Genomic DNA, 115,343 nt, shown 5'->3' with positions numbered 1-115,343 from the left:
GTACCATGAGTATTATTCCAATTCCCGGAACCATGGATTTTTTGGCAACCCAGAAATTTTACCCAGGGTTTAAGGCCAAAGATTGTCAGGTTGTTTATGCAAGTTTTCAAGGAGATCATTGGGACATTTGTAACGCATTTGATTTTCCGTATTTACATCGCTTTGATCTCATTAAAGGTAAAGAAAATCAACTTTACTTTATAGGTTGTACAATTGCTAACAGTAAAGCCTACACTGAGGATTGGAGTGATAAAGGCCGAATTTTTGTTGCTCGTTTTAATACTCAAAACCATACATTGGAAGGATTGCAACAATTGCCTCAAACTTTATTAAAAAATCATGGATACTATGCCATTCAGGATGAAGGATATTCATTGATTACTTCAGTAGAAGGGGTACTCAAACTCACTTATCCAGAATTTTCTACTACAGGCGACTGGCAATTAGAACGGCTTTTCGATGAGGAGACAAGCGATGTGGTGAAAGTGGATATTAATCAGGATGGTAAGGATGAGTATGTGATCATCCAAGGTTTTCATGGAGATCGTTTACGTATCTTCACTGAAGATTTCGGTCGAGAATTATTCCATTATCCTGAAAAAACCCCATTTGGTCACGCTATTTGGAGTGGTCGTTTACTTAATCAGACTTGTTTCGTATTCGGGTGGCGATCAGAAAAAGCAGAATTAAGGCTTTTTCACTTTGTAGATGGGCACTTGGTTTCAGAATTAGTAGATGCAAAAGCAGCTTCTAGTAATGTCTTAGCTTTTGAAAAAGATGGAAAAGCTTATCTTTTCTCAGCCAATAACGGACGTGGCGAAGTTGCTCTTTATCAATTAGTAAAATAAATTTAAGAAGGAGACAATATGGACAAGAAAAAAATCTTAGTAACGGGTATTGTGCCTAAAGAAGGTCTAAGAAAGCTTATGGACCGATTTGATGTTACTTATTCAGAAGATCGCCCATTTTCACGTGACTATGTGTTAGAGCATTTATCTGAATATGACGGATGGTTACTCATGGGACAAAAAGGTGATAAAGAGATGATTGATGCAGGTGAAAACTTACAAATTATTTCTTTAAATGCGGTTGGTTTTGATCATGTAGATACTGCGTATGCTAAAGAAAAAGGAATTGTAGTCTCTAATTCCCCTCAAGCAGTACGAGTTCCGACAGCGGAAATGACTTTTGCTTTAATTTTAGCTGCCAGTAAGCGCCTTGCATTTTATGATAGTATTGTAAGAAGTGGAGAGTGGATTGATCCGAGCGAACAACGTTATCAAGGTTTGACTTTGCAAGGTTCAACATTAGGTATTTACGGAATGGGACGCATCGGTTTGACAGTCGCAAATTTTGCTAAAGCATTTGGGATGACTGTTGTTTACAATGATGTTTATCGACTTCCTGAAGATAAGGAAAAAGAGCTTGGTGTAACCTATCTCGAATTTGATCAGCTTATTGAAACAGCTGATGTCATAACCATCCACGCCCCAGCATTACCATCAACAATCCACAAATTCAATAAAGATGTTTTTGCTAAGATGAAAAATCGAAGCTACTTAATCAACGCTGCTAGAGGCCCAATCGTTTCTGAAGAAGCACTTATTGAAGCTCTGAAAGAAGGTGAAATCGCGGGTGCGGGATTAGATGTTTTTGAGAATGAACCACAGGTATCTGAAGGCTTGAGAAGTCTTGATAATGTTATCATGAGTCCACATGCTGGGACAGGTACTATTGAGGGACGTAGAACTTTGGCTGAAGAAGCAGCTGACAACATCATTGCCTTCTTTGATGGCAAGCCACAAAATATTGTCAATAAGTAATTGGCTAGTGAGTGCAGAGCCATCTTTTGAAAAAATGGGACCTCCCATTTTTTTACGGGTAAATGTAAGCGCTTAATAATTTAATAAAGGTGAACTTATGCTAGAAGCTTTACATAAATTCTTTGAAGTTTTTGGTGCAGCAACTGTTGTACCCGCTATGATTTTTATTGTCAGCCTTTTTCTAAAGGTCAATCCAAGGCGAGCTTTCTTTAGCGCCTTACGAGCTGGTGTTGGACTCACTGGCTTTGGTTGGATTATATCAGCTTTTGCTCCTATGGTGACTAAGTATATCCAGCAGATGGTTAAAACTACTGGTCTCCATTTACCAATTGTAGATATTGGTTGGCAGGCTGGTTCTCTCACCGCCTTTTCTTCTGAGATTGGCCTCTCTTTCTTTGTTTTTGGCTTGCTAATTGAATTGGGGCTTTTCTTGCTTGGGATTACCCGAGTATTTGTCCCATCTAATCTTTGGAATAACTTTGGCTATATGATTTGGGGTACAATGGCCTATGCAGCAACAGGTAATTTTATATTGTCTTTCGCATTTATGGTTTTTGTCTTACTCTATTCATTAGTGATGTCAGAAGTATTGGCAGATCGATGGTCGGAGTATTACGGTGTTAAAAATGCAACGATCAACTCGATTCATAATATTGAAACCCTTATTCCAGCTCTTATTCTTGATCCTCTTTGGAACCTACTTGGTGTCAATAAGGTAAAGTTGAATCCAGAATCATTAAAGACTAAGTTAGGGATATTTGGTGAGCCAATGACACTTGGTTTTATACTTGGTGTGATTATTGGTGTATTAGGTAGTTTACGTAACCTTGCAAGTATTGATACTTGGGGAGGTATACTTGGTTTTGCAGTTTCTCTTGCAGCGGTTATGACTATTTTTCCTTTGATTACGGGGGTATTTGCTAGTGCTTTTGCTCCTCTTGCTGAAGCAGTTGAACGCAATAAGAAAAAAGAAAGTCAAGCTGAGCAAGGAGCACTGGATAAAAAACGTTGGTTTATTGCAGTAGATGACGGTGTTGGTTTTGGAGAACCAGCAACTATTATCGCAGGTCTCATTTTAGTACCAATAATGGTTGTTATTTCCTTGATTTTACCTGGAAATGAAGCTTTACCAGTCGTTGACCTTATTGCTATTCCTTTTATGATTGAAGCTATGATAGCTGTGTCAAAAGGAAATATCCTTAAAGCTATTTTGAATGGAATCATATGGTTTTCACTAGGTCTTTATGCTGCTAGTGCCCTAGGTCCAATCTACACAGAAGCTGTTAAGCATTTTGGAACTGCTTTACCAGCAGGGGTAACTTTGATTATGAGCTTTAATCTCCTAGCTCATCCTTTGACAGCTCTAGTCTTCTTTGCTTGGATATCTGGGAATCCACTCTATATTGGTGTGACAGTTATTATCTATCTTGCTTTCTTGTTCTTGCTTCGTACTCGTCGTGAATCTATTTACGCATACCTTAAAACTATGGCTGATAAGAATAGCGGATATGAAGGTAGTTGTGAAAAAATCTTTATTGCTGAAGATTAAAAATCTGTTGGAGGAATACTCATGAAAAAAATTGATGGACATGCTCATATTGTTGATACAATTGCAGGATTTAATGGTAAAGGGCGTCTTAATGCCCTTGGAAACGGTTATGCTATTTGGGATGATGGTGATTTAATTAAGCTCATCCCAGACGAATACGGTGACAAAGCATTTACAGCTGAATCTTTTTTGAAGTATATGGATGCTAATGGTGTAGATAAAGCAGTCATTTTGCAAGGTCATCTTAATGGTTATCAAAATTATTATACGCATTTAGCTATTAAACGTTATCCAGAACGTTTTACAGGCGCATTCTCTGTTGATCCATTTGCAGATAATGCAATGCAAATTGTAAAACGTCATGTTGAAGTCCTTGGTTTTCGAGCTATTAAATTTGAAATTAGTCAAGGAGGGGGTATCCATGGATACCGTGGACAAAAAACGCCTTTCCGTCTTGATACAGACCCACATGTGAGTCGTATTTTGACTTATCTGTTAGACTATCCAGGATTTGTAGTTACAGTTGATTATGGCAATTGGGATCAAATTAGTCACCAACCTGATGCTATTGCTAATTTAGCTCGCCTTTATACGAGTCTCGATTTTGTTGTTTGTCACCTCTCTTTTCCACATGTTGAGCATTCAAATCGATTGCGTGCTGAACTTAATATGTGGAAAAACTTCAACAATATCTATACTGATATTTCAGCTATTCAAGATATTGATGCCCCAGATAGTTTTCCTTTTCCAAAATCAGAACAAAATGTACGTATTGCTAAAGAAGTTCTTGGGGCTAAGCGTATCATTTGGGGAACTGATTCTCCATGGTCAGCGACCTTCAATACTTACGAAGAATTAGCTACTTGGCTAGAGAATGTTGATATTTTCAGTCAAGAGGAACTAGAAGATGTTATGTACAATAATGCTGAGCGTGTTTACTTTAAAGAAGAACATGTAAAGGCTAACAGAGCAGGTATAGATGATACAACCAAAGAGCTCAATCTTTATTAGAAGAGTTTTCAAGGTACAAGAGTTTCTTGTACCTCCTTTTTAAATCAACAATGAGGAGACAAATTATGACTTACTACCTTAGCATTGACTACGGCGGTACAAATACCAAGGCGCTTATTTTTGACAAATTAGGACACCAAATCGCTGTTTCGAGTTTTGAAACTTTAAAAAATGAGGCTCAATCTGGTCATCGTCAAGTAAACCTTGTTAAAACGTGGAATGCTATAACTTCTGCTATTAGAGAGGTTATTCAAATCTCAAAACTCAGCCCTGAGCAGATTAGTGCAGTAGCATGTATTGGACATGGGAAAGGTCTTTATCTGCTAGATAATAAGTTGGAGCCACTTGAACAAGGAATTTTGTCTACAGATAATCGTGCCAAAGATTTGGCGCAATATTTCGAATCTAAACTTGATAATATTTGGGAGTTGACTCGGCAACATATTTTCCCTTCACAAAGTCCAGTTATTTTACGTTGGCTTAAAGATTATCAGCCTGAAACCTATAAATCAATAGGGGCGGTCCTTTCTGCAAAGGACTTTATTCGGTATAAGCTTACAGGAAAAGTACAGCAAGAATATGGTGACGCTTCAGGTAATCATTGGATAAATTTTCAAACAGGAACTTATGATCCAGCTATTTTAGATTTTTTTGGCATTAGAGAGATAGAAAACTCACTTCCTGAACTTATAGATAGTGCAGATTTAGTTCCTGGGGGAATTAGTTCTCAAGCAGCAAAAGAGACTGGTCTTGTAGAAGGAACCCCCGTTGTTGGAGGGCTCTTTGACATCGATGCTTGTGCTCTTGGATCAGGTGTTTTAGAGTCAGATACTTTTAGTGTTATTTCGGGAACTTGGAATATTAATACTTATCCAAGTTTAAAACCAGCAAAGCAAGATAGTGGTCTTATGACTTCCTATTTTCCAGATCGTCGTTATCTCTTAGAGGCAAGTAGCCCTACTTCTGCAGGGAATCTTGATTTTATGTTAAAAATGCTCATGCATCAAGAAATTGATAACGCTAAATCTAGTGGAGGTTCTATCTATGATAATTTAGAAGAATTTCTCACTCATACTGATGCCACACATCATGGACTTATTTTCTTTCCGTTTCTTTACGGTAGTAACACATCACAAGATGCTAGCGCTTGCTTTTTTGGGCTAACAACTAAATCGACGAAATCTCAGATGATACGTGCGGTATATGAAGGTATTGCGTTTGCACATAAGCAGCATATCACTGATTTAATAAAAAGTAGGGGCGGTGTGCCAAAAATAATTCGTTTCTCTGGCGGAGCTACCAACTCACCAGCATGGATGCAAATGTTTTCTGATATCTTAAACCTTCCTATTGAAACAGTAGAAGGCACAGAATTAGGAGGATTAGGAGGAGCTATTTTAGCACGTCATGCTTTAGATAAGATTTCGTTAAAGGAAGCAGTCCAAGATATGGTTCGTGTAAAAGCTATTTATAAACCTCAATTATCCGAAGTAAAGGGGTACGAAAAAAAATATCACGCCTACCAAAAATTATTGGAAACACTGGATCCTATTTGGTCGGAACTCGGTCATCTGAATAAGTAGGGATATCAAAGGAGTTGTTATGAAACAAGAAGATATTATTATCAATAGTATTGTATTCAAAAAACAGTTAGACAAAGGTTTTACACAAGTTCAGCTCATTAAGTTAGTAAAGGATTTAGGATTTTCACGATTTGAGATACGTCAAGAATTGCTTCAAGATCCAGATAGAGAGCTACCCGCTTTAAAAGCAGAGGCTGACTTTTATGATATCAATCTTTACTATAGTGCTAATGAAGACCTTATCAAAGGAGGGAAAGTTAATCCTTATCTTAATAAAGGCCTTAAAGAAGCATCACAGTTAGGAGCTCCTTTCATTAAGCTAAATGTTGGACAAACCAGAAACTTAAGTAAAGAAGAGTTAGAACCTCTTAAAGAGATATTGAAAAGCCAAACTATTGGTATAAAGGTGGAAAATAATCAAGACCCTAAAGCAGCTACAGTGGAGAATTGCCAATATTTTATGACTCTAGTGAAAGAATTACAAATACCAATAAGTTTTGTTTTTGATACTGCTAATTGGGCCTTTATCAACCAAGACCTATACCAAGCGGTAAATAACTTAGCTTGTGATACCACCTACCTTCACTGTAAAAATTTTATACAGGTAGCTGGAAAGCCCCACCTCTCGAAGAGCCTCTTCGAAGGAGAGATTAATCTGACTGATTTGTTAAAGAGTTTCTCTAATTGTGAGTATCTAGCTCTAGAATACCCCACAGAGTTGGAGATATTAAAAAGGGATGTTCAACGTTTAATCTCTATCAGTAATAGTCAAAACTTTTAATGAAAAGGCTTTAAAAAGATGTTATAATAAGTCTGTATGAATTCGAGTAGAAAAGAGGTATATTCTTGATTATTCTCGATAAAAAAAGTTATGACCTCCTCTTTTACCTATTGAAATTAGAGGAACCTGAAACAGTTATGGCAATTGCCAACGCACTTAATCAGTCTAGACGTAAAGTGTATTATCACTTAGAGAAGATAAACGATGCACTGCCTAGCGATGTGCCTCAGATTGTTAGTTATCCACGTGTAGGAATCTTGCTAACAGAAAAACAAAAAGCAGCCTGTCGTCTTTTATTAGATGAAGTGACTGATTATAGTTACGTCATGAAAAGTAGTGAGAGGTTGCAGCTGTCTTTAGTATCTATCGTAGTAGCTAAGGACCGCATAACGATTGATAGGTTGATGCAACTAAACGATGTTTCTCGAAATACTATCTTAAACGATTTAAACGAATTAAGAAGTGAGTTAGCAGAGAAAGAATATAATTTACAGTTACAATCAACAAAATGTCGTGGTTATTTTTTAGATGGTCATCCATTGTCCATTATCCAGTACTTATATAAGCTCTTAGATGATATCTACCATAATGGAAGTAGTAGTTTTATAGACCTTTTTAATCATAAACTGTCTCAAGCTTTTGGTGCCAGCACTTATTTTTCTAAAGAGGTTCTTGATTATTTTCATCATTATCTCTTCATTTCTCAACGAAGTCTAGGTAAGAAAATCAACAGTCAAGATGGTCAGTTTATGATTCAGATTTTGCCTTTTATACTAATGGCTTATCGTAAGATGCGATTAAGTCCTGAAGTACAGACCTCTCTTAATAGTGATTTTAGCTTGGTTTGGCAACGTAAGGAATATGAGATTGCTAAAGAGTTGGCTGATGAGCTGGAAGAAAATTTTCAGTTATCACTGGATGAGATTGAAGTGGGACTAGTAGCCATGCTTATGCTTAGTTTCCGCAAGGACCGTGACAATCATTTAGAGAGCCAGGATTATGATGATATGCGAGCTACTCTAACCAGTTTTTTGAAAGAATTGGAAGAACGATATCACCTTCACTTTGTTCATAAAAAGGACTTACTAAGACAACTTCTTACTCACTGCAAGGCACTCTTATATCGTAAACGTTATGGTATTTTTTCTGTTAATCCTTTAACAGAGCATATTAAAGACAAATATGAAGAACTTTTTGCCATAACCTCGTCTTCTGTAAAGCTTTTAGAGAAAGCTTGGCAAATCAAATTGACCGATGATGATGTAGCATATCTAACGATTCATTTAGGAGGGGAACTTCGTAATAGTCAACAATCTCCTAATAAACTTAAGTTAGTTATTGTATCTGATGAAGGAATAGCGATTCAGAAACTTCTTTTAAAGCAATGTCAACGCTACTTAACAAATAGTGATATAGAAGCTGTTTTTACAACCGAACAGTATCAAAGTGTGAGTGATCTTATGCATGTAGATATGGTTGTCTCTACTAGTGACGCTTTAGAATCTCGTTTTCCGATGTTAGTAGTTCACCCTGTTTTGACAGATGATGATATTATTCGCTTGATTCGCTTTTCTAAAAAAGGTAACTGTGCAAATAGTAATCAATTTACCAATGAACTTGAAAAAACAATTGCTCAATATGTCAAGGAAGATAGTGAACGCTACGTGCTGAAATCTAAGATTGAGAAACTTATTCATCAAGAATTGCTCCAAGACGTCCTTCCCCTTCAAAGTACAGTTTGTTAAAATATAATTTTATGGTAGCCTCTCAGCTTTTCTGAAGACAGAAAAAGAAGCTGGGGCTTTTTTGGTGCTTTTAAACAATGTGCTAGATATTTAATCGCAATGAGTTCCTCTATGACATGATAATTAAAGTTGAGAAAGCTAGTACTTTTAATGGGAGTACTTTTTATTTGTGCTTATTTTAATTAAAATTATGAGTCTAATTTGGAACAGACAGCCCAGTTTTGAACACATAAATGTGTGACACTTGGTCTTTTTTTCAAAAGTATTTGAACTTATACTAGTAGATGTAAGAAACAATTAATCAGGAGGAAATAAAATGCCTAACGTTAAAGATATTACTAGAGAATCATGGATTTTATCAACATTCCCAGAATGGGGTACATGGCTAAACGAAGAAATTGAAGAAGAAGTTGTTGCTGAGGGCAACTTTGCAATGTGGTGGTTAGGAAACTGTGGTGTTTGGATTAAAACACCAGGTGGTGCTAATGTTGTTATGGACCTATGGTCAAACCGCGGTAAATCAACAAAAAAAGTAAAAGATATGGTTCGTGGACACCAAATGGCTAATATGGCAGGTGTTCGTAAACTCCAACCAAACTTACGCGCACAACCAATGGTTATTGATCCATTTGCTATTAATGAATTGGATTACTATCTTGTTTCACATTTCCACAGTGACCACATTGATATCAACACTGCGGCAGCCATTATTAATAATCCTAACTTAGACCATGTTAAATTTGTTGGGCCATATGAATGTGGTGAAATTTGGAAAAAATGGGGAGTTCCAGAAGAACGAATCATCGTGATTAAACCAGGTGAATCATTTGAGTTTAAAGATATCAAAGTTACTGCTGTTGAATCATTTGACCGTACTTGCTTGGTGACACTTCCAGTAGATGGTGCAGAAGAACATGATGGAGAACTTGCTGGTTTAGCCGTGACTGATGAAGAAATGGCTCGTAAAGCAGTTAACTATATTTTTGAAACACCAGGTGGAACAATCTATCATGGAGCTGACTCACATTTTTCAAATTATTTTGCTAAACATGGTAAAGACTACAAGATTGACGTAGCTATTAACAACTATGGTGATAACCCAGTTGGTATTCAGGATAAAATGACTTCAATCGATCTTCTTCGTATGGCAGAAAATCTCCGTGCCAAAGTCATTATTCCTGTACACTACGATATCTGGTCTAACTTCATGGCTTCTACAGACGAAATCTTACAATTGTGGAAAATGCGTAAAGAACGCCTTCAATATGACTTCCATCCATTTATTTGGGAAGTTGGAGGTAAATACACTTATCCACAAGATAAAGATAGAATTGAATACCATCACCCACGTGGTTTTGATGATTGCTTCGAACAAGAATCAAATATTCAATTTAAAGCACTTCTATAATGGCTAATGAGAGACTGTATGTCGCATGATATGCAGTTTTTCAATTTTAAAATATGTTACTAAAATCACAATTAAGATTAGGAGAAATAATGTCAGAATTTGATACAAAATCATATTTAGAAAAACTTGATGCATGGTGGAGAGCAGCTAATTATATTTCTGCAGCACAAATGTATCTAAAGGATAACCCTCTCTTGAGACGAGAGCTGGTTGAAAACGACTTAAAGGTTCATCCAATTGGTCACTGGGGCACTGTACCTGGACAAAATTTTATCTATGCTCACTTAAATCGCGCTATTAATAAATACGATTTAGACATGTTCTATATTGAAGGTCCAGGTCATGGTGGTCAAGTTATGGTATCTAATTCATATTTAGATGGTTCATATACTGAATTAAACCCAAATATTGAGCAAACAGAGGATGGCTTTAAGCAGTTATGTAAAATCTTCTCTTTCCCAGGTGGAATTGCATCCCATGCTGCACCAGAAACACCAGGGTCAATTCATGAAGGCGGTGAACTTGGTTACGCACTTTCTCATGCGACAGGTGCCATCCTAGACAATCCAGATGTTATTGCTGCGACTGTTATTGGTGATGGTGAAGGTGAAACAGGACCACTTATGGCTGGTTGGCTATCTAATACCTTTATCAATCCAGTAAATGATGGTGCTGTTCTACCAATCTTCTATTTAAATGGTGGTAAAATCCATAACCCAACTATCTTTGAACGTAAGACAGATGAAGAATTATCTCAGTTTTTTGAAGGATTAGGTTGGAAACCTATTTTTGCAGATGTTGTTGAACTCTCTGAGGATCATGCGGCTGCTCATGCTTTGTTTGCAGAAAAATTAGATCAAGCTATTCAAGAGATTAAAACCATTCAATCAGAAGCACGACAAAAACCAGCAGAAGAAGCTATCCAAGCAAAATTCCCTGTCTTAGTTGCACGTATTCCTAAGGGTTGGACTGGTCCAAAAGCTTGGGAAGGAACACCAATTGAAGGTGGCTTCCGCGCTCACCAAGTACCAATTCCAGTAGATGCCCACCATATGGAACATGTTGATTCTCTTTTGTCATGGCTTCAATCATACCGTCCAGAAGAATTATTTGATGAAAATGGTAAAATCGTTGATGAGATTGCTGCTATTTCACCAAAAGGTGATCGTCGCATGTCCATGAATCCAATAACCAATGCTGGTATTGTTAAAGCAATGGATACAGCAGATTGGAAGAAATTTGCTCTTGATATTAATGTTCCAGGTCAAATTATGGCACAAGATATGATTGAATTTGGAAAATATGCAGCAGATTTGGTAGATGCTAATCCAGATAATTTCCGTATTTTTGGTCCAGATGAAACGAAATCAAATCGTCTTCAAGAAGTGTTTACACGTACTAGCCGTCAATGGCTTGGTCGTCGTAAACCAGATTATGACGAAGCTTTAAGTCCAGCTGGACGTGTTATTGATTCCCAATTGTCTGAACACCAAGCAGAAGGTTTCTTAGAAGGTTATGTTTTAACTGGTCGTCACGGCTTCTTTGCTTCATACGAATCATTCCTTCGCGTTGTAGATTCAATGGTAACACAACATTTCAAATGGTTACGTAAATCAAAAACACACACAACATGGCGTAAAAATTATCCAGCGCTTAACCTAATTGCAGCTTCAACTGTTTTCCAACAAGATCATAATGGTTATACTCACCAAGATCCAGGTATTTTAACTCATTTAGCTGAAAAAACACCTGAATACATTCGTGAATATTTACCAGCAGATACTAACTCACTTCTAGCTGTTATGGATAAAGCGTTTAAAGCTGAAGATAAAATTAATTTAATTGTGACATCTAAGCACCCTCGTCCACAATTTTACTCTATTGCTGAAGCAGAAGAGTTAGTGGCAGAAGGATATAAGGTGATTGACTGGGCTTCAAATGTGTCGCTTAATCAAGAGCCAGATGTTGTCTTTGCTGCGGCGGGAACAGAACCTAACTTAGAAGCTTTGGCAGCTATTAGCATTCTTCATAAGGCTTTCCCAGAACTTAAGATTAGATTTGTTAATGTATTAGACATCCTAAAACTTCGTCATCCTTCACAAGATGCTCGCGGTTTATCAGATGAAGAGTTTAACAAAGTCTTTACCACAGATAAACCTGTTATTTTTGCTTTCCATGGTTATGAAGATATGATTCGAGATATTTTCTTTAGTCGTCACAATCATAATTTGCATACGCATGGTTACCGTGAAAATGGTGACATCACAACACCATTTGATATGCGCGTGATGTCAGAATTGGACCGATTCCATCTGGCACAGGATGCAGCTCTTGCTTCTTTAGGAAATAAAGCACAAGCCTTCAGTGATGAAATGAATCAAATGGTTGCTTATCACAAAGACTATATTCGTGAACACGGAGACGATATTCCAGAAGTACAAAATTGGAAATGGGAAAATATCAAGTAGTCACTTTTTTCAGGCCTATACTTACAAACAAAAACACTTTTAGATTTTTTCTAAGGGTGTTTTGTTATTTTATAGAAGAATGACCGCTTTTTCAAAAGTATTAAGTGGTCACTTTTAAAGTTGTAATATTAATACTAATAAGTCTTTAAATAATTCAATAATGCCATAACAATAATGGTGTGGGCTAATTAAAATATCTCTAAGCAAAGGTGTTGACATAAAGAGACCATACATGATATTATAGTTATGTTCTGTTTCGGCAGTTTATTTTTTTGAGTAAAAAAGTGACTACCCTTTTACGATAACTTAACGTCACTTTATAGATAAGACACATAACCTTAAAAATAAGATACGAAATTTTTAGTAGGAGATAAGAATGACAAATATTTTAGAAGTGAAGAATTTAACCAAAATTTTTGGGAAAAAGCAAAAAGCTGCTCTTGAAATGGTTAAGCAAGGAAAAAGTAAGACAGAAATTCTTGAAAAAACAGGAGCGACTGTAGGTGTCTATGATGCGAGTTTTGAAATAAAAGAAGGCGAAATTTTCGTTATCATGGGACTTTCTGGTTCAGGAAAATCAACTTTAGTTCGGATGTTAAACCGTTTGATTGACCCATCATCAGGAAATATCTATTTAGATGGTAAAGATATTGCAAAGATGAATGTAGAAGATTTACGTAACATTCGTCGTCATGATATCAACATGGTTTTCCAAAATTTTGGTCTTTTCCCACATCGTACAATTTTAGAAAATACAGAGTTTGGGTTAGAGATGCGTGGTGTTTCTAAGGAAGAACGTACAACGTTAGCTGAAAAAGCTTTGGACAATGCAGGTCTATTACCGTTTAAAGATCAGTACCCCAGTCAATTATCAGGAGGAATGCAACAGCGTGTTGGTTTAGCACGTGCCCTTGCTAACAGCCCTAAAATCCTTCTGATGGATGAGGCCTTCTCAGCTTTAGACCCATTAATTCGTCGTGAAATGCAAGATGAGCTTCTTGATCTTCAAGACACGAATAAACAAACTATTATTTTTATCAGCCATGATTTGAATGAAGCGTTACGTATTGGTGATCGTATTGCTCTGATGAAAGATGGAGAAATCATGCAGATTGGTACAGGAGAAGAGATTTTGACTAATCCGGCTAATGATTTTGTTCGTGAGTTTGTTGAAGACGTTGATCGCTCAAAAGTGTTAACTGCTCAAAATATTATGATAAAACCTTTAACAACTGTTTTAGAAATTGATGGCCCACAAGTTGCTTTAACAAGAATGCATCGTGAGGAAGTCTCAATGTTAATGGCAACGAATCGTCGTCGCCAACTTCTGGGATCCCTAACTGCAGATGCTGCAATTGAAGCTCGTAAGAAAGGTTTGCCGCTTTCTGAAGTGATTGATAAAGATGTTGTAACGGTCTCAAAAGATACAGTTATTACAGATATCATGCCTTTAATTTATGATTCATCTGCTCCGATAGCCGTTACTGATGATAATGATAGACTCCTAGGGGTTATCATTAGAGGACGTGTGATCGAAGCACTTGCTAACGTTCAAGATGAAACAGTAGTAGAATCGCCAAAAGAAACGGTAGAAGCTTAATAGAGAGGACAATTCATTTTGGAAAATTTATTACAACATAAGTTACCGGTCGCACCATTTGTAGAGTCAACGACCAATTGGATTACGAAAACTTTTTCTGGTTTATTTGACTTTATCCAGACAATCGGTAATGCATTGATGGATTGGATGACAAAAACATTACTATTCATTAATCCTTTACTTTTTATTGTACTAATTACAATTGCTGTATTTTTCTTAGCTAAGAAAAAATGGCAATTACCGACATTTACTTTCATTGGTTTGCTATTTATCTATAACCAAGGGCTGTGGGAACAGTTGATTAATACTTTTAACTTGGTTTTAGTAGCAAGTTTAATTTCTATTATTATTGGTGTACCACTAGGTATTTGGATGGCAAAAAGTGATAAAGTTAAACAAGTTGTTAATCCAATTCTTGACTTTATGCAAACTATGCCGGCATTCGTTTACCTTATTCCTGCAGTAGCCTTCTTTGGTATCGGTATGGTACCAGGTGTTTTTGCCTCTGTTGTATTTGCTCTGCCTCCAACAGTGCGCTTTACTAACTTGGCTATTCGTGAAATCCCACTTGAATTAATAGAAGCATCTGATTCATTTGGTTCAACAGCTAAGCAAAAATTATTCAAAGTTGAACTACCACTTGCTAAGAACACTATTATGGCAGGAATCAATCAAACTATGATGTTGGCTCTTTCTATGGTGGTTACAGGATCTATGATCGGTGCACCTGGACTTGGTCGTGAGGTGTTATCGGCGCTTCAACATGCTGATATTGGTACAGGATTTGTTAGTGGTCTATCGCTAGTTATTTTAGCAATCGTGTTAGACCGTGTTAGTCAATTCTTTAATTCCAAACCGGGTGAGAAGCAAGCTAAAACATCAAAAGTTAAAAAATGGGTAGGTTTAGGGGCCCTGGCTCTCTTCATTCTAGCAGCTCTTGGTCGCATTGTTGTCAATATGACTTCAGGAAATGAAGCCAAAGGTCAAAAAGTGAAGATAGCTTATGTCCAATGGGATTCAGAAGTTGCTTCAACCAACGTTATTGCTGAAGTTTTAAAATCTAAAGGATATGATGTTGAATTGACACCACTTGACAATGCGGTCATGTGGCAAACAGTCGCCAATGGGAATGCTGATTTTACAACAAGTGCTTGGTTACCAAAGACCCACGGGCAATATTTTAATAAATACAAAAATAGTTTAGATGACTTAGGTCCTCACGTTGAGAACGTCAAAATAGGTTTAGTTGTTCCTAAATACATGAACGTAAATAGTATTGAAGAATTATCAAATCAAGCAGATAAACAAATTACAGGTATCGAACCAGGTGCAGGTATTATGAAGTCTGCTAAACAATCCCTTAAAGATTATCCAAACCTTTCAAGTTGGAAGTTGTTATCAGCATCAACAGGAGCTATGACAACAACCTTAGGGAAGGCTATCAAAAACAAAGATCAAGTAGTCATTACAGGTTGGTCACCTCACTGGATGTTTGCTAAGTATGATTTAAAATACCTTAAAGATCCTAAGAAATCATTTGGTGGTGAAGAACATATCAATACAATAGCACGCAAGAATTTGAAAAAAGATATGCCAAAAGTATATAAAATTATCGATAAGTTCAAGTGGACTAAAGAAGATATGGAATCTATCATGTTAGATATGGATAAAGGTATGGAGCCTGCTAAAGCAGCTCAAAAATGGATTAAAAACCACAAAAAAGAAGTTTCAGAGTGGACTAAATAGTATAGAAAAAAACACGTCTCTCTTAGAGCGTGTTTTTTAATGTGACTTAAGTCGTTTTAGCTATTTAATATAAGTTTTATATTATTTTAATACATCAAAAGTGAGAGAATGAAAGAAATGGCAGGTTATAAAGTATTACTAAGCTAAATTCTCAAAGTAAGTTCCACCTCTAGTAGAAATGGAATTTAGTCTGATAAAAACCAATAAAAACCAACGAAAATCCGTCTCAGACTAAGTTCCGCTATGGTTGAAGTTAGTGTGAGACGTTTAGGTTGTATCAGTTAGTTGATTAGGTTAGATTTTGTCTTTTAATAGTTTGGGAGATTGGCAGACGTCTTCCGCAGTAATTTCCTCAATACCGAGTATACTTGCGATGTCTTTTCCGTAAGTAAAAGAGAATAGCTCATAAGCCGTTTTACCATTTAGAGCCTGTCTCTTAACGCTGTTGATATGAGATAGTGCCAGATTAATGTCCTCTTGAGTCAAGTTGTCGAAGGAAGTCCCCTTAGGCAGTATGTCTCTCACGAGGGTATGATTCTTCTCGATTCTTGCTTTCTGGTCAGACCGATTAGGGTCACAAAAGAAGAGTTGAGACTGTCCACAAACATCTATCTCAATATCATCCACTCTAGCGAATTCCCCACCATTATCCGTTAGGATAACAGGAAAGAGTTCGAAGAAGTCTCTCTTGTTATCATAGAGTGTCCTCTTAATGACCTGTATGTGTTTAGCAGTTTCGATAGCTGTCTTAGAATCCATCAGTTTGGCAAAGATGAAGTTACAGAAGGCGACATTGAAGGTGAGAAGGACCTTTCCACCAATCCGTCCAATAACCGTGTCCATTTCAAGCCAGGAGTTCAGCTCTGATTGGTTCATGTGTTCTATAAAATCCTCGTACCGTCGCCCTTCTTTAATCGCTTTTGGAATAGGAGGGAGTGTGCTCTTTCGCCTTTTTTTGAACTTCACAGCTCTGGGTAGGTCGATTGGTGTGATGGATAGGTAGCCTTTCTTGATGTGTCGATAAACGGTTGAAGAACTCACTTCTAGATCGTTGGTTTTGAGGATATGATAGATACGTTGGCCCTTCTTGACCCCATTAGAAAGCACTCTATCTATTTTCCAGAAGGTCTCTTTGTTCAAAGGGATTCCTTCTCTAGATTCAACTAAAAGTTTTTCATAGTTTCTTTGAGCTTGCTTAGCAAGATAGAAGGTCTTCTTGTAACCACAGTTGATCCTCCTCTTTGGACACCCATTACAAACATAGGGAGCTTTTCTTAGTAGCGGACAGTCTAGGCAGTCTTTGGTTGATTCTCTTAGTTGCTTATTTCGTTTGACTTCTTTTGCGATAGTAGTAGGGTGTTTCAGTAGATTAAGCCCGATGGCTTTAAAGGTTTCTCCTCTATCCAAACCAGATTGGATGTCATTACGGTCTGAGAGAGTTAGGTGTTTGTGTTTTGTCATGATGGATAAACTCATTTCTAACCCAAACGTCTCAGACTTAATTCCACCATAAAAATCCTTTTCACACTAACTTCCGGTTTTGGAGGGCAGACGGAACTTACTTTGAGAAATTACTAAAGTATTACTAAGTAAAATTTTCTTTAATTCAAGGTTGTTTTTTTTATTATAAAATTTTACAATGGAAGTTATGAGTATATTTAGAAACAATTCCATATTATCCAGGAGGATTGTATGAAAAAAGAAAGTATATCTATTAAAGATATCTTGTGGTTTATTATTCCGTCGTTATTTGGAGTATTATTATTAATGACTCCATTTAAATATAATGGTATGACAACAGTAGCTGTCTCTGTAATCTCTAAGACAATTAATCAATGGATTAACGCTGTTTTTCCTATACATTATATTATTTTACTAATCATTTTTATTTCATGTGTGTTAGCACTTTGTTATCGTCTGTTTAGACCTAGCTTTATTGAAAAAAATGACTTGCTAAAAGAAATTTCTGACATTACCATTTTCTGGCTGATTATTCGTTTGATCGGTTTGGCACTTGGTCTGATGACGGTTTTACATATTGGTCCTGAAATGGTATGTGGGAAAGAGACAGGCGGCCTTATCCTTTTTGATTTGATTGGTGGTTTGTTTACCATTTTCCTTGCTGCGGGTTTTATTCTTCCATTTTTGACAGAATTTGGTCTACTGGAGTTTGTTGGTGTCTTCCTAACTCCCATTATGCGTCCATTCTTTCAGCTACCTGGTCGGTCAGCAGTTAATTGTGTAGCCTCATTTGTAGGTGATGGTACTATTGGAATTGCTTTGACCGATAAGCAGTATGTTGAGGGTTATTATACCAGTAGAGAAGCTGCAACGATTTCCACTACTTTTTCAGCAGTATCAATCACTTTTTGTCTTGTTGTTTTGCAGAATGTTGGCTTAACTGATTATTTTGGCCATTTTTATCTAACAGTCATCATTAGCAGTGTTGTCTGTGCATTCATTATCCCTTATATCCCTCCCTTATCTCGTCAATCAAATAGTTATTACACTAAACCAAAGAAAGAAACATCTGAGGTAATTCCGGATGGTTATAACAAGATAGAGTGGGGACTTAAGCTTGCCATCGATAAATCAAAAGCAAATGGAAACATGAAGACTTTTGTCAATAATGCCTCTAAGACAGTACTTAGTTTATGGTTTGGCGTTATGCCAACAATTATGACTGTCGGAACAATAGCTTTGATTATTTCAGTATCAACACCTATTTTTAAAATTTTAGGTACACCATTCCTTCCGTTCCTTGAACTTTTAGGGATTCCAGAAGCAGATATTGCGAGTCAAACCATGATTGTTGGTTTTTCAGATATGGTTGTTCCTTCGATAATGGCGGCTGAAATTCACAGTGAGATGACAAGGTTTATTGTCGCAACAGTTTCTATTGTGCAATTAATTTATATGTCTGAGACTGGTGCGGTGATATTAGGTTCCAAGATCCCTATCAACATTCTAGAATTATTTATCATTTTTATAGAGAGAACAATTATTTCATTACCTATTATTGTTTTGATGGCACATCTTTTCTTTTAGTTGGAGAAAATAGAGAAGCATTTCTTGCTAACAAATAGAACTATTTACTGAAAAAAGACAAATGAACTTGAAAGTATTTCTTGACAAGAGGCCTAAAATTGTTATAAAATAGTATGGTATGTTTAGTAACTGATCAAAATAGCCGGCTAAACGAATACGAAAATCTATCAGGAGGTATTCAACGTGAAACGTACTTATCAACCAAGTAAAATCCGTCGCCAACGTAAACACGGATTCCGTCACCGTATGTCAACTAAAAACGGACGTCGCGTGCTTGCTAGCCGCCGTCGTAAAGGACGTAAAGTGTTATCAGCTTAATATAGATAGCAAAATAATATCAAGCCAACAGGTACTCGAGTCTGGTGGCTTTTTTGGTACCTTCATAACGATAAAGGTTTTTGTGAGAGTAGTTTGAGTATATTATAGATAAAGTTAATGAAAAGTGAGTTTATAATGCGGAAATTCGTAGACAAATAGCCCCTATTTTTGTTAGAATATGAGGAGATTTCTTATTGAGAAATATCTTTATAGCGAGTGATATTTTATTTTTTAGACGCTTGTATTATTGAAGTAGTTTAGTGACTTAGGAAATACTTTTATTAATATCGTTTTTTCAAGGTTATTTCAATTTTGCTAGTTTATACTATAATATATAAGGTAAGGTGACTAGAAAATGAGACTTCTTGTAGTTGAGGATGAAAAAAGTATAGCAGAGGCTATTCAGGCTTTATTGGCAGATAAAGGTTATTCTGTTGATTTAGCATTTGATGGAGATGATGGGTTAGAATACATTTTGACAGGTCTCTATGATTTAGTCCTGTTGGATATTATGTTACCCAAACGCTCAGGATTATCTGTTTTAAAAAGAGTGAGGGAAGCTGGTTTAGAAACCCCAATAATCTTTTTAACTGCAAAATCACAGACTTATGATAAAGTTAATGGTTTAGATTTAGGGGCAGATGATTATATCACAAAACCCTTTGAAGCAGATGAATTGCTAGCTAGAATTAGGCTGAGAACCAGACAATCTTCTCTAATCAGAGCAAATCAATTGCGGCTTGGAAATATAAGGCTTAACACAGATTCACATGAGCTAGAATCTAAAGAAAGTAGTGTAAAATTATCCAATAAAGAATTTCTCTTGATGGAAGTTTTTATGCGAAATGCAAAGCAGATTATTCCTAAAAATCAGTTGATTTCTAAGGTTTGGGGACCTTCAGACAATTCAGAATATAACCAGTTAGAAGTATTTATTTCTTTTTTGCGAAAAAAATTGCGCTTTTTAAAAGCAGACATTGAAATAATAACCACTAAGGGCTTTGGATATTCCTTGGAGGAGAGGACATAATGTTTAGTGATTTACGCAAAAAATTTGTCTTTTTGACCATGTCAATCCTTATTGTCGTTGTTCTCTTTCTATTTGCAGTTAGTAATCGCTACAATCAATATTGGGATGAATATGATGCATATAGGATTGTTAAATTAGTTGCCAAAAATGATTATTTAGGAATACCAGGCGATGAACCGATTGCTTTGGTGACTATAGATAACCAAAAGATGGTTAAGATTCAAAGCAATAATACTGATTTGACAAATGATGTTATCGAAAAATCTAGTTTGAAGCTCCTTGAGCAAGGAAAGAAGTCACGAAAATGGAAGTCTTTTATATATTCCATAAAAGAATATAAAGATAAAACCTACACCATAGCTATTATGGATTTGGCTAGTTATGAAGTCCCTTATGCAAGGCGTTTTCTAATTCTTGTTTTTACTATTTTTGGATTTTGTTTATTAGCAGCTGTAAGTCTTTATCTTTCTCGATTTATTGTAGGACCTGTAGAGACAGAAATGACTCGCGAAAAACAGTTCGTTTCAGATGCGAGTCATGAGCTGAAGACCCCTATTGCAGCTATACGAGCCAACGTTCAGGTTCTGGAACAGCAAATTCCAGGGAATCGTTATCTGGATCATGTTGTTTCGGAGACTAAGCGAATGGAGTTTTTAATTGAAGATTTGCTTAATTTGTCTAGACTTGATGAAAAACGCTCCAAGGTAAATTTCAAAAAGTTAAACTTATCTGTCTTATGTCAAGAAGTACTTCTAACATATGAAAGTTTGGCATATGAAGAAGAAAAGTGTTTAAATGATACGATTGAAGATGATGTCTGGATTGTTGGAGAAGAGAGTCAGATTAAGCAAATTTTAATAATTCTTTTGGATAATGCTATTAGGCATTCTTTGTCAAAATCAGCAATCCAGTTTAGTCTTAAACAAGCTCGAAGAAAAGCTATTCTGACAATATCAAATCCAAGTGCTATCTATTCCAAAGAGGTTATGGATAATCTCTTTGAGCGTTTTTATCAAGCTAAAGATGATCATGCAGATTCTCTCAGTTTTGGTCTAGGCTTATCTATTGCTAAAGCAATCGTGGAACGCCATAAGGGGAGAATTAGAGCATATCAAGAAAAAGACCAATTACGTCTTGAAGTCCAGTTACCAATTGATGGATTTTGGACCAATACCATGATTAATTAAAGGAAGAATGATGAAACCATATTTATCTTTTATTGGTAGAACGTTATTATACTTCGGTATTTTATTGTTACTAATTTACTTTTTTGCATACCTTGGTCGCGGACAAGGCAGTTTTATTTATAATGAATTCTAGGAGATGGTACAAATGATACATGATATGATTAAAACAATTGAGCATTTTGCTGAGACACAAGCTGATTTTCCAGTGTATGATATTTTAGGGGAAGTCCATACTTATGGACAACTTAAAGTAGACTCTGACTCTCTAGCTGCTCATATTGATAGCCTAGGCCTTGTTGAAAAATCACCTGTCTTAGTATTCGGTGGTCAAGAATATGAAATGTTGGCGACATTTGTTGCTTTAACAAAGTCAGGGCATGCTTATATACCGGTTGACCAACACTCTGCTTTGGATAGAATACAGGCTATTATGACAGTTGCTCAACCAAGCCTTATCATTTCAATTGGTGAATTTCCTCTTGAAGTTGATAATGTCCCAATCCTAGACGTTTCTCAAGTTTCAGCTATTTTTGAAGAAAAGACTCCTTATGAGGTAACACATTCTGTTAAAGGTGATGATAATTACTATATTATTTTCACTTCAGGGACTACTGGTTTACCAAAAGGTGTGCAAATTTCACATGACAATTTATTGAGCTTTACAAATTGGATGATTTCTGATGATGAGTTTTCAGTTCCTGAAAGACCGCAAATGTTGGCTCAACCGCCATATTCATTTGACTTATCAGTTATGTATTGGGCACCAACACTAGCTATGGGAGGCACCCTGTTTGCCCTACCAAAAACAGTAGTTAATGATTTCAAAAAACTATTCGCTACCATTAATGAATTGCCAATACAGGTTTGGACTTCGACACCATCATTTGCTGATATGGCGCTACTATCTAACGATTTCAATTCAGAGACCTTGCCACAGTTAACACATTTTTATTTTGATGGGGAAGAGTTAACTGTCAAGACTGCACAAAAACTTCGTCAACGTTTTCCAAAAGCTCGTATCGTTAATGCATATGGGCCAACAGAAGCAACAGTTGCTCTATCCGCAGTAGCAATTACTGATGAAATGTTAGAAACATGCAAACGCCTTCCAATTGGTTACACTAAAGATGACTCACCAACGTATGTGATTGATGAAGAAGGTCATAAATTACCAAACGGAGAGCAAGGTGAAATCATTATTGCTGGACCAGCAGTATCAAAAGGCTATCTTAACAATCCAGAAAAGACAGCTGAGGCATTTTTCCAATTCGAAGGTCTACCTGCTTACCATACCGGTGACTTAGGAAGTATGACCGATGAAGGTCTTCTGCTTTACGGTGGGCGTATGGATTTCCAAATTAAATTTAACGGCTATCGTATTGAATTAGAAGATGTTTCTCAAAACTTAAACAAATCGCAGTATGTAAAATCAGCAGTAGCAGTGCCACGTTATAACAAGGATCATAAAGTTCAAAACTTATTAGCCTATATTGTCTTAAAAGAAGGTGTAAGAGATGATTTTGAACGTGATTTGGATTTGACAAAAGCAATTAAGGAAGACTTAAAGGACATTATGATGGATTACATGATGCCATCTAAATTTATCTATCGAGAGGATTTACCTTTGACACCAAATGGGAAAATTGATATCAAAGGTCTTATGAGCGAGGTAAACAAGTGATACAGGCATTTTTAGAAAAACTTCCTCACTTGGATGTTTATGGGAATCCACAATATTTCTTCTACCTTATCTTAGCTGTCCTACCAATTTACATCGGCTTATTCTTTAAGAAGCGTTTTGCCTTATATGAGATTATTTTTAGTCTAAGTTTTATTGTAATGATGTTGACTGGTAGTACTTTTAATCAATTGAAGTCACTATTGGCATACGTTGTCGGACAGTCTCTGCTAGTTTTTATCTATAAAGCTTACCGGAAACGATTTAATCATACTTTGGTCTTTTATGTAACGGTTTGTTTATCTATTTTTCCGCTATTTTTGGTAAAATTAATTCCAGCTATATCTGAGGATGGGCATCAGTCACTTTTTGGGTTTCTAGGAATTTCTTACCTTACTTTTAGAGCTGTTGCTATGATTATTGAAATGAGAGACGGTGTCTTGAAAGAATTTACTTTATGGGAATTCTTAAGATTTTTACTCTTCTTTCCAACTTTCTCAAGTGGACCAATTGATCGTTTTAAACGATTCAATGAGGATTACATTAATATCCCAGATCGAAACGAACTCCTAGATATGTTAGGTCAAGCGATTCATTATTTGATGTTAGGTTTTCTCTATAAGTTTATTTTAGCCTATATTTTTGGAAGTCTGATTATGCCTCCTCTAAAAGAATTAGCGCTAGAACAGGGTGGTGTGTTTAATTGGCCAACACTTGGGGTTATGTATGCCTTTGGTTTTGATTTGTTCTTTGATTTTGCAGGTTACACAATGTTTGCGTTGGCTATTTCTAACCTAATGGGGATTAAGTCTCCGATTAACTTTGACAAACCTTTCAAATCACGCGACCTAAAAGAATTTTGGAATAGATGGCATATGAGCCTTTCTTTCTGGTTTAGAGACTTTGTTTTCATGAGGCTTGTTAAGCTTTTAGTTAAAAATAAAGTTTTTAAAAACCGTAATGTTACTTCAAGTGTAGCTTATATTATCAATATGCTTCTTATGGGATTCTGGCATGGGTTAACTTGGTACTATATAGCCTATGGTCTCTTTCATGGGATTGGCCTAGTTATTAATGACGCTTGGGTACGTAAGAAGAAAAATATTAATAAAGAAAGAAGATTGGCTAAAAAACCACTTTTACCAGAAAACAAATGGACTTATGCTTTGGGTGTCTTCATCACCTTTAATGTAGTTATGTTTTCTTTCTTGATTTTTTCAGGATTTTTAGATCTTTTGTGGTTCCCACAACCGCATAACAAATAATAAGGAGTATTATAATGGATATTAAATCAGAAGTATTAGCAATTATTGATGACCTATTTATGGAGGATGTTTCTTCTATGATGGATGAAGACTTATTTGACGCAGGAGTTCTAGACAGCATGGGTACTGTTGAACTAATTGTTGAGTTGGAAAGCCACTTTAATATTGATATTCCGATTGCGGAATTTGGTCGTAATGACTGGAACACAGCTAATAAAATTGTTGCTGGAGTAACGGAGCTCTGCAATGCTTAAACGTCTAGGTAAAGTATTTGGACCTCTAGTTTGTGCTTTACTATTGTTGGTAGGATTATATTTTGTTTTTCCTGTTTCTCAGCCTCATCATTTAGGTAAGGAAAAAAACAGTGCAGTAGCGTTGACGAAGGCAGGTTTTAAAAGCAGAGTTCAAAAAGTTAGAGCTTTCAGTGATCCTAAAGCCAATTTTGTCCCTTTCTTTGGTTCAAGTGAGTGGCTAAGATTTGACGCAATGCATCCATCAGTTTTAGCAGAGGCTTACAATAGGTCTTATATCCCATATCTTTTAGGTCAAAAAGGGGCGGCTTCTCTGACACAATACTATGGCATTCAACAGATTAAAGGACAAATCAAAAATAAAAAAGCTATCTATGTTATTTCTCCGCAATGGTTTGTTCGCAAGGGAGCCAACAAAGGTGCTTTTCAAAACTATTTCAGCAACGATCAAACCATTCGATTTTTGCAAAATCAAACAGGGACAACCTACGATAGGTATGCTGCTCGTCGATTGTTAAAATTATATCCTGAAGCTTCTATGTCAGATTTGATAGAAAAAGTTGCAGATGGCCAAAAACTATCAAATAAAGACAAACAAAGACTAAAGTTTAATGATTGGGTATTTGAGAAGACAGATGCTATTTTTAGCTATCTACCACTAGGAAAAACTTATAATCAGGCAATAATGCCTCATGTTGGTAAATTACCGAAAGCATTCTCATATAATCATTTATCGCGTATTGCATCACAAGATGCTAAAGTAGCAACGAGATCAAATCAATTTGGTATTGATGATCGCTTTTACCAAACAAGAATTAAAAAGCACTTAAAAAAATTGAAAGGGTCACAACGACATTTCAATTATACTAAGTCACCAGAATTTAATGATTTACAGTTGGTTCTTAATGAATTCTCAAAACAAAATACAGATGTCCTTTTTGTCATACCACCAGTAAATAAAAAGTGGACAGACTACACAGGGCTTGATCAAAAAATGTATCAAAAATCTGTAGAAAAAATAAAACACCAACTTCAAAGTCAAGGTTTCAATCATATCGCTGACCTTTCTCGAGATGGAGGTAAGCCATACTTTATGCAAGATACAATCCATTTAGGTTGGAATGGTTGGTTAGAGCTAGATAAGCATATCAATCCATTTTTAACAGAGGAAAACAGCAAGCCGAATTATCACATTAATAATAAATTTTTGAAGAAATCTTGGGCAAAATATACAGAACGTCCAAGTGATTACAAGTAAATAGTAGAGTCAGATGATTTATAGCATTAGAGCTATTAATCATCTTTTTTAATATCTTTGTATTTGGTAATCCTAAGATAACTAATCCATGTTTTATAGTTTTTCATTTATAATGAGAATAAATTTATGATAAACTAGATATCAAATGAGTGTTATATGATAAAAGGAGGAGAGATGAAGTCAATAAAATTACTTAGTTTTATTGTAATAATCCTTTTAGGGCTTGGTTTCACTGTAGGAGGTTTAAAAGTGACTGAAAACAATAAACAACAAGAATTATGGGAAATAGCTAATAGCAAAGACGCTAAAAATGCTTATCAAAAGTGGATTTATGCAGAAGATGAAGATGCTTTCAAAGAGAATGCTGTTATTAAGTCGTATGATATTGACAAAGAAAGTATCAAAAAAAATCCTATGGGAGGGATTTCGGTAAGGTTAATCATTAATAAAGATCCTAACTTATATATTACTTGTAATTTGGATAGGGATAATCAAGGGCATTTGGTCAGTCAAAGTAGCCATCAATCTCCCCAGTTAACTCATTTATTGGAAAGTAGAGGTCATTAATGGAAAAAGTCTTGACTGATTTAGATAGGGTAAATATAGCGAAGCAAGAGTATGAATTAGGTAGCCAACTTGATACACTAGTCAAAATAATGAGCCAAGATAAGGTACTCCCCATCGGTAAAGTTGCTCACGTTCAAGATGGAGGCAAAGAAACCGGGGAACAAATTTATACCATCACTCCAAATGGAACTTTAGACAAGCCAGAGGATGTTAAGGAAGTTACGGTTTTATTTAAGGGGTCAACAGCACCGTTTGGAGGGGATGATTGGAAAACAGACTGGTTTAAAAATGATATTCCAATAGCTAGTAAACTATTATTAAAGAAATTTGGTTCACAAAGTGTATCTCATAAACAAGGTACAAAGCAGTTAGAACAATCAGCTCATCTGCTAAAAGAAGTTATGAATAAATATCCTAACGCAAAAATTTCGGTCTACGGACACTCGTTAGGGTCAATGAATGCACAGTATGCTATTGCAGAATTGGATGATAATCAAATTTACCGAGTTCAAGGAGCTTGGATATATAACGGTCCAAACCTTTATAGTATTTTGACAGATAAACAAAAAGAACAGGTTGATAAAATAAAAGGGGTGGTCAATAATTACGTTGATTCCAAGGATAAAATTGGAATAGGTTATCCTAAAGAAGGAAGCGATAATGCTGTCGGAATTGTTAAAATAGTTGACAGTAAAGCTGTTTCAGGAGGTAGCTGGGTTGCTAATTTTACCAATCAGCATATTTGGGGAGGCTACCAGTACAATCCAGATGGTTCTTTAAAATTAGCAGAAGATAAATTTGCTTACAAAGAAAACTATTCAGTAGTTCATACGAATGTGAATCAAAGAATGCATGCTATTAAAGCGAAACTTAGTAGCTTTAAAAGTACGGGAAAAGAAGTTAGTAAGAATCAAGCTATTTTCCTAGATAGTCAACAAGCAAAAGTGATCTCTAGTGGTTTGGTAACGATATCAAAAGAAGCAGTTGAAGAAGTTAAAAAAGTTGAGCAAAAAGCAGTTGCTAAAGCAGAAGAGCTTTATCAATCTTTAAAAGTAGCTCCTACAGGAGTTACTGAACTAAGTCCTCAAGAATTGGAAGAAGCGTATGCTCAGTCAGGTGTTAGCTATGCGAGCATTGTCGGAGAAGCTCAAACCTTTTTCTCAAATAAAACTCAAGCGGCAGAAAGCATTTCTCACGCTTACGTTGAATTAGAAAACCAAATTAATAAAGGAGTTGAAGCTATGTTGCGACAAGATAGTAACTTGTCAGGGGAGTTTAAACAATGGCACTGATTGATATCATTGAAAAACAATTAGCTGATACTCAGAGAAAAATATCAGATTTAGATGATGCCTATCACCATAGTTGTTGCCAGTTTGAAGAAAAATTAGACGATCTCTCAGTAAGAAAAAATAAGATTATTAATATGCTTCAAGAAACTTACGACGCTGTTGAATATGATTTGAGATATAGTAATGATAGCTCAGATATGATGACGCTCAATCGTATTTTAGGTTCTTATCATGACGACTTAGAGCAAGCTTACCATAAAGAGTACTATGCCTTGTCCGCTCAAGAAGAAGAATATAGAGCTAACTATATTCGGCAACGTTCAGAACATGAACTAACCTTTGAAGAGTTGCAAAGGGAAAAGAAAAGAGAATTAATGAAGTAGGAGAAATTATTGAGTTTAATGTGGGATGTCCTGACTGGTAAGGAGTCAGTAAGGACTTTAAAAAAACAATTGGATAAAGAATTGATACATAGCGTGTACGCGCCACGCAAGAGATCTAAGTTTCACGATATTATTACGTCGCATCATAAAGAAATAGACGAAGTAGCCATCAACACAAAGACAGCTATTCATAAAGTTGCTAATCAATTGGACGAGGCAATAAAAGGAGAATTTCGTTCAAAGGTTGAGGAGGCTATTGAAAGCAATCAGCAAAAATATAATCATTTATAGTCTAGTTTCTCTACCATTAGCTAGACACTTGTAGAGGATTTTTACAGCAAGTATTCAAAAGTCAGAGCAAAAATGTTTTGACTTTTTTGATTTACTCTTTCTGATCAGAATGCTTCAGTCTTATGTTATAATAATAAAGATTAATGCTTGTAGCTACGATAAGCAAAGAAAGAACGATGATATGATAAAAATATTTGATACCCATACCCACCTTAACGTAGAAAATTTTGAAGGAAAGATAGACGAGGAAATTAATTTAGCTAGCGAACTCGGTGTTACAAAAATGAATGTTGTCGGCTTTGACCAAGATACCATTTCAAAATCTTTGGAATTATCTTCCCAATATGCACAGGTATATAGCACAATAGGATGGCATCCAACTGAAGCTGGTTCTTATGATGATAATATTGAGTCAATGATTATCAGTCATTTAGAAAATCCCAAGGTTATTGCACTTGGTGAAATTGGTCTGGATTATTATTGGATGGAGGATCCCAAAGATATTCAGATCGAGGTGTTTAAGCGTCAAATTGAACTTTCAAAAGAGTATAACCTTCCTTTTGTCGTTCATACACGTGATGCGTTAGAAGACACTTATGAAGTCATTAAGGAATCTGGAGTTGGGCCTTTTGGTGGTATAATGCACTCTTTTTCTGGTTCTTTGGAAATGGCTCAGAAATTTATTGATTTAGGGATGATGATTTCCTTTTCTGGTGTTGTGACCTTTAAGAAGGCATTAGATGTACAAGAAGCTGCACGAGAGTTGCCATTAGATAAGATATTAGTGGAAACAGATGCTCCTTATTTGGCTCCTGTACCTAAAAGAGGTCGAGAAAACAAAACCGCTTATACGAGATATGTCGTTGAAAAAATAGCAGAGCTACGAGGCATAACTGTGGAAGAGGTAGCGGAGGCTACATACCAAAATGCAGTAAGGATATTTAGACTTGATGAAAAAAATTGATATTCAAGAAGTGATCGTTGTCGAAGGGAAAGATGATACTGCTAATCTGCGACGCTTTTACAATGTTGATACCTATGAAACTAGAGGTTCAGCAATTGATGAAGATGATTTAGAGCGTATCGAACGTTTGCACAATTTGCGGGGAGTTATCGTCTTTACAGACCCAGATTATAATGGCGAGCGTATCCGTAAAATCATCATGAATGCCATTCCGACAGTCCGCCATGCCTTCCTCAATCGAGACGAGGCAAAGCCAGGCTCAAAGACCAAGGGACGATCTCTGGGTGTCGAGCATGCCAGCTTTGAAGATTTGCAGAAGGCACTCTCAAAAGTGACTCAGCATTTCGATGATGAAGATCATTTCGATATCACCCAAGCAGACCTCATTCGTTGGGGATTCATTACTGCTAGCGATAGCCGAAAACGCCGTGAGTATCTTGGGAATCAACTCCGTATCGGCTACTCAAATGGTAAACAACTCCTCAAACGCCTCAGACTCTTCGGAGTGACCAAGGCAGAAGTTGAAGAGTGTATGGAGGGGTATTAATAGAAAAGGAGAAAAATAGTGGAGTATAATGTAACGGAAGCATTGACTAGAGCTGGGGTAGATTTAGCAACGCTTGCAGTCAAAGGGACTGCAACTATGGTAACCAGTAAAATTCAATCAATAAAGGATGTAAAAGATGCTGCAACATTGAGAGCTACTTATGATGATTTAATTAACGAATTATTAGCTGAACGGGAGCAAGCAATTCGCATTGCACAGTCATATAAAGAAGAGTATGAAAAAATTAATATAGATGATGAGGATATTGAATATCTATCCAATACTCTCGAGCAAGGAATCTCATTGTTATATAATTTTTCTGGTCTAAATGAGGAACAGGAACGAACAATGAAACAATTGGTTACATTATTGAATAAAGATACTTTAAAAACAATGCAGTTGATTGGATTTAATTATAAGCAAGCAATAGGAGAACCACTAACCGAAGCTTGTGCAACTGCAATTAAAAATAAGTTTATAACTCAGAATAGTAAAGGCAAAAGGAAGTAGTGGTATAATCCAGTTGTAATATCACAAATAGCCTCAAATGTTATTTCAAAAATGATCAATATTAAGAAATAGAGGAATTATGAGAATCGCAGATAAAACCGTTACCCGCGCTATTTTGGAGCGTCATGGGTTTACATTTAAGAAATCATTCGGTCAGAACTTTTTGACCGATACTAATATTTTACAGAAGATTGTTGACACGGCAGAGATTGACAAGGGTGTCAACGTGATTGAGATTGGTCCTGGTATCGGGGCTTTGACAGAGTTTTTGGCTGAGAATGCAGCTGAGGTTATGGCTTTTGAGATTGATGATCGTCTCATTCCTATCCTTGCTGATACGCTTGCGCGTTTTGACAATGTCCAAGTGGTCAATCAGGATATCCTCAAGGCTGATTTGCAGACCCAGATTCAGGCTTTCAAGAATCCTGATCTGCCTATCAAGGTGGTCGCAAACCTACCTTACTACATCACAACACCAATCCTTATGCACTTGATTGAGAGCAAGATTCCTTTTGCGGAGTTTGTGGTCATGATACAAAAAGAAGTGGCAGATCGTATTTCAGCTATGCCAAATACTAAAGCATACGGTTCTTTGTCAATCGCAGTGCAGTATTATATGACTGCCAAAGTATCATTTATCGTTCCGAGAACTGTTTTTGTTCCTGCTCCAAATGTAGATTCAGCTATTTTGAAAATGGTCTGTAGAGATCAACCAGTAGTGAGTGTTCAAGATGAGGATTTCTTTTTCAGAGTGTCAAAAGTAGCCTTCGTACATCGTCGTAAAACACTTTGGAATAATCTAACGAGTCATTTTGGAAAATCAGAAGATACTAAAGCAAAATTGGAAAAAGCATTAGAAATAGCAAAAATTAAGCCATCTATTCGCGGAGAAGCCTTATCTATCCCTGATTTTGCAAGTTTAGCAGATGCCTTGAAAGAGGTTGGGATATAAACTATGTTGGTTGACAAGAAGTGGCGTTTTGAAGATAGTGCAAGTTATTTCGCTTGTCCTAAATGTCAAAATCCCTTGATAAAAGAAAGTAACAGCCTCAAATGCTCTGATAATCATTGTTTTGATTTATCCAAATTTGGATATGTTAATCTTCTTGGAGGAAAGAAGGTAGATGAACATTATGATAAAAAATCATTTGAAAATCGGCAGCTTGTCTTAGAAAACGGGTATTATAATCATATTTTAGAAGCTATTTCAAAGGTTTTGGAAAATAATTCTCAGTTTCATTCGGTTTTAGATATTGGTTGTGGAGAGGGCTTTTATTCTCGTCAATTAGTTAACAAGCATGAGAAGACTTTCTTGGCTTTTGATATTTCTAAAGATTCGATTCAATTAGCTGCTAAAAGTGATCAGTCTAGGCTTGTGAAATGGTTTGTTTCTGATTTAGCTAACCTTCCTATTCAAGACTCATCAATTGATATCATTTTAGACATTTTTTCTCCTGCAAATTATAAAGAATTTAGGCGGGTGCTGAGTGATGATGGTATCCTTGTAAAGGTTGTTCCTGTAGCTGAACATGTTCAAGAATTGCGAGAAAAAGCTAGTCAATACTTGAAACAGAAAGATTACTCTAATCAAAAAATTCTAGATCACTTTAGAGAAAATTTTGAAATTATTTCTGAGCAGAAAGTTGTTCAAAGCTATAACTGTTCTCAACAAGAACGTCAAGCTTTTATTGATATGACACCGTTGTTATTCAGCGTAGATAAAACGACTATTGATTGGGCGAGTATATCAGAAATTACAGTAGGTGCCTTAATAGTAATTGGAAAAAAGCGCAGTGTATCTAAATAAGATCACTGCTTTTATGTTGGGAATTCATAAAATTGAGGTTATTTGAGAGAAATCGAACACCTGCAAATAGTTTCTATTTAGCTTATCTCTGAGAGTAGAGCTTATTTCTCATTTTATGATATAATAGTGGTATTCTAAACAATTAAGGAGAACAATTGCAAGGTAGAATTGTCAAGTCGCTAGCAGGTTTTTATTATGTGGAATCTGACGGTGTTGTTTATCAGACACGTGCGCGTGGAAATTTTAGAAAAAAAGGTCAAATTCCCTACGTTGGGGATTGGGTTGAATTTTCTTCGCAAGATCAATCAGAAGGATATATTCTATCAATTGAAGAGCGTAAAAATAGCCTCGTACGACCACCTATTGTTAATATTGATCAAGCTGTCGTTATCATGTCTGCTAAAGAACCTGATTTTAACGCTAACTTATTAGACCGGTTCTTAGTACTTCTAGAATATAAGATGATTCAGCCTATCATTTATATTTCCAAGTTGGATTTGTTAGACGATTTGGTTGTTATTGATGATATTCGCGAACTTTATCAGAATATAGGCTACGTTTTCTGTTATTCTCAAGAGGAACTCTTGCCTCTGTTAGCAAATAAAGTGACTGTTTTTATGGGCCAGACAGGTGTCGGAAAATCAACGCTTCTCAACAAAATTGCTCCTGAGTTGAAACTTGAAACTGGTGAAATTTCGGGTAGTTTAGGCCGTGGCCGACACACCACAAGAGCAGTTAGTTTCTATAACGTTCATAAAGGAAAAATTGCAGACACTCCTGGTTTTTCTTCTTTGGACTATGAAGTGGATAATGCAGAGGACTTAAACGAATCCTTTCCAGAGCTTCGTAGACTTAGTCATTTTTGTAAATTCCGCTCGTGTACGCATACACATGAGCCTAAATGTGCTGTAAAAGAAGCCTTAACTCAAGGTCAGTTATGGCAAGTCCGCTATGATAACTACCTCCAATTTTTAAGTGAAATTGAGAACCGTCGTGAAACATATAAGAAAGTTATTAAAAGAAAGTAGGTTTCTATGTCAACCAATAAAATTGCCCCATCGATATTAGCAGCAGACTATGCTAATTTTGCTAACGAATTGAAACGTATTGAAGAGACAACAGCAGAATACGTTCATATTGATATCATGGATGGTCAATTTGTCCCTAATATTAGTTTTGGTGCGGATGTTGTATCCAGCATGCGTAAACACAGTAAACTTGTTTTTGATTGTCATCTGATGGTTGTTGATCCAGAACGTTATATTGAGGCTTTTGCTCAAGCTGGTGCTGATATCATGACCATTCATGTTGAAGCAACGAAACATATACATGGTGCGCTTCAAAAGATAAAAGAGGCAGGAATGAAAGCAGGTGTGGTTATTAACCCAGGAACACCCGTAGAATCTCTTATTCCTATCTTAGATTTGGTTGACCAGATTTTAATTATGACTGTTAATCCTGGCTTTGGTGGACAAGCCTTTATTCCAGAAATGATGTCAAAAGTAAAGACAGTTGCAGCATGGCGCAAAGAGTACGGTCATCATTATGATATTGAAGTTGATGGCGGTATAGATAATACTACAATTAAGGCAGCAGCAGAGGCTGGTGCAAATGTCTTTGTTGCAGGTTCTTATCTCTTTAAAGCAAGTGATTTACCTGCACAAGTAGAAACCTTAAGGGTGGCGCTCGATGACTAAAATTGCTTTATTTGCTGGCGGTGACTTAACTTATTTTGAATATGATTTTGACTATTTTGTCGGAATTGACCGTGGAAGCCTATTTTTATTAAAAAATGGGCTTTCTTTGGACATGGCAGTGGGTGATTTTGATTCTATAACAGAAGATGAACTGCTTTATATCAAACACTATTGTAGCAATATCGTTTCTGCTAGTGCAGAAAAAAATGATACAGATACAGAATTAGCTTTAAAAACTATTTTCAAAGAATTTCCAGAAGCTCAGGTGACCGTATTTGGAGCATTTGGTGGCAGGATTGACCATATGATGTCTAATATCTTTTTACCAAGTGACAGAGATCTAGAACCATTTATGTCACAAATCAGACTCAAAGATGAACAAAACATAGTGACTTATCTACCATCCGGGAAAAATCAAGTCTCAAGGATTGAAGGGATGTCCTATGTCTCGTTCATGCCTGAGAGTGAGTCTACTTTGCAGATTTCTGGGGCTAAATATGAATTGAACAAAAGTAATTATTTTAAGAAAAAAATGTATTCCAGTAATGAATTTATGACTTCGCCAATTGAAGTAGAGCTCAAAGATGGTTACTTAATCATTATTTATAGTAAGGATAGAGGTTAATATGCTTGTCATCATTTTGATCATTGTACTAGCTAGTCTGACAGTGACGATAATTTCTTACCCAAAAATGACGGAATTAACAAAGTCCGTTGAAAAACAACTTGAAGATAATGCTGATAATCTATCAGACCAACTGACATATCAGATAGAAGTGGCGCAAAAAGATCAAATTCTAACGTTGACTAATCAGCTAAACCGTATGCAACAGGAAATTTATCAGTTGCTTACCGATATGCGTACAGAATTAAATCAGCATTTAACGGAGAGTCGAGATCGATCAGACAAACGCTTGGAATTGATTAACTCCAATTTATCTCAGTCAGTTCAGAAAATGCAAGATTCCAATGAAAAACGCTTGGATCAAATGCGCCAAACTGTTGAGGAAAAGCTAGAAAAAACGCTACAAACGCGTTTGCAAACTTCTTTTGAAACTGTATCGCGTCAACTAGAGAGCGTCAATCAAGGTCTTGGGGAGATGAAAACTGTTGCCCAAGATGTTGGTACACTGAACAAAGTCTTGTCAAATACTAAGACAAGGGGAATATTAGGGGAGTTACAACTCGGCCAAATTATAGAAGATATTATGACAGTTAGTCAATATGAGAGAGAATTTCCTACGGTGTCTGGCTCTTCTGAGCGTGTTGAATATGCTATTAAATTACCTGGAAATGGTCAGGGAGATTATATCTATTTGCCTATTGACTCTAAGTTTCCTCTAGAAGATTATTACCGATTGGAAGATGCTTATGAATTGGGTGACAAGGTTCAAATAGAACTCTATCGTAAATCTTTACTGGCAAGTATTCGTAAATTTGCAAAAGATATAAACAATAAGTACTTAAATCCTCCTGAAACGACAAATTTTGGTATCATGTTCTTACCAACTGAAGGGCTCTATTCTGAAGTGGTAAGAAATGCAACATTCTTTGATAGTCTAAGACGTGACGAAAATATTGTAGTAGCTGGACCGTCAACCTTATCTGCTTTACTAAATTCATTATCTGTTGGCTTTAAAACCTTAAATATTCAAAAGAATGCTAATGATATTAGTAAAATTTTAGGGAATGTCAAGGTTGAATTTGGAAAATTTGGTGGCATGTTATCAAAAGCTCAAAAACAATTAAATACAGCAAGTAAAAGTATTGATAGTTTACTCACAACGCGGACAAACGCTATTATCAGAGTCTTAAATACAGTTGAAGAACATCAAGATCAAGCAACCACTAGCTTGTTAAACCTTCCTATAACAGAAGAAGAGGAAATTAATGAAAATTAACCAAATGAAAAAAGACGAGCTTTTTGAGGGGTTTTACCTTATAAAGAAAGCAGAAGTTCGTAAAACGCGTGCAGGTAAAGACTTTATTGCCTTTACCTTTCAAGATGATACTGGCGAAATTTCAGGAAATATGTGGGATGCACAGACCTATAATGTAGAAGAGTTTGTAGCCGGTAAAATTGTTCATATGAAAGGGCGTCGTGAAGTTTATAATGGAACTCCCCAAGTCAACCAAATTACATTAAGAAACATCAAAGATGGTGAACCTAATGATCCTAGAGATTTTAAAGAAAAACCTCCAATCAATGTTGACAACGTGAGAGAGTACATGGAACAAATGCTCTTTAAAATTGAAAATGCAACCTGGCAGCGTGTGGTAAGAGCACTTTATCGTAAATACAATAAGGAATTTTTTACCTATCCAGCCGCCAAAACAAACCACCACGCTTTTGAATCAGGATTGGCATATCACACGGCAACAATGGTTCGTTTGGCAGATAGTATCGGAGATATCTATCCAGAACTTAATAAAAGTTTGATGTTTGCTGGTATTATGCTACATGATTTAGCCAAGGTCATTGAGTTATCGGGTCCTGATAATACAGAATATACTATTCGAGGTAATCTTATCGGTCATATTTCACTTATTGATGAGGAATTAACAAAAATACTAGCAGAGCTTAATATTGATGATACAAAAGAAGAGGTTACAGTGTTACGCCATGTTATTCTGAGTCATCATGGACAATTAGAATATGGAAGCCCGGTTCGTCCTAGAATCATGGAGGCAGAAATTATCCATATGATCGATAACATTGATGCAAATATGATGATGATGACAACAGCTTTAAACCGTGTCAACGAAGGTGAAATGACAAATCGCATTTTTGCCATGGATAACCGTTCTTTTTATAAACCGAACATTAAATAATTTAGGTAGAATAATTAAGACCTAAAATAAAATGTTCGTTTTTAGCATTTGTTATGTTATACTATATGTAAAGAATGCTATGAATAAGGAGAAAATATGAAATTAAGACGTAGCGAACGCATGGTTGTTATTTCAAATTACCTAATAAATAATCCCTATACATTAACTAGTTTAAATACATTTGCTAGTAAATACGGTGCCGCGAAATCTTCGATTTCAGAAGATATTGCTATTATCAAAAAAGCTTTTGAACAAGCTCAAATCGGAGATATTAAAACTGTGACTGGTGCAAGTGGAGGTGTTATCTTTACACCAACTATTGCTGAAGCAGAAGCGAAAGAAATCGTTGAAGAATTAAGACAGCGTTTATCTGAAAACGATCGTATTCTTCCGGGAGGTTACATTTATCTTTCAGATCTACTCAGTACACCAAAAATGTTACAAAGTATTGGTCGCATTATAGCGAACGCTTACAGAGGTCAAAAAATTGATGCTGTCATGACGGTTGCAACAAAAGGTGTTCCTTTAGCAAACGCAGTAGCAAATGTTTTAGATGTTCCTTTTGTTATTGTGAGACGTGATTTGAAGATTACGGAAGGTTCTACTGTGTCAGTAAACTACGCTAGTGGTTCAAGTGGCCGTATTGAAAAAATGTTTCTTTCTAAGCGTAGCTTAAAACCTAACAGTCGAGTTTTAATAGTTGATGATTTCTTGAAAGGTGGAGGTACTGTTTCGGGGATGATTAGTTTACTCTCAGAATTCGATAGCACATTAGTAGGTGTCGCTGTATTTGCAGAAAATGCTCAGGAACAACGTGAGAAGATGGCCTATAAATCTCTTCTGAGAGTATCTGAAATTGATGTAAAAAATAATAGAGTCTCTGTAGAAGCGGGGAATATATTTGATTAAAGAGTCAAGGTGACATCCTTGATTCTTTTTGCTTGTAAAAGTAATAAAAGCTTGACACATTATGTGTAAAATGATACTATGATAAACGGTACTTTTACTTTTGGTCTCTCAAAAGTGTACAGAGACGTGCTGACAATTGTTGCAAAAGTACACGCAGATATAGGCTGTCACCAAGTGCTATATCAACCAAAAATAAAAAACTTACAGGAGAAATGTAGATGCCTACAATTAACCAGTTGGTACGTAAACCACGTAAATCTAAAGTTGAAAAATCAGATTCACCTGCTTTGAATATTGGTTACAACAGTCACAGAAAAGTTCACACTAAATTATCTGCACCACAAAAACGTGGTGTTGCAACTCGTGTTGGAACTATGACACCTAAAAAACCTAACTCTGCCCTTCGTAAATTTGCTCGTGTACGTTTGAGCAACCTTATTGAAGTTACTGCTTACATTCCAGGTATCGGACACAACTTGCAAGAACACAGTGTTGTGCTTATCCGTGGTGGACGTGTAAAAGACCTTCCAGGGGTACGTTACCATATCGTTCGTGGTGCACTTGATACTGCAGGTGTAGCTGATCGTAAACAAGGCCGTTCTAAATACGGTGCTAAACGTCCTAAAGGGTAATTAGAAGGGGGATAAGAGAAAATGAGTCGTAAAAATCAAGCGCCTAAACGCGAAGTATTGCCAGATCCATTGTATAACTCAAAAATCGTTACACGTCTTATCAACCGTGTAATGCTTGATGGTAAACGTGGTACTGCTGCAACTATCGTATATGATGCTTTTGAAGCAATTAAAGAAGCTACTGGAACAGATGCTCTTGAAGTGTTCGAAACAGCTATGGAAAACATCATGCCTGTACTTGAGGTACGTGCACGCCGTGTTGGTGGATCAAACTACCAAGTTCCTGTCGAAGTTCGTCCAGAACGTCGTACAACTTTAGGACTTCGTTGGTTGGTTAACGCATCACGTGCTCGTGGTGAACACACTATGAAAGATCGTCTTGCAAAAGAAATCATGGATGCTGCAAACAACACAGGAGCATCAGTTAAGAAACGTGAAGATACTCACAAAATGGCTGAAGCTAACCGTGCCTTTGCACACTTCCGTTGGTAAGATTACTCTCTTTTTGAGACTTATCATAGCTACTAAACAAATTGTTTGGTAGATAGCAATGTTAGCAATTAGAACGGGTAGGTCCTGCCTATCCGTTTTTTATAAATAGTGTTATAATAAAGAAGTAAATAATTTAAAATATAGGAGAAACCAAATGGCTCGCGAATTTTCACTTGAAAAAACTCGTAATATCGGTATCATGGCTCACGTCGATGCTGGTAAAACAACAACAACTGAGCGTATTCTTTACTATACTGGTAAAATCCACAAAATCGGTGAAACACACGAAGGTGCTTCACAAATGGACTGGATGGAACAAGAACAAGAACGTGGTATCACAATTACATCAGCTGCAACAACAGCACAATGGGATGGTCACCGTGTTAACATCATCGATACACCAGGACACGTGGACTTCACAATTGAAGTTCAACGTTCACTTCGCGTACTTGATGGTGCGGTAACAGTTCTTGATGCTCAATCAGGTGTAGAACCTCAAACTGAAACAGTTTGGCGTCAAGCAACAGAATACGGAGTTCCACGTATCGTTTTTGCTAATAAAATGGATAAAATCGGTGCTGACTTCCTCTATTCAGTACAATCACTTCATGACCGTCTTCAAGCGAATGCACACCCAATTCAATTGCCAATTGGTTCAGAAGACGATTTCCGTGGTATTATTGACTTAATCAAAATGAAAGCTGAAATCTATACTAATGACCTTGGTACAGATATCCTTGAAGAAGATATTCCAGCAGAGTATGTTGATCAAGCAAATGAATATCGTGAAAAATTAGTAGAAGCAGTTGCTGATACTGATGAAGATTTGATGATGAAATACCTTGAAGGTGAAGAAATCACTAACGAAGAGTTGATGGCTGCTATTCGTAAAGCAACTATCAATGTTGAATTCTACCCTGTATTGTGTGGTTCAGCCTTCAAGAATAAAGGTGTTCAATTGATGCTTGATGCTGTTATTGATTACCTTCCAAGCCCACTTGATATTCCTGCAATCAAAGGTATTAACCCTGATACTGACGAAGAAGAAACACGTCCTGCTTCAGATGAAGAGCCATTTGCAGCGCTTGCCTTCAAGATCATGACAGATCCTTTCGTGGGTCGCTTAACATTCTTCCGTGTGTACTCAGGTGTTCTTAATTCAGGTTCATACGTGTTGAATACATCTAAAGGTAAACGTGAACGTATCGGACGTATCTTACAAATGCACGCAAATAGTCGTCAAGAAATTGAAACTGTTTATGCTGGGGATATCGCAGCGGCTGTTGGTTTGAAAGATACAACTACAGGTGATTCATTGACTGATGAAAAATCAAAAGTTATTCTTGAATCAATTGAAGTTCCAGAACCAGTTATCCAATTGATGGTTGAGCCAAAATCTAAAGCTGACCAAGATAAAATGGGTATCGCCCTTCAAAAACTTGCTGAAGAAGATCCAACGTTCCGCGTTGAAACTAACGTTGAAACTGGTGAAACAGTTATCTCAGGAATGGGTGAACTTCACCTTGATGTCCTTGTTGACCGTATGAAACGTGAATTCAAAGTTGAAGCAAACGTTGGTGCACCTCAAGTATCATACCGCGAAACATTCCGCGCTTCTACACAAGCACGTGGATTCTTCAAACGCCAATCTGGTGGTAAAGGTCAATTTGGTGATGTTTGGATTGAATTTACACCAAACGAAGAAGGTAAAGGATTCGAATTCGAAAATGCTATCGTCGGTGGTGTGGTTCCTCGTGAATTTATTCCAGCCGTTGAAAAAGGACTTGTAGAATCTATGGCAAACGGTGTTCTTGCTGGATATCCAATGGTTGACGTAAAAGCTAAACTTTACGATGGTTCATACCATGATGTTGACTCATCTGAGACAGCCTTCAAGATTGCTGCATCACTTGCACTTAAAGAAGCTGCTAAATCAGCGCAACCAGCTATCCTTGAGCCAATGATGCTTGTTACAATTACAGCTCCAGAAGACAATCTTGGTGACGTTATGGGTCACGTGACTGCACGTCGCGGTCGTGTTGATGGTATGGAAGCACGTGGTAATACACAAGTTGTTCGTGCCTTTGTTCCACTTGCTGAAATGTTTGGTTATGCAACAGTTCTTCGTTCTGCAACACAAGGACGTGGCACATTCATGATGGTATTTGACCACTACGAAGATGTTCCTAAGTCAGTTCAAGAAGAAATCATCAAGAAAAACTCTGGTGAATAATTTCTGAAAACTTATGAAAGGTACTCGAAAGAGTATCTTTTTTTCTTTTTGAAAGTGGTAAATTCATTGCAATTTTTCTCGAAAAAAGATATAATAATTGTGTTGAAAGATTTTTGCACATATGTACAAGTTAATCTTTTCACATTGGTTAGGGGGATCCCTAAAATAAAATATTTGAGATTTTCATAAGGAGGAAATCACTAATGGTAGTTAAAGTTGGTATTAACGGTTTCGGTCGTATCGGTCGTCTTGCATTCCGTCGCATCCAAAACGTAGAAGGTGTTGAAGTTACTCGTATCAACGACCTTACAGATCCAAACATGCTTGCACACTTGTTGAAATATGACACAACTCAAGGTCGTTTCGACGGTACTGTTGAAGTTAAAGAAGGTGGATTCGAAGTTAACGGTCAATTTGTTAAAGTTTCTGCTGAACGCGAACCAGCAAACATTGACTGGGCTACTGATGGCGTAGAAATCGTTCTTGAAGCAACTGGTTTCTTTGCATCAAAAGAAAAAGCTGAACAACACATCCATGAAAATGGTGCTAAAAAAGTTGTTATCACAGCTCCTGGTGGAAACGACGTTAAAACAGTTGTTTTCAACACTAACCACGATATCCTTGATGGAACTGAAACAGTTATCTCAGGTGCTTCATGTACTACAAACTGTCTTGCTCCAATGGCTAAAGCTTTACAAGACAACTTTGGTGTTAAACAAGGTTTGATGACTACTATCCACGCATACACTGGTGACCAAATGATCCTTGACGGACCACACCGTGGTGGTGACCTTCGTCGTGCTCGTGCAGGTGCTGCAAACATCGTTCCTAACTCAACTGGTGCTGCAAAAGCTATCGGACTTGTTATCCCAGAATTGAACGGTAAACTTGATGGTGCTGCACAACGTGTTCCTGTTCCAACTGGATCAGTAACTGAATTGGTTGCAACTCTTGAAAAAGACGTAACTGTCGAAGAAGTAAATGCAGCTATGAAAGCAGCAGCTAACGATTCATACGGTTATACTGAAGATCCAATCGTATCATCTGATATCGTTGGTATTTCATACGGTTCATTGTTTGATGCTACTCAAACTAAAGTTCAAACTGTTGACGGTAACCAATTGGTTAAAGTTGTTTCATGGTACGATAACGAAATGTCATACACTTCACAACTTGTTCGTACACTTGAATACTTTGCAAAAATTGCAAAATAATTTTTAATTAATATGATGTAAAAGAGGGATTTATCCCTCTTTTATTTTTATAAATAAAAAATAATACGAATGTTTTTTCATTTTATTATAGAAAATTATCAGAAAATAAATGAAAAATGAATTATATTGACTATAAGTTAAAATAAGGTTTGATTTTGAAAGTAAGCAGTGGTATGATTTAATTGAAAAAATATAGAGGAGAAGTTTTATGAAGACTACAAAAGTTTTTTCAGTTTTATCGTTATCTGTTGCTGTATTTATGATGACAGCATGTCAGTCAAACCACAGTACTAAAAAAGCTGATATGTCTCCAGATAAGGTGGAGCAAAAGACGAAATTTAAAAATATTTCTCTAAGTTCTAATAAACTGTTGGCTAAGGAAAACACTATGTCTGTCCTTTGGTATCAAAATTCTGCAGAAGCCAAGGCTTTATATTTACAAGGTTATAATGTTGCTAAAATGAAGTTAGATGATTGGTTACAAAAGCCCAGTGAAAAACCATATTCAATTATCTTAGATTTAGATGAAACAGTTTTAGATAATAGCCCATATCAAGCAAAGAATATTAAAGATGGCTCTAGTTTCACGCCAGAGAGTTGGGATAAATGGGTGCAAAAGAAATCAGCTAAGGCTGTTGCGGGTGCCAAAGAATTTTTGAAGTATGCTAATGAAAAGGGAATAAAAATTTATTATGTCTCAGATCGTACAGATGCTCAAGTTGATGCGACTAAAGAAAATTTAGAGAAGGAAGGTATACCTGTTCAAGGGAAAGACCACTTGCTTTTCCTTAAAAAAGGAATGAAATCTAAAGAGAGTCGCCGTCAGGCAGTTCAAAAAGATACCAATTTAATTATGCTTTTTGGAGATAATTTAGTTGATTTTGCTGATTTTTCTAAATCATCTAGTACAGATAGAGAACAACTACTAACTAAACTTCAAAGTGAGTTTGGTAGTAAATTTATTGTTTTCCCAAATCCTATGTACGGTTCTTGGGAAAGTGCTATTTATCAAGGAAAACATCTGGATGTTCAAAAACAATTGAAAGAACGACAAAAAATGTTGCATTCGTATGATTAATAAGTATACGAATTCTCTTAAAAACAACTAGGAAAATCTATGAAATCTATTTGTGAAAAAGTAATCAATAATTACAACTGTTCACAAAAATATGTTATAATAAATAATATCAAATTATATAAGGAGTTTTACTAATGGCTAAATTGACTGTTAAAGACGTTGATTTGAAAGGTAAAAAAGTCCTCGTTCGTGTTGACTTTAATGTGCCTTTGAAAGACGGCGTTATCACTAACGACAACCGTATCACTGCGGCTCTTCCAACAATCAAGTATATCATCGAACAAGGTGGTCGTGCTATCCTCTTCTCTCACCTTGGACGTGTTAAAGAAGAAGCTGACAAAGAAGGAAAATCACTTGCACCGGTAGCTGCTGATTTAGCTGCTAAACTTGGTCAAGATGTTGTATTCCCAGGTGTTACTCGTGGTGCAAAATTAGAAGAAGCAATCAATGCTTTGGAAGATGGACAAGTTCTTTTGGTTGAAAACACTCGTTTTGAAGATGTTGACGGTAAGAAAGAATCTAAGAATGACGAAGAACTTGGTAAATACTGGGCTTCACTTGGAGATGGAATCTTCGTTAACGATGCATTTGGTACAGCACACCGTGCTCATGCATCAAACGTAGGTATTTCAGCAAACGTTGAAAAAGCTGTAGCTGGTTTCCTTCTTGAAAACGAAATTGCTTACATCCAAGAAGCAGTTGAAACTCCAGAACGCCCATTCGTAGCTATTCTTGGTGGCTCAAAAGTTTCTGATAAGATTGGTGTTATCGAAAACCTTCTTGAAAAAGCTGATAAAGTTCTTATCGGTGGTGGTATGACTTACACATTCTACAAAGCTCAAGGTATCGAAATCGGTAACTCACTTGTAGAAGAAGACAAATTGGATGTTGCTAAAGACCTCCTTGAAAAATCAAACGGTAAATTGATCTTGCCAGTTGACTCAAAAGAAGCAAACGCATTTGCTGGTTATACTGAAGTTCGCGACACTGAAGGTGAAGCAGTTTCAGAAGGGTTCCTTGGTCTTGACATCGGTCCTAAATCAATCGCTAAATTTGATGAAGCACTTACTGGTGCTAAAACAGTTGTATGGAACGGACCTATGGGTGTCTTTGAAAACCCTGACTTCCAAGCTGGTACAATCGGTGTAATGGACGCTATCGTTAAACAACCAGGCGTTAAATCAATCATCGGTGGTGGTGATTCAGCAGCAGCTGCTATCAACCTTGGTCGTGCTGACAAATTCTCATGGATCTCTACTGGTGGTGGAGCAAGCATGGAATTGCTCGAAGGTAAAGTATTACCAGGTTTGGCAGCATTGACTGAAAAATAATAGTCATTATAATTTATATTAAAGGACATGCTGATGCATGTCTTTTTTTAGTTGATAATGTAGAGTTATTGAACTTTCCTTGACTTCATTTATCATTTACTAGTTTTTAGATATAGTGGTATTTGGTTGACACTGCAATTTTCAAAAGTTTATGACGATTTGATATAAATTGGTTTATAAAAGATATACTAGTAATAAATAAAACGTTTACAAAAAGGGTTTTATGGATTGATATGTTAGAATATATAGTGAAGGGATAGGTATGAAAACGTTAAAAAAATTATTATCTAATTACAAGTTTGATATTAAAAAGTTTAAATTTGGAATGAGAACATTTAAAACAGGCTTATCGGTCTTTTTAGTTTTATTGGTTTTTCATTTATTTGGTTGGAACGGGCTTCAAATTGGTGCTCTAACTGCTGTATTTAGTTTAAGAGAAGACTTTGATAAAAGCGTGCACTTTGGTTTTTCTAGAATTATTGGTAATAGTATAGGTGGCTTACTCTCCTTAGTATTTTTTGCATTCAATGAGATATTTCATCAAGCTTTTTGGGTCACTTTATTAATTGTTCCTATTTGTACCATGTTATGTATCATGATTAATGTTGCTTGTAATAATAAATCAGGTATTATTGGGGGAACAGCCGCATTACTTATTATAACTTTATCTATCCCAAGCGGAGAGACAATTCTATATGTTTTTGCACGTATTTTTGAAACTTTTTGTGGTGTTTTTATTGCAATGATGGTTAATACAGATATTGAAATACTTCGGAAAAAACTAAAAAATAACAAATTATAGTTTGATGTCATAAAATCTCACATGAGAGTTGACATCAAACTTTTTAAAGTTTATAATGGTTTAATGAAAGGAGGCCATCATGAAAGAAAGAGAACTTAGGCGTACAATGGCTGTATTCCCGATTGGAGCTGTTATGAAGTTGACAGATTTGACTGCCAGACAAATTCGCTATTATGAGGATCAAGGGTTAATCACACCTGAACGTACTGAAGGTAACCGCCGCATGTTTTCACTGAATGATATGGACCGCTTACTGGAAATAAAAGACTTCATTAGCGATGGTTTGCATATTTCTGATATTAAAAATGAATACATGCAAAGACAACATAAGTCCAAAGAGAAACAAAAGTCATTATCAGATGCCGAGGTTCGTCGACTTTTACAAGATGAGCTCCGTAATCAAGGGCGTTTTTCAAGTCCTTCACAGCACATTGGAAATATGCATTTGTAAACATGCAGTCAAGCTAGATATTAAGGAGACTATATGACTATCACAGCAGAAGATATTCGTCGCGAAGTTAAGGAAAAAAATGTTACCTTCCTCCGTTTGATGTTCACAGATATCTTAGGAGTAATGAAAAATGTCGAAATTCCGGCTACAGATGAACAATTAGACAAAGTTTTATCAAATAAAGCAATGTTTGATGGATCTTCTATTGAGGGCTTTGTTCGTATCAATGAATCTGATATGTATTTATATCCTGATTTAGATACTTGGATTGTCTTTCCTTGGGGAGATGAAAATGGAGCTGTTGCAGGTCTAATCTGTGATATCTATACAGCAGAAGGAGAACCTTTTGCCGGAGATCCACGTGGAAATCTTAAGCGTAATATGAAACGTATGCAAGAGATGGGCTATAAGTCATTTAACTTAGGACCAGAACCTGAATTTTTCCTATTTAAAATGGATGAAAATGGTAACCCAACACTTGATGTTAATGACAAAGGAGGCTACTTTGACTTAGCTCCAACAGACTTAGCAGATAATACACGTCGTGAAATTGTTAATGTCTTAACACAAATGGGCTTTGAAGTTGAAGCTAGTCATCATGAAGTAGCAGTTGGACAGCATGAAATTGACTTTAAATATGATGATGTTTTAAAAGCCTGTGACAACATTCAATTATTTAAATTGGTTGTTAAAACAATTGCTCGTAAGCATGGTTTATATGCTACTTTTATGGCAAAACCTAAGTTTGGTATCAATGGTTCAGGTATGCATTGTAATATGTCTCTTTTTGATAATGAAGGGAACAATGCTTTCTTTGATCCAGAAGATCCACGTGGAATGCAATTATCAGAGGATGCCTACTACTTTTTAGGTGGGTTAATGAAACACGCTTACAATTACACAGCTATCATTAATCCAACTGTTAATTCTTATAAACGTTTGGTACCAGGATACGAAGCACCAGTTTACATTGCTTGGGCAGGTCGCAATCGTTCGCCACTTATTCGTGTACCTGCATCTCGAGGTATGGGAACACGCCTAGAATTGCGCTCGGTTGACCCAACAGCAAATCCTTATCTTGCTTTATCAGTACTTTTGGGATCAGGACTTGAGGGAATCGAGAATAAAATTGAAGCACCAGAACCAATTGAGACAAATATCTATGCTATGACTGTAGAAGAACGTCGTCAAGCAGGTATTGTTGATTTACCATCTACTCTTCATAATGCTCTTAAAGCACTTGAAGAAGATGAAGTGGTAAAAGCGGCCCTAGGAACTCATATCTATACTAATTTCTTAGACGCTAAGCGTATTGAATGGGCAAGTTATGCGACTTATGTTTCACAATGGGAAATTGATAATTACCTAGATTTATATTAATCATAAGAATGTTTATAACTAGTTTTAGGCTTTATTTTGTAAAGTCTAAAACTAGTTTTTTTGTAAATTATTGTAAAAAATTGCCTAAAACTTGTTACAGGTTTTCATTTGTCTGTTATATGGATTTGATAAACTAGGAGTCATCAGATGGAGGAAAACATGAACATAAAACAATTAAAGTCTAAAACAATGCTTGGAACAGTGGCTTTGGTGTCCGCTTTTTCATTTGCTTCAACAAATGCAGATGCGAATACATATAACTATGCAGTAGATGTAGACTACCTAGCAAGTGCGGAGGAAATTGCTCAAGCACATCCAGCTAGTAATACGTTTCCACTAGGTCAATGCACATGGGGTGTAAAGGAGATGGCAACATGGGCAGGTAACTGGTGGGGAAACGGTGGTGATTGGGCTGCGAGCGCCGCATCAGCTGGTTATACAGTAGGGACACAACCGCGCGTGGGTTCTATCGTATGTTGGACTGATGGTAGTTATGGACATGTGGCTTATGTTACAGCTGTAGATCCTGTCACTAATAAAATTCAGGTTTTAGAATCTAATTATGCAGGTCATCAATGGATTGATAATTATCGTGGTTGGTTTGATCCACAAAATACAGTAACACCAGGGGTAGTTAGCTACATTTATCCGAATTAATCTATAAAGAACTCCTCACATAGACGGTATAAAAGTACGATACTGTTTGGAGTTCTTTTATATTCTATAGTTATCCCAGAAGTAATTTGATATATTAACTTATTTTGCTAATATAGGCAATTAAAAAGAACGGAGAAAGTATTTTCCGTTCTTTTGTTTATTTATCAGGGGTAAGGACCATAGGAATAATGATAGGCTCACGCTCAGTTTTTTCATATAAGAATGGGCGTAAGGCATTAACAATAGCTCCATTTACTGATTGGATACTTGCATCTTTATTTTTCAGTGCAATACGAATAGCATTGAATAAGATATGTTGGCTTTCGCGAATAAGGTCCCCAGATTCTCTCATATAGATAAAGCCTCGGCTAAGGATGTCTGGTCCAGCTAAAATCATTTTTGAATCGAAATCAACGGTAGCAACGGCAAGGACAACACCATCTTCAGATAAGTCGTGGCGGTCACGTAGAACTGCCGCACCAATATCGCCAATACCATTCCCATCAACGTAGATATCTTGAGCATTGAAATGTCCAGCAATACGAGCAGAGTCGCTCGTTAAAGCTAAAACATCACCGTTTTCCATAATGAAGATATTCTCTTTAGGAATACCTGTGTCAACTGCTAAACCAGCATGGACTTTTTGCATGCGATACTCACCGTGTACGGGCATGAAATACTTTGGTTTAATCAAGCGTAACATTAATTTTTGTTCTTGTTGACCACCATGGCCGGAGGTATGGATATTGTTAATTTTACCATGAATAACATCGACACCAGCTTCTTGAATGGTATTGATTAATTTATTGACACTTGTTGTATTACCAGGGATTGGGCTTGATGAGAAAATCACAGTATCACCAGGCTGCAAAGTAACTTGACGATGAGTACCATTAGCGATACGAGCAAGTGCTGCCATAGACTCACCTTGACTACCTGTACACATAATTAAAACTTCACTAGCATGAAGATTTTTAAGTTCGCTTGGCTCAATGAAGGTACCTTTTGGAACTTTAATATAGCCAAGTTCAATACCGTTAACAATTGCCTTTTCCATTGACCGTCCAAAAACAGCAATTTTACGACCAGTTTTAACAGCAGCTTCAGCAGCCTGTTGGAGTCGGAAGATGTTTGAAGCAAAAGAGGCGAAAATAATACGTCCCTCGATACCTTCGATAATCTTCATAATAGATTGCCCAACAATTTTTTCGGAATTAGTGAAGGTTGGAACTTCAGCATTTGTCGAGTCTGATAAAAGGCAGAGGACACCATCTTCACCTAGAGCAGCCATACGATGTAAGTCAGCGGGCTCCCCAACAGGTGTAAAGTCAAATTTGAAGTCACCTGTACAAATAACCTTACCTTGAGGGGTATGAATAACAATACCTAATGGTTCAGGAATGGAGTGAGTAGTGCGGAAAAATGTAACGCTTAAGTTTTTAAAAGTCAGCTCTGTATTAGCGTGGATTTCGTATAATGTAGCGTCACGAAGTAAACCATGTTCTTCTAACTTACCTTTGATTAGAGCAAGAGCGAGAGGACCTGCATAAATCGGTAAATTAGCTTGTTTTAATAGAAAAGGAATACCACCGATGTGGTCCTCGTGCCCATGAGTTATAACAAGGGCCTTGATACGGTCAATGTTTTCAACGATATATGAATAGTCTGGGATAACATAATCTATTCCCAAAAGATCATCTTCAGGGAATTTAATACCAGCGTCTACAATAATAATTTCGTCTTGATATTCGATACCGTAAGTATTTTTTCCGATTTCACCGAGACCACCAATCGCATAAACCCCAACTTCTTCGGGTTTTAAGTTGATATTTGACATAATAAGTTTATCATAATGGGTAGATTACTCTAGCTATTATGTTTAACTCCTTTCTAGAACTCAGTGAGCTCGAAAACACCAGTTTCTTTTTCATATTCAAGGTGTTTGTCTGAAAGTAACTCGATGAATTCGATATTGTAAGCTGTATTTTCTTCAACTAGTTTACGTGCAGCAATGCGACCTTCTAATTCATTAGCTGCATCAATAGTAACGTAAAGTGTTTTGGTTTGCTCACGACGTGGGTTGCGTTCTTTTGTTTCTTGATAGAAAACTTTATAAATCATAATAATCCTTTCTTATCTCTCGGTTTTTCTAACTATAAAAAAATGGGTCAATGCCGTTAAGTGAGACAATGACAAACCATTATTAAGTTTTTATAGAGTAATAGAATTAACCTTGATTCGTTGCAATTATCATGATTATATCATAAAATAAGAGGTAGAATCAAGTAAGGGAAGTTAAATGATGAAAGTTTTAGCCTTTGATACTTCAAGCAAAGCACTATCAGTGGCTGTACTAAACAATATGGAATGTTTAGCGACTGTCACTATCAATATCAAAAAGAATCATAGCATTAATTTGATGCCAGCCATTGATTTTTTAATGCAATCAATTGATTTAGAACCTCAAGATTTGGACCGTATCGTAGTATCAGAGGGTCCAGGATCTTATACGGGCTTACGTGTAGCTGTTGCTACAGCAAAAATGCTAGCTTATACGCTTAAGATTGACTTAGTTGGAGTATCTAGCCTGTACGCTTTAACAAATGGATTTTCAGAAAATGATTTATTGGTACCACTTATAGATGCACGACGTAACAATGTTTATGTTGGTTTCTATCAAAATGGTGATACTGTTAAACCAGACTGTCACACTTCTCTTGAAGAAGTCTTACAAGAGGTGGGGAATAAAGCCAATGTTCATTTTGTCGGAGAGGTTGCAGCATTTTTTGATCAGATTAAGAAAGCCTTACCACATGCTAAAATTACAGAAACTTTACCTTGTGCAGTAGCAATTGGGCGCAAAGGACAAAAAATGAAAAGCGTTAATGTAGATGCGTTTGTTCCACGATACTTAAAACGTGTTGAAGCTGAGGAAAATTGGTTAAAAAACCACTGTGAAACGAATACAGAAGAATATATTAAGAGAGTTTGACATGGAATCATCAGAACAAGCACTGGCTATATGGAGCGTACTATCTGATGTCTATGACAAATCTCCGTGGAGTTTATCGCAGATTTCAGAAGATTTAAAAAAAGATTCAACAGATTATTTTTTTGTTTATAATGACGGTGAAGTCATTGGTTTTTTGGCTCTTCAACAATTGGTAGGTGAAGTAGAAATTACTAATATTGCTGTTAAAAAAAATTATCAAGGTAAAGGTTATGCTTACCAGTTAATGTCAATGATCGCCGATATAGAGGTGCCAGTTTTTCTTGAGGTTCGTTATTCAAATATCGTAGCACAAAAACTTTATGAGAGGTGTGGTTTTGTAGTTTTAAGAAAGCGCAAAAATTATTACCATGATCCAATTGAAGATGCTATAGTGATGCGCAAGGGATAAATAGTTGATGATAGAAAGGATATGAATAGTCCTCAATACTAATGGAAAAGACGATATTGATGGATTAATATCATTATGAAAGATAGATATATTTTAGCAGTGGAAAGTTCATGTGATGAAACTAGTGTTGCTATTTTAAAAAATGATAAAGAGTTACTAGCTAATATTATTGCAAGTCAAGTTGAAAGTCACAAACGTTTTGGTGGTGTTGTTCCTGAAGTGGCAAGCCGTCATCACGTTGAAGTAGTAACAACCTGTTTTGAGGATGCTCTTCAAGAAGCAGGTATTGTTGCTAGCGATTTGGATGCTGTTGCTGTAACATATGGTCCGGGATTAGTAGGAGCCTTATTGGTAGGTATGGCTGCAGCAAAAGCTTTCGCTTGGGCAAATAAATTACCTCTAATTCCTATAAACCACATGGCAGGTCATTTAATGGCAGCACGTGACGTTAAGGAACTTCAATACCCATTGTTAGCTTTGCTTGTCAGTGGGGGACATACAGAATTAGTATATGTTTCTGAACCGGGAGATTACAAAATAGTAGGAGAAACTCGGGATGATGCTGTTGGAGAAGCTTATGATAAAGTAGGCCGTGTTATGGGCTTAACTTATCCAGCAGGTCGCGAGATTGATCAGTTAGCTCATAAGGGTCAAGATACTTACCATTTTCCTAGAGCGATGATCAAAGAAGATCATCTTGAATTTTCTTTTTCTGGATTAAAATCTGCATTTATCAATTTACATCATAATGCAGAACAAAAGGGTGAAGCATTGGTTCTTGAAGATTTATGTGCTTCCTTTCAGGCGGCTGTTTTGGATATTTTATTGGCCAAAACTCAAAAAGCTTTGTTAAAGTATCCAGTGAAAACTTTAGTCGTTGCTGGTGGAGTTGCAGCTAATCAAGGACTTCGGGAACGCTTGGCTACTGATATTTCTCCTGATATTGATGTGGTTATTCCTCCTCTTAGATTATGTGGGGATAATGCAGGAATGATTGCATTAGCAGCAGCGATAGAGTTTGAAAAAGAGAATTTTGCTTCTTTAAAATTGAATGCCAAACCTAGTTTAGCTTTTGAGAGTTTATAGGTGTTCATAATATCAAAACGCTTGTTTTGATATTTTTTATTTGTTATAATGATTGAATATTCAAAAATATTAGCAAATGATATTGTCGCTATTTTTTTAACTAATAAAGGAGTTAAGGAATGTTACATTTTGAAAATGATTATAATAAAGGAGCTCATCCAGAGCTTTTAAATGCCCTTATTGAAACTAATGATCAAGGTCTATCGGGATATGGGACAGATAGTTACTGTCAACAAGCGGCAGATAAAATTCGAGAAGTCTGTTCCTGTCCACAAGCTGAAGTTGAGTTTTTAGTGGGTGGTACTCAAACAAATCAAGTAGTTATCAGTAGTATGCTTGCTTCTTATGAAGGAGTTATTGCTGCAGAAACAGGTCATGTGAGTAGTCATGAAGCAGGAGCCATAGAATTTTCAGGGCATAAGGTATTGACTTTACCTTCTCATAATGGGAAATTACTCGCAAGCGAAGTCGCAACTTATATTGAGACTTTTTATGCTGATGGTAATTACCAACACATGGTTTTTCCAGGAATGGTTTATATATCACATCCAACAGAATATGGAACACTTTATAGTAAAGCAGAACTAGAAGAGTTATCGAAGATTTGTAAACATTATCAAATCCCCTTATTTATTGACGGTGCTCGTCTGGGGTATGGTTTGGCTGCGAAAGATACAGATGTTGATTTCCCAACGATTGCAGCCTTATCAGATGTTTTTTATATTGGTGGAACCAAAATGGGGGCTCTTGCTGGGGAAGCAGTTGTTTTCACAAAGAAAAATCGTCCAAAACAGTTTACTACAATTGTAAAGCAGCATGGTGCGTTATTAGCCAAGGGAAGATTGCTGGGGCTTGCTTTTGATCGTTTCTTTACGGATAACCTTTACTTAAAAATTGGAAAGCATGCGATCGACTTAGCAGAGGAATTAAAAATCATTTTAGAAGAAAAAGGTTACTCATTCTATTTAAAATCACCAACTAATCAACAATTTATTATTGTAGAAAATACAAAACTAGCAGATTTAGCAAAGAATGTAGCTTATAGTTTTTGGGAAAAATATGATGACCATCATACTGTAATACGTCTAGCAACTAGTTGGTCAACTAGTCGCGAAGATGTAACTGCTTTAAGAAATGTCTTGTGAGTTTTTAATAAAAGAAATATTATTCAGTAGTGACTATTACAAAATAATAGTCTTGTTTTTGGGATTAACTAAAAGAATTTTATCAGTATTTATAATAATAAAAAGCTCGGTATCTTGGCATACCGGGCTTTTTGAAAATAAATAAATTGGCATCTATGATTTGAGATAAGAAAAATTTTTTCATCTTTTATTATTAGTCATTTAAGGATTGATGAGATCCTACATTCCTATGATAATAAAATTTTGAAGAAGTTTGTAATAGCTGAGTAAATACTCAACAGGTTAAATAATTACAATGTATTAACTATTCGTCCACACTCAATAGAATAGTCATAAAAAGTAACTATTTGTCTTCACGAATTACCAGCTTGCTTTTTTAATGCCAGGAATTTGGCCTTTGTAAGCTAGGTTACGGAAGTTAATACGACTCATACCGAATTTACGCATGTAAGCGTGAGGACGGCCATCGATTAAATCACGATTTTTAAGTCGGTTAGGGTTAGAATCTTTAGGAAGTTTACGAAGTGCTTCGTAATCACCCTTTTCTTTTAACTCACGACGTAGTTCAGCATATTGTTCTACGAGTTTTTGCTGTTTTTGAAATTTAGCAATTTTTGATTTCTTAGCCATGATTTCTCCTTTCCCAAAAAGATTTTTCTATCCCAAAACAGGGTGCCTAGTTAACTGGTAATTAACCGGTAAACAAGACATGATTCTATTATACTCTTTTCAGCTAAGAATGCAAGGAAAATGTTAACTGGATAAGTATTATATTGTAATGGTGATGAATGTGTTACAATAACAGTATGAATGAAAGATATATCCGATTTAACCCTAATATCGCGAAACAAAAACCCAGCAATAAAGACAAATGTCCATTTTGTGATAAAAGCCAATTAGGAAAAATCCTAGACGTGAAAGACGATATGATCTGGGTAGAAAATAAATACCCAACTTTAGAAGAAACCTATCAAACATTGGTGATTGAATCAAATGATCACAATGGGGATATTTCAGTTTATAGTGAGTCAAAGATGCGCCAATTGTTAGATTATCTTTTGTCAAAATGGCAATTAATGGAAGAAAGTGGTCATTACCGTTCGGTCGTTCTTTATCGAAATTTTGGGCCCTTATCTGGCGGAAGTTTACGACATCCTCATAGCCAAATTGTTGGCTTAAAAAACGTAGATGCTTATGAAACGTTGAACTTAGATTGGTTTGATGGTATCGAGGTTTGTTCGGAAACGAGTCAACAAGCAGAGATTAGTATTGCCAATCGTCCTATGCTTGATTTCACAGAGTTCACAATTAAAGTATCCAAATTGGAAAACGCTATTTTGATTGCAGATAGTTTACCAATTTTGTGTCATTATATTTTAAATGAATTCTTGGGAGGGCGCTGTAAATCTTATAATCTCTTTTTCTATAAGCATGATGGGGGTCTTATTTGTAAAATTGTTCCTCGTTTTATAGTATCCCCTTATCAGATTGGGTATGCTATTCATCAGGTAAATTTACCAGATGAATTGGAAAAAATCAAAGAAGCCTTAAGAGCCAAATATTATCTTTAAATTCTATATAAAAAAGCTGACGGAATTGTTCAGCTTTCATGTATTAATAGTGTAAGCTACCAGCTACCCAGCCTGTACATAAGGCAGAAGTAATGTTAAACCCTCCCGTATGAGCATTGATGTCTAGGACTTCACCAGCAAAATGTAAACCAGCTACCTTTTTACTTTCAAGTGTTTTGGGGTTTATTTCTTTAAGATCAACTCCCCCTTTTGTTACAAAGGATTTTGCTAGAGACATCTTGCCAGTTACTAAAATAGGAAGTTTTTTAAGTTTTTGAATTAACATTTCTAAGTCTTTTACAGATACTTGTTTTACTTTTTCGGGTAAGTCTTCAGCGTAAAATTCAGCTAAACGCTCAGGAAGAAGTATTTTAAGAGCGTTTTTCAAAGATTTTTCTCTTTCATTTTGGAAGTGTATTTCCAATTCTTTAACAGAGATATTGGGCAAAACATCTAGGTATATAGTTTCTCCGCCTTTGACAAAGCTAGAAATTCGCAAGGCTGCTGGTCCTGATAATCCAAAATGAGTAAAGAGAAGATCGTGTGTAATAATATGCTTTTCAAATGACAAAGTGACATCATCTAAGGAGATACCTTGTAGTTTTTTATGGGGAAAATCAGTTAAAAGAGGGCTTTCGGCGGCTTCCATATCTGTGACTTCTAATTTAAAGTGACGAGCAATGTCATGACCGAAACCAGTAGAACCTGTAGACGGATAGGATTTACCACCAGTTGTTACGATAAGTTTATCGGATGCGAACTGTGTATCTTTAGTTTTGATATAGAATGAATCTCCTATCTTTTTGACAGAGACAACTTCTGTGTCAGTCATAATTTGACCACCAAGTTCTTTTATTTTATTTTCAAGGGCGTTAATGATAGTACGAGATTTATCAGTAGTAGGGAACATACGCCCATGATCTTCTTCTTTAAGTGTGACGCCGTTGTCTTGAAAGAAGTTAATAATATCATGGTTATCAAATTGTGAGAAGACGCTATATAGGAAACGGCCATTTCCAGGTATACCAGCTAAGAGCTCATCAAGGTTTCCATTATTGGTAACATTACAGCGGCCACCACCTGTTCCAGCTAGTTTTTTGCCTAAACGTTTATTTTTCTCAATAAGAAGTGTTTTGTTGCCGTAAAAATTTGAGGAAATAGCTGCCATCATTCCAGCAGGTCCACCACCTATAATTATTGTGTCATAATGCTTCATAATCTTATTCTAGCATATAAATAGAGAAATAGACGTCAAAATGTCTTGTTTGACACTTTAAGTTGACAGTAAATTGACACTAGATTAGGATTGTGATATTCTTTTATAAGAAAATCAGTACAAAAGAGGAAGTTATGACAGTTGAAAAGACGGTTAGTGAATTAGCTGAAATTTTAGGGGTTAGTCGTCAAGCGATGAATAACAGAGTTAAAACACTCCCTGAAGAATGTGTGGAAAAGAATAGTAAAGGCGTTACAGTTGTTAATCGTGATGGCTTGATTAAATTGGAAGAAATCTATAAAAAAACTATTTTGGAAGAGGAACCAATTGACGAAGAAGCATCAAGACGAGAACTTTTAGAAATTCTCGTTGATGAGAAGAATACTGAAATCACACGTTTATATGAACAGTTAAAAGCAAAAGATATTCAGATTGCTTCAAAAGACGAGCAGTTACATGTAAAAGATATTCAAATAGCAGAGAAAGATAAGCAATTAGATCAACAACAGCAATTGACTTTAACTGCTATGGAAGATACGCAACGTCTGCAACTTGAGTTAAATGAAGCTAAAGCAGAGGTTGAGGAGATTCAAGAAGCCAAAGAAGAAAAAATTCAAGAATTAGAAGCTGTTAAAAAAAGTTTCTTTGGACGTTTCTTCAATAAAAAATAGAATAAAAGCGTAAGGAGTTTCCTTGCGCTTTTTAGGAGAAATAATGAAACAATTACAAGAATATATAGCTTTTGATTTAGAGTTTAACACGGTTGGTGAGCATAGCCATATTATTCAAGTGTCGGCCGTTAAATATTCTAATCATCAAGAGATTGCTTTATTTGATACTTATGTTCACACAAAAGTTCCATTACAAAGCTTTATTAATGGTTTAACAGGTATTACAGCTAGAGATATTATAGGGGCTCCTAAAATTGAGATAGTTTTGACAGACTTTCAGAGTTTTGTTGGAGATACACCACTGATTGGTTATAATGGGTATAAATCGGATTTACCCCTTTTAGTTGAAAATGGTTTGGATCTAACTAGTCAATATCAGGTGGACTTATATGATGAAGCTTTTGTGAGACGCAGTACAGATTTAAATGGTATTGTCAACCTTAAATTGACTACTGTTGCTGACTTTTTAGGAATAAAGGGTAAAGCACATAATAGCTTAGAGGATGCCCGTATGACTGCGCGTGTTTATGAAAAATTTCTGGACTTGGATGAAAATAAAATCTATTTAAAACAGCAAAAAGAGGTAGCAGTTGATAGCCCATTTGCGACTTTAGGAAATTTGTTTGATTAATTGTTGTAGTTTTATTTAAAGTTAAAAATACTTAGCGTTATTACTTGCTTATTACCTTAGGTCATTTGATATAGTAAAGGTGTTTCTGATAAAGAAGTGTTTACTATATTAAAGGAGGTGTGAAACATGTCAGAAAAATATTCCACTGGTGACTTAGCTAAAGAAGCAGGAGTTACTGTTCGTACTGTTCAGTACTATGACAAAAGAGGAATTTTATCCCCATCAGAACTATCTGAAGGAGGTAGGAGGGTTTATAGTATTGCTGATTTAGAAAAGCTTAGACAAATTATTTATTTACGAGATTTAGATTTTTCAATTGATAATATCAAAAATCTATTTACTGAAGACAATGCTAGCCAGATTTTAGAGCTTTTTTTACAAGTGTAGATAAGAGAATTAAGGCTAGCTATTGATAGTAAAAAAGACAAACTTGACAAAGCTGTCAACCTACTAAAAACTGTAGAAAAACAAGATAGTAAAACATTAGGCTATCTTTCTGACATTGTGCTTATGGAAGAAAACAAAAGAAAATGGGGTATACTACAAAAAAGCATAGTGCTACAAGTCGTTATGATTATTATGGTCTATATTACGTTAATAATAGCAGCAGTTTCTCTAAATCAAAGATGGCTTATGTGGATAGCAGTAACAGTATTCTTAATAGCTATGAATGGTATGGTTTGGTATTTTAAACAACAGGTTGTTTATCTTTGTCCAAATTGTCATCAAACCTTTACACCGACATATCAAGCATTTAATCTAGCGAAACATACCCCTAAGACGCGAAAAGTATTCTGTCCACATTGTCACCAAAAGTCACATTGTATAGAGTTAGCCAGAGAAGAACGTTAAAGAACTCCCTTGAATTCAAGAGAGTCCTTTTTATTTAGAATAAGTTGGAATACTATAATATTAACTATATCAATTAGCAGAATACATATAATCGCGTGTCATAGGCATAGTGTCTTTTGAAACACCTTTTGAAAGCAAGTATTGAAAAATATCAATATTGCCAGATTCAAAAGAGGCCGCACAAGATTGAAGATAGAGGTCCCACATATTGATAAAACGCTTATCATGAGTTTTCTGAACTTCAGGAAGGGCATTGTGGAAATTTTTTGTCCATAATTCGAGAGTCTTTTGATAGTGACGACGAAGCGGTTCTAAGTCAGCAATTTGAAGTCCAGCACTAGCTATATGATTTAAATTTTCAGTTAAACGAGGGATATATCCTCCTGGGAAGATATACTTATTAATCCAAGAATTAGTTCCACTACCATGATTACCACCCACTTGTCCAGTAATACCATGAATAAGAGCTAGACCATTGATGTTGAGTCTTTTAGAAATGGTTTGGAAGTATTGAGATAAATTTTCTTTTCCTACATGTTCAAACATACCAACACTAGTGATATAATCGTATGTTTCACGAATGTCACGATAATCTTTAATGAGGACTGTTACTTTATTTTCCAACCCTTCTTCCTTGATACGCTTAGTAATGAAAGAAGCCTGCTCTTCACTTAAGGTGATACCTGTCGCATTTAAGCCATATTCTTTAGCAGCAGTAATGATAAGTGTCCCCCAGCCACAACCGATGTCTAGTAATTTCCCTCCCGGCTGAGCATTTAATTTATTAAGAATATGGTGTACTTTGTTTAGTTGAGCTTGCTCTAGACTATCATTTTCATGTTTAAAATAGGCGCATGAATAAGTCATGGTATCATCAAGCCACAGTTTATAGAAATCATTTCCGATGTCATAATGCTTTTGAATGTCGGATTTACTGTGTTTTTTATCATGAAATTGTTTAGGAATCAATTTGCTAAATTTACTATTACGTAGAAAGCTGTCTCCACAGCGGTAAGCTGATAAAATTAATTCTTGTATAGAACCATAAATTTCAATGTCTCCATCCATAACAGCTTCACCCAATACTATGGAAGGGTCTTTTGATAGCTCCGAGACGGAGAAATTTTTGTTTAGTTTAAGTTTGACGTGGGGATTGCTACCATTATAAGTTTCAATATTCCCATTTGGATAAGTGACTTGTAAGGGTATATCAAATGTACTCTTAATCAACTGTTTTATGATTAGACTATCCATAACCATGGTTAGTCACCTTCTCTCTAATATTTTCAATGTTATTATACCTCTCTGCTGATTTTTTGCAAATATTTTTTGAAAATAAAACTTGTTTTCGTGAAAAAATGAAAGAAGTTTGAAATAAAAATCACATTTACAGGTGATTCAGTAAATGTGATTTATTTTTTAGAATGGCATTTTACCCGCAAATGCTCCCATAATTTTTTTTGTAGCATCGTCAACTTGGCTTAAAGCGTCATTGATAGCTTGAGTTGTCATGTCTTGTAGTGTTTCAATATCTTCAGGGTCTACCACAGCTTCTTTGTAATCAATTGAAATTAGCTTTTTATCGCCTGTAAATGTCACGGTAACGAGCTCTTGAGCAGATTTTCCAGTAAACTGGCTAGCTGCTAAATCAGCTTGCGTTTGTTCCATTTGTTTTTGAAGCTTTTGTGCTTGACGCATCATATTTTGCATATTCATCATAAGACTATATTCTCCTAAATTTTGATACCTTACTATTATAGCATAGGATGAGAGAAAAAAGTGATAAACTAAAGTAAGTAGAAGGATTAGATTTATTGAATTTTATTAACCTTAGTTGTTAAATGCTTGTTTTATTAAGTGTTTATACTAAAGATAATGGTATGGGATATCAAGAAGAATTATGTATGCATAAAAGGTTAAAATGGTTAGTGGCAGCTATGTGTTTATGATTCATCTTATAGGGACGTCAGCTGATTAGTAAGAAGTAGGGTCAAAAAAATGCTCTCAAGTATCAGTAAGTACGAAAGATAAAAGCACGTTAAAGAAGAACAACTAGCTTACCTCAAAGAACATGAACAAGAAATTGTTGATGTTCTAAATCACAGAATGATAAGACAGAATCTGTTCAATTCGATTCGTCAAGTGTAAAGGTTGAACAGATTGGTAATAGGACACCTCAAGGTGGATGATATAATTTATCATTAACTGGAAAATTTAATAATAGGGACAATACGGAATTATCTGTTGATTTCTATATGGAACATGAAGAGAATGTGCCCACCATTAAGGGTATAGGAATGTTAGATCAATCTTGTATATATGAAGAAGGTGTTTGGCACATATTTGTAGGGATCATTATAATACACTAGGGCTAATTCCAAACTAGATGCAAATATAATTTATTCATTACTAGCTCAGAAGTAAAAGCTTTTATTCTACTTTTACTTTTGAGCTAGATACCAAATTTTTTGTTAGTGTATGATTTTATGGTTTCCTAAGAATGACTTAAGAATTATTTTATATTTAGTTTAACCTTACTTTATTTCTTGTTGTTATACTTAGTTCATAAAATAAATAACCCAAAAGAAAGAGGTAATTCTTATGAACAAACTTATTACAGAAAAAAAAGTCAACAACGTCTCAACTGCTAACTATTTGAAACTTGGTCTTGTCTCAGCAATGTTTGCTGGAGGAGCATTCGTAGCTCTTGGTTCTACACAAGGTGTTTCAGCTTCAACTTTCACAGCACCGCAAGCAACACCTCCAAAAGCAGAACGTCAGTTAACAGATTCAGAACTTTATGAACGTGCCCAAAAACAAGTATTGCCAAGATATATCCAAGGTTCTCTCTCAGGTATCCTTAACCAGCATTCAACACTTTACAAACAACAAAATGCAGCAGTGACACCGCAAGTATCAAGCCCCAAATCAGAACGTCAGTTAACAGATTCAGAACTTTATGAAAGTGCCCAAAAACAAGTATTACCAAAATATATCCAAGGTTCTCTCTCAGGTATCCTTAACCAGCATTCAACACTTTACAAACAACAAAATGCAGCAGTGACACCGCAAGTATCAAGCCCCAAATCAGAACGTCAGTTAACAGATTCAGAAATCTATGAACGTGCTCAAAAACAAGTATTGCCAAATTATATTCAAGGTTCTCTCTCAGGTATCCTCAACCAACATTCAACTTTAAATGCTTAAATATATAAAGTAGATTAATGATTAAATAGTTAAGCTATTTAAAACAAATTGGAGCTAGTGTTACACTTTTCAAAGTGTAATACTAGTTTTTTTAGTATGCTGATGGCTCTTAGAGATCATACAGCTGATGAAAATACTAACTAAGCAGTGCAATCAGAGGACTTTCAAAGGCTGGTGCCAACATAAGGGATAGTTGAGGGTTGCAATACTATTTTTCCGAATATTACATGGCATAGTGTGATGAATAGGACTCCTCAAAATAGTATTTAGTGTTCTAAGTGTGATTAACTCATTTTAAGAAAAATTTTTTGTATTTTTAATCAAAAATCAAGCCCTATTGTTTTAAAAATGGTAGAAATTGCATTATAATAGTATTGTTGAAGATTATGTATAGAGAGGACTTTAATAATGACATTACCAATCTTTCTAGAGTTGGTAGAAATGAAAGCCAAAACAGCTAGTGTTTTACCATTTTTGATTGGTTTGTGTTTTAGTGCTTATTACTACAATTCAGTACACCCTGTATATGTCGGTTTATTCTTCGTTGCTATGTTTTTATTCAATATGTTCGTTGACATTTGGAATAATTACAATGATTATCGGAATGCTGTGGATTTGGATTATAAGAATGACACTAACATTATTGGTCGTGAGAACCTATCCCTACGCCAAATAGAAGTTATTATGGCAAGTTTAGTCATTACTTCTAGTATGATTGGTTTAGTTTTAGTTTCCCAAGTCGGTCTGCCTCTTTTATGGATGGGACTTTTTTGTTTTGGAATTGGTGTTTTATATTCCTTTGGTCCAAGACCTTTATCTAGTCTGCCCTTAGGAGAAGTATTTTCTGGCTTGACAATGGGATTTATGATTAGTTTAATTTGTGTATATCTAAACACTTATCAAAACTTTTCGTGGGATATCCTCAACTTAAGCAAAATTTTCTTGATTTCCTTGCCGAACACCTTATGGATTGCCAACCTAATGTTGGCGAATAATCTGTGCGACAAAGAAGAAGATGAAAAAAATCATCGCTATACCCTTGTACATTATACAGGGATAAGAGGTGGACTCTTGCTGTTTGCTATTTCTAATAGTATAGCTTTATTGGCAATTGTTTTTGAATTTCTTTTTGGACTTGCGCCTGTTACAGTACTCTTGAGTTTGTTATTAATACCATTTATTTATAAGCAGACAAAACTATTGTGGCAAAAACAGGTTAAGAGAGAAACATTTGTTTGTGCGGTACGTATTCTAGCACTGGGATCTGCAACCCAAGTCTTAACGTATCTAATTGGAATCATTTTTTAGAGGAGTTTTATCATGAAAGAAATCCTAGTTTTAGGTGCTGGTTATGCCGGTTTGAAAGCAGTTCGTAATTTACAAAAACAATCAGGTGATTTTCATATTACCCTTGTTGACATGAATGATTATCACTACGAAGCTACAGAATTACATGAAGTAGCTGCAGGCTCTCAGCCAAAAGAAAAAATTACATTCCCAATTAAGGATGTTATCAACACTAATAAGGTTAACTTCATGCAAGATGAGGTGCTTAGAGTCGATGCTGAAAATAAAACAGTAACAGTTAAAAATAACGGTGAACTCCATTATGATTATGTCGTAGTTGCCTTAGGCTTTGTATCTGAAACTTTTGGCATCAAGGGTGCTATGGAGAATGCTTTGCAGATGACCAATATTTCGCAAGCAGAAAACATCCATAATCACATTGTTAATACAATGAAGTTGTACCGTGAGACAAAAGATGAAAATCTTCTCAAACTCTTAGTATGTGGTGCTGGTTTTACAGGTATTGAGTTAGCCGGAGCTATGGTTGATGAGCGACCAAAATATGCTGCTTTAGCGGGTGTAAAACCTGAACAAATTGAAATTATTTGTGTAGAGGCAGCAACTCGCATCCTACCAATGTTTGATGATGAATTAGCGCAATATGGTGTCAACTTAATTAAGGATTTAGGTATTAATTTGATGCTTGGAAGTATGATTAAGGAAATCAAACCGGGTGAAGTTGTTTATGGTACTAGTAAAGAGGATGAAGAACTCAAATCTATTACCGCAGGTACTATCATTTGGACAACAGGTGTTAGTGGAAGTCCGGTTATGGGAGAATCAGGATTTGATCAACGTCGTGGACGTGTAATGGTCAACAGTGATTTGCGTGATCCAAAATACGATAATGTTTATGTTATCGGTGATGTGTCTGCATTTATGGACACTGAGTCTGGTCGCCCATTCCCAACAACAGCTCAAATTGCAACTCGTATGGGAGCTCATGTTGCTAAAAACCTTTTACATCAAATCAAAGGTGAAGCTACAGAAGACTTTTCGTATAGTCCGCAAGGCACAGTTGCTTCAGTAGGAAATACGCATGGACTTGGTGTTGTTGGAAAAACTAAAATTAAAAAATACCCTGCGTCGGTTATGAAGAAGATTATCATGAACAAATCACTTGTTGATATGGGTGGACTTAAAGAACTTCTAGCTAAGGGACGTTTTGATTTATATCATTAAGATATTAAAGTAAGTTATTTACCAATTGTTACGAAGCTAGGAAACTAGCTCTTGCAGATATTTCTATAAAAGAAATGATTAAAACAAAATAAGAGGTTTTGTATGACAATTGAAACTTTAGCTCGTTTTCAATTTGCGATGACTACAGTTTTCCACTTTTTCTTTGTACCATTTACAATTGGTACATGCCTAGTGGTTGCTATTATGGAGACAATGTATGTTATCACAAAAAATGAAGAGTATAAAAAATTGACAAAATTTTGGGGTAATATCATGCTCCTTAGTTTTGCGGTTGGTGTTGTGACAGGTATCATTCAAGAGTTCCAATTTGGAATGAACTGGTCAGACTATTCACGTTTCGTAGGTGATATTTTTGGAGCTCCATTGGCTATTGAAGCTTTATTAGCTTTCTTTATGGAATCTACTTTCCTTGGTTTATGGATGTTTACATGGGATAACAAAAAAATTAGTAAAAAATTACATGTGACATTCATTTGGCTAGTGGTTTTTGGCTCATTAATGTCAGCGATGTGGATTCTTACTGCTAATAGCTTCATGCAACATCCTGTTGGTTATGAAGTTGTAAACGGTAGAGCGCAAATGACTGATTTTCTTGCACTTGTAAAAAATCCACAGTTCTTCTATGAATTTACCCATGTTATTTTTGGTGCCATTACGATGGGTGGTACAGTGGTTGCTGGTATGTCAGCCTTCCGCCTCTTAAAATCAGAACAGCTGAAAGATACAACGGTTGAACTTTATAAGAAATCGGTTCGTATTGGTTTAGTAGTAGCACTTCTTGGTTCAATTTCAGTTATGGGAGTTGGGGATTTACAAATGAAAGCCTTGATTCACGATCAACCAATGAAATTTGCTGCTATGGAAGGTGATTATGAAGATTCGGGTGATCCTGCAGCTTGGAGTGTAGTTGCTTGGGCAAATGAAGCAGAACACAAACAAGTTTTTGGGATTAAGATTCCTTATATGTTGAGTATTTTATCTTACGGGAAACCATCTGGTTCTGTGAAAGGTATGGATACAGCTAATAAAGAATTGGTTGCTAAGTATGGTAAAGATAACTACTATCCAATGGTTAACCTACTTTTCTATGGTTTCCGTACAATGGCGGCGATGGGAACAGCTATTATGGGTGTTTCTGTTTTAGGACTCTTTTTAACTCGTAAGAAAAAACCAATTCTTTATAAACACAAATGGATGCTTTGGATTGTTGCTTTAACAACCTTTGCACCATTCTTAGCCAATACATTTGGTTGGATTGTGACAGAACAAGGACGATACCCTTGGACTGTCTATGGTCTTTTCAAGATTAAGGACTCTGTCTCTCCAAACGTTTCAGTTGCATCATTATTTGTTTCCAATACTGTGTATTTCTTGTTGTTTGGTGGTTTAGCGGTGATGATGATAAGCCTAACAATAAGAGAATTGAAGAAAGGGCCAGAGTATGAAGATGAACACGGACATCATGGTGCATATACTTCAATTGATCCCTTTGAGAAAGGAGCATACTAAATGAGTGCTTTACAATTCTTTTGGTTTTTCCTAATCGGCCTCCTATTTTCAGGATTCTTCTTCCTTGAAGGATTCGACTTTGGGGTTGGGATGGCTGTTCAAACTTTAACACATAATGAGCATGAAAAAGATCAAGTAGTAGAAACCATTGGCCCAGTTTGGGATGGTAATGAAGTTTGGCTTCTTACCGGTGGTGGAGCAATGTTTGCTTCTTTTCCATACTGGTATGCTTCACTATTTAGTGGTTACTATTTGATTCTCCTTACGATTCTCTTTGGATTAATTATTCGTGGTGTTTCCTTCGAATTTAGACATAAAGTTCCTGCAGAGAAAAAGCAGTTTTGGAACTGGACCTTAACAATTGGTTCCGCTATTGTTCCATTCTTCTTTGGGATTATGTTTATAAGTTTGATTCAAGGTATGCCACTTGATGCCAGTGGTAACTTATCAGCTCAATTCAGTGATTACTTTAATATATTCTCGTTGGTGGGTGGAGTTGCAATGGTATTGCTAGCCTATCTTCATGGTTTAAATTACATTGCATTGAAGACAGAAGGGCCAATTAGAGAGCGTGCCCGTAATTATGCTCAGTTGCTTTATTGGGTACTCTATCTTGGTTTAGCCTTGTTTGCAGTTCTCTTGTATTTCAAGACAGATTTCTTTAGCAATCATCCGATAGTTACGACAATTATGGTTTTGGTTATTGTTGTATTAGCTGTATTAGCGCATGCTTCAACTTTTAAAGGAGCAGAGATGACAGCATTTTTAGCGAGTGGTCTCAGTCTTGTTTCAGTGGTTGTTCTGTTGTTCCAAGGTCTATTCCCACGAGTTATGATTTCATCAATTAGCCCTAAATATGATTTGCTGATTCAAAATGCATCCTCAACGCCATATACTTTAAAAGTAATGTCGATTGTCGCAATTACTCTAGTTCCCTTTGTTCTAGCTTATACAGCATGGGCATATTATATCTTTAGAAAACGTATTACCTTGCCAGTGATTGTGACAGGAGAAAAATAATGCTAGATAAAGCGGTTATGCGCTTGTCAGGTATTCATAAGTTGTTAGGATTGCTTGCGGGACTTGATGTTCTTCAAGCAATCTTTATTATCGGACAAGCTTATTATTTGAGTCTTTCTATAACTGGTTTGTGGGAAGGGCAAAAACTTTCTTCTCAAACGGTTTATGTTTTGTTATTTATGGTCTCATATTTAGGCCGTCATGTTATTGATTACATCAAAAATAGAAAACTTGATGACTTTTCAACAGCACAATCTAGTCTTTTGAGACGTCAATTATTAGATAAGTTATTTGATCTAGGTCCTAAAGTCGTTCAAGAACAAGGAACTGGTAATGTTGTTACAATGGCATTAGATGGCGTTTCTTTAGTTGAAAATTATTTACGTTTAGTCTTGAATAAGATGATTAACATGTCTATTATCCCATGGATTATTCTAGCTTATATTTTCTATTTAGATATTGAATCAGGTGCAATTTTACTTATCGTTTTTCCTTTAATTATCATCTTTATGATTATTTTAGGCTATGCGGCTCAAGCTAAAGCAGATAAACAATATGAATCCTATCAAGTACTTTCTAATCATTTTTTAGATTCATTACGAGGCATTGATACTCTCAAATATTTTGGTCTTAGTAAACGTTATGGTAAAAGCATTTATCAAACTAGTGAATCTTTTCGTAAAGCAACAATGAGTACTTTGAAAATTGGTATTTTATCAACGTTTGCTTTAGACTTTTTTACAACTTTATCCATTGCTATCGTTGCTGTTTTTCTAGGTTTACGATTATTAAATGAGCAGATTTACCTTTTACCGGCTTTAACAATTTTGATTTTATCCCCTGAATACTTTTTACCCGTAAGAGATTTTTCTAGTGATTATCATGCAACGTTAGACGGGAAAAATGCATTTCAAGCGATTCAAAAAGTTCTAAACAAAACTGGTATTAAAGGTGAGCAATTAGTCATAGATGATTGGTCTAAAGAGAGTCGTTTGGATTTAGAAAACATTGCTATTGCGTACGACCAAAAACGTGTTGTTGAGGATGTAACCTTACGATTTAGAGGACATCAAAAGGTTGCTTTAGTAGGAGTTAGTGGTTCAGGTAAGTCTAGCTTAATTAACCTTCTGAGTGGTTTTTTAGGGCCTGATAATGGTTCTTTAAAAGTGGATGGTAGAGAAGTGACTAACCTTGATCAAGAAGATTGGCATAAACAGATGATCTATATTCCTCAAACTCCTTATGTTTTTGAAATGTCATTACGTGATAATATTACCTTCTATACTCCCAATGCTAGTGACGAAGAGGTGGTAAGAGCGATTCATATGGTAGGTTTAGATAGCTTGCTAAGCGAGTTACCTGACGGTTTAGAAACGCGTATTGGTAATGGAGCGCGTCCGCTTAGTGGAGGACAAGCCCAGCGTATAGCTCTGGCTCGTGCTTTTCTTGATCAAAATCGTCGTATTATGGTTTTTGATGAACCAACTGCTCATTTAGATATTGAAACAGAGTTAGAATTAAAAGAGAAAATGTTGCCACTGATGTCAGATCGTTTAGTTATCTTTGCAACTCATCGTCTTCACTGGTTGAACCAAATGGATGTTATAGTCGTTATGGAGAAGGGGAGAGTTGCAGAAGTAGGCTCTTATCAGGAATTATTAGCTAAAAAAGGATATCTCTATCAACTGAAGCATGCTATGGGAGGAAATGATGTTTAAAATCCCTTTGTTTAAAGAATTAAAGACAGATCAATGGATAAAACCATTTTTCAAACAATATAAAGTTTCCTTAGTAATTGCTCTTTTCCTTGGTTTTATGACTTTCTTTTCTGCCAGTGCTCTTATGTTTAATTCGGGCTATCTGATTAGTAAGTCAGCTTCACTACCGAGTAATATTCTTCTAGTATATGTTCCAATTGTACTAACACGTGCTTTTGGCATTGGACGTCCTGTTTTTCGTTATATAGAACGCCTAACGAGTCACAATTGGGTATTACGAATGACTTCACAGCTGCGCTTGAAGCTTTACCATTCCTTAGAAAGCAATGCTATCTTTATGAAGCGTGATTTTCGTTTAGGAGATGTTATGGGGCTTTTAGCGGAGGATATTAATTATTTGCAAAATTTGTATCTTAGGACAATATTTCCAACGATTATAGCGTGGATATTATATAGCTTTATTATTATTGCAACAGGCTTCTTTTCTCTATGGTTTGCTTTAATGATGTTGCTTTATTTAGCTATTATGATTTTTCTTTTTCCACTTTGGTCGATTTTAGCTAATGGTGCTCGTCAGACTCGTGAAAAAGAATTAAAAAATCATCTTTATACTGATTTGACGGATAATGTCTTAGGTATTTCAGACTGGATTTTTAGTCAACGTGGTCAAGAGTACGTCGCCTTGCATGAGCGTTCGGAAAGTGAACTCATGGCTGTTCAGAAAAAAATTCGTTCCTTTGATAATCGTAGAGCTCTTATTGTGGAATTAGTTTTTGGCTTTCTAGCTATTTTGGTTATTATTTGGGCTAGTAATCAGTTTATTGGTCACAGAGGTGGCGAAGCTAACTGGATTGCAGCATTTGTTCTAACAGTATTTCCCTTGTCAGAGGCATTTGCTGGTTTGTCTGCTGCTGCTCAAGAAACAAATAAATATTCTGATTCAATTCATCGTCTTAATGAATTATCAGAAACGTATTTTGAAACAACTCAAAATCAGTTGCCTAATAAGCCATACGATTTTTCCGTCAAGAATTTAAGTTTCCAGTATAAGCCACAAGAGAAATGGGTTTTGCATCATTTAGATTTGGATATTAAAGAAGGAGAAAAAATTGCTATTTTAGGGCGTAGTGGTTCTGGCAAGAGTACCTTAGCCAGTCTACTTCGTGGCGACTTGAAAGCAAGTCAAGGGGAGATTACCCTAGGCGGTGCTGATGTTTCAATAGTTGGTGATTGCATTTCTAACTATATTGGAGTGATACAACAAGCGCCCTACCTTTTTAATACAACCCTGCTAAATAACATTCGCATTGGAAACCAAGATGCTAGTGAAGAAGATGTATGGAAAGTTCTTGAACGAGTTGGATTGAAAGAGATGGTCACTGATTTATCAGATGGTCTCTATACAATGGTTGATGAAGCTGGACTTAGGTTTTCAGGTGGCGAAAGGCATAGAATTGCTTTGGCTAGAATCTTACTAAAAGATGTCCCAATTGTTATCTTAGATGAGCCAACTGTTGGACTTGATCCTATTACTGAACAAGCCTTACTAAGGGTATTTATGAAAGAATTGGAAGGTAAGACCTTAGTTTGGATTACACATCACTTAAAAGGTATTGAACATGCTGATCGTATCTTATTTATAGAAAATGGGCAATTAGAGTTGGAAGGTTCTCCTCAAGAATTGTCTCAAAGTAGCCAACGTTACCGTCAGCTGAAAGCCGCTGATGATGGTGATCTATGATGATTGATAGGTGCGATAAATAAATGATAATAAAAAAACATTCCCTAACTGCTTTTCTAGCATTGTGGAATGTTTTTTTATTATTTAAATTTTGCGTTTTAAAAGGTAATTAGTTAATTGTAGCAACTGTTTTTTTGCAGAGCTCTGGGGTAGCTTATTTATGTCACTAATAGCTTTTTCAGTAAATTTACGAGCTAGATGGCGAGCTTTGTCAACACCTCTATGGGAAACGACGAGATAAGCAATTTTTTCCATGTCTTCAGTAGCCATATCTGTTTTTTTATCTAAAATAGGTTTGAAAATATCAGGATTTTCTTCAATGGCAAGAAGTAGAGGAAGGCTGTAAATGCCTTGTGCTAAATCCTCTAAGACAGGCTTGTTAAATGTTTTTTTATCTGCAGTATAATCCAGGATATCATCCAAAATTTGGAATGTCATACCAATGTTAAATCCGATATGGCCTGCTAGACGAACAACCTCCTTCTCTGCACCACCAAAGTAAGCTCCTTCTTTGCTAGCTAATTTAAAGAGTTCGGCTGTCTTACCTGAAATCGCACGTAAATAGTGATGGATACCTTGTTGTTGATTGTAACGAAGGTGCATCTGGTCCAATTCTCCCATGAGAATTTTACGCATAGATTTTGCATTAATCCTCATAAATGGTGTATCAGCCATAGATTCTAAAATAAGATCGAAAAAGACTGTGAAAAGTAAATCCCCAGTGTAAACTGCGATGTCTTTGCCAAACTTGCTTTGAATGGTCATATTTCCACGTCTTAGTGGTGAGTCATCAATGACATCATCATGGATTAATGTAGCAACGTGAAGGATTTCTAAAGAAGCAGCGATTTTCTTTAGTTGCTGAGTATCTTGATTCTCCTTATTACCAAGTTGAGAAAAAAGGTAAAAGAATGCTGGTCTGAGCTGTTTTCCTCCCGCAGCTGTGAGTTGGCTTAGCGCCGCTTCAATATCTTTATTTCTGACCTGTATTCTTTCTTGAATTAGTTGATTGGTTTCATCAATATTTTTTTTAAGTTCAGGATAGTTATTCCAATAAGATGACATTAATCAGTCTCCCTCGCGTTGCTTTGTCACTCCATTCTACCTTATTTATTGAAATATTGCTAGGGTATCGTTTAGAGCTTCGAGTTGAGTTTGGAGGAGACTCTTCCAATTATTTATAGCTATTAAATTGAGTGCAAAGTCAAAGTTCTTTAAATTAACCTGAATATAGAATTTTCGATTTAAATGAGCAATCATAAGGATGGAAGTATCAGTAGTATTGCCAAAATACCAGAAATAATTCGAACTTCCGGAACCTTGTAAATCATCAACAATAGTTGCAACAACCTGTGGAATGTTTTTATTATCATGGTCAAAAACTGCTCCGAAGTTACTCTCTTGTAATAAATTGATCTGGTACCAAAAGTGTTGAGAATCATCAAACCGTTCTTTAGTGAGAAGTTTCATAAGTTAATTTCCTTGATTAGTTGGGATAGTTAAATAAGATTGACTTAAATCTACTGTTATAGAGTAACTAGCATTATCTCGAATGGTATGTTCAAAATCAGTTGTATAAAGGATAATCCTTAGATTATCACCTTTACTCAATTGATATATACTTGGTTGGAGGCTAAACTCGATATCAAACCATTGTTCTGGCTCGATAGCCTCAATTGTAAGTAAGTCTGTACGATTTTGAAGGTTCAAGACACCTTTACTGATGACACGATAATGATCTTTAGTAAACGGGAGTTCACGTAAAGCTTCTCTGGCAAAATTTTTACCATTATCAAGGCTGTTTAAGAATGTGATGGTTGGTGTATCTTTGAATCGTTTTTTAGGACCATAGTCTAAGATTTGGGCTGATAAAATGGCCTTTTTGTCACTAGTTTTAACACGTAGATGGAGTTTGCACTGTCCATTCAGGAGATAATTTTTCTTTAGAGGAAGATTAATAGTGATTTGATTGGTTTTATTATTTCCCTTGAAAAGATCATTTTTGAACACATTGAAGTCTTTACAATAAGTATCAAAGGCTTCTTTGTCATAATGGTTATCAATAAGTTTTTTACTATCACCTAAACCAATTTGCTCTTGATGGTTTCCTCCGAAAGCATCTAAAACTTGCCAAGTTTGCTCAGTAGTATTATCTTGCCAAATGACCTCTTCTAATTGGAAATGATTGTCAATGCCAAGTAGTTCTTGGCTTAGTAAGGCATTCATGCTTTCACGAAAATCAATCGACTGCCAATTATGCATATACACATGTTGACCTTGATGTAAAAAAAGGTGTTTTTTGATGGTTTGAGGCAATGCATTGAAAACTTTATAGACATGTCTTGGCTTAACATTCCAATCCTGTAGTCCATGAGTGTAAACTACTCGACTTTTGACATTATTGACGTGAGTTAGGTAATTACGGTCATGCCAGTATTGGTTGTAATCCCCACTTTGACGGTCAATTGCTTTTGATTGTTCATTTAACAATGCTTGATAGCAATCGTTGTTTTTGATGTAATCACCAGCTAAGAGGTTTCGTGAGTATGTTAATTCTGTTAAAACGTCTAAATCTTCACCGGGGTAGCCGCCTGGACTACACACAAGCCCATTTTCTCGATAATAATCATACCATGTGGAGATTGCGGCTTCAGCGATAATGACTTTCAGCCCCTCAACGCCAGTTGTTGCTAAACCAGTTGACATGGTACCAAGATAAGATTTACCTGTGGTTGCTACAAGGCCATTTGACCAATTAGCCTTGACTTGTTTATCTCGTTTATGACTTGTGAATGCAGTAACCTTACCATTTAACCAATCAATGACTGCTTTAAAGCTTTGTATTTGTTGGTAATCCCCACTGGTCATGAAACCCGTAGAGCCAGCAGTACCCACACCTGAAACGTATATATTAGCAAAACCCCGAGAAAGAAAATAGTCATTGAGACTATAACTGTCAATGTGTGTGAAGCTTTCAGTTGCAGGGCTGATGGGTAATTTTGAAGGATGTTTTACTTCTTCTTTAAATGGTTTTGTGTCAACTTGTATGTGTTTAGGTTGTTTAACTGCTAGCGCACCCTCCATTTGGTATGTTTTTTGGTCTGCGGCAGGATCATTGATACCTTGATGATAGGGGCTAGCTGTCATCATCGTAGGGATAGTATGCTCGGTAGTGGGTCTGATAATGTTAACTTTTACTAAATCATGTTCACCACTAGACATAGTATCTAAGGATGTTTCAACATAGACAACTTCGCGAATCAATTGGTTAGTATTGAAAGTGGCCAGAGACTTCCCATTGAAAAAATGGTAGTGATTATCTGCATGAAGTAAACCATCAGCAACTAATTGGTCGATTAATGTATTGCCAGATTTTCCACGACAGGCGAGTAAGTGATGTAGACTTTGAAAAATATTGTCATATGAGACTGGGAAGTTAATATCTTGTAAGAATGCTTTAGGGTCTTTAAAGTCTACAAAAGGGATAAAGCCTAATAACTGTAAATAAATCCATTGTAAATTTTCTAGTGTTAAGTCACTATTTGATTTAAAAAAGGTTAGAGCATCGGTTTTTGCATCAACGATAAGGAGACTAAGAGCGTAATCAGTATCAGTTTGATTTAAAAAAGAATGTCTGAGAAAAGCTTCCAAATTAGCTTTATCAGAATTCTTTTTGTTTAATGGAAAACCTAGTCCTTTGAGCTCTTCAAAAGCTTCGTTAGGTTTAGTTGGAATGTAGCTGAATTGATTATAACGCATAATATATCCTTTCTATTGTTATATTAAAATACAATATGATCTTTTAATTTCTCAACATTTGTAATAATGATATGTTGTTTTTCAATACGAATAATATGATCGTCTTTTAGTTGTTTCAAAATGCGGCTCACGCTACTTCCTGTGGATATTCCGCAAAATTTACCAAGTTCTTCGTTCGTGATAACAAAATTAATATAGATATCACCGTTATCTCGTTCTTCACCAAACATCTTACTGAGGTCATATAATTGTGTGGAGATAGCACCAATTCGACCATTAGTGAGCATACATTGCATTTTTTTCATAGATTTTTCAAGGCGGTTATGATAGAAATCTTTCACATATCCTTGCAGTTCAATATCATTATTGATATCTTTTAGGAAGGTAGAGCGACGTACTTTGTAAAAGTGGGCAGTTTCGGATTCGATTCGAACGTTGTAAGGTTCTCCCATGTGTTGGGAGTAGTCTGTATTTAGGATAGAAGTGATTTCTAAGCCTGTCACATAACGCAGATTGAACTCAGTACCATATTTAGAGAGAACACTTTGTTTAACAATACCATCTTTTAGGATATAAGTATAGTCTTCTTCTAAACTTTCAAATGTAAGGTATTTATGGTAGTCTTTTTCGATAATTGGAAGATTATGACTATTAATGTAATTTTGTAAAATTTGATGATTCATGACTTCCTCCAAATGTTTTAGGTTTGATAGACCACCTTAACATTTGTTAATGCAGTCTGATACTAGCACTTATATTATACCATTGAAATATCGTATCTTCTAATATTTTTGTAAAATGTTTATGAAAATGAAATTGAAAAAAGGAGCCATTTGCATTGGAAGACAAATTATTCAACAAACATTTTATAGGCATTACTATTTTAAACTTTATTGTTTATATGGTCTATTATTTGTTTACCGTTATCATAGCTTTTATTGCGACTAAAGAGTTAGGTGTTAGCACTAGCCAAGCAGGATTAGCAACGGGGATTTATATTGTAGGGACTTTGATTGCTCGTCTTATATTTGGTAAGCAATTAGAAGTTCTAGGACGTAAGTTAGTTTTACGTGGAGGGGCTATTTTTTACTTACTAACAACTTTAGCTTATTTTTATATGCCAAGTATCGGAGTAATGTATTTAGTTCGTTTCCTAAATGGTTTTGGTTATGGCGTCGTGTCAACAGCAACTAATACTATTGTAACAGCCTATATACCAGCTGATAAAAGAGGTGAGGGGATTAACTTTTACGGTCTATCAACAAGTTTAGCCGCAGCTATTGGTCCTTTTGTAGGAACATTTATGCTAGACAACCTTCATATTAACTTTAAAATGGTTATTGTATTATGTAGTATTTTAATTGCGATTGTAGTGTTGGGAGCATTTGTTTTCCCAGTCAAAAATATTACTTTAAATCCAGAACAGTTAGCTAAATCAAAATCATGGACTATTGATAGTTTCATTGAGAAAAAAGCAATTTTTATCACAATTATTGCATTTTTGATGGGTATCTCCTATGCTTCCGTGTTAGGTTTCCAAAAATTATATACAACAGAAATTAATTTGATGACAGTAGGAGCTTATTTCTTTATTGTTTATGCACTTGTCATCACTTTAACCAGACCATCTATGGGAAGATTAATGGACGCTAAGGGAGATAAGTGGGTGCTTTATCCAAGTTATCTGTTCTTAACTTTGGGACTTGCTTTATTAGGGAGTGCTATGGGAAGTGTTACCTACCTTCTATCAGGTGCTTTGATTGGTTTTGGTTATGGCACCTTTATGTCTTGTGGCCAAGCAGCATCAATCAAAGGTGTTGAGGAACATCGTTTCAATACAGCCATGTCAACTTACATGATAGGTCTTGATTTAGGGTTAGGTGCTGGACCTTACATTTTGGGACTTGTTAAAGATGGTTTTCTTGGAGCTGGTGTGCAATCCTTTAGAGAATTATTCTGGATAGCAGCGATTATTCCTGTTGTTTGTGGTATTCTATATTTCTTAAAATCATCTAGACAAGTTGAAACTAAAACTATATAAAAGGGAGGAATTAAGCTATGACACAAAAATATGAGCGTATTCTTATTGCTATTGATGGGTCTTACGAGTCAGAATTGGCGGTAGAAAAAGGGATAAATGTTGCTCTTCGTAATGATGCTGAATTACTGCTAACGCATGTTATAGATGCTCACGCTTACCAAAGTGAGGGAGTCTTTAGTGACTATGTTTTTGATAGGCAAGAACAAGAGTCAGCAGATGTGCTAGCCTATTTTGAGAAATTAGCACATTCAAAAGGCCTTACAAAGATTAAAAAAATTACTGAAATCGGAAATCCTAAGACTCTTTTGGCAAAGGATATCCCCATAAGGGAAAAAGCAGATTTAATTATGGTAGGCGCAACAGGATTAAACACTTTTGAAAGCCTATTGATCGGCTCAACTTCAGAATACATTTTACGTCATTCGAAAGTTGATATGCTAGTCGTTCGTGATAGTAAGAAAACCTTATAAACTAAATAAAATAGAGTACTAGGTAGTCCGAACCTAGTACTCTATTTTTTATCAAATATATTTGGTTAAAAATTTTATTAATTTTATTTTGTGATAAGCTTTACAATATTAAGCTTACTTGGTAGAATGGTTAATGTTGTAAATATTTTTTGGGGAGGAAACAAGGATTGATCGAAATCACTTGGACTGTGAAGTATATCACAGAATTTATCGCAACCGCTTTTCTTATCATCTTAGGAAATGGGGCTGTAGCTAACGTTGACTTAAAAGGCACAAAAGGAAATAATTCAGGTTGGATTATTATTGCAATTGGTTATGGTTTAGGTGTTATGATGCCAGCGCTTATGTTTGGTAATGTCTCTGGAAACCATATTAACCCAGCTTTCACACTTGGATTGGCATTTTCAGGTCTTTTCCCTTGGGCACACGTTGGACAATACATTCTTGCACAAATTTTAGGAGCAATATTTGGACAGTTAGTTGTCGTTATGGTTTATCAACCTTACTTTGTTAAGACAGAAAATCCAAATCATGTTCTTGGATCATTTTCAACTATTTCTGCATTAGATGATGGACAGAAATCAAGTCGTAAAGCGGCTTACATTAATGGTTTCTTAAATGAATTCGTTGGTTCTTTTGTTCTTTTCTTTGGAGCTTTGGCTTTAACGAAGAACTATTTTGGTGTAGAACTTGTTGGTAAACTTGTTCAAGCTGGTTATGACCAAACGACAGCAGCGACAAGGATTTCACCATACGTAACTGGTTCACTTGCTGTAGCTCACTTAGGTATTGGTTTCTTGGTAATGACTCTAGTTGCTTCTTTAGGTGGATCGACTGGACCTGCATTGAACCCTGCGCGTGACCTTGGTCCACGTATTGTTCACCGCTTATTACCAAAACAAATTCTTGGACAAGCTAAAGAAGATTCAAAATGGTGGTATGCATGGGTGCCAGTTTTAGCACCAATCGTAGCAAGTATACTCGCTGTAGCCTTGTTCAAACTATTATATCTTTAATAGTTAAAGAAAGATCGGTTTACCGGTCTTTTTTTGTTTTAAATATAAAAATCAGCCAGTCTTGCTAGCTGATTTCGTTTAATGATGACTTTTGGGCATAGTTTTTTTAAAGGAAGAACGTATTAACATTGCTCCAGTAAATAAAACAATACCTACAACCAGTGTTTTCAAGCTGTTAAGATCAAGGTTAGTTAAGAAGAGAACAGCGACAATAACGCCTAATATTCCCCCAGTAACCAGACCGGCAAAGCCGTTCCAATTAACACGACCACTCTTGATAAATTGTGTACTAGAAGCTGTCATTATCATAGCTGCATCTAGCATCATGACAGGCATAGCAACTGCAGGACTCAGTCCCATTAGGGAGAAGAAGATAAGTTCGGGAGCATAATTACCTAGTCCCATAGTCATTAATACACCAATAATAAAATTGAAGACGATACCAACAAATAACCAAATGCCGTGTAGACCATGCACTGAATCTGAAATACCAGCGCCAGGGTTAGTGATCATACGATAGAGCATAATAATAGCAGCTGTGATGAGCAGTGTTCCTAGAATACGTTGAACAGTAGGAGCGTGCCAATTTTTAGTCATTTTAGCTCCAACAAAAGCCCCAATAAAAGCTGCACCAGCCATTGTTATTAGTGTTAAAGCCTCTACTTTTACAACAAAAATAAAACAGAGTGACTGCAACAAAACTGGAAGTACGTGTGCAGCTGTCATTGTTGCGGGTATCTTACGATCGTCTTCAACAAGCTTAGTTAGTTTAAAAAATGTGGTCGTTGTTGCAAAAGAGCCGATACCAAGAGTATCGAGAGCATCAGTTACAAAACCGATCCACAAACCAGTGAAAAATCGTTTGAAAGGATTTATTTTTTGAGACCTAATATGTCTAACAATCTGATAAAAAGTGATAATCATGGCGATAATCAGAATAAGCTGAATCCCATGTAATAGTAGTGTTTCATTCATAATATCCAGTCTACAAAAAAATAGTGAAACTGTCAATTTGACTTTATGGTATTGAGAGCACAAAGATTCTTGCTAAATTATCTAAAATTATCTAAAATAGACTAGACTGAACAAGGAGGAATTTATGACGTTATTTCATTCATTGACATTTAAACACCCAGTATTACGTGTTAATAATAGAGACTTGAATATTGCATTTTATCAGGAGTCTCTTGGATTTAAATTGATAAGTGAAGAAAATGCAATCGCAGTTTTCTCAGCATGGCAGAACAAAGAGGCTAGCTTTATTATTGAGGAATCCCCAACTTATCGTACTCGTGCGGTGAATGGTACTAAGAAGTTAGCAAAGATTATTGTTAAGTCTCAAGATGCAAAAGATATTGAAAAGCTTTTGGCAAATGGTGCGCAAGCCATTCAAGTATATCAAGGTCAAAATGGTTATGCCTATGAAACAGTTTCGCCCGAGGGAGACCTTTTCTTACTTCATGCTGAAGATGATTTGTCACAATTAGTGGCAATTGAGCGCCCAGAGTTAGAAAAAAAAGATGACACTACAGGTCTATCAAACTTTGCTTTCCAATCTATTAGTTTGAATGTACCTGATGCCGTGAAAGCTGAAGCTTTTTACGATAAAGTATTTGCTGGGAAGTTCCCAATTAATTTATCTTTCAAAGAAGCACAGGGACAAGATTTGCAAATTGCTCCAAATGAAACTTGGGATATTGAGATACTAGAATGCTGTGTTAATGAAGATACTAATTTAAATGACTTGAAATCAACTTTTGAATCATGGGGACTTGATGTTTACCTTGATTCTAAAGAAAAGATTTTAGTCATCTCTGACACTAGTAATATTGAGATTTGGATTTCAAAAGAATGATTAAAACTAATACCGTTTTAGAACTCATTAAGGAGCAAATCAAAGATAATCTTTATCATGGTGCAAGCTTAGCTATTTATGAAAATGGAGAGTGGCACGAACATTACTTGGGGACAATTGATGGCAATGAGAAAGTTAAAGCGGGATTGGTCTATGATCTAGCCAGTGTATCAAAAGTTGTCGGCGTGGGAACTTTACTAGCAAAGTTAGTTTATCAAGGGACTATTGATATTGATAAGCCATTAAGGTATTATTACCCTACGTTTCATCATCAGACGTTAACTGTAAGGCAATTAGCTACACATAGCAGTGGAATTGACCCTTTTATTCCAAATCGTGATCAGTTGAATGCTACTCAGCTGAAAGATGCCATTAATCATATCAAGGTTTTGGAAGATAAATCGTTTAAATACACTGATATTAATTTTCTTTTACTTGGTTTTATGTTAGAAGAGGTATTAGGGGATAGTTTGGATAAACTTTTCAAACGTTATATTTTCACTCCTTTTCAGATGAAAGAAACCTCTTTTGGTCCTAGAGTAGAAGCTGTTCCAACTGTAGCCGGTATTAACGATGGTATTGTACACGATCCTAAAGCTAAGGTATTAGGAAAGCATACTGGTTCTGCAGGTTTATTTTCAACTATTGATGATTTACAAAGATTTTCTATTCATTATTTAAAAGATGATTTTGCGAAGCCTTTGTGGAATAATTATAGTTTGAGTAAATCAAGATCATTAGCTTGGGATATAGATAAGGATTGGATAAACCATACTGGTTATACTGGTCCTTTTATTGCACTAAATTATCAAAAGCAGGCAGCAGCTATTTTTTTGACAAACAGAACCTTTTCCTATGATGACCGTCCACTTTGGATTAAGAAACGACGACATGTACAAGAGGCGATAACATCGTACTTTGAATAAAAAACTTCTCCTAGAATTTTCTAGGAGAAGTTTTTTATAAAAGTTGGATAACATTTATGGGAGTTACTTCCAATACTTTACGCAGAAAAGGGTATTTTTCTTTAACAATTTCAAAATCGCTTCCTGCTTCTAATAGCTTAGCAGTTCCTTCAATTCTAAAGCCTGTACCTTGATAACCATCACGACCCTCGACTTCACGGCTGCCCAGAGTCATAATAATTTTAGAATTATTATCGAGATCATTTCAAGATGAGTCATTCCTGCTGCAGGAGCTAATATACGCTGGTCATCTGTAATAGTCAGGTAGCTATTCCAAGTGTTTGTAACGTGAGGAGCTAATTCGGTCCAGCTTGTTATCGAAACGACACCCTCATATTTTAGAACTTGAAGAAATTTGTGATTTAACATTAGGCCCCTCCTTGAGGTTATATAAAGAAGTAATTAGTACTATTGATAATATAGATAAAAGTAGGTTTGATATAATCAAACCTACTTCATCGAATACAAACTAGTTAGTTAATGCATCGTCCATTGAAAGTACTTCATGGAAGACACGTTGTGTTAACTCAGTTTTTTGCTCAGGAGTTAGATATTTAGTATTGACACAGTAACCTGAGATACGAACGATAACATCTTCACCATTCATAATCTTGTCATAGACATCTTTAAGGTCCATGACATTCAAGTTAACGTGTTGACCACCGTTTTCAAAGTAACCATCAAGGACTGTTACCAAGTTATCAACTTGTTCATCAAATGTTTTACCAAGAGCGCGTGGAGAAACTTGAGTTGTCAATGAAATACCATCATTTGCATGAGCGAAATCAAGTTTAGAAAGTGAATTCAAGTTTTGTAACCAGCCACCTTTAGCTTTGTTAGAAGGGTTAGCACCTGGTGAGAAGAATTCTACTTTAGAAAGGTTTACACTACCATCTTCATTGAGATATACTCCTTTATGTACCGGTGAGTTACCAGTTTGTTTAGAGTAAGCAACGTTTGATGTGATTGTAAGAAGAGAAACAGTTGCTTCAGCATCTTTATAAAGTTTGTGTTTAGCAAGGCGTCCATGGAAGGCTTCAAGTAACCATTCAGCGATTGAGTCAACACGATCATCATCTTCACCATAACGTGGGAAGTCACCAACTGTTTCGTAGTCGTAGATGTAACCATCTTCGTCACGGATTGGTTTAACAGTAGCGTATTTAATCGCAGATAATGAATCGACAGTATTTGCAAAACCACAGATACCAAATCCCATATTAGCACGTACATGTGAAGGTAAGAATGCCATTTGTACAGCTTCATAGTTGTATTTATCAGTCATGTAGTGGATGATATTCATCGCATCAACATAAGTATCAGTCAACCAGTCAAGAGATTTTTCAAAGTTAGCTTTTACAGTGTCAAAGTTGAGTACTTCGTCACGAATTGGGTCGATGTCAAATACTTTGTAATCTTTATGAACATCATCATAACCACCGTTAAGACCAGTAAGAAGTGCTTTCATAACGTTAACACGAGCACCAAAATATTGAAGGTTGTGACGTTTGTCTTCGTTTTCTGGATCAAGTGGAGATACACAACATGAAATACATGACATTTCACCGTAGCCTTCTTTAGCCATTGTTGATACACCTTCATATTGGATTGAAGAGTGTTTATGACTCATTGACATACAGTAGCGACGGAAAGCATATGGTAATTGATCTGACCAAAGAACAGTTAAGTTTGGTTCTGGTGAGTTACCGATATTGTCAAGTGTATTTAAGAAACGATAGTCCATTTTGGTAACACGATGACGTCCATCAGCTCCCATACCTGCCATTGAAGTTGTGATAAAGGTTGGGTCACCTGAGTAAAGGGCATCATAAGCTTTAGTACGAGCAAATTTTACAGTACGGAGTTTAAGGACAAAATCATCAACAAATTCTTGGATTTCTGATTCTGTGAATGTACCGCGAGCGAGGTCACGTTCTGCAAAGATATCAAGGACAATAGGAACACGTCCAAGTGATGTTGCAGCACCATTGATAACACGACATACAGCCATGAAAGCAATGTTCACCCATTGAATGGCTTCTTTAGTGTTCATGGCTGGTTTACGAACATCTACGCCGTAAAGGTCACCAAGTTTTACAACTTCACCAAGAGCTTGGTATTGAAGGTTGATTTCTTCACGAAGACGAATTGACTCTTCATCAATATCATTCAATGCATTCCAGTCATTAACTTTTTCTTGCATCAAGTAGTCAGCACCGTAAACAGCTAGACGAGCATATACACCAATGATACGTCCGCGTGAATAAGCGTCTGGAAGACCAGTAACAGTGTGTGCATGGCGAGCACGACGAATGTTAGAAGTATAAGCGCGGAAGATACCATCATTTACTGTTGTAGCGTACTTAGTGAAGATTTCGTGAACAGCTGGATCAGGTTCATAACCATTTTCTTTAAGTGTAGTTTCCGCCATACGGATACCACCTTTAGGCATGAAATTCAATTTGAAAAGCTCGTCGTTTTGAATACCAAAGATAAGCTCGTTATCTTTGTCGATAAAACCAGCTGGTAATTCAGAAATTGAAGCAACACGAGTATCCATTGGGAAGCGAGTTTCTTCATAGTGAGCTTTTGTTTCTTCAATCACTTTTTTGATGTGAAGTGAACGTTCAGTTGCTCCAGCTAAGAAGCTTTCATCTCCATCGTAAGGTGCATAGTTTGCTTGAACGAAGCGAGCAATACTTGCTTTTTCTTTCCAATCAACACCTTTAAAGCCTTCCCAAGCTTGTTCAAAGATATCTGTGTTTGTTTTAACTGTTGCCATAGTTTTCTCCTTAAACATTGTGACAGATTTAATTTTGTTTACATATCCATTTTAGGAAAAAGTAAACGTTTTCGCAAGCATATTTCTTGACAAAATTATGATTCTTTTATAATACAGTTTTTTTAATCTGTATCATTAAGTTGTAATCTGTTATAATGGAGTAGAGAGAATGGGGGAGAGAACAATGTTAATTTTTCCTTTAATAAATGATACGTCGCGTAAAATTATCCACATTGATATGGATGCTTTTTTTGCATCTGTGGAAGAGCGTGACAATCCCTCTCTTAAAGGAAAGCCTGTTATTATTGGTTCTGATCCCAGAAAAACCGGCGGCAGAGGGGTTGTTTCTACTTGTAATTATGAGGCTCGAAAGTTTGGAGTTCATTCAGCTATGTCTTCAAAAGAAGCGTATGAACGATGCCCTCAAGCTATCTTTATTTCGGGAAATTACCAAAAATATCGCCAAGTAGGAATGGAAGTACGAGATATATTTAAAAAGTATACGGATTTGGTTGAACCGATGAGTATAGACGAAGCTTATTTAGATGTAACTGAAAATAAAATGGGAATAAAATCAGCTGTTAAACTTGCTAAAATGATACAATACGATATTTGGAATGATGTCCATTTGACCTGTTCAGCGGGTATTTCCTACAATAAATTTTTGGCAAAATTGGCTTCTGACTTTGAGAAACCAAAAGGACTTACCTTCATCCTACCAGATCAAGCTCAAGATTTCTTGAAGCCCTTACCAATAGAGAAATTTCATGGTGTTGGTAAACGCTCCGTCGAAAAATTACATGCTTTAGGGGTTTATACTGGTGAGGACCTCCTTTCCTTATCTGAAATTTCTTTAATTGATATGTTTGGTCGTTTCGGGTATGACCTTTATCGTAAGGCAAGAGGGATTAATGCTTCCCCGGTAAAACCTAATAGAGTTCGTAAATCAATAGGAAGTGAGAAAACCTATGGGAAATTACTATATAACGAAGCAGATATCAAAGCTGAGATTTCAAAGAACGTTCAGAGAGTTGTTGCTTCTCTGGAGAAAAATAAGAAAGTTGGTAAGACAATCGTTTTAAAAGTTAGATATGCGGATTTTGAAACATTGACGAAACGTATGACATTAGAAGAGTATACTCAAGATTTTCAAATCATTGATCAAGTTGCTAAAGCGATATTTGATACCTTAGAAGAGTCAGTTTTTGGCATACGACTCTTAGGTGTTACAGTAACGACCCTGGAAAATGAACATGAAGCTATCTATTTAGATTTTTAAAAGTTGGGACGATGACTATATTTAACTCTCTTTGAAAAGAAAAAAGCACTAGATTCTAGTGCTTTTACTTTTAGTTAGTCTCTTCAAGATCACGTTCGTTGAGTTTTTGTGCTTTTTGATAAGCATGGAAATAAAGAAGACCGAAAATAGCTTGGAAGACGATATTTATAGCTATTGCCCATGGTGCTTTAGTAGTTAGAAAACCCAAAATAACAAGTCCTACAGTAATGGCGAAGCCAAGGTAATAAGGAAGGTAATTAACCATTTGATTTCTTTTAATTGCTCTTAAATTTTTAATACAGAAAATAACAATGGCAATGTTGACTAATACTATTAAAGCAGTGACAAATAGCATAAATGGTGTTGTGGCGCTCAAGACTGCTTCGATATGTTCTTTAGGAAGATTACCTGTGTTCCCTTTATTAATTTCAGTTTTGGCTAGCTGCACTGAAATTCCTGTAAACAATCTGAATACTAAAGACAAACTATTTAATACAATGATAGTGATTGTAGCTGTGCGCAGAGAGCGGCGGACTTTTTCATATGAAACCATAATATCTCCTTTTTCTAAATAAACCTTAATAAAAGTATTAAATTTGAACTACGTTCTTAATACAATGATATTATAACATATTTGGAAGAGTTTTCAAGATTTTATGAAAAAATTTATTTACTATCAAAAATTGCACTTATATCTTGTTGATTAATACCAATCATTGGATCGATTGTTAAATAATTTTCTTCAGTTAGGCGATAAGTTATTTTTGAAAGATTAGTCTGCTCAATTGGTGTTGCTGTTTTTGGAATGGACGTATTAATTATTGTGTTGTCAATCTTTTGATCTATTGAGCTATCTTCAATTTTTTGAGAATTAGCTATTTCTTGCTTGTTTTCAAATCTTTCTATCAGATAAGTATTGCGCTTTGCCCCCTCGTTTTTAACAGCGAAATCAAATGCACCAATTTCTCCTAAAAGTATTAGTTTACTTTTAGATCTCGTAATAGCTGTATAAATAAGGTTTCGCTGTAACATTCGACCACTCTGTCTCGTTATTGGCAGAATAACAACTTGAAATTCAGAACCCTGTGATTTATGAATACTCATAGCATAGGCTAGTGTTATTTTAAGCCATTCTTTGCGTTGATAGATAACTTCTTGACCGTCAAAAGTCATATAAATCTCATCTTGCTTGCTCTCAGTATATTTGGCTGGTATAAGGTCCGTTATGTAACCAATATCCCCATTAAAAACATTAAGCTCTGTATCGTTGACTAAATGTAACACTTTATCTCCTATTCGGAAATTTATATCATTAAAAGTAAATTGGTTATTATCTTTTAATGGATTGAGGAGATTTTGCATGATAAGGTTAAGATTATTAATACCTGCTTGGCCGCGATACATAGGAGCTAAAATTTGAATTTCATGAGCTTCAATACCGCTCTTAAGTGCAGATTGAACAATTTTAGAAATCATATTTGGGATGATATTAGCAGATGCTTCAAAGTATGAGCGATCGGCTTTTTTAGCTGTAAAGTCCTCTGGCAAAAAGCCCTGTCTCATTTGATTAGCTAAAGTCACAATAGTTGATTCTTCTGATTGTCTAAAAATCTTTTCAAGTTTAACGTGTGGAAGTGCATTTATATTTAAAAGATCTGCTAGAACTTGTCCTGGACCTACAGACGGTAATTGATCACTATCTCCGACAATAATAACTTGTGTGTGCGAGTCCAAAGCGTCAAATAATTGATTAGCAAGCCAAGTGTCAACCATTGAAAATTCATCAATGATAATTAAGGAACAATCTAGATAGTCATCTAGACTTTGATAGTCACTATCTCCGTTTAATCCCAAATGCCTATGAATAGTAGCACTCGGTAAACCGGTAAGTTCATTCATGCGTCTAGCAGCACGACCTGTAGGAGCAGCAAGTACAATAGGAATATCATTTTTGTTTAAATCAATATGATGTAACTCGGAATAGGCTTCAATAATACCATTTATAACTGTTGTTTTACCTGTTCCTGGGCCACCAGTCAAGATAAATACCTTACTTAGTAAAGCTTCTCTAATAGCTTTTTCTTGGATATTATCGTAGTGGATATTTAAAGATTTTTGAATATCTCTGATTTCACGGTCAATATCTTTGTGATTTAGTTGTTTATCAAGAGGCTGATTTAGTATTCGTTGTAAGTTTTTTTTGATGCCTTCTTCGGCAAAAAATAGAGTATTACTAAAAATTTTAGTTCCAATATGTTGAACTTTATCTTCTGCAATTAAATTTGTCAATTCCTTAGCAACAATTGAAGGATCTAGTTCGATTTGACGAGCTTCTTCAAGGAGAGTAATGGTTTTTTCCAAGAGAGTACGAGCCTCAATATAGGTATCTCCTTGCTCCATAGAAGACTCAACTAAAGTATGAATAATAGCAGCACGAAAGCGTTTAGGAGAATCACTTTCAATACCGACTTGTTCAGCAAGTTGGTCAGCTATTTTAAAACCGATACCTTGGATATCCTCAACAAGTTGATAAGGATTTTCGTTTATCACTTCAAGTGATTCTTCTTTATAGTGATCAAATATTTGAATAGCAGCACGATTGCTTAACCCATATTCAGCGAGTTTAGCTAAAACTTGCTCTGTTCCATAATTGAGTTTCAGTTTAGCGATGAATGCTTCTCTATTAATTTTTGATAGTCCTGAGATTGTACTTAACTGTTCAGGGGATTCAAGGATTTTATCAATGGTATTATCTCCATAGAGTTCTACGATGCGTTGGGCAGTCTTTTTACCAATTCCTTTAAATTGTTCGCTAGAAAAGTATTTCACAAGGCCACCTGAAGTAGGCTTGGCTCTTTCATAGCGTACACTTTGTAGTTGCTCGCCGTATTTTGGATGTTGGGTTAGTGTTCCCCAAAAAGTATATTCTTCTCCCTCTATAACGTCGGCCATAGTACCAGTAATAATTACTTCTACATCATCAAAATCGCTATCCGTATCTTCGATTTCCAGAAGTAATATTTTAAAAAAATTGCTGGCATTTTCAAATATAATGCGTTCAATGGTTCCTGTAAAAAATACTTCCATTGTACCTTCCTTTTTAATAAACAGTTAAAGGGAGTGATTGTAAATCCCTATTTTAAATGGATTTGTCACTCCCTATTTTCAATATAATATGCTATTTCAACTTTTGTCAGGTGAACTTTTAATTTCCTTTAGTTGATAGTTCCAAAACGACGAATTGGCCAGAAGCGGAATTTAACCTCTCCCACAATCGTTGATTTTTTGAAGGAACCGACGGCACGACTATCTTTAGAGACAATTCGGTCATCACCAACAAGATAGTAGTGGCCTTTAGGCACGACAGTAGTAAATTCGCTGCTGCCATTGCTGTCAGTGGTGAAAGCGGTAGAGCTTTGTGCTAGGTCTTGGAAAAGTGGGTTATACGAATATTTTTCCTGTAATTTATCCTTTTTAAATAATTTAGTATATTCCTTGAGGTAAGGTTCTTCTGTTTTTTTATTGTTAATAGTTAAGGTGTCATTTTTATATTTGATGACATCACCTGGCATACCAATGACACGTTTAACAATTTTTTTCTTTTGGCCGCCTTCTTCTTCGTTAGCCACTACAATATCGAATCGATTGATTTTTGTTTGTTTGAGAACTACTAGCTGTTCCTTGTCAGCTAAAGTTGGATCCATGGAGTGTCCGTCAACTTTAACGAATTGCCATAAAAAGATACGCGATAGTAAAAAAAGTGAGAGGATGAGGATAAAGACACCCCATTCTTTAATAAATTCTTTCATAATTTTCCCTGCTATTTATTTTAATAATGCTTGTGCTTTTTTGGTGTTGGCAAAATGAAGTTTTGCGCAGTGTTCAAGCGAAGAGATACCATAAGCTTTGAGTAATTGGCTAGCGACCTTATCAGATTGGTGACCAGCTCCACTTGGAAGTTTATATCCTACGTCGTCGCTTAATTTGTTAAGGTTTTCTAAGAATAGATTACGTGCAATAATAGAACTGACCGCTACAGCTAGATATTTATTTTCAGCTTTTTCTTCCAGAGTAATCGTTTGTTTAAATTGATTCTTTTCATTTTTCAAATAATTTTGATAGTTTTTGGAGCTAGTAAAAGCATCAATAACGATTTTTTCTGGTTCAAAACCATCTTGAAGAAGAAGGAAGATAGCTTGATTGTGTAAAGCAACTTTTACGGAGACAGCATTATGTTTGTTATTTGGACTAACCACTTGATTATATTTTTGAGGCGATAACAATAATGCTTTGTGTGGAATTGCTTTTTCCAAAAGAGGCGCGATTTGCTTAATTTTTTGATCAGTAAGTGTTTTTGAATCACCAACACCTAATTTTTTGAGGTAAGCATGGTCCTTAGGAGTTACAAAACTAGCTACCACTGCCAGTCCACCAAAGTAAGAGCCATTTCCCACTTCATCAGTACCAATTATGGGAATATCTTGACTCTCAGAGGAACAACTTTCTTTTTGCTCAATAAAACCATACTTTTGGGCGATATGTGAAGCGTTAGAACCCTGGAAGACAAGTTTTCCAGAAGTATATAAAAGAACAGTAGCTCCTGATATTTTAGCTGAAAATACCACATAAGGATTGTTATTACTTATATGATGTTGAGCTAAATCGGTTCTTATCTTTTCTTGCAATTTTTTATCTGCTTGCATGACGATTGTGTTCATAGACAATATTCTATCATAAAAAAGAGGAATAAGGGAATAGACAAGTAATGATAAGGGGTAGAATTTTACGAAAGCCCTATTTTACGGTATAATGCTAGCAGAGGTATAGTATGGAAACAAAAATAAATAATAGTCAGAAAAATCGTTATAAATTTGTCTTTGGAGATAAGCCTCTCACATTGACGACAGATAAAGACAACCTTTTTATGGAAGAGATTGAGCGTGTAGCTACAGAAAAGTATGAAGCTATTAAAGAAAAATTACCTAATGCTGATAATGAAACGATTGCTATTCTCATGGCAATTAATGCTTTATCAGTGCAACTAAGTCGAGAAATTGACATTGAAAAAATGGAAGATGAGCTCAATAAGTTACGCTCCAAAACGATTTCGGACATTAAAGAAAAAGTGAGTGAGGATTAATCATGCTATCATTGCTTTTGCTGATTATTGTTATTTGGCATTTTTATATTGGCTACAGTAGAGGTATTTTTTTACAAGTCTTTTACGTGTTAATGTCAATGGTATCTTTGATGATTGCTAGTCAATTTTACCAAGAATTAGCTAGTCAGATTACGTTATGGGTACCGTATTCTAATCCTGTACAAGGAGTAGAAGTTTACTTTTTTAAAGATATTAGCAAATTTCAATTGAGTCATGTTTATTATGCAGGTGTTGCCTTTGTTTTTATCTACAGTTTATCTTACTTAGTAGGTCGCTTGTTAGGTGTTTTACTACATTTAGCACCAGTTGAACATTTTGATAGCTTGCAAAATAATATTATTAGTGGTTTTTTAGCCGTTCTGGTTTGTCTCTTATTTATGAGTATGTGTTTGACTATTCTGGCAACAGTCCCTATGTCATTTGTTCAAGAAAAGTTATGGAATAGTCTGTTTGTTAGATTTTTAATTAACGACTTACCATTCTTCTCACAGTTTTTGGTAAGGACTTGGGCGGTAGGTCTTTGAATATAATGTTTAGTAAGGTTGGAGTAAGAGTTCCAACCTTTTTAACGTTGTCATTTTGTGATAAATTTAGGTATAATGAAGAGTATGAATAACAAGATTTTAGAACAGTTAGAATTTAACAAAGTTAAGGAATTGATATTACCTTATCTCAAGACAGAACAATCACAAGAAGAATTATCAGAGCTGGAGCCGATGACAGAGGCTCCTAAAATAGAAAAAAGTTTTAATGAAATTTCTGACATGGAACAGATTTTTGTTGAACATCACTCATTTGGCATAGTCAGCCTAAGTTCAATCTCTGAGAGTTTAAAACGCTTAGAGCTTTCAGCTGATCTTAATATTCAAGAACTTTTGGCTATCAAAAAAGTTTTACAGAGTTCTTCGGATATGATTCACTTTTATTCTGATTTGGATAATGTTTCTTTCCAATCTTTGGATCGTTTGTTTGAAAATTTGGAACAATTCCCTAATCTGCAAGGGTCTTTTCAAGCTATCAATGATGGTGGTTTTTTAGAACATTTTGCGAGTCCAGAATTAGAGCGTATCCGTCGTCAATTAACAAACAGTGAACGACGGGTTCGTCAGATTTTACAGGATATGCTTAAGGAAAAAGCAGAGCTTTTATCAGAGAATCTAATCGCTAGTCGTAGTGGACGAAGTGTCCTACCAGTAAAAAATACTTATCGGAATCGTATTTCTGGTGTGGTTCATGACATCTCTTCTTCAGGAAGTACTGTTTATATTGAGCCTCGTGCTGTAGTTACACTAAACGAAGAGATAACGCAGCTTAGAGCTGACGAACGTCATGAAGAAAGTCGTATTTTACACGCATTTTCAGACTTGTTAAGACCCCATGTCGCCACTATTAGAAATAATGCATGGATTCTTGGGCATCTTGATTTTGTAAGGGCTAAATATCTTTTTATGTCTGATAATAAGGCGACGATACCTGAGATTTCTAATGACAGCACGTTAGCATTAATCAATGTTCGTCATCCTCTGTTAAGTAACCCTGTGGCTAATGACTTACATTTTGATCAAGATTTAACTGCAATTGTCATCACTGGTCCCAATACTGGTGGTAAGACGATTATGCTAAAAACACTCGGTTTAGCACAATTAATGGGACAGTCTGGTTTGCCAGTATTAGCGGATAAAGGTAGTAAAATTGCAGTATTTAACAATATCTTTGCAGATATTGGCGATGAGCAATCTATTGAACAAAGTCTATCAACTTTTTCTAGTCATATGACGCACATAGTCAGTATTTTAAACGAGGCTGACCACAATAGTTTAGTCCTCTTTGATGAACTGGGAGCAGGAACGGATCCTCAAGAAGGTGCTAGTTTGGCTATGGCTATTTTAGAACACCTTAGGTTAAGTAATATCAAAACGATGGCGACCACGCACTATCCAGAATTAAAAGCTTATGGGATTGAGACAAATTTTGTAGAGAATGCGAGCATGGAATTTGATGCCGAAACGCTTAGCCCTACGTATCGCTTTATGCAAGGAGTTCCTGGACGATCAAATGCATTTGAAATTGCTTCTCGCCTTGGTTTAGCTCCATTTATTGTTAAACAAGCTAAGCAGATGACAGATTCTGACTCAGATGTTAACCGTATTATTGAACAGTTAGAGGCACAGACACTTGAGACACGTAGAAGACTGGATCATATTAAAGAAGTTGAACAAGAAAACCTCAAATTCAATCGTGCGGTTAAGAAACTCTATAATGAATTTTCACATGAGCGCGATAAAGAGTTAGAAAAAATCTATCAAGAAGCTCAAGAAATTGTAGATATGGCTTTGAATGAGAGTGATACTATCTTAAAAAAACTCAATGATAAGAGCCAATTAAAACCTCACGAAATTATAGATGCTAAGGCACAAATAAAAAAATTAGCACCTCAAGTTGATTTATCAAAAAATAAAGTCTTAAATAAGGCTAAAAAAATTAAAGCAGCTCGTGCTCCTAGAATTGGTGATGATATTATAGTGACTAGCTATGGACAGCGAGGTACCTTAACTAGTCAATTAAAAGATGGACGTTGGGAAGCACAAGTGGGAATTATCAAAATGACATTAACACAAGATGAATTTACCCTTGTTAGAGTCCAAGAAGAACAGAAAGTCAAAAGTAAACAGATTAATGTGGTTAAAAAGGCTGATAGTTCTGGACCAAGAGCTCGACTTGATCTTAGAGGTAAAAGATACGAAGAAGCTATGCAAGAGTTAGATAATTTTATTGATCAAGCATTGCTTAACAATATGGGACAAGTTGATATCATTCATGGTATTGGTACAGGCGTTATCCGTGAGGGAGTGACAAAATATCTTCGTCGTAATAAGCACGTTAAGCATTTTGCTTATGCCCCACAAAATGCAGGGGGATCTGGCGCCACAATTGTAACGTTAGGGTAAATTATGGAATCATATGAACAATTTTATGCCAAACTATCTCAACCTTTTAGAAAATCCCCACAGTTAATAATTCTTTTAAATTTTTTACTAAAAATAGTCACAGGAATGATGTACATACTCTATCCATCTTTTCTGATATTTACTCTTTGGCAAGGGATGACATTTCAATTATGGTTAAGGCTATTAATTATCCCTGCTGTTGGCTTTATAGCTTTGTCTTACATTAGGAAACGCCTTGATTTTCCACGACCATATGAAAAATGGAATATTAAACCTTTAATTTATAAGGATACTGAGGGAAGGTCAATGCCTAGCAGACATGTTTTTTCAGCTACGATGATTAGTATGTGTTTGTTACGATATTATGTTTACTTTGGAATAGTTTGTTTAATATTATCGGTTCTATTGGCAATTTGCCGTGTGATAGCAGGTATTCACTATCCTAAGGATGTTATTGTAGGTTACCTTATTGGCTTGATTTTAGGGCTTTGTTTATTTATTTAGCGAGTTCGTAGCAAATAGTTTCAAAAACAACTAAATTCTTGTACAATAGGCTTATCATTAAGATGAAATGGAGAAAAAAGATGGCATTAGAAGTAACAGATGCTACATTTGTAGAAGAAACTAAAGAAGGTTTAGTACTCATTGATTTTTGGGCAACTTGGTGTGGTCCATGTCGTATGCAAGCACCAATCTTAGAACAGTTATCTCAAGAAATCGATGAAGATGAACTCAAAATTTTGAAAATGGATGTTGATGAGAATCCGGAAACTGCCCGTCAGTTTGGTATTATGTCAATTCCAACATTGATGTTTAAAAAAGACGGAGAAGTGGTTAAACAAGTTGCAGGTGTTCATACTAAAGACCAACTGAAAGCTATTATTGCTGAATTGAGTTAAATAAAATAAAGCCCAGTGTCACGCTGAGCTTTATTTTATTATCTACTAACTTAAATGGAACAACCATGTGAAAATAAAACGACTTGCAAAAAAGGTGGCAACAGTAATGAGGAAAAATACAGTGACAATAAGGGGTTTCTGATAAGGAAGTTTTGCTCTTTCTTCCCGTTTTTCGATTTCGTCTAATAATTTTCCACTTGAAACAGCTAGGATTTCCTTATAAGTTTGCACATCATATTTTTTCTTAAAACGTTCCACACGATTAGCATAAGTCATAGTAATTATCGATAATAAAACAAAAATGCCAAGTCCTAGCCACTCTAAGAAATAGACTAATGGATAACTTGAAATCATTAATAGTATCATCAATGTCACCATTACTTTGGTATCTCGTTCAAAATTCTTTTTATCAACCTGAGTGATGGTATATTTCATTTTCTCAATGTCTCCTTTAATTAGTTGGTCTAAGCTCACTTGAAAAATTTGACTTAGGAGTAAGAGGCTATGGATGTCTGGGTAAGTTTTGTCATTTTCCCAGTTAGATATGCTCTGACGGCTTACATAGACTTTCTCGGCTAATTCTTCTTGCGAGAGCGCTTGTTGTTTACGGTAGCGAATAATTTGCTGACCAATTTCCATAAATATCTCCTTTCATAATATTAGTATAAGGATGATAAGCTAACGGGTCTATCAAATGTATTTGACATTAGGGATAGACCACTATTTATAGGGTATTAAAAGATAATCTGAGGAAAACTTTACAGCGGCGTAAAGGAATTGTAAACAAAAAGTGAACCGTCATAGTTCACTTGTGATTAAGCATTTTTCTGTTTTAAGTAGGTCTCTAGCATTTTCTTTTGTGGTGTTGCAAAGGGATACAGAGAAAAGTCCTCAATTGCTACCCACTTTAGGTGAGGAGCATTAGGTAAATCTGTTGCTTTGACCACCCCCTCTATGAGTTCTATTGTCCACTTCTGGTGACTAAAAGTGTGCTTAATATTTGGAAAGTGATTATCAGTCCATTGGGGCTTTAATTGATATTCTCTTTGGAAAGTTTCATTTTGGGTTTGCCAGATTATGGGGTTGGATTGATTGTCATCAAATAAATCTAATTGTTGAGAAAGAGGTGACGTTTCGATAATAGGAAATGACCAAAAACCCCCTAGAAGTCTCCCTTTAGTATTTTTCTCCAGTAGATATTGACCATTTTGGTTACGAATGACAAAAGCCTGAATTCGCATTGGTTTAGGCTTTTTCTTAGGATTTTTTATGGGATATTTACTATAAGTACCATTCAAATAAGCAGCATTAAAGAAACGAATAGGGCTTTCATCAGGTCTAGGTGTCTTAGCGGATTCGATGTCTGTACCCAGATCCATAAGTGCTTGGTTAAAATCACCGGGTCTGTCAGGGTCAATTAGTATTTCCATAATAGCTTGAAAAATTTTACGATTTTTAGGGTCACCGATGTCATAATTAACTTCAAACAAACGAGCCATGACACGCATCACATTGCCATCAACAGCAGGCTCTGGTAAGTTGAATGAGATGCTGGCGATAGCACCTGCAGTATAAGGACCAATCCCTTTTAATGAAGCAATATCATCATAAGTGTGAGGAAATATGCCACCAAAATCAACCATCACTTGCTGTGCAGCCTTTTGCATATTACGCACCCGAGAATAATAGCCTAGTCCCTCCCATGCCTTTAGTAATTGTTCTTCAGGAGCGTCTGCCAAATCTTTTATTTGAGGAAACCACTCTAGAAAACGTTTATAATAAGGGATTACCGTATTAACTTGTGTTTGTTGCAACATGATTTCAGAAACCCAAATATAGTATGGATTAGTAGTTCTTCGCCAAGGGAGATCACGTTTTTCTTGGTCATACCACCCTAAAAGTGTGCGACGAAAAGAAGCGATTCTATCTTCAGGCCACATCTCAATTCCATAGTCTTTTAAATCTATCATAGATTAATTGTATCAAAGAAAGAGGATTTGACAAAGAGGTATGTTGACTAGATCGTACTTAATGATGAAGAAAAATGTTGCATCAATATTTTTTTCTTGACTTAAGGAAGCGTTTACACTATAATTAAATTATAAAGATAAAGTTTAAATCAAGGAGGTTATCCATGATCTATTACAATATCTCTAGGTATAAGAATGGAGACTAGTCTCCAAAAGAAAGATTGGTAGGCAAGCTAACTTTAGTTAATGGAGGTAGCGCTTATGTTAATTTTTAATATGGGTCGCTATAAGAATGGCGATACACTAAAATTGTTATCAATGCATTGATGTTGCAAACAGTCACAAGGATTTGAAGTTTTCTTCATTTCCTAGAAATAGTTGGAGGGGCACTTATGTTAGGTTTAGATGTAGGTCGCTACAGTAACGGTGACACATAAGTCCTTATATAATTTAAGGAAGACAGACAATGTGGTAATAGTTCATTACCATTAGCGCATGCTCGCTTGAGGTAATCATGAACAAATATAAACTAGGGTATACCCCTAGATGTGTTAGTAATTTTTGTTAGTCAAGGAGGTATTGCTAATCAAATATCTCAATATGAAAGATGTAAAATGGTAACACATATGAATAAAAGTTCGTGTATGTTTTGGTGTTACCAAAGGTAATAAAACATAAAGAGGGACTCCCTAAATAGTATTTTAATATTTAAAAATATAAAATCGGAGACACTGAATTTTTCTCCAACGAAAACTTAAACCAATAAAGAATTCTTTAAATAATATGTTGAAGGTGAGGTGTAAACCTCGCCTTTTTATTTTTTAATTGAATTATAGAATGGGGATTGAACATAAGTCAGTAAAAGAAAATGGCTACATAGGTTTGATATAAGGCATATTTCAATAAAGAAAAATAAAAAATGTCTTTAAATGATATCAGGGAAATAAAAACATAAAAACCTTGCATTATTAACTTATTTCTACTATAATAATATCTTGTGAGCATAACCTCACTTACTCATGAAAAATTCATGAGTCATTAGACCAAAAGGAGGAACATATCAATGGCTAAATACGAAATTCTTTATATTATTCGTCCAAACATTGAAGAAGAAGCTAAAAACGCTTTGGTAGCACGTTTTGATTCTATCTTATCTGACAACGGTGCAACTGTTGTTGAATCAAAAGATTGGGAAAAACGTCGTCTTGCATACGAAATCCAAGATTTCACTGAAGGACTTTACCATATCGTTAACGTTGAAGCTGAAGATGCAGTAGCTCTTAATGAGTTTGATCGTCTTTCAAAAATCAACGGTGACATTCTTCGTCACATGATCGTTAAAGTAGACTAAGAAGGTAGTTTATGATTAATAATGTAGTACTTGTAGGTCGCATGACCCGTGATGCAGAACTTCGTTATACACCAAGTAATCAAGCGGTAGCCACTTTTTCACTTGCAGTTAATCGTAATTTTAAAAATCAATCTGGCGAACGTGAGGCGGATTTTATTAACTGTGTTATTTGGCGCCAACAAGCTGAAAACTTGGCTAACTGGGCAAAAAAAGGTGCTTTGGTTGGAATTACAGGTCGTATCCAAACGCGTAATTATGAAAACCAACAAGGTCAACGTGTCTATGTAACAGAAGTTGTTGCGGAAAGTTTCCAATTATTGGAAAGTCGTGCTACACGAGAAGGTGGTTCACCTAACTCTTATAATAACGGTGGCTATAACAATGCTCCGTCAAATAATAGTTATTCAGCTTCTTCTCAACAAACACCTAATTTTAGTCGTGATGAGAGTCCGTTTGGTAACTCAAATCCAATGGATATTTCAGATGATGATCTACCATTCTAATATAATAGATGGACAGAATTTAAAACTATAAAGGAGAAATAAACATGGCTCAACAACGTCGTGGCGGATTCAAACGCCGTAAAAAAGTTGATTATATCGCAGCTAACAAGATTGAATATGTTGATTACAAAGATACAGAGCTTCTTAGCCGTTTCGTTTCAGAACGTGGAAAAATTTTACCACGTCGTGTAACAGGAACTTCAGCTAAAAACCAACGTAAAGTAACAACAGCAATCAAACGTGCTCGTGTTATGGCTCTTATGCCTTACGTAAATGAAGATTAATATAAAATAGCCCTAGCGGCTATTTTTTTATTCTTTTTACCATTATTATTGGTATTTACGAGTCAAATAATAGAAAAATTTAGGATACCACCGTATTAACCGTGCAAAACAAATGGTTTTCCTGTATAATACTAAGGTATGGATTTTTTATAACAAAGGAGGAATCGCCATGAAGCAAATGTTTCTTTCAACGGCAATTGAATTTAAAGAAATTGAAACATTCGAGCCAGGTGCTTGGATAAATCTGGTTAATCCCTCCCAGGAAGAATCCGAACAAGTAGCTGATCAATTTGGTATTGATATTGATGATTTACGTGCTCCCCTCGATGTGGAAGAAACTTCCCGTATCTCGGTTGAAGATGATTATACTTTAGTTATTGTTGACGTTCCTACCTATGAAGAACGCAATAACAAAAGTTATTATATGACTATTCCTATGGGCATTATCGTTACTGACAACGCTGTTATTACTACTTGCCTAGAACATTTGACGCTGTTTGATCACTTTTATAGACGACGTGTCAAAAATTTTTATACCTTTATGAAGACACGTTTTGTTTTCCAATTGCTTTATCGCAATGCCGAATTATACTTACAGGCTTTGCGTACTATCGATAGGCAGAGCGATAAAATTGAAGCACAACTAGAGAGTGCAACTCGAAATGAGCAATTGATCGATATGATGGAATTGGAAAAATCTATTGTCTATCTAAAGGCCTCTTTAAAATTTAATGAGCGAATCGTCAAAAAATTGACCAGTAGTACCAGTAGTTTAAAAAAATACATTGAAGATGAAGATCTGCTTGAAGATACATTGATCGAAACTCAGCAGGCTATTGAAATGGCAAATATCTATGAAAATGTCTTAAATGCCATGACAGAAACGACTGCTTCAATCATCGGTAATAATCAGAATACCATTATGAAAACCTTAGCCCTAGTAACTATGACATTGGATATTCCAACGGTTATTTTTTCGGCGTATGGGATGAACTTTAAAAATAATTGGATGCCTTTGAATGGTCTCGCACATGGCTTTATCTATGTTGTTCTTTTGGCCTTTTTGATGAGTTCATTTGTTGTATTTTATTTTATTCGTAAAAAATGGTTTTAATAGTATATTAATCAAGGAGTTCACATGACTTTACAAGACTTAACTAAAAAGAATCAAGAGTTTGTTCATATTGCAACTAATCAACTTTTAGCTGATGGAAAATCAGATGCAGAAATCAAAGCTATTTTAGAAGAACATCTCCCAGAGATTATAGATAATCAGAAAAAAGGAATTACCGCACGCTCACTCTTAGGAGCACCAACTACTTGGGCAGCCTCATTCACTGAGCGACCTGAGGATAAAGCTAGAGTATCTGTACAAAAAAATACCAATCCTTGGTTGATGTGGTTAGATACTTCCTTACTATTTCTTGGCTTAGTAACTGCTTTGAATGGTTTAATGTTGCTATTTGGTCAATCTAATGTCAATACAGGGCTTATTTCAATTTTAACTCTTGGTTTTGGTGGTGGTGCGGCCATGTACGTTACTTATTACTATATTTATCGCCATATGGGTAAACCAAAATCTGAAAGACCAGGCTGGCTTAAATCTTTCGCAGTACTGGCACTAGTTATGTTAGTTTGGTTTGCCTTATTTGCAGTAGTACCTCTTCTACCTGCAACTATTAATCCTAAACTTCCTGAGGTTGTTTTGTTTATTATTGCTTTAGCATCGTTTGGTTTGCGCTTTTATTTACAACGTAAATATAATATTCAAAGCTCAATGGCACCAGTGGCACCACAACAAAGAAGATAATAACAAAGAGTATGAACGTATTAGTTCATCTCTTTTTTCTATGAAATTTAAAACTAAAAAAATACTGACTTTATTAAAATTTGATATAATAAGTCAACACTATTCAAAAAGGAGTGCTGAGGCACAACATTATGCAAGATAAATTAATGATAAGAGGAGCAAGAGCTCACAATTTAAAAAATATAAGTGTCGACATTCCACGAGACAAGTTAGTTGTCGTTACGGGACTATCAGGATCAGGTAAGTCTAGTTTGGCCTTTGACACTATCTATGCAGAAGGACAACGTCGTTACGTTGAAAGTCTTTCTGCTTACGCGCGCCAATTTTTGGGAAATATGGAAAAGCCTGATGTAGATTCTATTGATGGCCTTAGTCCAGCTATTTCTATTGATCAGAAAACAACAAGTAAGAATCCTCGCTCTACTGTTGGGACTGTAACAGAAATTAACGATTATTTACGTTTGCTTTATGCTCGTGTTGGAACCCCATATTGTATCAATGGTCACGGAGCCATCACAGCATCTTCTGTAGAGCAAATTGTGGATAAGGTACTAGCGCTTCCAGAGCGAACAAAGATGCAAATTTTAGCCCCAATTATACGTCGAAAAAAAGGACAACACAAATCAACATTTGAGAAAATACAAAAAGATGGTTACGTTCGTGTTCGTATTGATGGTGATATTCACGATGTTACTGAGGTGCCTGAATTATCAAAAAGTAAGATGCACAATATTGATATTGTAGTAGATCGATTAATTAATAAAGAGGGCATTCGTTCCCGCTTATTTGATTCCGTTGAAGCGGCTCTACGTTTGTCGGATGGTTATGTCGTTATTGATACAATGGATGGCAATGAGTTATTGTTTTCAGAGCATTATTCTTGTCCTGAATGTGGTTTTACTGTTCCTGAATTAGAGCCACGCCTTTTTTCTTTTAATGCTCCCTTTGGTTCTTGTCCGACCTGTGATGGCTTAGGAATTAAGTTAGAAGTAGATATAGATTTGGTTATTCCAGATAGAAGTAAGACCCTTAGAGAAGGGGCCTTAGTTCCTTGGAATCCAATTTCATCAAATTATTATCCAACGATGCTAGAGCAAGCTATGACTCAATTTGGTGTTGATGTGGATACGCCATTTGAAAAATTAAGCAAGGCGGAGCAGGACCTAGCCCTATATGGTTCAGGCGAACGAGAGTTCCATTTCCATTATATTAACGATTTTGGAGGCGAGAGAAATATTGATTTGCCTTTTGAAGGGGTTGTCAATAATATTAATCGTCGTTACCATGAAACTAATAGCGATTACACACGCAATGTTATGCGAGAATATATGAACGAGCTAAAATGTAACACTTGTCATGGCTATCGTCTCAATGATCAAGCACTTTGCGTAAGAGTTGGGGGAGAAGAAGGTCTTAATATTGGGCAAGTCTCAGATTTATCGATAGCAGACCATTTAGAACTTTTAGAAACATTGCGTTTATCTTCAAATGAACAATTAATTGCTCGACCAATTATCAAAGAAATCCATGACCGTCTAAGTTTCTTAAATAATGTTGGACTTAATTATTTAAATCTGTCACGTTCTGCAGGAACACTTTCCGGGGGCGAGAGTCAACGTATTCGTTTGGCTACTCAAATTGGGTCTAATTTATCAGGTGTCCTTTATGTACTTGATGAGCCGTCCATTGGACTTCATCAGCGAGACAATGACCGTTTGATTGATAGTCTTAAGAAAATGCGTGATTTGGGTAATACGCTTATTGTTGTTGAACATGATGAAGATACAATGATGGCAGCTGATTGGTTAATCGATGTGGGACCTGGCGCTGGTGCGTTTGGTGGTGAGATTGTGGCCTCTGGTACACCGAAGCAAGTAGCTAAAAATACTAAATCTATTACAGGACAATATTTGTCAGGTAAGAAAGTGATTCCTGTGCCATCTGAACGAAGAGTAGGTAATGGTCGCTTTTTAGAAATCAAAGGTGCGGCAGAAAACAACCTACAAAATTTAGATGTCAAGTTCCCTCTCGGTAAATTTATTGCCGTAACTGGTGTCTCAGGTTCTGGAAAATCAACCTTAATTAATAGTATTTTGAAAAAAGCTGTTGCGCAGAAGCTTAACCGTAACTCAGATAAACCAGGTAAATATGTTTCTTTAGAAGGCATTGAATATGTTGATCGATTGATTGATATTGATCAAAGTCCAATTGGTCGGACTCCACGTTCTAATCCCGCAACCTATACAGGTGTTTTTGATGATATTCGTGATCTTTTTGCTCAAACTAATGAGGCAAAGATTCGAGGTTATAAAAAAGGACGCTTCTCATTTAACGTCAAAGGTGGACGTTGTGAGTCTTGTTCTGGCGATGGTATCATCAAAATTGAGATGCATTTTTTACCAGATGTCTACGTTCCTTGTGAAGTATGCCACGGCACGCGCTATAATAGTGAGACTCTGGAAGTACATTACAAAGAAAAAAATATTGCACAAATTCTTGATATGACAGTGAATGATGCAGTTACATTTTTTGCAGCTATTCCTAAAATTGCTCGTAAGTTACAGACTATTAAGGATGTTGGTTTGGGATATGTCACTTTGGGGCAACCAGCTACAACCTTATCAGGAGGAGAAGCTCAGCGAATGAAGCTGGCAAGTGAATTACATAAGCGTTCGACAGGTAAGAGTCTTTACATATTAGACGAACCAACAACGGGGCTTCATGCAGATGATATTGCTCGTTTACTTAAGGTTTTGGATCGTTTTGTAGATGATGGTAATACAGTGCTTGTTATTGAGCATAACCTTGATGTTATTAAAACTGCTGACCACATTATTGATCTTGGCCCTGAAGGAGGTATTGGTGGCGGACAAATTGTAGCTATCGGAACACCAGAAGAAGTTGCTGAAAATCCTAAATCCTATACAGGATATTATTTAAAAGAGAAGTTAGCAAGATAGTTTATTGGGAGCTGAGTAATATTACTCAGTTCCTTTTTGTAAGCTAACATTGCGTAGAAGTCATTAAATGGAGAACGCTTTATTAGGAAAAATAGTGGGGAGATATTTTAAAAAAAGGAAATAATGATGTTTTGAAAAAAATAGTTTCTATGAGAATCTTTTTCTTGACAATAAAATTTAGCTATTATAAAATAGTTCTCACGATAACTAAAATAATGATTTTTTCAGAAAATAATATTATTTCTTGATTAAAAAATCAAAAAATAACCTTATAAGACCTATTTGTTATTCTTAAAAGATATTAGTTAAAATCAGAAATAGAGATTGGAGATAAAATGACTACAAAAGCAAAACATGATATTCATGGCAAACCATATAATCGTACAGCCATGATCACCTTATTGTTGATTGCTACATTTGCAGGGGTATTAAATCAGACAAGTTTGGGAACGGCTATCCCAACTTTGATGAATAGCTTTAACATTTCGTTGTCAACGGCTCAACAAGCAACAACATGGTTTTTATTAGCGAATGGGATTATGATTCCTGTTTCAGCTTATTTAGCGACACGTTTTTCAACAAAATGGTTGTATGTGACATCCTACGTTGTTTTACTTATTGGACTGTTAATGACGACGTTAGCACCTACATCTAACTGGAACCTTTTTTTAGTAGGACGTATTATTCAAGCGATTTCTGTAGGGATTTCTATGCCTTTGATGCAGGTTGTTATGGTGAATGTTTTTCCTCCAGAGCAGCGTGGTGCCGCTATGGGACTTAATGGTTTGGTGGTTGGTCTTGCCCCAGCTATTGGGCCTACATTAGCAGGGTGGATTTTAAAACAAGAATTTCATTTTGCAGGGCATGATTTAACATGGCGTGCAATTTTCCTTCTTCCTTTACTAATTTTAACGGTCACTACAATTTTATCCCCCTTTGTTCTAAAAGATGTGGTTGATAATAAGTCAGTTAAATTGGAAGTGCCTTCCCTTATCCTTTCAATAATTGGCTTTGGTAGCTTTTTGTGGGGCTTCACAAATGTGGCAACTTATGGATGGGGAGATATTGGATATGTTATTTCTCCTATTATGGTTGGTATTATTTTTATCGCCTTATTCATTCATCGTCAATTAAAACTAGAAACACCGTTCTTAGATATCCGTGTTTTCAAAAATAAACAATTCTCAGTAACAACAGCAGCTATTGCACTTTCAATGATGGCGATGATGGGTGTTGAAATGATGCTACCGCTTTACTTGCAAAATGTTCATGGTCTCTCTGCACTTGATTCTGGTTTAGCTTTATTACCAGGTGCCTTGATGATGGGGATAGTTAGTCCAATTTCTGGAGCTGTATATGATAAAGTTGGTGCAAGACGTATGGCTATGATTGGTTTTACCATACTAGGTGTAGCGACGTTACCTTTTGTTTTCTTAACGACTACAACACCAGATCATTTTATTACCCTCTTATATGCAGTACGTATGTTTGGTATTGCTATGGTTATGATGCCATTGACAGCAAGTGCGATGAGCGCACTTCCACCACATGAGGCCGCACATGGAACAGCAGCTAATAATACTGCTCGTCAAATTGCTTCAGCAGTTGTAGTTGCATTGCTTTCAAGTGTTGCTCAAAATATTATCACCAACAATAAACCATCAAAAGATTTGCTAACAATGAATCCTTTAAAATATGCAAATCAGATGTTGAATGCTAGTCTTGATGGCTTCCATGTTTCTTTTGCCATTGGTTTTGTATTTGCGGTTCTTGGTTTACTGGTATCTCTTTTCCTGAGAAAAGGGAAAATTATTGAGACGGAAAAGGAGGTATAGCATGATTATTTTGATTATTGCACTGGCAACTATTTTGACATTTGTCACATGGATGTTGATTCGTCCAAAAGCTCTACGGTATATTCTAGGTCTTCTCTCATTAGCTTTGTTGTTTGCCTCAGTTTGGATGTTAACGGATCACTTTATTAATCATACAGGTATGACTATTGAAACTAAGACAAAGACACGTGAGATTTATAGTGCGGGTGATAGTAAGGCTCCATTTGGTCTCATGATTTATAAAGAGATTGGTACTCATTCGAGTAATAATGTTTTAGTTTATCGAACAGATTTAAATCAAAAAGAAGCAAAAGCTCACTTTGTTCCAAATACAAAAGAAGTGACAAGTGCTGTGAAAAAATCTGCTAGCTACCAATTAGCTGATGTGAAAAAAGCCACAGTAACAACAAAGACTAAACGTTATGTGTGGAAAGATAGTCTTTCGAAACTACTTTATGGCTTTGCAGGTGAAAATGGAGAATTGATTTCTCAGAAATCAGTTGCTAAAATACCACGAAAAACTTGGCTAGTTTTGACTAAAGAGCAGTCCGAACACTTAGAATCGGCTGCGGCTAAACTAAAAGAACAAATGACTTCGCAAGCAAAAGTAAACCCAGTGAAAGCTATGGAGATAAAGACATTAGCTAAGACAAATCCAGAAGCTTATGCTGAGATGCAAGTTAAAGCATTAAAAGAAGCTCTTAATATAAAAGAATAGTAAAGTAAAAGCAACTGAAATGAGTTGCTTTTCTTATAGCTAAATGTTTTAAAAGATGATAAAATTAACCTAATTAAGGTTAGAATAGCGAGGTTTCTTATGGGTTTTGAACAACGTCTAACTAGATGTCAAACAGCAATTTCACAATTATCATGTGACGCACTCTTAATAACAAATTTAACAAATATTTTTTATTTGACTGGTTTTTCAGGAACTAATGCAACGGTACTCATTAGTCCAAAACACCGGATTTTTGTTACAGATTCACGATATGCCTTGATAGCAAAGAATACTGTAAGAGAGTTTGATATTATCATTAGCAGAGAACCACTTGCGGCTATTTTGAAAATTATTCGCGATGACGCATTGATAGCGATTGGTTTTGAAACTGATATTTCTTATCATATGTACAAACATATGGTGGAAGTTTTTGAAGATTATCGCTTGATAGAAGCTCCATCTGTTGTTGAAAAGTTACGTATGATTAAAGATGTAACAGAACTTGCGATCATCCGTCAAGCCTGTCGTATTTCGGACCAAGCTTTTTTAGATGTGTTGGATTTTATAAAGCCTGATCGAACAACTGAATTGCAAGTTGCTAATTTTTTAGACTTTCGCATGAGAGAATTAGGAGCAACTGGTCCTTCATTTGATTTTATTGTAGCATCTGGATATCGATCAGCGATGCCACATGGGGTTGCGAGTCAGAAGACTATTCAATCGGGAGAAACTCTGACTTTAGATTTTGGTTGTTACTATCAGCACTATGTTAGTGATATGACACGTACGATTCATATCGGTCATGTCACTGATCAGGAACGCGAGATTTACGATATCGTTTTGAAAAGTAATCAAGCTATTATTGATAATGTAAAATCAGGAATGAAGCGTTGTGATTATGATTACTTGGCGCGACAAGTCATTGAAAATTCTGGATACGGTAATCATTTTACCCACGGTATAGGGCATGGTATGGGGCTTGATGTTCATGAAATTCCTTATTTTGGTAAGTCAGAGGGAGTGATTGCATCTGGGATGGTAGTGACTGACGAGCCAGGAATATATCTCGATAATAAATACGGTGTTCGTATTGAAGATGATTTATTAATAACGGAAACAGGTTGCGAAGTATTGACATCTGCACCGAAAGAATTAATTGTACTTTAAAGGAAAATAGAATGAATAGACTTTCTTGGGAAGATTATTTTATGGCAAATGCAGAGTTGATTTCTAAACGTTCTACCTGTGACCGTGCTTTTGTTGGAGCTGTTTTAGTCAAAAATAATCGCATCATTGCTACAGGTTATAACGGAGGAGTCTCTGAGACAGATAACTGTAACGAAGTGGGACATTATATGGAAGATGGTCACTGTATTAGGACTGTTCATGCTGAGATGAATGCCCTTATTCAGTGTGCTAAAGAAGGTATTTCTACTAATAATACAGAAATTTATGTGACGCATTTTCCTTGTATCAATTGCACCAAGGCGCTCTTGCAAGCCGGGGTTAAGAAAATTACTTATAAAGCTAATTATCGCCCACACCCATTTGCTATTGAACTTATGGAAGCAAAAGGAGTTGCTTATGTTCAACATGATGTTCCAGAGGTAACACTAGGGATGGAAGAGTAAAGAGGAAGATAGAGTATATGCCTATCTTCCTTGAAGGTTTTATCGTTTAAGCTAAGGGCCAGTTATGTTAAATATATTGAACGAGATAATTCTCAAAATTGGTCAATTGTTAGTCATGGGATTACTGAAAATGGCCTAAAAAAGGTGATCACCAGTTAATAGTCATTATTCCTAATGATTTTTCACAGAAAGTTTTAGATGTTGATAATAGAATAGCTGATCCATCTATTATCAACATCTAAAATTAGTACTGCTGGGAATCTCGAATTGCAAAAATAATTTACAAAAAAGAGAAAAGATATTGTTGCTGACCTCAATAGATGTAAATCCAGTTTATGCTAATATGGCATTTGATTGGGTGTATGATAACTATAAAGATGATATCATCAATTATGGACAAGAAACTATCAAAAATATTGGTAAATCCATTTCAGCTAATAATAGTTTAGGTACTTTATATAATTAAGGAGCAAGATTTGAAAACGGAAATAGAAACAAATAATCTTATTAATTTAGGATGGTTTCATGATAATGCTGTTTATTATGATATGAAAACGAAAAAATTATATAAATCTAATCTAAAAAAAAAATAGCACAGGTATAATGCTACTAACTCCTATTATTTCAACTATTATTGGAAAAATAATTCAAAGTATAAGTGAAAATCTAGAAATTTCAAATTTTTCAATTTTATTTTCTATTGTATATTTATCTTTATTGATACTAGTTTCAGGATTTACAGTAAAATTGATGAGAAGAAAAAATGATTATGAAGAGCTAGAAATTTTCCCTGGACAGTTAAAAAAATTTATTAAAGATGCTAAAGTACATAATATATTAATAATTTCAATCTCTTTCATATTAAGTTTTAGTATCCTACTTTTATTTAAATTATTTCTACAAGTTTTAGATTTCAATTTATTCATTATTTTGGGAATACTTTTTGTGTCTGTACTAATATTAATATTGGAATATAGACCTTATAAAAGAAAAAAGGTATTGATCGAATTAAAAAAAAATAGTAATAGTGGAACCAATATATAAAAGGAGTTGTGATTGAATAAGATATTAGCAATTGGTACTGAAATTGCACCTGTGATAGGAGCAGTTGCTTCGATTGGTGTAAAAGCATTGTATAATAATTCTAAATCATTTAGAAATGTTATAAGTAGTACAGGAAATGTAATTAACAATATTGATAAACATTTTACAAAAATAAATAGTTAGGTACGTGAACTAATGGGAATAAAAAGTTATAGACGGGTTGAGCTTGTAGCAAAACTTAATTTTAGATATTATCTAGTTAGTATTAGTGGACGTTATTACATTATTGATTATGCCAATCCTAGTGATATAAAAGATTATTTTATAGGTATTTTTCCAGAAAGAGTAGAAAAATATCAAATTTATGATGTGACTGCGGATTATAAGAATTTTTTAGTAAACAAAAAAAGTCGCCTTTATCTTTAAAAACTTTTACAATTTTATTTTTATTTTATTTAGTTCATATCTCAATTTTTCCAAAAAATATAAATATTGCATACTTAACAAGATCGCATTTAATATTAGAACATTTTTATCTTTTTATTTTATTGAGCATATTTAGTCTTGTTTTAGCTAAATCAGAGAAATAAAGCATTAGATCTTTCCAAATATAAATCTAGTTTTTTGAAATATAATAATCAAAAACGGAAGAGCCCATTTATAGTAATATTATCAATCATAATTTCTTATATCGTTCTATGGGGAATGGCATTGTGGGACGAAAACTTTTCAAACTTATTTTTATTTGGATTTATTTTTTCAAACAGTTTATTTTTTATAAAGTTCATTGAGTTTCAACCATCGTTAAATGGGAAAAATTATTATATTGGGGAGAACTGAAGTATGTTATTACCAGTAGGGAGTGTTGTCTATCTTATTGATGGCAATCAAAAATTAGTTATTGTAAATAGAGGTGCAATTGTTGAGCAAGAAGGACAAGAAGTTTATTTTGATTACCTAGGTGGAATTTTTCCTGAGGGTTTAAATCTTGAACAAGTTTACTATTTTAATCAAGAAGATATTGATGAGGTTGTTTTTGAAGGTTACCATGATGAGGAGGAAGAAAGAGTTTCTCGTCTCATTGAAAAATGGAAAAATACAGAGGGAAAGAATCTTCCAAAGGGAAAGACTAGTGTAGAATAGAAATAATCTAAAAAGTAAATTCTACTCAAAAACAAATCAATATGCTACTAGTGTGAATATGCTATTGATAGATGTCATGATACACTTATCAGAAGAAAACGAAAAAGGCTTTACTAAATTACAATTCTTTACTCGACAAATTGTGGTTGGTGTAAACTGGTATGTACTTCCCAAAATTGATAACTATTTCAACCCCTAAAAGATAAGAAAAAATACTTTTGAAAATAGACTGTACTTTAGGAAAATCCCGTATAAAAGAATAGCTAATAAAGCCAGCGCAGGTATCTGTACGATTAGAAAACGACATAGTTGTAACTTTCTATAATGAGACATATTAAAATTCATCATTCCACCTCCTAAATTAGTAATTCAATGATCAGTGGACTAGGGCTCCTTCAATACCAATGACAGCTCTTATTCCAATTGCATATGGCACTAAAACAGAGAGCTACCTGATGTAGTAAGCAAGATTGGTATCACCAAGCTCAGTACCAATGCTTAGCGCACGTCCACTAACACCACCCCGATTTCCTTTACCAGCTTCAATAGAGCAAATTAAGTTCGTATCTAAAACTTATATCGAGAATAACTACATTTTCATACGAATAGCTCCGTAGGTGATTTATTTTATCTGTTTCAATAAGACAACTATAGTTTACTACCTTTATTAAAATTTACTAAAAAGTCACTAAAAACACCTAAACAGTATTTCAATCTTAGTCAAGATATCGGTATAATATTAAAACTGTTATCAAAACTGAAGTAAGAGGAAAGTGTCAAGTGCTTCAGTCTTATTTACGCCCTCTTGGTGATTTTATTTATTTATCAAGAAATCAGACACATACCAAATCAATAAACTATTTGAGAAAGCAGGTTATTTGTGATAAAATTAGTTGATAAATAATTTTTACAAAGAGGTATTAATAAATGATTGAAGCAAGTAAGCTTAAAGCAGGCATGACTTTTGAAACGGCTGATGGGAAATTAATCCGTGTTCTTGAAGCTAGCCACCACAAACCAGGTAAAGGTAACACAATCATGCGTATGAAATTGCGTGATGTTCGTACTGGTTCAACTTTTGATACAAGTTACCGTCCTGAAGAAAAATTTGAGCAAGCTATTATTGAAACTGTACCTGCTCAATACCTTTATAAGATGGATGATACAGCTTACTTCATGAATAATGAAACTTACGATCAATATGAAATTCCAACTGTTAACATTGAAAATGAATTACTCTACATTCTTGAAAACTCAGAAGTAAAAATTCAATTCTATGGAACAGAAGTTATTGGTGTTCAAATTCCAACAACTGTTGAATTGACAGTTGCTGAAACTCAACCATCAATCAAAGGTGCTACTGTAACTGGTTCAGGAAAACCTGCAACTATGGAAACAGGACTTGTTGTTAACGTTCCAGACTTTATTGAAGCTGGACAAAAGTTAGTAATCAATACAGCAGAAGGAACTTACGTTTCACGCGCCTAATGACTCTCAAAAAAGTGTTAAGTAGATTCATGATGAATTTACTCTACTAAGGAAAAACCTTAGTAAACACTAAAAGAAAGGATAAGCTATGACAACTGAAAATCTTGGAGAAATTGTCATTTCACCACGTGTACTTGAGGTAATTACAGGTATTGCTGCAACTAAAGTTGATGGTGTTCATTCGTTACGTAACAAAGCGGTAACGGATAGCCTTAGTAAGAAATCTCTAGGTAGAGGTGTCTACCTTAAAAATGAAGAAGATGATACAGTAGCTGCAGATATTTATGTTTACTTGCAGTATGGTGTAAATGTACCAGCAGTTTCAATTGCTATTCAACAAGCTGTCAAAACAGCTGTATATGACATGGCAGAAGTAAAAATTTCTTCGGTCAATATCCATGTTGAAGGTATTGTTCCAGAGAAAACACCAAAACCAGACTTGAAGTCATTGTTTGATGAGGATTTCTTAGATGACTAGTGTATTTAAAGATTCAAGACGTGATTTACGTGAACGTGCTTTTCAAACACTATTTAGCTTAGAAACTGGTGGAGAGTTTATTGATGCGGCTCACTTTGCTTATGGTTATGATAAAACAGTATCTGAAGACAAAGTTTTAGAGGTTCCAATCTTTTTACTTAATCTTGTTAATGGTGTTGTAGATCACAAGGATGAATTAGATACTTTGATTTCTAGTCACTTAAAATCAGGATGGAGCTTAGAACGTCTAACATTGGTTGATAAATCTCTCTTACGCTTAGGCCTCTATGAAATTAAATATTTTGATGAAACGCCTGATCGTGTAGCTCTAAATGAGATTATCGAGATTGCTAAAAAATATTCAGATGAGACGTCAGCAAAATTTGTCAATGGTTTATTAAGCCAATTTATAACAAATGAAAATTAAAAATGTGGAAGAAGATTCTTCCACATTTTTAATTTGCTTTGAAAAATAACTATTACTAAAAATTATTTTATAAATATGATTTCCTAAACACTACTACCAGGGATGAGACTGACTGGTAAAATATAATCCTTATTTGTCTTTTGCCCCTCAATCTTAGCTAGGAGTATTTCAACCATCAATTGCGCAATTTCTCGAATAGGTTGTTTAATAGTGGTTAGATGTGGGACGTAATCTTGAATGAAACTTGTACCATCATATCCAATCACTTTGATATCTTCTGGGATGGACAACCCTAGTTGGCTGATAAGTTTGATTACTAATAAAGCAGTTAAGTCGTCTGATGTAAAAATACCATCTGGTTTGTGAGTCGAGATAATTGATTTTAATTCCATCTCACGTCTCATGTTAGATAGCCCATTTGTGACTGTGATAACTTTGGATTCCTTTGATTCATAGGAAAAACCTAGCCGCCTAAGTCCAGTAGGAGAATCTGAATTATCATTCCCTGTAATCATAATCATCTTTTGACAGCCATGTTTTTTAAGGGTTTGAGCAGCCATTTTTCCTCCAAAGAAATTATCAGATGAGATGATCGGGATGTGTGGAGCTAAATTTCTATCGAATGCTACTATGGGAGCCTCAACTTTCTCGTAATCATCAATTCCTAGGTTGTGACTACTTGAAATGATACCGTCTACTTGATTTGCTCCTAGCATTTCGAGGTATTCTTTTTCTTTGATAGGATCCTTTTCACTATTACATAAGATAGTTTTATAACCATGCTTAAACAACTCAATTTCAAGGTGTTCAATTAATTCAGCGTAAAAAATGTTACGGATGTTGGGGAAAATGAGTCCAATTAATTTAGCAGACTTTCCCTGTAAGCTACGTGCTAAATTATTAGGTTTATAACCAAGGGTTCTCATGGCTTCATTGACTTTGGTGACTGTTTTTTGAGATAAATAGCCTTTTTTGTTAATAACGCGTGATACAGTCGTTGGGCTAACACCGGCAAGTGCAGCAACATCTGTTAATTTTGCAACCATATTAATATTTTAATTCAAAATATTTACCATGAACGTGTCCTTCTTTTAGTTGAATTCCTGATTGTTCTGCATCTGGAAAGACTCGTCCCGTAAATACTTTTTCTCCTTTATTTATAAAGATTTCAAAGATGGACTTATCGATAAAAATATTGATACTAGTAGCATCTTTTGGAATGTCACACTGGCGACTAGTACCAAATTCTGTGGCGTACTGCTGTCCGGCTTGTGAGCGGTCAACGATAACTTTCCCCTTTGCAGTATCAATAGTAATGGATAGTCCTTGTCCTTTCGGATTAGCAAAGAGAACAAATGAAGAAAGATCGTTTCTAGGAACTAGTAATTCTAATTCATAGGTGTTGTTAGTTTGAAGTTGTGTTTTAAATTCTGCTTGATGTTGACGAAGATTTTTCATAGCAGGAACGGGATATTGATAAAGGTTCCCATTTTTTATGCTTAACTCTTTAACTAAACTCATAGCTCCTTGATAATCAAATTGATCGCTAGGATAATCAATATCTGGCAAGCCTATCCAACTCACGATAAAGGTACGACCATCAGAAGTATTAAATCCTTGAGTAGCATAGGCTTCAAAACCATAATCTAAATTATAGATAGGGGATGGTTCAACTATCTTAGATGAGTTAGCATCGAAATATTGTCCGATTTTGTAGGTATTTGGATAAATGTTTTGGTAGTCCAATTCGTTTTTATCTAGTCCTTGAGGACTATAAAGTAATACAGGTTTTCCTTTGACAAAAATAATATTTGGACATTCAATCATATACTCAGATCCAGTACCACCAAAATCTAAATCTCCCACAAACTCCCAATGATGGATGTCATTATTAAGTGCTTTATATAATTTAATGAATCCGCATTTTTTACTATTTTGCGCCCCGATAACAGCATAGAATTGATTATCATAATTGAAAATCTGAGGATCACGAAAATGCTCAGTGACATCATTTGGTTGTGAAATAAGGACTTTATCAAATTTTGTAATCTTGCCATCACTTGTCATCCATGCTCCAATTTGGCGGGGGTCACGGTTCCATTTCATGTCACGGACATTACCAGTATAAAAAAGAAAAAGCTTATCGTCAATGGCTAATGCAGAACCGGAGTATGCACCATGGCTATCATTGACATGGTCAGGTTTAAGCTTGATTCCTGTTTCTTTGAAATGAACTAAATCATCTGATTCTGTATGTACCCATTGTTTTAAACCATGTGCAGCTCCAAAGGGCCAATTTTGATAAAAAAGATGGAATTTTCCATTAAAGTAAGAGAAGCCATTTGGGTCATTTAAAAGCCCTGTTTTAGCTTCTAAGTGATAAGTTGCTCTCCAAGGGGATTTTGAGACATTCTTTAAAATATTTTCCTTATCTTCTTCAGTCCATTCATCATAAGGACGATAGCGGATTTCAGTGGGTAAATTCATTTGATACTCCTTGACTGTCTTAATATCTAATAACTATATAGTAAACGTTTTCTCTTTTGAAATCAACTCTTAACATCAAAAAATATTATTTTATGTCAAACGCTTGACATATATTTATGAGACATGCTAGAATATTAGAGTAAATAAAATGAAACGCTTTCAAAATGTCAAAGGAGATTTATAGATGGCTTCAAATACAGAAATTGCTAAACAAGTCATTAATGCGATTGGTGGTGCTAGTAATGTGCGTAGCGTAGCACACTGTGCCACTCGTCTTCGCATTATGGTAAAAGATGAGACAGTCATTGATAAAAATACTGTTGAAAATATCGAAAAAGTTCAGGGAGCATTTTTCAATTCAGGTCAATATCAAATTATTTTTGGAACTGGTACTGTTAATAAGATTTATGATGAAGTAGTGGCTCAAGGTTTGCCAACTTTGTCAACCTCTGATCAAAAGGCAGAAGCGGCTAAACAAGGGAATGCTTTCCAACGAGCTATTCGTACTTTCGGTGATGTTTTTGTTCCATTGTTGCCAGCCATTGTTGCTACTGGTTTATTTATGGGGATTCGCGGTGCGATTAATAATGATACAGTTTTAGCTTTATTTGGGACGACTTCAAAAGCATTTTCAAGTTCTAATTTTTATACCTATACTGTCGTTTTGACTGACACGGCCTTTGCTTTTTTTCCTGCCTTGATTTCTTGGTCAGCTTTTAGAGTTTTTGGTGGAAATCCTGTTATCGGTCTCGTATTAGGATTGATGATGGTCAACTCTGCCCTTCCAAACGCTTGGGCAGTGGCCTCAGGTGATGCCCATCCCATAAAATTTTTCGGCTTTATTCCAGTAGTTGGTTATCAAAATTCAGTATTGCCGGCATTCTTTGTAGGTTTACTTGGTGCTAAACTTGAAAAATGGTTGCATAAGAAAATCCCAGATGTTCTTGATTTACTATTAGTGCCGTTCCTAACTTTTACAGTTATGTCAATTTTAGCACTTTTTGTCATTGGTCCTATTTTCCATTCAGTTGAAAACTATGTTTTAGCAGGGACAAAATTTGTCCTTAATTTACCTCTTGGCCTATCAGGTCTTATTTTAGGTGGTGTTCATCAGATAATCGTTGTTACAGGTGTTCATCATATCTTTAATTTACTTGAAGCTCAGTTAATTGCTGCTGATGGGAAAGATCCATTTAATGCTATTATTACAGCTGCTATGACAGCACAAGCAGGTGCCACGTTGGCAGTTGGTGTTAAAACAAAAAATAAAAAATTAAAAGCCCTTGCTTTTCCGGCAGCGCTTTCAGCTGGACTTGGTATTACAGAACCGGCTATATTTGGAGTAAACTTACGTTTTGGTAAGCCATTTATTATGGGATTAATTGCAGGAGCAGCAGGTGGCTGGTTAGCTTCAATATTGAAATTAGCAGGAACTGGTTTTGGTATTACCATTATCCCAGGAACATTACTTTATTTAAATGGTCAAATTGTTAAGTACCTTATTATGGTAATTGGAACTACGTCTTTGGCTTTTGTATTAACTTATATGTTTGGATATGAAGATAAAGATGAAAAAGCAGTAGCTGAAGTTAGTCCTTTGGTTGAAGAAACAGATGACGATCCAACAATTACTCAAACTAGCCAATTAAGGGCAGAAACGATTGTTAGCCCTCTTGATGGACAGGTTATTGCTCTTGATACAGTAAGTGACCCAGTTTTTTCATCAGGTATTATGGGAGATGGCCTTGCTATTAAACCAAGAGGTAATACAATTTACTCACCTGTTGATGGTTTTGTCCAAATTGCTTTTGAAACAGGTCATGCTTACGGTATCAAATCAGATAAAGGTGCAGAAATTTTGATTCATATAGGTATTGATACTGTCACCATGAATGGCACAGGG

110 protein-coding genes and 3 pseudogenes (2 of these 113 running past the window's edge) are annotated in these 115,343 nt (G+C 35.6%); 91 read left to right on the top strand and 22 right to left on the bottom strand.

The features are described 5' to 3' along the window. The 11 genes from A6J68_RS10615 to A6J68_RS10560 form a co-directional block, all read left to right on the top strand. Positions 1-848, top strand: the 3' portion of a protein-coding gene (locus A6J68_RS10615; RefSeq protein WP_000700540.1) for a hypothetical protein. The gene continues 172 nt to the left of window position 1, outside the view; the window shows 848 of its 1,020 coding nt (coding positions 173-1,020); its start codon lies off the left edge, out of view; its stop codon occupies positions 846-848. Positions 849-866: 18 nt separating this feature from the next. After that, a complete protein-coding gene (locus tag A6J68_RS10610) occupies positions 867-1,823 on the top strand; it encodes an NAD(P)-dependent oxidoreductase (RefSeq protein WP_000358400.1) in 957 nt (318 codons plus the stop codon). A 97-nt stretch (positions 1,824-1,920) separates the two neighbouring features. Further along, positions 1,921-3,372 (top strand): PTS galactitol transporter subunit IIC, encoded by a 1,452-nt coding sequence (locus tag A6J68_RS10605; protein ID WP_070469386.1) that lies wholly within the window; start codon positions 1,921-1,923, stop codon positions 3,370-3,372. Positions 3,373-3,393: 21 nt separating this feature from the next. After that, on the top strand, positions 3,394-4,383 hold the full coding sequence (locus tag A6J68_RS10600) for an amidohydrolase family protein (RefSeq protein ID WP_000717734.1): 990 nt from the start codon (positions 3,394-3,396) through the stop codon (positions 4,381-4,383). 65 nt (positions 4,384-4,448) lie between these two features. Continuing rightward, positions 4,449-5,966 carry an FGGY-family carbohydrate kinase gene (locus tag A6J68_RS10595; protein ID WP_000222910.1) on the top strand — a complete coding sequence of 506 codons (1,518 nt, stop codon included), beginning with the start codon at positions 4,449-4,451 and terminating at the stop codon, positions 5,964-5,966. Positions 5,967-5,985: 19 nt separating this feature from the next. Beyond that, a complete protein-coding gene (locus A6J68_RS10590; RefSeq protein ID WP_000806822.1) occupies positions 5,986-6,747 on the top strand; it encodes a hypothetical protein in 762 nt (253 codons plus the stop codon). 65 nt (positions 6,748-6,812) lie between these two features. Beyond that, positions 6,813-8,492 (top strand): BglG family transcription antiterminator, encoded by a 1,680-nt coding sequence (locus tag A6J68_RS10585; protein ID WP_000584678.1) that lies wholly within the window; start codon positions 6,813-6,815, stop codon positions 8,490-8,492. Positions 8,493-8,808: 316 nt separating this feature from the next. Then, entirely contained in the window at positions 8,809-9,900 is a 1,092-nt protein-coding gene (gene ulaG / locus A6J68_RS10580; protein WP_001134214.1) for an L-ascorbate 6-phosphate lactonase, read from the top strand. 89 nt (positions 9,901-9,989) lie between these two features. Beyond that, on the top strand, positions 9,990-12,368 hold the full coding sequence (locus tag A6J68_RS10575) for a phosphoketolase (RefSeq protein ID WP_001288407.1): 2,379 nt from the start codon (positions 9,990-9,992) through the stop codon (positions 12,366-12,368). A gap of 376 nt (positions 12,369-12,744) precedes the next feature. Then, complete coding sequence (locus A6J68_RS10565; RefSeq protein ID WP_000181804.1) at positions 12,745-13,968, top strand: quaternary amine ABC transporter ATP-binding protein; 1,224 nt, start codon at positions 12,745-12,747, stop codon at positions 13,966-13,968. Between the two features lie 18 nt (positions 13,969-13,986). Further along, the gene (locus tag A6J68_RS10560) at positions 13,987-15,714 is read left to right on the top strand and encodes an ABC transporter permease/substrate binding protein (RefSeq protein ID WP_000429361.1); all 1,728 of its coding nucleotides are present in this window, start codon (positions 13,987-13,989) and stop codon (positions 15,712-15,714) included. Positions 15,715-16,008: 294 nt separating this feature from the next. Here the strand turns inward: A6J68_RS10560 and A6J68_RS10555 are convergent, their stop codons facing one another. Then, a complete protein-coding gene (locus A6J68_RS10555) occupies positions 16,009-17,175 on the bottom strand; it encodes an IS30-like element ISSag9 family transposase (RefSeq protein WP_000160598.1) in 1,167 nt (388 codons plus the stop codon). Between the two features lie 231 nt (positions 17,176-17,406). Between A6J68_RS10555 and A6J68_RS10550 the strand changes: the two genes are divergently transcribed. The 34 genes from A6J68_RS10550 to A6J68_RS10380 all read left to right on the top strand — a co-directional run bounded on the left by A6J68_RS10550 (position 17,407) and on the right by A6J68_RS10380 (position 47,818). After that, positions 17,407-18,762: a YjiH family protein gene (locus A6J68_RS10550; RefSeq protein WP_000712227.1), complete on the top strand. Its 1,356-nt coding sequence runs from the start codon at positions 17,407-17,409 to the stop codon at positions 18,760-18,762. A gap of 183 nt (positions 18,763-18,945) precedes the next feature. Further along, positions 18,946-19,080 (top strand): 50S ribosomal protein L34, encoded by a 135-nt coding sequence (gene rpmH / locus A6J68_RS10545; protein ID WP_000831903.1) that lies wholly within the window; start codon positions 18,946-18,948, stop codon positions 19,078-19,080. 355 nt (positions 19,081-19,435) lie between these two features. After that, positions 19,436-20,110, top strand: a complete 675-nt coding sequence (dltR, locus tag A6J68_RS10540; RefSeq protein WP_001238594.1) for a two-component system response regulator DltR — start codon at positions 19,436-19,438, stop codon at positions 20,108-20,110. Beyond that, entirely contained in the window at positions 20,110-21,297 is a 1,188-nt protein-coding gene (gene dltS, locus A6J68_RS10535) for a two-component system sensor histidine kinase DltS (protein ID WP_000490535.1), read from the top strand. The genes dltR and dltS overlap by 1 nt, the downstream gene beginning before the upstream one ends. A 10-nt stretch (positions 21,298-21,307) precedes the next feature. Beyond that, positions 21,308-21,430 (top strand): teichoic acid D-Ala incorporation-associated protein DltX, encoded by a 123-nt coding sequence (locus A6J68_RS10530; protein WP_000806141.1) that lies wholly within the window; start codon positions 21,308-21,310, stop codon positions 21,428-21,430. Positions 21,431-21,442: 12 nt separating this feature from the next. Next, entirely contained in the window at positions 21,443-22,978 is a 1,536-nt protein-coding gene (gene dltA, locus A6J68_RS10525) for a D-alanine--poly(phosphoribitol) ligase subunit DltA (RefSeq protein ID WP_000581010.1), read from the top strand. Then, positions 22,975-24,240: a D-alanyl-lipoteichoic acid biosynthesis protein DltB gene (dltB, locus tag A6J68_RS10520; RefSeq protein WP_000613595.1), complete on the top strand. Its 1,266-nt coding sequence runs from the start codon at positions 22,975-22,977 to the stop codon at positions 24,238-24,240. Before dltA ends, dltB begins: the two co-directional genes overlap by 4 nt. Before the next feature lie 14 nt (positions 24,241-24,254). After that, complete coding sequence (gene dltC / locus A6J68_RS10515) at positions 24,255-24,494, top strand: D-alanine--poly(phosphoribitol) ligase subunit DltC (protein WP_000351975.1); 240 nt, start codon at positions 24,255-24,257, stop codon at positions 24,492-24,494. After that, a complete protein-coding gene (gene dltD / locus A6J68_RS10510) occupies positions 24,487-25,749 on the top strand; it encodes a D-alanyl-lipoteichoic acid biosynthesis protein DltD (RefSeq protein ID WP_000919739.1) in 1,263 nt (420 codons plus the stop codon). The genes dltC and dltD overlap by 8 nt, the downstream gene beginning before the upstream one ends. A 174-nt stretch (positions 25,750-25,923) precedes the next feature. Next, the gene (locus tag A6J68_RS10505) at positions 25,924-26,316 is read left to right on the top strand and encodes a DUF1310 domain-containing protein (protein WP_000835879.1); all 393 of its coding nucleotides are present in this window, start codon (positions 25,924-25,926) and stop codon (positions 26,314-26,316) included. Next, positions 26,316-27,608, top strand: coding sequence for an Mbeg1-like protein (locus A6J68_RS10500; RefSeq protein ID WP_000416815.1), 1,293 nt, complete (start codon positions 26,316-26,318; stop codon positions 27,606-27,608). Before A6J68_RS10505 ends, A6J68_RS10500 begins: the two co-directional genes overlap by 1 nt. Then, a complete protein-coding gene (locus A6J68_RS10495) occupies positions 27,599-27,991 on the top strand; it encodes a hypothetical protein (RefSeq protein WP_001173854.1) in 393 nt (130 codons plus the stop codon). The genes A6J68_RS10500 and A6J68_RS10495 overlap by 10 nt, the downstream gene beginning before the upstream one ends. Before the next feature lie 9 nt (positions 27,992-28,000). Then, a complete protein-coding gene (locus A6J68_RS10490) occupies positions 28,001-28,282 on the top strand; it encodes a hypothetical protein (RefSeq protein ID WP_000055643.1) in 282 nt (93 codons plus the stop codon). A 181-nt stretch (positions 28,283-28,463) separates the two neighbouring features. Next, positions 28,464-29,246, top strand: coding sequence for a TatD family hydrolase (locus A6J68_RS10485; protein ID WP_000590336.1), 783 nt, complete (start codon positions 28,464-28,466; stop codon positions 29,244-29,246). After that, complete coding sequence (gene rnmV, locus A6J68_RS10480; RefSeq protein WP_000717745.1) at positions 29,233-29,793, top strand: ribonuclease M5; 561 nt, start codon at positions 29,233-29,235, stop codon at positions 29,791-29,793. Before A6J68_RS10485 ends, rnmV begins: the two co-directional genes overlap by 14 nt. 18 nt (positions 29,794-29,811) lie before the next feature. Next, positions 29,812-30,303, top strand: coding sequence for a hypothetical protein (locus A6J68_RS10475; RefSeq protein WP_000456286.1), 492 nt, complete (start codon positions 29,812-29,814; stop codon positions 30,301-30,303). 79 nt (positions 30,304-30,382) lie between these two features. Beyond that, entirely contained in the window at positions 30,383-31,255 is an 873-nt protein-coding gene (rsmA, locus tag A6J68_RS10470) for a 16S rRNA (adenine(1518)-N(6)/adenine(1519)-N(6))-dimethyltransferase RsmA (protein ID WP_001216817.1), read from the top strand. A gap of 3 nt (positions 31,256-31,258) precedes the next feature. Next, entirely contained in the window at positions 31,259-32,110 is an 852-nt protein-coding gene (locus A6J68_RS10465) for a putative RNA methyltransferase (protein ID WP_000959497.1), read from the top strand. A gap of 155 nt (positions 32,111-32,265) precedes the next feature. Next, positions 32,266-33,138: a ribosome small subunit-dependent GTPase A gene (rsgA, locus tag A6J68_RS10460; protein WP_001162037.1), complete on the top strand. Its 873-nt coding sequence runs from the start codon at positions 32,266-32,268 to the stop codon at positions 33,136-33,138. 6 nt (positions 33,139-33,144) lie between these two features. After that, positions 33,145-33,807, top strand: a complete 663-nt coding sequence (gene rpe / locus A6J68_RS10455) for a ribulose-phosphate 3-epimerase (protein ID WP_000106173.1) — start codon at positions 33,145-33,147, stop codon at positions 33,805-33,807. Next, the gene (locus A6J68_RS10450) at positions 33,800-34,432 is read left to right on the top strand and encodes a thiamine diphosphokinase (protein ID WP_000160920.1); all 633 of its coding nucleotides are present in this window, start codon (positions 33,800-33,802) and stop codon (positions 34,430-34,432) included. The genes rpe and A6J68_RS10450 overlap by 8 nt, the downstream gene beginning before the upstream one ends. 1 nt (position 34,433) lies before the next feature. After that, entirely contained in the window at positions 34,434-35,708 is a 1,275-nt protein-coding gene (rmuC, locus tag A6J68_RS10445; RefSeq protein ID WP_000960182.1) for a DNA recombination protein RmuC, read from the top strand. Next, positions 35,698-36,639 (top strand): 3'-5' exoribonuclease YhaM family protein, encoded by a 942-nt coding sequence (locus A6J68_RS10440; RefSeq protein ID WP_000700694.1) that lies wholly within the window; start codon positions 35,698-35,700, stop codon positions 36,637-36,639. The genes rmuC and A6J68_RS10440 overlap by 11 nt, the downstream gene beginning before the upstream one ends. A gap of 96 nt (positions 36,640-36,735) precedes the next feature. Continuing rightward, positions 36,736-37,548: a pur operon repressor gene (gene purR, locus A6J68_RS10435; RefSeq protein ID WP_000776878.1), complete on the top strand. Its 813-nt coding sequence runs from the start codon at positions 36,736-36,738 to the stop codon at positions 37,546-37,548. 218 nt (positions 37,549-37,766) lie between these two features. Then, positions 37,767-38,180, top strand: coding sequence for a 30S ribosomal protein S12 (rpsL, locus tag A6J68_RS10425; RefSeq protein ID WP_001142328.1), 414 nt, complete (start codon positions 37,767-37,769; stop codon positions 38,178-38,180). Between the two features lie 21 nt (positions 38,181-38,201). Then, positions 38,202-38,672, top strand: a complete 471-nt coding sequence (gene rpsG / locus A6J68_RS10420) for a 30S ribosomal protein S7 (RefSeq protein ID WP_000087842.1) — start codon at positions 38,202-38,204, stop codon at positions 38,670-38,672. A gap of 154 nt (positions 38,673-38,826) precedes the next feature. Beyond that, entirely contained in the window at positions 38,827-40,905 is a 2,079-nt protein-coding gene (gene fusA / locus A6J68_RS10415; RefSeq protein WP_000090323.1) for an elongation factor G, read from the top strand. Between the two features lie 203 nt (positions 40,906-41,108). Next, positions 41,109-42,119 carry a type I glyceraldehyde-3-phosphate dehydrogenase gene (gene gap / locus A6J68_RS10410; RefSeq protein ID WP_000260656.1) on the top strand — a complete coding sequence of 337 codons (1,011 nt, stop codon included), beginning with the start codon at positions 41,109-41,111 and terminating at the stop codon, positions 42,117-42,119. A gap of 208 nt (positions 42,120-42,327) precedes the next feature. After that, positions 42,328-43,197 carry a 5'-nucleotidase, lipoprotein e(P4) family gene (locus tag A6J68_RS10405; protein ID WP_000858929.1) on the top strand — a complete coding sequence of 290 codons (870 nt, stop codon included), beginning with the start codon at positions 42,328-42,330 and terminating at the stop codon, positions 43,195-43,197. A 134-nt stretch (positions 43,198-43,331) separates the two neighbouring features. Continuing rightward, complete coding sequence (locus A6J68_RS10400) at positions 43,332-44,528, top strand: phosphoglycerate kinase (RefSeq protein WP_001096753.1); 1,197 nt, start codon at positions 43,332-43,334, stop codon at positions 44,526-44,528. A gap of 262 nt (positions 44,529-44,790) precedes the next feature. Next, a complete protein-coding gene (locus A6J68_RS10395) occupies positions 44,791-45,330 on the top strand; it encodes an FUSC family protein (RefSeq protein ID WP_000854120.1) in 540 nt (179 codons plus the stop codon). A gap of 79 nt (positions 45,331-45,409) precedes the next feature. After that, complete coding sequence (locus A6J68_RS10390; protein ID WP_000664338.1) at positions 45,410-45,781, top strand: MerR family transcriptional regulator; 372 nt, start codon at positions 45,410-45,412, stop codon at positions 45,779-45,781. Positions 45,782-45,814: 33 nt separating this feature from the next. Further along, positions 45,815-47,161, top strand: a complete 1,347-nt coding sequence (glnA, locus tag A6J68_RS10385) for a type I glutamate--ammonia ligase (protein ID WP_000156225.1) — start codon at positions 45,815-45,817, stop codon at positions 47,159-47,161. Between the two features lie 147 nt (positions 47,162-47,308). Then, complete coding sequence (locus A6J68_RS10380) at positions 47,309-47,818, top strand: CHAP domain-containing protein (protein ID WP_000392202.1); 510 nt, start codon at positions 47,309-47,311, stop codon at positions 47,816-47,818. Between the two features lie 157 nt (positions 47,819-47,975). Here A6J68_RS10380 and rnjA read toward each other — a convergent pair whose 3' ends face one another. Both rnjA and A6J68_RS10370 read right to left on the bottom strand, forming a co-directional pair. Next, positions 47,976-49,655: a ribonuclease J1 gene (gene rnjA / locus A6J68_RS10375; protein ID WP_000065498.1), complete on the bottom strand. Its 1,680-nt coding sequence runs from the start codon at positions 49,653-49,655 to the stop codon at positions 47,976-47,978. A gap of 53 nt (positions 49,656-49,708) precedes the next feature. Continuing rightward, positions 49,709-49,939, bottom strand: coding sequence for a DNA-dependent RNA polymerase subunit epsilon (locus A6J68_RS10370; protein ID WP_000639570.1), 231 nt, complete (start codon positions 49,937-49,939; stop codon positions 49,709-49,711). A gap of 178 nt (positions 49,940-50,117) precedes the next feature. Between A6J68_RS10370 and tsaB the strand changes: the two genes are divergently transcribed. The 4 genes from tsaB (at position 50,118) to A6J68_RS10350 (ending at position 53,450) form a co-directional block, all read left to right on the top strand. After that, entirely contained in the window at positions 50,118-50,810 is a 693-nt protein-coding gene (gene tsaB, locus A6J68_RS10365; protein ID WP_000978608.1) for a tRNA (adenosine(37)-N6)-threonylcarbamoyltransferase complex dimerization subunit type 1 TsaB, read from the top strand. A gap of 1 nt (position 50,811) precedes the next feature. Then, positions 50,812-51,219 (top strand): ribosomal protein S18-alanine N-acetyltransferase, encoded by a 408-nt coding sequence (rimI, locus tag A6J68_RS10360; RefSeq protein ID WP_000445945.1) that lies wholly within the window; start codon positions 50,812-50,814, stop codon positions 51,217-51,219. Between the two features lie 75 nt (positions 51,220-51,294). Next, positions 51,295-52,305 carry a tRNA (adenosine(37)-N6)-threonylcarbamoyltransferase complex transferase subunit TsaD gene (gene tsaD, locus A6J68_RS10355; RefSeq protein WP_000655087.1) on the top strand — a complete coding sequence of 337 codons (1,011 nt, stop codon included), beginning with the start codon at positions 51,295-51,297 and terminating at the stop codon, positions 52,303-52,305. 119 nt (positions 52,306-52,424) lie between these two features. After that, entirely contained in the window at positions 52,425-53,450 is a 1,026-nt protein-coding gene (locus tag A6J68_RS10350; protein WP_000902186.1) for a threonine aldolase family protein, read from the top strand. 360 nt (positions 53,451-53,810) lie between these two features. Here A6J68_RS10350 and rpsN read toward each other — a convergent pair whose 3' ends face one another. Beyond that, the gene (rpsN, locus tag A6J68_RS10340) at positions 53,811-54,080 is read right to left on the bottom strand and encodes a 30S ribosomal protein S14 (RefSeq protein WP_001085659.1); all 270 of its coding nucleotides are present in this window, start codon (positions 54,078-54,080) and stop codon (positions 53,811-53,813) included. 158 nt (positions 54,081-54,238) lie between these two features. Here rpsN and A6J68_RS10335 point away from each other — a divergent pair, with 158 nt between their 5' ends. Further along, complete coding sequence (locus A6J68_RS10335) at positions 54,239-55,021, top strand: DUF4931 domain-containing protein (RefSeq protein ID WP_000338252.1); 783 nt, start codon at positions 54,239-54,241, stop codon at positions 55,019-55,021. A gap of 43 nt (positions 55,022-55,064) precedes the next feature. Here the strand turns inward: A6J68_RS10335 and A6J68_RS10330 are convergent, their stop codons facing one another. Continuing rightward, on the bottom strand, positions 55,065-56,237 hold the full coding sequence (locus tag A6J68_RS10330) for an NAD(P)/FAD-dependent oxidoreductase (RefSeq protein ID WP_000683561.1): 1,173 nt from the start codon (positions 56,235-56,237) through the stop codon (positions 55,065-55,067). Positions 56,238-56,371: 134 nt separating this feature from the next. Here A6J68_RS10330 and A6J68_RS10325 point away from each other — a divergent pair, with 134 nt between their 5' ends. The 3 genes and pseudogenes from A6J68_RS10325 (at position 56,372) to A6J68_RS10315 (ending at position 58,391) form a co-directional block, all read left to right on the top strand. Next, entirely contained in the window at positions 56,372-56,908 is a 537-nt protein-coding gene (locus tag A6J68_RS10325) for a DUF536 domain-containing protein (RefSeq protein WP_000215421.1), read from the top strand. 43 nt (positions 56,909-56,951) lie between these two features. Then, complete coding sequence (locus tag A6J68_RS10320) at positions 56,952-57,539, top strand: 3'-5' exonuclease (RefSeq protein WP_000811662.1); 588 nt, start codon at positions 56,952-56,954, stop codon at positions 57,537-57,539. A 126-nt stretch (positions 57,540-57,665) separates the two neighbouring features. Continuing rightward, positions 57,666-58,391 (top strand): annotated as a pseudogene (locus tag A6J68_RS10315) (MerR family transcriptional regulator). A gap of 69 nt (positions 58,392-58,460) precedes the next feature. Here A6J68_RS10315 and A6J68_RS10310 read toward each other — a convergent pair. Both A6J68_RS10310 and A6J68_RS10305 read right to left on the bottom strand, forming a co-directional pair. Then, the gene (locus A6J68_RS10310; protein ID WP_000244923.1) at positions 58,461-59,651 is read right to left on the bottom strand and encodes an SAM-dependent methyltransferase; all 1,191 of its coding nucleotides are present in this window, start codon (positions 59,649-59,651) and stop codon (positions 58,461-58,463) included. Between the two features lie 159 nt (positions 59,652-59,810). Next, the gene (locus A6J68_RS10305) at positions 59,811-60,110 is read right to left on the bottom strand and encodes a YbaB/EbfC family nucleoid-associated protein (protein ID WP_000981535.1); all 300 of its coding nucleotides are present in this window, start codon (positions 60,108-60,110) and stop codon (positions 59,811-59,813) included. Positions 60,111-60,992: 882 nt separating this feature from the next. Here A6J68_RS10305 and A6J68_RS10290 point away from each other — a divergent pair. From A6J68_RS10290 to cydC, 7 genes are all read left to right on the top strand, one after another. Then, a complete protein-coding gene (locus A6J68_RS10290) occupies positions 60,993-61,598 on the top strand; it encodes a hypothetical protein (RefSeq protein WP_001037495.1) in 606 nt (201 codons plus the stop codon). Positions 61,599-62,006: 408 nt separating this feature from the next. Then, positions 62,007-62,906, top strand: a complete 900-nt coding sequence (locus A6J68_RS10285; RefSeq protein WP_000174552.1) for a prenyltransferase — start codon at positions 62,007-62,009, stop codon at positions 62,904-62,906. Between the two features lie 12 nt (positions 62,907-62,918). After that, positions 62,919-64,127 (top strand): NAD(P)/FAD-dependent oxidoreductase, encoded by a 1,209-nt coding sequence (locus A6J68_RS10280; protein ID WP_000659003.1) that lies wholly within the window; start codon positions 62,919-62,921, stop codon positions 64,125-64,127. A 102-nt stretch (positions 64,128-64,229) separates the two neighbouring features. After that, complete coding sequence (locus tag A6J68_RS10275; RefSeq protein WP_000151500.1) at positions 64,230-65,657, top strand: cytochrome ubiquinol oxidase subunit I; 1,428 nt, start codon at positions 64,230-64,232, stop codon at positions 65,655-65,657. After that, the gene (gene cydB / locus A6J68_RS10270; protein ID WP_001275291.1) at positions 65,658-66,677 is read left to right on the top strand and encodes a cytochrome d ubiquinol oxidase subunit II; all 1,020 of its coding nucleotides are present in this window, start codon (positions 65,658-65,660) and stop codon (positions 66,675-66,677) included. It begins immediately after the preceding gene. Continuing rightward, positions 66,677-68,395 (top strand): thiol reductant ABC exporter subunit CydD, encoded by a 1,719-nt coding sequence (gene cydD, locus A6J68_RS10265; protein WP_000884542.1) that lies wholly within the window; start codon positions 66,677-66,679, stop codon positions 68,393-68,395. Before cydB ends, cydD begins: the two co-directional genes overlap by 1 nt. After that, complete coding sequence (cydC, locus tag A6J68_RS10260) at positions 68,388-70,136, top strand: thiol reductant ABC exporter subunit CydC (protein ID WP_000472826.1); 1,749 nt, start codon at positions 68,388-68,390, stop codon at positions 70,134-70,136. Before cydD ends, cydC begins: the two co-directional genes overlap by 8 nt. An 84-nt stretch (positions 70,137-70,220) precedes the next feature. Here cydC and A6J68_RS10255 read toward each other — a convergent pair whose 3' ends face one another. From A6J68_RS10255 to A6J68_RS10240, 4 genes are read right to left on the bottom strand one after another with little or no spacing between them, the layout of a single operon-like run. Beyond that, positions 70,221-71,201, bottom strand: a complete 981-nt coding sequence (locus tag A6J68_RS10255; protein WP_000100665.1) for a polyprenyl synthetase family protein — start codon at positions 71,199-71,201, stop codon at positions 70,221-70,223. Between the two features lie 45 nt (positions 71,202-71,246). Continuing rightward, the gene (locus A6J68_RS10250) at positions 71,247-71,606 is read right to left on the bottom strand and encodes a hypothetical protein (protein WP_000771946.1); all 360 of its coding nucleotides are present in this window, start codon (positions 71,604-71,606) and stop codon (positions 71,247-71,249) included. Positions 71,607-71,609: 3 nt separating this feature from the next. Then, positions 71,610-73,895, bottom strand: coding sequence for a Xaa-Pro dipeptidyl-peptidase (locus A6J68_RS10245; RefSeq protein WP_001270173.1), 2,286 nt, complete (start codon positions 73,893-73,895; stop codon positions 71,610-71,612). A 23-nt stretch (positions 73,896-73,918) separates the two neighbouring features. Next, positions 73,919-74,578: a Crp/Fnr family transcriptional regulator gene (locus A6J68_RS10240; protein WP_001016380.1), complete on the bottom strand. Its 660-nt coding sequence runs from the start codon at positions 74,576-74,578 to the stop codon at positions 73,919-73,921. 155 nt (positions 74,579-74,733) lie between these two features. On the opposite strand from A6J68_RS10240, the gene A6J68_RS10235 reads away from it, so the two are divergent. From A6J68_RS10235 to gla, 3 genes are all read left to right on the top strand, one after another. Then, the gene (locus tag A6J68_RS10235) at positions 74,734-75,936 is read left to right on the top strand and encodes an MFS transporter (RefSeq protein ID WP_000389617.1); all 1,203 of its coding nucleotides are present in this window, start codon (positions 74,734-74,736) and stop codon (positions 75,934-75,936) included. A gap of 17 nt (positions 75,937-75,953) precedes the next feature. Next, positions 75,954-76,406, top strand: coding sequence for a universal stress protein (locus A6J68_RS10230; RefSeq protein ID WP_000192463.1), 453 nt, complete (start codon positions 75,954-75,956; stop codon positions 76,404-76,406). A 167-nt stretch (positions 76,407-76,573) separates the two neighbouring features. After that, complete coding sequence (gene gla, locus A6J68_RS10225) at positions 76,574-77,422, top strand: aquaglyceroporin Gla (RefSeq protein ID WP_000570238.1); 849 nt, start codon at positions 76,574-76,576, stop codon at positions 77,420-77,422. Between the two features lie 78 nt (positions 77,423-77,500). Here the strand turns inward: gla and A6J68_RS10220 are convergent, their stop codons facing one another. Then, positions 77,501-78,397 carry a sulfite exporter TauE/SafE family protein gene (locus A6J68_RS10220; protein WP_001006192.1) on the bottom strand — a complete coding sequence of 299 codons (897 nt, stop codon included), beginning with the start codon at positions 78,395-78,397 and terminating at the stop codon, positions 77,501-77,503. A gap of 124 nt (positions 78,398-78,521) precedes the next feature. On the opposite strand from A6J68_RS10220, the gene A6J68_RS10215 reads away from it, so the two are divergent. Both A6J68_RS10215 and A6J68_RS10210 read left to right on the top strand, forming a co-directional pair. Continuing rightward, on the top strand, positions 78,522-79,277 hold the full coding sequence (locus A6J68_RS10215; RefSeq protein WP_000171840.1) for a CppA family protein: 756 nt from the start codon (positions 78,522-78,524) through the stop codon (positions 79,275-79,277). Beyond that, positions 79,274-80,203: a serine hydrolase domain-containing protein gene (locus A6J68_RS10210; protein WP_000598176.1), complete on the top strand. Its 930-nt coding sequence runs from the start codon at positions 79,274-79,276 to the stop codon at positions 80,201-80,203. The genes A6J68_RS10215 and A6J68_RS10210 overlap by 4 nt, the downstream gene beginning before the upstream one ends. Positions 80,204-80,237: 34 nt before the next feature. On the opposite strand, the pseudogene A6J68_RS10205 reads toward A6J68_RS10210, so the two are convergent. Continuing rightward, positions 80,238-80,611, bottom strand: a pseudogene (locus A6J68_RS10205) (pyridoxamine 5'-phosphate oxidase family protein). Between the two features lie 100 nt (positions 80,612-80,711). Beyond that, positions 80,712-83,024 carry a formate C-acetyltransferase gene (gene pflB / locus A6J68_RS10200; RefSeq protein WP_000246708.1) on the bottom strand — a complete coding sequence of 771 codons (2,313 nt, stop codon included), beginning with the start codon at positions 83,022-83,024 and terminating at the stop codon, positions 80,712-80,714. Positions 83,025-83,208: 184 nt separating this feature from the next. Here pflB and dinB point away from each other — a divergent pair, with 184 nt between their 5' ends. After that, the gene (gene dinB, locus A6J68_RS10195; RefSeq protein ID WP_000904555.1) at positions 83,209-84,303 is read left to right on the top strand and encodes a DNA polymerase IV; all 1,095 of its coding nucleotides are present in this window, start codon (positions 83,209-83,211) and stop codon (positions 84,301-84,303) included. A 70-nt stretch (positions 84,304-84,373) separates the two neighbouring features. On the opposite strand, the gene A6J68_RS10190 is transcribed toward dinB, so the two are convergent. From A6J68_RS10190 to rnhC, 4 genes and pseudogenes are all read right to left on the bottom strand, one after another. Next, positions 84,374-84,856: a hypothetical protein gene (locus A6J68_RS10190; RefSeq protein ID WP_000255475.1), complete on the bottom strand. Its 483-nt coding sequence runs from the start codon at positions 84,854-84,856 to the stop codon at positions 84,374-84,376. Between the two features lie 331 nt (positions 84,857-85,187). Then, positions 85,188-87,390 (bottom strand): annotated as a pseudogene (locus A6J68_RS10185) (ATP-dependent RecD-like DNA helicase); the annotation flags it as partial. Positions 87,391-87,518: 128 nt separating this feature from the next. Beyond that, positions 87,519-88,112: a signal peptidase I gene (gene lepB, locus A6J68_RS10180; protein WP_000657515.1), complete on the bottom strand. Its 594-nt coding sequence runs from the start codon at positions 88,110-88,112 to the stop codon at positions 87,519-87,521. A 15-nt stretch (positions 88,113-88,127) separates the two neighbouring features. Further along, on the bottom strand, positions 88,128-89,021 hold the full coding sequence (rnhC, locus tag A6J68_RS10175; RefSeq protein ID WP_001092527.1) for a ribonuclease HIII: 894 nt from the start codon (positions 89,019-89,021) through the stop codon (positions 88,128-88,130). A gap of 110 nt (positions 89,022-89,131) precedes the next feature. Here rnhC and zapA point away from each other — a divergent pair, with 110 nt between their 5' ends. From zapA to trxA, 5 genes are all read left to right on the top strand, one after another. Continuing rightward, positions 89,132-89,443: a cell division protein ZapA gene (gene zapA / locus A6J68_RS10170; protein WP_000448289.1), complete on the top strand. Its 312-nt coding sequence runs from the start codon at positions 89,132-89,134 to the stop codon at positions 89,441-89,443. 2 nt (positions 89,444-89,445) lie between these two features. Beyond that, entirely contained in the window at positions 89,446-89,988 is a 543-nt protein-coding gene (locus A6J68_RS10165; protein WP_000949954.1) for a CvpA family protein, read from the top strand. An 84-nt stretch (positions 89,989-90,072) separates the two neighbouring features. Then, the gene (locus A6J68_RS10160; protein WP_001060323.1) at positions 90,073-92,412 is read left to right on the top strand and encodes an endonuclease MutS2; all 2,340 of its coding nucleotides are present in this window, start codon (positions 90,073-90,075) and stop codon (positions 92,410-92,412) included. A 3-nt stretch (positions 92,413-92,415) separates the two neighbouring features. Continuing rightward, on the top strand, positions 92,416-92,916 hold the full coding sequence (locus A6J68_RS10155; RefSeq protein ID WP_000446812.1) for a phosphatase PAP2 family protein: 501 nt from the start codon (positions 92,416-92,418) through the stop codon (positions 92,914-92,916). 80 nt (positions 92,917-92,996) lie between these two features. Then, positions 92,997-93,311, top strand: coding sequence for a thioredoxin (trxA, locus tag A6J68_RS10150; RefSeq protein WP_001162959.1), 315 nt, complete (start codon positions 92,997-92,999; stop codon positions 93,309-93,311). A 45-nt stretch (positions 93,312-93,356) separates the two neighbouring features. Here trxA and A6J68_RS10145 read toward each other — a convergent pair whose 3' ends face one another. Together A6J68_RS10145 and mutY are read right to left on the bottom strand one after the other, a co-directional pair. Further along, a complete protein-coding gene (locus A6J68_RS10145) occupies positions 93,357-93,950 on the bottom strand; it encodes a helix-turn-helix domain-containing protein (protein WP_000402394.1) in 594 nt (197 codons plus the stop codon). Positions 93,951-94,126: 176 nt separating this feature from the next. Beyond that, positions 94,127-95,281 carry an A/G-specific adenine glycosylase gene (gene mutY / locus A6J68_RS10140; RefSeq protein ID WP_000566235.1) on the bottom strand — a complete coding sequence of 385 codons (1,155 nt, stop codon included), beginning with the start codon at positions 95,279-95,281 and terminating at the stop codon, positions 94,127-94,129. Between the two features lie 1,063 nt (positions 95,282-96,344). On the opposite strand from mutY, the gene rpsF reads away from it, so the two are divergent. The 19 genes from rpsF to nusB all read left to right on the top strand — a co-directional run bounded on the left by rpsF (position 96,345) and on the right by nusB (position 110,953). Beyond that, positions 96,345-96,632 carry a 30S ribosomal protein S6 gene (gene rpsF / locus A6J68_RS10135; RefSeq protein WP_001151773.1) on the top strand — a complete coding sequence of 96 codons (288 nt, stop codon included), beginning with the start codon at positions 96,345-96,347 and terminating at the stop codon, positions 96,630-96,632. Positions 96,633-96,643: 11 nt separating this feature from the next. Then, positions 96,644-97,135 carry a single-stranded DNA-binding protein gene (locus tag A6J68_RS10130; protein WP_000609585.1) on the top strand — a complete coding sequence of 164 codons (492 nt, stop codon included), beginning with the start codon at positions 96,644-96,646 and terminating at the stop codon, positions 97,133-97,135. A 44-nt stretch (positions 97,136-97,179) separates the two neighbouring features. Then, on the top strand, positions 97,180-97,419 hold the full coding sequence (gene rpsR, locus A6J68_RS10125; protein ID WP_000068665.1) for a 30S ribosomal protein S18: 240 nt from the start codon (positions 97,180-97,182) through the stop codon (positions 97,417-97,419). A gap of 169 nt (positions 97,420-97,588) precedes the next feature. Next, positions 97,589-98,533 (top strand): magnesium transporter CorA family protein, encoded by a 945-nt coding sequence (locus tag A6J68_RS10120; RefSeq protein WP_000812120.1) that lies wholly within the window; start codon positions 97,589-97,591, stop codon positions 98,531-98,533. A gap of 24 nt (positions 98,534-98,557) precedes the next feature. Continuing rightward, on the top strand, positions 98,558-99,229 hold the full coding sequence (locus A6J68_RS10115; RefSeq protein ID WP_000174846.1) for a DUF1129 domain-containing protein: 672 nt from the start codon (positions 98,558-98,560) through the stop codon (positions 99,227-99,229). Between the two features lie 131 nt (positions 99,230-99,360). After that, complete coding sequence (uvrA, locus tag A6J68_RS10110) at positions 99,361-102,189, top strand: excinuclease ABC subunit UvrA (protein WP_001152946.1); 2,829 nt, start codon at positions 99,361-99,363, stop codon at positions 102,187-102,189. A 335-nt stretch (positions 102,190-102,524) separates the two neighbouring features. Continuing rightward, positions 102,525-104,024 (top strand): MDR family MFS transporter, encoded by a 1,500-nt coding sequence (locus A6J68_RS10100; protein WP_000208365.1) that lies wholly within the window; start codon positions 102,525-102,527, stop codon positions 104,022-104,024. 1 nt (position 104,025) lies between these two features. Beyond that, positions 104,026-104,742, top strand: coding sequence for a DUF4811 domain-containing protein (locus A6J68_RS10095; protein ID WP_000584718.1), 717 nt, complete (start codon positions 104,026-104,028; stop codon positions 104,740-104,742). Positions 104,743-104,841: 99 nt separating this feature from the next. Further along, on the top strand, positions 104,842-105,909 hold the full coding sequence (locus A6J68_RS10090) for a M24 family metallopeptidase (RefSeq protein ID WP_000505335.1): 1,068 nt from the start codon (positions 104,842-104,844) through the stop codon (positions 105,907-105,909). Between the two features lie 11 nt (positions 105,910-105,920). Beyond that, on the top strand, positions 105,921-106,373 hold the full coding sequence (locus A6J68_RS10085) for a deoxycytidylate deaminase (RefSeq protein WP_001081097.1): 453 nt from the start codon (positions 105,921-105,923) through the stop codon (positions 106,371-106,373). A gap of 301 nt (positions 106,374-106,674) precedes the next feature. After that, the gene (locus A6J68_RS11660; protein ID WP_000927756.1) at positions 106,675-106,839 is read left to right on the top strand and encodes a hypothetical protein; all 165 of its coding nucleotides are present in this window, start codon (positions 106,675-106,677) and stop codon (positions 106,837-106,839) included. A 137-nt stretch (positions 106,840-106,976) separates the two neighbouring features. Then, positions 106,977-107,417 (top strand): hypothetical protein, encoded by a 441-nt coding sequence (locus A6J68_RS10070; protein ID WP_000927732.1) that lies wholly within the window; start codon positions 106,977-106,979, stop codon positions 107,415-107,417. Positions 107,418-107,429: 12 nt separating this feature from the next. After that, the gene (locus tag A6J68_RS10065; protein ID WP_001033639.1) at positions 107,430-107,600 is read left to right on the top strand and encodes a hypothetical protein; all 171 of its coding nucleotides are present in this window, start codon (positions 107,430-107,432) and stop codon (positions 107,598-107,600) included. A 12-nt stretch (positions 107,601-107,612) separates the two neighbouring features. Continuing rightward, positions 107,613-107,843, top strand: coding sequence for a hypothetical protein (locus A6J68_RS10060; protein WP_000511719.1), 231 nt, complete (start codon positions 107,613-107,615; stop codon positions 107,841-107,843). Between the two features lie 417 nt (positions 107,844-108,260). Beyond that, entirely contained in the window at positions 108,261-108,560 is a 300-nt protein-coding gene (locus A6J68_RS10050) for a DUF4176 domain-containing protein (protein ID WP_000926393.1), read from the top strand. 58 nt (positions 108,561-108,618) lie between these two features. Next, the gene (locus A6J68_RS11655) at positions 108,619-108,759 is read left to right on the top strand and encodes a hypothetical protein (RefSeq protein WP_001873402.1); all 141 of its coding nucleotides are present in this window, start codon (positions 108,619-108,621) and stop codon (positions 108,757-108,759) included. A gap of 728 nt (positions 108,760-109,487) precedes the next feature. After that, positions 109,488-110,048: an elongation factor P gene (gene efp, locus A6J68_RS10035; RefSeq protein ID WP_000568636.1), complete on the top strand. Its 561-nt coding sequence runs from the start codon at positions 109,488-109,490 to the stop codon at positions 110,046-110,048. Positions 110,049-110,136: 88 nt separating this feature from the next. Continuing rightward, on the top strand, positions 110,137-110,526 hold the full coding sequence (locus tag A6J68_RS10030) for an Asp23/Gls24 family envelope stress response protein (RefSeq protein WP_000206139.1): 390 nt from the start codon (positions 110,137-110,139) through the stop codon (positions 110,524-110,526). Further along, positions 110,519-110,953, top strand: coding sequence for a transcription antitermination factor NusB (nusB, locus tag A6J68_RS10025; RefSeq protein WP_000204940.1), 435 nt, complete (start codon positions 110,519-110,521; stop codon positions 110,951-110,953). Before A6J68_RS10030 ends, nusB begins: the two co-directional genes overlap by 8 nt. 83 nt (positions 110,954-111,036) lie before the next feature. Here the strand turns inward: nusB and A6J68_RS10020 are convergent, their stop codons facing one another. Next, on the bottom strand, positions 111,037-111,999 hold the full coding sequence (locus A6J68_RS10020; RefSeq protein WP_000225971.1) for a LacI family DNA-binding transcriptional regulator: 963 nt from the start codon (positions 111,997-111,999) through the stop codon (positions 111,037-111,039). 1 nt (position 112,000) lies between these two features. Next, positions 112,001-113,440 carry a sucrose-6-phosphate hydrolase gene (locus tag A6J68_RS10015; RefSeq protein ID WP_001053045.1) on the bottom strand — a complete coding sequence of 480 codons (1,440 nt, stop codon included), beginning with the start codon at positions 113,438-113,440 and terminating at the stop codon, positions 112,001-112,003. 184 nt (positions 113,441-113,624) lie between these two features. Between A6J68_RS10015 and A6J68_RS10010 the strand changes: the two genes are divergently transcribed. Further along, a protein-coding gene (locus A6J68_RS10010; RefSeq protein WP_000157939.1) for a sucrose-specific PTS transporter subunit IIBC crosses the window boundary here: on the top strand, positions 113,625-115,343 show its 5' portion. Its footprint extends 201 nt past the window's final position; the window shows 1,719 of its 1,920 coding nt (coding positions 1-1,719); it begins with the start codon at positions 113,625-113,627; its stop codon lies off the right edge, out of view.

Source organism: Streptococcus sp. 'group B' (assembly GCF_002073795.1).
Classification (GTDB): Bacteria; Bacillota; Bacilli; order Lactobacillales; family Streptococcaceae; genus Streptococcus; species Streptococcus agalactiae.
The sequence above is the reverse complement of the archived record's forward strand: the minus strand, read 5'-3'. Positions and strand labels throughout refer to the sequence as shown.

Coding starts and splice junctions, on each gene's coding strand:
- A6J68_RS10610 (WP_000358400.1), top strand. CDS start 867: ATGGACAAGAAAAAAATCTTAGTAACGGGTATTGTGCCTAAAGAAGGT.
- A6J68_RS10605 (WP_070469386.1), top strand. CDS start 1,921: ATGCTAGAAGCTTTACATAAATTCTTTGAAGTTTTTGGTGCAGCAACT.
- A6J68_RS10600 (WP_000717734.1), top strand. CDS start 3,394: ATGAAAAAAATTGATGGACATGCTCATATTGTTGATACAATTGCAGGA.
- A6J68_RS10595 (WP_000222910.1), top strand. CDS start 4,449: ATGACTTACTACCTTAGCATTGACTACGGCGGTACAAATACCAAGGCG.
- A6J68_RS10590 (WP_000806822.1), top strand. CDS start 5,986: ATGAAACAAGAAGATATTATTATCAATAGTATTGTATTCAAAAAACAG.
- ulaG (WP_001134214.1), top strand. CDS start 8,809: ATGCCTAACGTTAAAGATATTACTAGAGAATCATGGATTTTATCAACA.
- A6J68_RS10575 (WP_001288407.1), top strand. CDS start 9,990: ATGTCAGAATTTGATACAAAATCATATTTAGAAAAACTTGATGCATGG.
- A6J68_RS10565 (WP_000181804.1), top strand. CDS start 12,745: ATGACAAATATTTTAGAAGTGAAGAATTTAACCAAAATTTTTGGGAAA.
- A6J68_RS10555 (WP_000160598.1), bottom strand. CDS start 17,175: ATGACAAAACACAAACACCTAACTCTCTCAGACCGTAATGACATCCAA.
- A6J68_RS10550 (WP_000712227.1), top strand. CDS start 17,407: ATGAAAAAAGAAAGTATATCTATTAAAGATATCTTGTGGTTTATTATT.
- dltR (WP_001238594.1), top strand. CDS start 19,436: ATGAGACTTCTTGTAGTTGAGGATGAAAAAAGTATAGCAGAGGCTATT.
- dltS (WP_000490535.1), top strand. CDS start 20,110: ATGTTTAGTGATTTACGCAAAAAATTTGTCTTTTTGACCATGTCAATC.
- A6J68_RS10530 (WP_000806141.1), top strand. CDS start 21,308: ATGAAACCATATTTATCTTTTATTGGTAGAACGTTATTATACTTCGGT.
- dltA (WP_000581010.1), top strand. CDS start 21,443: ATGATACATGATATGATTAAAACAATTGAGCATTTTGCTGAGACACAA.
- dltC (WP_000351975.1), top strand. CDS start 24,255: ATGGATATTAAATCAGAAGTATTAGCAATTATTGATGACCTATTTATG.
- dltD (WP_000919739.1), top strand. CDS start 24,487: ATGCTTAAACGTCTAGGTAAAGTATTTGGACCTCTAGTTTGTGCTTTA.
- A6J68_RS10505 (WP_000835879.1), top strand. CDS start 25,924: ATGAAGTCAATAAAATTACTTAGTTTTATTGTAATAATCCTTTTAGGG.
- A6J68_RS10500 (WP_000416815.1), top strand. CDS start 26,316: ATGGAAAAAGTCTTGACTGATTTAGATAGGGTAAATATAGCGAAGCAA.
- A6J68_RS10495 (WP_001173854.1), top strand. CDS start 27,599: ATGGCACTGATTGATATCATTGAAAAACAATTAGCTGATACTCAGAGA.
- A6J68_RS10485 (WP_000590336.1), top strand. CDS start 28,464: ATGATAAAAATATTTGATACCCATACCCACCTTAACGTAGAAAATTTT.
- rnmV (WP_000717745.1), top strand. CDS start 29,233: ATGAAAAAAATTGATATTCAAGAAGTGATCGTTGTCGAAGGGAAAGAT.
- rsmA (WP_001216817.1), top strand. CDS start 30,383: ATGAGAATCGCAGATAAAACCGTTACCCGCGCTATTTTGGAGCGTCAT.
- A6J68_RS10465 (WP_000959497.1), top strand. CDS start 31,259: ATGTTGGTTGACAAGAAGTGGCGTTTTGAAGATAGTGCAAGTTATTTC.
- rpe (WP_000106173.1), top strand. CDS start 33,145: ATGTCAACCAATAAAATTGCCCCATCGATATTAGCAGCAGACTATGCT.
- A6J68_RS10450 (WP_000160920.1), top strand. CDS start 33,800: ATGACTAAAATTGCTTTATTTGCTGGCGGTGACTTAACTTATTTTGAA.
- rmuC (WP_000960182.1), top strand. CDS start 34,434: ATGCTTGTCATCATTTTGATCATTGTACTAGCTAGTCTGACAGTGACG.
- A6J68_RS10440 (WP_000700694.1), top strand. CDS start 35,698: ATGAAAATTAACCAAATGAAAAAAGACGAGCTTTTTGAGGGGTTTTAC.
- purR (WP_000776878.1), top strand. CDS start 36,736: ATGAAATTAAGACGTAGCGAACGCATGGTTGTTATTTCAAATTACCTA.
- rpsL (WP_001142328.1), top strand. CDS start 37,767: ATGCCTACAATTAACCAGTTGGTACGTAAACCACGTAAATCTAAAGTT.
- rpsG (WP_000087842.1), top strand. CDS start 38,202: ATGAGTCGTAAAAATCAAGCGCCTAAACGCGAAGTATTGCCAGATCCA.
- fusA (WP_000090323.1), top strand. CDS start 38,827: ATGGCTCGCGAATTTTCACTTGAAAAAACTCGTAATATCGGTATCATG.
- gap (WP_000260656.1), top strand. CDS start 41,109: ATGGTAGTTAAAGTTGGTATTAACGGTTTCGGTCGTATCGGTCGTCTT.
- A6J68_RS10405 (WP_000858929.1), top strand. CDS start 42,328: ATGAAGACTACAAAAGTTTTTTCAGTTTTATCGTTATCTGTTGCTGTA.
- A6J68_RS10400 (WP_001096753.1), top strand. CDS start 43,332: ATGGCTAAATTGACTGTTAAAGACGTTGATTTGAAAGGTAAAAAAGTC.
- A6J68_RS10395 (WP_000854120.1), top strand. CDS start 44,791: ATGAAAACGTTAAAAAAATTATTATCTAATTACAAGTTTGATATTAAA.
- A6J68_RS10390 (WP_000664338.1), top strand. CDS start 45,410: ATGAAAGAAAGAGAACTTAGGCGTACAATGGCTGTATTCCCGATTGGA.
- glnA (WP_000156225.1), top strand. CDS start 45,815: ATGACTATCACAGCAGAAGATATTCGTCGCGAAGTTAAGGAAAAAAAT.
- A6J68_RS10380 (WP_000392202.1), top strand. CDS start 47,309: ATGGAGGAAAACATGAACATAAAACAATTAAAGTCTAAAACAATGCTT.
- rnjA (WP_000065498.1), bottom strand. CDS start 49,655: ATGTCAAATATCAACTTAAAACCCGAAGAAGTTGGGGTTTATGCGATT.
- A6J68_RS10370 (WP_000639570.1), bottom strand. CDS start 49,939: ATGATTTATAAAGTTTTCTATCAAGAAACAAAAGAACGCAACCCACGT.
- tsaB (WP_000978608.1), top strand. CDS start 50,118: ATGATGAAAGTTTTAGCCTTTGATACTTCAAGCAAAGCACTATCAGTG.
- rimI (WP_000445945.1), top strand. CDS start 50,812: ATGGAATCATCAGAACAAGCACTGGCTATATGGAGCGTACTATCTGAT.
- tsaD (WP_000655087.1), top strand. CDS start 51,295: ATGAAAGATAGATATATTTTAGCAGTGGAAAGTTCATGTGATGAAACT.
- A6J68_RS10350 (WP_000902186.1), top strand. CDS start 52,425: ATGTTACATTTTGAAAATGATTATAATAAAGGAGCTCATCCAGAGCTT.
- rpsN (WP_001085659.1), bottom strand. CDS start 54,080: ATGGCTAAGAAATCAAAAATTGCTAAATTTCAAAAACAGCAAAAACTC.
- A6J68_RS10335 (WP_000338252.1), top strand. CDS start 54,239: ATGTGTTACAATAACAGTATGAATGAAAGATATATCCGATTTAACCCT.
- A6J68_RS10330 (WP_000683561.1), bottom strand. CDS start 56,237: ATGAAGCATTATGACACAATAATTATAGGTGGTGGACCTGCTGGAATG.
- A6J68_RS10325 (WP_000215421.1), top strand. CDS start 56,372: ATGACAGTTGAAAAGACGGTTAGTGAATTAGCTGAAATTTTAGGGGTT.
- A6J68_RS10320 (WP_000811662.1), top strand. CDS start 56,952: ATGAAACAATTACAAGAATATATAGCTTTTGATTTAGAGTTTAACACG.
- A6J68_RS10310 (WP_000244923.1), bottom strand. CDS start 59,651: ATGGTTATGGATAGTCTAATCATAAAACAGTTGATTAAGAGTACATTT.
- A6J68_RS10305 (WP_000981535.1), bottom strand. CDS start 60,110: ATGATGAATATGCAAAATATGATGCGTCAAGCACAAAAGCTTCAAAAA.
- A6J68_RS10290 (WP_001037495.1), top strand. CDS start 60,993: ATGAACAAACTTATTACAGAAAAAAAAGTCAACAACGTCTCAACTGCT.
- A6J68_RS10285 (WP_000174552.1), top strand. CDS start 62,007: ATGACATTACCAATCTTTCTAGAGTTGGTAGAAATGAAAGCCAAAACA.
- A6J68_RS10280 (WP_000659003.1), top strand. CDS start 62,919: ATGAAAGAAATCCTAGTTTTAGGTGCTGGTTATGCCGGTTTGAAAGCA.
- A6J68_RS10275 (WP_000151500.1), top strand. CDS start 64,230: ATGACAATTGAAACTTTAGCTCGTTTTCAATTTGCGATGACTACAGTT.
- cydB (WP_001275291.1), top strand. CDS start 65,658: ATGAGTGCTTTACAATTCTTTTGGTTTTTCCTAATCGGCCTCCTATTT.
- cydD (WP_000884542.1), top strand. CDS start 66,677: ATGCTAGATAAAGCGGTTATGCGCTTGTCAGGTATTCATAAGTTGTTA.
- cydC (WP_000472826.1), top strand. CDS start 68,388: ATGTTTAAAATCCCTTTGTTTAAAGAATTAAAGACAGATCAATGGATA.
- A6J68_RS10255 (WP_000100665.1), bottom strand. CDS start 71,201: ATGTCATCTTATTGGAATAACTATCCTGAACTTAAAAAAAATATTGAT.
- A6J68_RS10250 (WP_000771946.1), bottom strand. CDS start 71,606: ATGAAACTTCTCACTAAAGAACGGTTTGATGATTCTCAACACTTTTGG.
- A6J68_RS10245 (WP_001270173.1), bottom strand. CDS start 73,895: ATGCGTTATAATCAATTCAGCTACATTCCAACTAAACCTAACGAAGCT.
- A6J68_RS10240 (WP_001016380.1), bottom strand. CDS start 74,578: ATGAATCATCAAATTTTACAAAATTACATTAATAGTCATAATCTTCCA.
- A6J68_RS10230 (WP_000192463.1), top strand. CDS start 75,954: ATGACACAAAAATATGAGCGTATTCTTATTGCTATTGATGGGTCTTAC.
- A6J68_RS10220 (WP_001006192.1), bottom strand. CDS start 78,397: ATGAATGAAACACTACTATTACATGGGATTCAGCTTATTCTGATTATC.
- A6J68_RS10215 (WP_000171840.1), top strand. CDS start 78,522: ATGACGTTATTTCATTCATTGACATTTAAACACCCAGTATTACGTGTT.
- A6J68_RS10210 (WP_000598176.1), top strand. CDS start 79,274: ATGATTAAAACTAATACCGTTTTAGAACTCATTAAGGAGCAAATCAAA.
- pflB (WP_000246708.1), bottom strand. CDS start 83,024: ATGGCAACAGTTAAAACAAACACAGATATCTTTGAACAAGCTTGGGAA.
- dinB (WP_000904555.1), top strand. CDS start 83,209: ATGTTAATTTTTCCTTTAATAAATGATACGTCGCGTAAAATTATCCAC.
- A6J68_RS10190 (WP_000255475.1), bottom strand. CDS start 84,856: ATGGTTTCATATGAAAAAGTCCGCCGCTCTCTGCGCACAGCTACAATC.
- lepB (WP_000657515.1), bottom strand. CDS start 88,112: ATGAAAGAATTTATTAAAGAATGGGGTGTCTTTATCCTCATCCTCTCA.
- rnhC (WP_001092527.1), bottom strand. CDS start 89,021: ATGAACACAATCGTCATGCAAGCAGATAAAAAATTGCAAGAAAAGATA.
- zapA (WP_000448289.1), top strand. CDS start 89,132: ATGGAAACAAAAATAAATAATAGTCAGAAAAATCGTTATAAATTTGTC.
- A6J68_RS10165 (WP_000949954.1), top strand. CDS start 89,446: ATGCTATCATTGCTTTTGCTGATTATTGTTATTTGGCATTTTTATATT.
- A6J68_RS10160 (WP_001060323.1), top strand. CDS start 90,073: ATGAATAACAAGATTTTAGAACAGTTAGAATTTAACAAAGTTAAGGAA.
- A6J68_RS10155 (WP_000446812.1), top strand. CDS start 92,416: ATGGAATCATATGAACAATTTTATGCCAAACTATCTCAACCTTTTAGA.
- trxA (WP_001162959.1), top strand. CDS start 92,997: ATGGCATTAGAAGTAACAGATGCTACATTTGTAGAAGAAACTAAAGAA.
- A6J68_RS10145 (WP_000402394.1), bottom strand. CDS start 93,950: ATGGAAATTGGTCAGCAAATTATTCGCTACCGTAAACAACAAGCGCTC.
- mutY (WP_000566235.1), bottom strand. CDS start 95,281: ATGATAGATTTAAAAGACTATGGAATTGAGATGTGGCCTGAAGATAGA.
- rpsF (WP_001151773.1), top strand. CDS start 96,345: ATGGCTAAATACGAAATTCTTTATATTATTCGTCCAAACATTGAAGAA.
- A6J68_RS10130 (WP_000609585.1), top strand. CDS start 96,644: ATGATTAATAATGTAGTACTTGTAGGTCGCATGACCCGTGATGCAGAA.
- rpsR (WP_000068665.1), top strand. CDS start 97,180: ATGGCTCAACAACGTCGTGGCGGATTCAAACGCCGTAAAAAAGTTGAT.
- A6J68_RS10120 (WP_000812120.1), top strand. CDS start 97,589: ATGAAGCAAATGTTTCTTTCAACGGCAATTGAATTTAAAGAAATTGAA.
- A6J68_RS10115 (WP_000174846.1), top strand. CDS start 98,558: ATGACTTTACAAGACTTAACTAAAAAGAATCAAGAGTTTGTTCATATT.
- uvrA (WP_001152946.1), top strand. CDS start 99,361: ATGCAAGATAAATTAATGATAAGAGGAGCAAGAGCTCACAATTTAAAA.
- A6J68_RS10100 (WP_000208365.1), top strand. CDS start 102,525: ATGACTACAAAAGCAAAACATGATATTCATGGCAAACCATATAATCGT.
- A6J68_RS10095 (WP_000584718.1), top strand. CDS start 104,026: ATGATTATTTTGATTATTGCACTGGCAACTATTTTGACATTTGTCACA.
- A6J68_RS10090 (WP_000505335.1), top strand. CDS start 104,842: ATGGGTTTTGAACAACGTCTAACTAGATGTCAAACAGCAATTTCACAA.
- A6J68_RS10085 (WP_001081097.1), top strand. CDS start 105,921: ATGAATAGACTTTCTTGGGAAGATTATTTTATGGCAAATGCAGAGTTG.
- A6J68_RS10070 (WP_000927732.1), top strand. CDS start 106,977: ATGCTACTAACTCCTATTATTTCAACTATTATTGGAAAAATAATTCAA.
- A6J68_RS10060 (WP_000511719.1), top strand. CDS start 107,613: ATGGGAATAAAAAGTTATAGACGGGTTGAGCTTGTAGCAAAACTTAAT.
- A6J68_RS10050 (WP_000926393.1), top strand. CDS start 108,261: ATGTTATTACCAGTAGGGAGTGTTGTCTATCTTATTGATGGCAATCAA.
- A6J68_RS11655 (WP_001873402.1), top strand. CDS start 108,619: ATGCTATTGATAGATGTCATGATACACTTATCAGAAGAAAACGAAAAA.
- efp (WP_000568636.1), top strand. CDS start 109,488: ATGATTGAAGCAAGTAAGCTTAAAGCAGGCATGACTTTTGAAACGGCT.
- A6J68_RS10030 (WP_000206139.1), top strand. CDS start 110,137: ATGACAACTGAAAATCTTGGAGAAATTGTCATTTCACCACGTGTACTT.
- nusB (WP_000204940.1), top strand. CDS start 110,519: ATGACTAGTGTATTTAAAGATTCAAGACGTGATTTACGTGAACGTGCT.
- A6J68_RS10020 (WP_000225971.1), bottom strand. CDS start 111,999: ATGGTTGCAAAATTAACAGATGTTGCTGCACTTGCCGGTGTTAGCCCA.
- A6J68_RS10015 (WP_001053045.1), bottom strand. CDS start 113,440: ATGAATTTACCCACTGAAATCCGCTATCGTCCTTATGATGAATGGACT.